Origin of the sequence: Pseudomonas sp. D47 (assembly GCF_045447305.1) — a bacterium.
In the GTDB taxonomy this organism is placed as follows: domain Bacteria; phylum Pseudomonadota; class Gammaproteobacteria; order Pseudomonadales; family Pseudomonadaceae; genus Aquipseudomonas.
Genome location: NZ_JBJGXU010000010.1, coordinates 55219 through 146238, shown reverse-complemented (window position 1 = coordinate 146238; position 91020 = coordinate 55219). Strand labels below are relative to the sequence as shown.

Annotated in this window: 69 protein-coding genes and 3 pseudogenes (1 of these 72 only partly in view); 32 read left to right on the top strand and 40 right to left on the bottom strand. The window is 60.3% G+C overall.

From position 1 onward, the window contains the following. Positions 1 to 184 precede the first annotated feature (184 nt). The 8 genes from ACI77I_RS10120 to minC form a co-directional block, all read right to left on the bottom strand. On the bottom strand, positions 185 to 1531 hold the full coding sequence (locus tag ACI77I_RS10120) for an amidohydrolase (RefSeq protein WP_094951469.1): 1347 nt from the start codon (positions 1529 to 1531) through the stop codon (positions 185 to 187). Positions 1532 to 1547: 16 nt separating this feature from the next. After that, positions 1548 to 3713, bottom strand: a complete 2166-nt coding sequence (locus tag ACI77I_RS10115) for a mechanosensitive ion channel family protein (RefSeq protein ID WP_094951468.1) — start codon at positions 3711 to 3713, stop codon at positions 1548 to 1550. Positions 3714 to 3785: 72 nt separating this feature from the next. Next, positions 3786 to 3953: a hypothetical protein gene (locus tag ACI77I_RS10110; protein WP_406997425.1), complete on the bottom strand. Its 168-nt coding sequence runs from the start codon at positions 3951 to 3953 to the stop codon at positions 3786 to 3788. Between the two features lie 192 nt (positions 3954 to 4145). After that, positions 4146 to 5435, bottom strand: coding sequence for a M18 family aminopeptidase (locus tag ACI77I_RS10105; RefSeq protein ID WP_094951467.1), 1290 nt, complete (start codon positions 5433 to 5435; stop codon positions 4146 to 4148). A 196-nt stretch (positions 5436 to 5631) separates the two neighbouring features. Continuing rightward, a complete protein-coding gene (locus ACI77I_RS10100; protein ID WP_003192838.1) occupies positions 5632 to 6267 on the bottom strand; it encodes an RluA family pseudouridine synthase in 636 nt (211 codons plus the stop codon). Between the two features lie 96 nt (positions 6268 to 6363). Further along, positions 6364 to 6618 (bottom strand): cell division topological specificity factor MinE, encoded by a 255-nt coding sequence (minE, locus tag ACI77I_RS10095; protein WP_003175252.1) that lies wholly within the window; start codon positions 6616 to 6618, stop codon positions 6364 to 6366. Between the two features lie 3 nt (positions 6619 to 6621). Next, positions 6622 to 7434 (bottom strand): septum site-determining protein MinD, encoded by an 813-nt coding sequence (gene minD, locus ACI77I_RS10090; RefSeq protein ID WP_057011745.1) that lies wholly within the window; start codon positions 7432 to 7434, stop codon positions 6622 to 6624. Positions 7435 to 7634: 200 nt separating this feature from the next. Further along, positions 7635 to 8372, bottom strand: a complete 738-nt coding sequence (gene minC, locus ACI77I_RS10085; protein WP_094951465.1) for a septum site-determining protein MinC — start codon at positions 8370 to 8372, stop codon at positions 7635 to 7637. 118 nt (positions 8373 to 8490) lie between these two features. Between minC and ACI77I_RS10080 the strand changes: the two genes are divergently transcribed. Together ACI77I_RS10080 and ACI77I_RS10075 are read left to right on the top strand one after the other, a co-directional pair. Further along, positions 8491 to 9426, top strand: coding sequence for a lipid A biosynthesis lauroyl acyltransferase (locus ACI77I_RS10080; RefSeq protein ID WP_094951464.1), 936 nt, complete (start codon positions 8491 to 8493; stop codon positions 9424 to 9426). Between the two features lie 30 nt (positions 9427 to 9456). Then, the gene (locus tag ACI77I_RS10075) at positions 9457 to 10605 is read left to right on the top strand and encodes a patatin-like phospholipase family protein (RefSeq protein ID WP_406997421.1); all 1149 of its coding nucleotides are present in this window, start codon (positions 9457 to 9459) and stop codon (positions 10603 to 10605) included. A 110-nt stretch (positions 10606 to 10715) separates the two neighbouring features. Here ACI77I_RS10075 and ACI77I_RS10070 read toward each other — a convergent pair whose 3' ends face one another. From ACI77I_RS10070 to puuE, 7 genes are all read right to left on the bottom strand, one after another. After that, on the bottom strand, positions 10716 to 11501 hold the full coding sequence (locus ACI77I_RS10070; RefSeq protein ID WP_094951462.1) for an outer membrane protein OmpK: 786 nt from the start codon (positions 11499 to 11501) through the stop codon (positions 10716 to 10718). 440 nt (positions 11502 to 11941) lie between these two features. Next, positions 11942 to 13285: a nucleobase:cation symporter-2 family protein gene (locus tag ACI77I_RS10065; RefSeq protein WP_242151539.1), complete on the bottom strand. Its 1344-nt coding sequence runs from the start codon at positions 13283 to 13285 to the stop codon at positions 11942 to 11944. Positions 13286 to 13479: 194 nt separating this feature from the next. Further along, entirely contained in the window at positions 13480 to 14772 is a 1293-nt protein-coding gene (locus ACI77I_RS10060) for a urate hydroxylase PuuD (protein WP_242151536.1), read from the bottom strand. A gap of 51 nt (positions 14773 to 14823) precedes the next feature. Then, positions 14824 to 15327, bottom strand: a complete 504-nt coding sequence (locus ACI77I_RS10055; RefSeq protein WP_094951459.1) for an ureidoglycolate lyase — start codon at positions 15325 to 15327, stop codon at positions 14824 to 14826. A gap of 124 nt (positions 15328 to 15451) precedes the next feature. Continuing rightward, positions 15452 to 16447 carry an allantoicase gene (gene alc, locus ACI77I_RS10050; RefSeq protein WP_406997420.1) on the bottom strand — a complete coding sequence of 332 codons (996 nt, stop codon included), beginning with the start codon at positions 16445 to 16447 and terminating at the stop codon, positions 15452 to 15454. 78 nt (positions 16448 to 16525) lie between these two features. Further along, complete coding sequence (uraD, locus tag ACI77I_RS10045; RefSeq protein ID WP_242151531.1) at positions 16526 to 17041, bottom strand: 2-oxo-4-hydroxy-4-carboxy-5-ureidoimidazoline decarboxylase; 516 nt, start codon at positions 17039 to 17041, stop codon at positions 16526 to 16528. Continuing rightward, entirely contained in the window at positions 17038 to 17964 is a 927-nt protein-coding gene (gene puuE / locus ACI77I_RS10040; RefSeq protein ID WP_094951456.1) for an allantoinase PuuE, read from the bottom strand. The genes uraD and puuE overlap by 4 nt, the downstream gene beginning before the upstream one ends. A gap of 389 nt (positions 17965 to 18353) precedes the next feature. Here puuE and uraH point away from each other — a divergent pair, with 389 nt between their 5' ends. Together uraH and ACI77I_RS10030 are read left to right on the top strand one after the other, a co-directional pair. After that, complete coding sequence (gene uraH / locus ACI77I_RS10035; RefSeq protein ID WP_094951455.1) at positions 18354 to 18707, top strand: hydroxyisourate hydrolase; 354 nt, start codon at positions 18354 to 18356, stop codon at positions 18705 to 18707. Positions 18708 to 18872: 165 nt separating this feature from the next. Further along, complete coding sequence (locus ACI77I_RS10030) at positions 18873 to 24104, top strand: dermonecrotic toxin domain-containing protein (protein WP_406997419.1); 5232 nt, start codon at positions 18873 to 18875, stop codon at positions 24102 to 24104. Here the strand turns inward: ACI77I_RS10030 and ACI77I_RS10025 are convergent. The 3 genes from ACI77I_RS10025 to ACI77I_RS10015 all read right to left on the bottom strand — a co-directional run bounded on the left by ACI77I_RS10025 (position 24085) and on the right by ACI77I_RS10015 (position 26804). Continuing rightward, entirely contained in the window at positions 24085 to 24720 is a 636-nt protein-coding gene (locus ACI77I_RS10025) for a LysE family translocator (protein WP_094951453.1), read from the bottom strand. The genes ACI77I_RS10030 and ACI77I_RS10025 overlap by 20 nt on opposite strands. A 67-nt stretch (positions 24721 to 24787) precedes the next feature. After that, on the bottom strand, positions 24788 to 26149 hold the full coding sequence (locus ACI77I_RS10020; protein WP_094951452.1) for an NCS2 family permease: 1362 nt from the start codon (positions 26147 to 26149) through the stop codon (positions 24788 to 24790). A gap of 220 nt (positions 26150 to 26369) precedes the next feature. Then, on the bottom strand, positions 26370 to 26804 hold the full coding sequence (locus tag ACI77I_RS10015; protein ID WP_094951451.1) for a MarR family winged helix-turn-helix transcriptional regulator: 435 nt from the start codon (positions 26802 to 26804) through the stop codon (positions 26370 to 26372). 81 nt (positions 26805 to 26885) lie between these two features. On the opposite strand from ACI77I_RS10015, the pseudogene ACI77I_RS10010 reads away from it, so the two are divergent. Together ACI77I_RS10010 and ACI77I_RS10005 are read left to right on the top strand one after the other, a co-directional pair. Further along, positions 26886 to 28052, top strand: a pseudogene (locus tag ACI77I_RS10010) (PLP-dependent aminotransferase family protein). A 10-nt stretch (positions 28053 to 28062) separates the two neighbouring features. Beyond that, positions 28063 to 28665, top strand: a complete 603-nt coding sequence (locus ACI77I_RS10005; RefSeq protein ID WP_094951449.1) for a glutathione S-transferase family protein — start codon at positions 28063 to 28065, stop codon at positions 28663 to 28665. Between the two features lie 118 nt (positions 28666 to 28783). Here the strand turns inward: ACI77I_RS10005 and ACI77I_RS10000 are convergent, their stop codons facing one another. From ACI77I_RS10000 to ACI77I_RS09980, 5 genes are all read right to left on the bottom strand, one after another. Next, complete coding sequence (locus ACI77I_RS10000) at positions 28784 to 29155, bottom strand: glutathione S-transferase N-terminal domain-containing protein (RefSeq protein WP_094951448.1); 372 nt, start codon at positions 29153 to 29155, stop codon at positions 28784 to 28786. A 102-nt stretch (positions 29156 to 29257) separates the two neighbouring features. Then, positions 29258 to 29803 carry a GTP cyclohydrolase I FolE gene (gene folE, locus ACI77I_RS09995; RefSeq protein ID WP_024076633.1) on the bottom strand — a complete coding sequence of 182 codons (546 nt, stop codon included), beginning with the start codon at positions 29801 to 29803 and terminating at the stop codon, positions 29258 to 29260. Positions 29804 to 29881: 78 nt separating this feature from the next. Beyond that, positions 29882 to 30439, bottom strand: a complete 558-nt coding sequence (locus ACI77I_RS09990; RefSeq protein ID WP_083357563.1) for a Smr/MutS family protein — start codon at positions 30437 to 30439, stop codon at positions 29882 to 29884. 75 nt (positions 30440 to 30514) lie between these two features. Next, positions 30515 to 30835, bottom strand: a complete 321-nt coding sequence (locus ACI77I_RS09985) for a hypothetical protein (RefSeq protein ID WP_094951447.1) — start codon at positions 30833 to 30835, stop codon at positions 30515 to 30517. 142 nt (positions 30836 to 30977) lie between these two features. Further along, on the bottom strand, positions 30978 to 31568 hold the full coding sequence (locus ACI77I_RS09980) for a cysteine hydrolase family protein (protein WP_094951446.1): 591 nt from the start codon (positions 31566 to 31568) through the stop codon (positions 30978 to 30980). Positions 31569 to 31807: 239 nt separating this feature from the next. Here ACI77I_RS09980 and prmB point away from each other — a divergent pair, with 239 nt between their 5' ends. Beyond that, the gene (gene prmB, locus ACI77I_RS09975) at positions 31808 to 32716 is read left to right on the top strand and encodes a 50S ribosomal protein L3 N(5)-glutamine methyltransferase (RefSeq protein WP_406997418.1); all 909 of its coding nucleotides are present in this window, start codon (positions 31808 to 31810) and stop codon (positions 32714 to 32716) included. A 119-nt stretch (positions 32717 to 32835) separates the two neighbouring features. On the opposite strand, the gene ACI77I_RS09970 is transcribed toward prmB, so the two are convergent. Together ACI77I_RS09970 and ACI77I_RS09965 are read right to left on the bottom strand one after the other, a co-directional pair. Beyond that, a complete protein-coding gene (locus tag ACI77I_RS09970) occupies positions 32836 to 33642 on the bottom strand; it encodes a hypothetical protein (protein WP_406997417.1) in 807 nt (268 codons plus the stop codon). A gap of 99 nt (positions 33643 to 33741) precedes the next feature. Beyond that, positions 33742 to 34704, bottom strand: a complete 963-nt coding sequence (locus ACI77I_RS09965; RefSeq protein ID WP_406997416.1) for an alpha/beta hydrolase — start codon at positions 34702 to 34704, stop codon at positions 33742 to 33744. Positions 34705 to 34847: 143 nt separating this feature from the next. Here ACI77I_RS09965 and aroC point away from each other — a divergent pair, with 143 nt between their 5' ends. The 4 genes from aroC (at position 34848) to ACI77I_RS09945 (ending at position 38167) form a co-directional block, all read left to right on the top strand. Then, positions 34848 to 35939 carry a chorismate synthase gene (gene aroC / locus ACI77I_RS09960; protein ID WP_094951442.1) on the top strand — a complete coding sequence of 364 codons (1092 nt, stop codon included), beginning with the start codon at positions 34848 to 34850 and terminating at the stop codon, positions 35937 to 35939. A 55-nt stretch (positions 35940 to 35994) separates the two neighbouring features. Continuing rightward, positions 35995 to 37158, top strand: coding sequence for an MFS transporter (locus ACI77I_RS09955; RefSeq protein WP_406997415.1), 1164 nt, complete (start codon positions 35995 to 35997; stop codon positions 37156 to 37158). Next, the gene (locus ACI77I_RS09950) at positions 37155 to 37685 is read left to right on the top strand and encodes a 1,2-dihydroxy-3-keto-5-methylthiopentene dioxygenase (protein ID WP_406997414.1); all 531 of its coding nucleotides are present in this window, start codon (positions 37155 to 37157) and stop codon (positions 37683 to 37685) included. Before ACI77I_RS09955 ends, ACI77I_RS09950 begins: the two co-directional genes overlap by 4 nt. A gap of 212 nt (positions 37686 to 37897) precedes the next feature. Continuing rightward, positions 37898 to 38167, top strand: coding sequence for a response regulator transcription factor (locus ACI77I_RS09945; protein WP_094951440.1), 270 nt, complete (start codon positions 37898 to 37900; stop codon positions 38165 to 38167). Positions 38168 to 38230: 63 nt separating this feature from the next. On the opposite strand, the gene ACI77I_RS09940 is transcribed toward ACI77I_RS09945, so the two are convergent. Next, a complete protein-coding gene (locus ACI77I_RS09940) occupies positions 38231 to 38509 on the bottom strand; it encodes a DUF3509 domain-containing protein (protein ID WP_406997413.1) in 279 nt (92 codons plus the stop codon). A 396-nt stretch (positions 38510 to 38905) separates the two neighbouring features. Between ACI77I_RS09940 and ACI77I_RS09935 the strand changes: the two genes are divergently transcribed. From ACI77I_RS09935 to ACI77I_RS09915, 5 genes are all read left to right on the top strand, one after another. Beyond that, complete coding sequence (locus ACI77I_RS09935; RefSeq protein ID WP_406997412.1) at positions 38906 to 40732, top strand: long-chain-acyl-CoA synthetase; 1827 nt, start codon at positions 38906 to 38908, stop codon at positions 40730 to 40732. Positions 40733 to 40902: 170 nt separating this feature from the next. Beyond that, the gene (locus ACI77I_RS09930; RefSeq protein WP_094951437.1) at positions 40903 to 41418 is read left to right on the top strand and encodes an ankyrin repeat domain-containing protein; all 516 of its coding nucleotides are present in this window, start codon (positions 40903 to 40905) and stop codon (positions 41416 to 41418) included. Positions 41419 to 41459: 41 nt separating this feature from the next. Beyond that, positions 41460 to 41990 (top strand): hypothetical protein, encoded by a 531-nt coding sequence (locus ACI77I_RS09925; RefSeq protein ID WP_094951436.1) that lies wholly within the window; start codon positions 41460 to 41462, stop codon positions 41988 to 41990. Positions 41991 to 42057: 67 nt separating this feature from the next. Continuing rightward, on the top strand, positions 42058 to 42249 hold the full coding sequence (locus ACI77I_RS09920; protein ID WP_003192770.1) for a PLDc N-terminal domain-containing protein: 192 nt from the start codon (positions 42058 to 42060) through the stop codon (positions 42247 to 42249). A 417-nt stretch (positions 42250 to 42666) separates the two neighbouring features. Continuing rightward, positions 42667 to 44754 (top strand): LTA synthase family protein, encoded by a 2088-nt coding sequence (locus ACI77I_RS09915; protein WP_406997411.1) that lies wholly within the window; start codon positions 42667 to 42669, stop codon positions 44752 to 44754. Between the two features lie 53 nt (positions 44755 to 44807). Here ACI77I_RS09915 and ACI77I_RS09910 read toward each other — a convergent pair whose 3' ends face one another. Beyond that, positions 44808 to 44960 carry a DUF3309 family protein gene (locus ACI77I_RS09910; protein WP_015885095.1) on the bottom strand — a complete coding sequence of 51 codons (153 nt, stop codon included), beginning with the start codon at positions 44958 to 44960 and terminating at the stop codon, positions 44808 to 44810. Between the two features lie 328 nt (positions 44961 to 45288). On the opposite strand from ACI77I_RS09910, the gene ACI77I_RS09905 reads away from it, so the two are divergent. Together ACI77I_RS09905 and csrA are read left to right on the top strand one after the other, a co-directional pair. Further along, positions 45289 to 46104, top strand: a complete 816-nt coding sequence (locus ACI77I_RS09905; RefSeq protein ID WP_406997410.1) for an SDR family oxidoreductase — start codon at positions 45289 to 45291, stop codon at positions 46102 to 46104. A 1188-nt stretch (positions 46105 to 47292) separates the two neighbouring features. Next, a complete protein-coding gene (gene csrA / locus ACI77I_RS09900; RefSeq protein ID WP_094953534.1) occupies positions 47293 to 47484 on the top strand; it encodes a carbon storage regulator CsrA in 192 nt (63 codons plus the stop codon). Between the two features lie 7 nt (positions 47485 to 47491). Here the strand turns inward: csrA and ACI77I_RS09895 are convergent, their stop codons facing one another. The 5 genes from ACI77I_RS09895 to mnmC all read right to left on the bottom strand — a co-directional run bounded on the left by ACI77I_RS09895 (position 47492) and on the right by mnmC (position 54809). Continuing rightward, positions 47492 to 47719 carry a YheU family protein gene (locus ACI77I_RS09895; RefSeq protein ID WP_053257215.1) on the bottom strand — a complete coding sequence of 76 codons (228 nt, stop codon included), beginning with the start codon at positions 47717 to 47719 and terminating at the stop codon, positions 47492 to 47494. A 74-nt stretch (positions 47720 to 47793) separates the two neighbouring features. Further along, the gene (locus ACI77I_RS09890) at positions 47794 to 48978 is read right to left on the bottom strand and encodes an osmoprotectant NAGGN system M42 family peptidase (protein WP_094953533.1); all 1185 of its coding nucleotides are present in this window, start codon (positions 48976 to 48978) and stop codon (positions 47794 to 47796) included. A 174-nt stretch (positions 48979 to 49152) separates the two neighbouring features. Further along, entirely contained in the window at positions 49153 to 50898 is a 1746-nt protein-coding gene (gene ngg / locus ACI77I_RS09885; protein ID WP_242151504.1) for an N-acetylglutaminylglutamine synthetase, read from the bottom strand. A gap of 3 nt (positions 50899 to 50901) precedes the next feature. After that, complete coding sequence (locus ACI77I_RS09880) at positions 50902 to 52674, bottom strand: N-acetylglutaminylglutamine amidotransferase (RefSeq protein WP_094953531.1); 1773 nt, start codon at positions 52672 to 52674, stop codon at positions 50902 to 50904. 143 nt (positions 52675 to 52817) lie between these two features. After that, entirely contained in the window at positions 52818 to 54809 is a 1992-nt protein-coding gene (gene mnmC / locus ACI77I_RS09875) for a bifunctional tRNA (5-methylaminomethyl-2-thiouridine)(34)-methyltransferase MnmD/FAD-dependent 5-carboxymethylaminomethyl-2-thiouridine(34) oxidoreductase MnmC (protein WP_406997409.1), read from the bottom strand. 141 nt (positions 54810 to 54950) lie between these two features. On the opposite strand from mnmC, the gene pap reads away from it, so the two are divergent. The 3 genes from pap (at position 54951) to ACI77I_RS09860 (ending at position 58989) form a co-directional block, all read left to right on the top strand. After that, on the top strand, positions 54951 to 56465 hold the full coding sequence (pap, locus tag ACI77I_RS09870) for a polyphosphate:AMP phosphotransferase (RefSeq protein ID WP_094953529.1): 1515 nt from the start codon (positions 54951 to 54953) through the stop codon (positions 56463 to 56465). A 173-nt stretch (positions 56466 to 56638) separates the two neighbouring features. Beyond that, positions 56639 to 57823 carry a thiolase family protein gene (locus ACI77I_RS09865; RefSeq protein ID WP_263273669.1) on the top strand — a complete coding sequence of 395 codons (1185 nt, stop codon included), beginning with the start codon at positions 56639 to 56641 and terminating at the stop codon, positions 57821 to 57823. A 209-nt stretch (positions 57824 to 58032) separates the two neighbouring features. After that, complete coding sequence (locus ACI77I_RS09860) at positions 58033 to 58989, top strand: DMT family transporter (protein WP_094953527.1); 957 nt, start codon at positions 58033 to 58035, stop codon at positions 58987 to 58989. 409 nt (positions 58990 to 59398) lie between these two features. On the opposite strand, the gene ACI77I_RS09855 is transcribed toward ACI77I_RS09860, so the two are convergent. Beyond that, positions 59399 to 60787, bottom strand: a complete 1389-nt coding sequence (locus ACI77I_RS09855) for a class II fumarate hydratase (RefSeq protein WP_094949883.1) — start codon at positions 60785 to 60787, stop codon at positions 59399 to 59401. Between the two features lie 192 nt (positions 60788 to 60979). On the opposite strand from ACI77I_RS09855, the gene ACI77I_RS09850 reads away from it, so the two are divergent. From ACI77I_RS09850 to ACI77I_RS09835, 4 genes are all read left to right on the top strand, one after another. Then, entirely contained in the window at positions 60980 to 61498 is a 519-nt protein-coding gene (locus ACI77I_RS09850) for a DUF2059 domain-containing protein (RefSeq protein ID WP_094949882.1), read from the top strand. Between the two features lie 6 nt (positions 61499 to 61504). Next, positions 61505 to 61798, top strand: a complete 294-nt coding sequence (locus tag ACI77I_RS09845; RefSeq protein WP_094949881.1) for a BolA family transcriptional regulator — start codon at positions 61505 to 61507, stop codon at positions 61796 to 61798. Between the two features lie 138 nt (positions 61799 to 61936). Then, positions 61937 to 64927: an RHS repeat-associated core domain-containing protein gene (locus ACI77I_RS09840; RefSeq protein ID WP_406997408.1), complete on the top strand. Its 2991-nt coding sequence runs from the start codon at positions 61937 to 61939 to the stop codon at positions 64925 to 64927. A gap of 129 nt (positions 64928 to 65056) precedes the next feature. Then, a complete protein-coding gene (locus ACI77I_RS09835) occupies positions 65057 to 67789 on the top strand; it encodes an RHS repeat-associated core domain-containing protein (RefSeq protein ID WP_406997407.1) in 2733 nt (910 codons plus the stop codon). A gap of 57 nt (positions 67790 to 67846) precedes the next feature. On the opposite strand, the gene ACI77I_RS09830 is transcribed toward ACI77I_RS09835, so the two are convergent. From ACI77I_RS09830 to ACI77I_RS09815, 4 genes are read right to left on the bottom strand one after another with little or no spacing between them, the layout of a single operon-like run. Beyond that, a complete protein-coding gene (locus tag ACI77I_RS09830) occupies positions 67847 to 72424 on the bottom strand; it encodes a SpvB/TcaC N-terminal domain-containing protein (protein ID WP_406997406.1) in 4578 nt (1525 codons plus the stop codon). Continuing rightward, positions 72421 to 77157, bottom strand: a complete 4737-nt coding sequence (locus ACI77I_RS09825) for a neuraminidase-like domain-containing protein (RefSeq protein WP_406997424.1) — start codon at positions 77155 to 77157, stop codon at positions 72421 to 72423. Before ACI77I_RS09825 ends, ACI77I_RS09830 begins: the two co-directional genes overlap by 4 nt. Before the next feature lie 12 nt (positions 77158 to 77169). Further along, positions 77170 to 77292 (bottom strand): hypothetical protein, encoded by a 123-nt coding sequence (locus ACI77I_RS09820; protein WP_406997405.1) that lies wholly within the window; start codon positions 77290 to 77292, stop codon positions 77170 to 77172. Between the two features lie 36 nt (positions 77293 to 77328). Continuing rightward, positions 77329 to 79764, bottom strand: coding sequence for a Tc toxin subunit A (locus tag ACI77I_RS09815; RefSeq protein ID WP_406997404.1), 2436 nt, complete (start codon positions 79762 to 79764; stop codon positions 77329 to 77331). A gap of 236 nt (positions 79765 to 80000) precedes the next feature. Between ACI77I_RS09815 and ACI77I_RS09810 the strand changes: the two genes are divergently transcribed. From ACI77I_RS09810 to ACI77I_RS09790, 5 genes are all read left to right on the top strand, one after another. Further along, positions 80001 to 80942: a rhodanese-related sulfurtransferase gene (locus ACI77I_RS09810; RefSeq protein ID WP_094949875.1), complete on the top strand. Its 942-nt coding sequence runs from the start codon at positions 80001 to 80003 to the stop codon at positions 80940 to 80942. A 36-nt stretch (positions 80943 to 80978) separates the two neighbouring features. After that, positions 80979 to 81581 (top strand): DsbA family protein, encoded by a 603-nt coding sequence (locus ACI77I_RS09805; RefSeq protein ID WP_176462909.1) that lies wholly within the window; start codon positions 80979 to 80981, stop codon positions 81579 to 81581. Continuing rightward, positions 81574 to 83409, top strand: coding sequence for an ABC transporter ATP-binding protein (locus ACI77I_RS09800; RefSeq protein WP_094949873.1), 1836 nt, complete (start codon positions 81574 to 81576; stop codon positions 83407 to 83409). The genes ACI77I_RS09805 and ACI77I_RS09800 overlap by 8 nt, the downstream gene beginning before the upstream one ends. A 71-nt stretch (positions 83410 to 83480) precedes the next feature. Beyond that, positions 83481 to 85955: an EAL domain-containing protein gene (locus ACI77I_RS09795; RefSeq protein WP_242151483.1), complete on the top strand. Its 2475-nt coding sequence runs from the start codon at positions 83481 to 83483 to the stop codon at positions 85953 to 85955. 78 nt (positions 85956 to 86033) lie between these two features. Next, complete coding sequence (locus ACI77I_RS09790; protein WP_371917655.1) at positions 86034 to 86813, top strand: TenA family transcriptional regulator; 780 nt, start codon at positions 86034 to 86036, stop codon at positions 86811 to 86813. A gap of 22 nt (positions 86814 to 86835) precedes the next feature. Here the strand turns inward: ACI77I_RS09790 and ACI77I_RS09785 are convergent, their stop codons facing one another. From ACI77I_RS09785 to ACI77I_RS09775, 3 genes and pseudogenes are all read right to left on the bottom strand, one after another. Continuing rightward, positions 86836 to 87762: a GGDEF domain-containing protein gene (locus ACI77I_RS09785; RefSeq protein WP_083357601.1), complete on the bottom strand. Its 927-nt coding sequence runs from the start codon at positions 87760 to 87762 to the stop codon at positions 86836 to 86838. 329 nt (positions 87763 to 88091) lie between these two features. After that, positions 88092 to 88292: pseudogene (locus tag ACI77I_RS09780) on the bottom strand (hypothetical protein); the annotation flags it as partial. A 330-nt stretch (positions 88293 to 88622) separates the two neighbouring features. Beyond that, a pseudogene (locus tag ACI77I_RS09775) lies at positions 88623 to 88828 on the bottom strand (IS3 family transposase); the annotation flags it as partial. Positions 88829 to 89338: 510 nt separating this feature from the next. On the opposite strand from ACI77I_RS09775, the gene ACI77I_RS09770 reads away from it, so the two are divergent. Both ACI77I_RS09770 and ACI77I_RS09765 read left to right on the top strand, forming a co-directional pair. After that, positions 89339 to 90829, top strand: coding sequence for an aldehyde dehydrogenase (locus ACI77I_RS09770; protein ID WP_083357602.1), 1491 nt, complete (start codon positions 89339 to 89341; stop codon positions 90827 to 90829). A 141-nt stretch (positions 90830 to 90970) separates the two neighbouring features. Then, positions 90971 to 91020: the 5' end (the start) of an AMP-binding protein gene (locus ACI77I_RS09765; protein ID WP_083357603.1), read on the top strand. Its footprint extends 1645 nt past the window's final position; the window shows 50 of its 1695 coding nt (coding positions 1-50); the start codon lies at positions 90971 to 90973; its stop codon lies beyond the right edge, outside the window.

The following is a 91020-nucleotide window of genomic DNA, read 5'->3' as shown; positions in this document are numbered from 1 at the left end:
TTTGGTTACTTTTGGGGCTCTTTTCCAAAAGTGACCCGCCGTAAGGGCGGAACCAATAGAGGCCATGGCCCAAATAACGGATATGCACCCAGCGCCCCCGCGACAACCAAAGAACCCAACCCATAAAAAGATGTGTAGATACCTACACCGCCATCGCGGGCAAGCCCACTCCCACATAAAAGCGTTATTGCGGTGGGTGGGTATAGAGATAATCCGTCGCCAACGACGCCAACGTCCTGACCCCCACCACCAACGCCGACTCATCCACAAAGAAGCCCGGATTGTGATTCGGTGCCGCCTTGCTCATCTCCTGATCCCTCGGCGTCACCCCCAGGAACACAAACAGCCCCGGCGCTTCCTTGGCGTAAAACGAGAAGTCTTCGGCACCGCCGACCAGCGGCCCCTGCACCACATCATCCTTGGCCGCCCAACGCAGGCTTGGCAGCATTTTCTCTGTCAGCGCCGGGTTGTTGATGGTTGGGTCGTACTTTTCGATGATGGTGACTTCGGCCTTGGCACCGCCACTTTCAGCGATTTTCTCCACGGTCTGGCGCACGTCCGCGTGCAGTTTCTGGCGGATGCCGTAGTCGTAGGAGCGGATGGTGCCGGTCATATCCACCGATTCGGGGATGATGTTGTAGCGGGTGCCGCCGTTGATGGTGCCGATGCTCACCACCGACGGGAATGACGAAATGTCGGTGCGGCGGCTGACCACGGTCTGCAGGCCGACAATGGTTTGTGCGCCCACGGTGATCGGATCGATGCCGTCCCAAGGGCGGCCGGCGTGGGTCTGTTTGCCGAGGATCTTGATGCGCAGGTCATCGGAGCTGGCCAGGGTCGGGCCCGGACGGTAGGCGATCTGCCCGGCGGGGACACCGGCCCACACGTGCAGGCCGAACACCGCGTCCGGCTTGGGCGCTTTCATCACGCCTTCCTGCACCATCATCTTCGCGCCCCAGGTGTTCTTACCGTCGGGGACAAAGTCGCTCGGGCCTTCTTCGGCCGGTTGGAAGTAAAACACCACGGTGCCGGGCAAGCGGTCGCGCATGCCGGTGAGGATTTTCGCCGTGCTCAGTAGGATGGCGGTGTGGGCGTCGTGGCCGCAGGCGTGCATCACGTCGACTTCTTTGCCCAAGTAGGTGCCTTTGGCTTTGGAGGCGAAGGGCAGGTCGGCGACTTCCTTGACCGGCAATGCATCCATATCCGCACGCAAGGCGACGGTCGGGCCGGGCAGGGCGCCCTTCAAGATGGCGACGACGCCGGTGCGGGCCACGCCGGTTTTGACTTCAAGGCCCAGGTCGCGCAGTTGCTTGGCGACCAATTCGGCGGTGCGGGTTTCGGTGTTGCCCAGTTCAGGGTGGGCGTGGATATCGCGGCGGGTTTCCAGCAGGGCCGGTTCAAGGATTTTGGCCTGGGCGGCGATTTCCTCCCGGGCACTGTCCTGGCCGCTGCTGGCGGCTATGACCACCCCGCTGGCGGCGCCGCACAGCAAGCCCAAAACCCATTGGTGTGTCAGACCGTTTAAACGCATAAGCACCTCTCCCTAATTATTGTTGTGGATCTTTCTCCAGCACGGAGCCTGCGGTCACTACCTGCACGCTCAGGCGCGGCGTCGCCAGGTCCAGCCCGGCCTCATCCAGATGGCGCTTGAGCGACAGGTTGAATGCCCGCGAGACTTCCCACTGCTTGATCGGCGCGGTCTTGAACCGCGCCCGAAGAATCGCGCTGCCGGACTCAAAGCTTTCCACGCCCTGAATCTCCAGCGGTGACCAGATGTTGCGGCGTTGCAGTGGGTCGTTGCGCATTTTCTGGCCGACGTCGCGCATCAACTTGATGGCGTCGTCGATTTCCATGTTGTAGGGGATCGCCACCCGGAAGATCGCGTAGCCGAACTCCCGCGAGTAGTTCTTGATACTTTTGATTTCGCTGAACGGAATGGTGTGCACGATGCCGTCGATGTCGCGCAGGCGCACGGTGCGGATGGTCAGGCCTTCGACGGTACCGAGGTGGCCGCCGACGTCCACGTAATCATCAATCGCCAGGGAGTCTTCGATGATGATGAACAGGCCGGTGATCAAGTCGGCCACCAGCGACTGCGCACCAAAACCGATGGCGATACCGATCACACCGGCACCGGCCAGCAGTGGCGTGACGTTCATGCCCATGTTCGCCAGGGCCACGATGGCGGCGATGATAAAGATGGTCACGAACAGCACGTTGCGGATCAACGGCATCATCGTCTGCGCACGCGCATTCGCCATGCCTTTGCGCGAGCGGGTCAGGGCATGGTGGATCGCGGTGTCGCTGAGGATCCAGATTAGCCAGGCAAACAGCAGCGTGCCGCCCAGGCCGAACAGCTTGACGCTGACTTCATGGCCGTCACCTTCGGTGAAGCGAATCATCGACAGCCCCCAAACCCGCAGGCCCAGCTCGATAAACACCAGCCACACCACCAGATGGATCAAGGTGTAAACGAAGCTTTTCAGGCGGTCGGAGTACAGCGCATGACGTTTGTGCCCGCGCTGTGGCTTGAGTGCATGGCGGCGCACCAGGCCGTTGATGACCATGCACAACACCAGCAACACCGTGCACAACAATGATTGGCGCAGCGCCGTGCTGGTGTCGCCGGCCGACAGGAAGGTGGCGAACAGCGAGATGCCCACCAGCAACAGCGCCGGCAAGTACCAGAAGGTGCCGATGATCGAAAGGGTATCGGTGAGGGCGCGGCGGGTAAGGCGGCGCGACAGCGGCTGGTTGCGGATCAGGTGCGCGATCGGACGGCGGAAACGCAGGATAAACACGCCGGTGGACAGCGCGGCCATCACATTGGCGACCGTCGCGGCGGTATGGGCAAGGTGTTGGCCGAGTGCCGCGATCAGTCTTGGGTCGCTCAAGGCTTCACCAAACGCGGCAAAACTGCCGATCCACCACAGTGGGCGGAAGGCTTGGCGGCGCAGGATGTACAGCGCGCGGTGGCGATGCGGGCCATCGAGCACGGAGAAGGCAATCACGCAGATGGCCGAGAAACAGGTGCCGACCACCAGCGCATAGGCCAGCACCATCGCCAGGGATTTACCCAGGGACGAAGGCAGGGCGTAGCTCAAGTAAACCGTGATCACCAGGGCGATCAGCCAAGGGCCCAGTTTGCGCAGGGCGAAACGCAGCATGTCCCAGGTGCGCGGGTGTTGCGGCAGTTCCTCGGGCAGGCCGAACCGTTCGCGCACGCGGTGGCTGAGCCAGATCAGCGCGGCGGCCAGCAGGCTCCACAAGGCCAGGATCACGGCAAAGCCGAAAATGATCGGCAACCATTCGCGGGCAGGCAGCATCAGGGCGCTGAGTTCGTCCTTGGCCAGGTCGACCTCATTGGACCAGCGTTGCACCGGGCTGTCGGCGCCGGAGAACTGCTGCTCAAGGTCGGACAGCGTACTGCCGATCAAACCAAGCACGCCTTGTTCGGCGGCCGGTTGGGCTTTTTGCGTGGCTTCGCGCAGCTTTTTCAGGTCGCTCAGCAGCTGAGTACGCTGCTTGTCGTTTTCCAAGGTTTTGATCACCTCGTCCAGCGACTGCCCCAGCGGCACGTCGGCCTGGGGTTGGGTCTTGGTGGTGCTGCCGAGCAGGCCGGGCAAGCCCGCGGCGTGGGCAGGCGTGAGCGGCAGCAGCATCAGCAGGGCGAACAGGCAGTAGCAGGGCAGAGCAAACAGACGGGAGAGCACGAGGCGGTCAACCTTGAAAACGACGAATTGACCGAGTGTACGAGGCCGCTATGCCCAATGCGAGTGCATTTGTCATTCCGCCAGTTTGGCGAGGATTTTGTACACCACGGTGCCCAGGATCAACAGCATGCCGACCCACATGCCAAACACGCCCACAGGTTTGTCACGAAAGTTGAAACCGGTCGCGAGCAGGATCATGCCGATGATGATGGGAATGAGCATGGCGTGGAAAGAGGACATGGAGATCATGGTGCGACGGCCTTGTCGGAGTGGGAATACTGACAAGTCTAGGTCGAATTGCGAGAAGTGGAGTTGATGTGAGTCAGATAGCGTTGGGTGTCAGTGAAATTGTCATCGCGGGCAGGCCGGCTCCCACAGGAAAATGCATTCCAAAGTGGGAGCGGGCTTGCCCGCGATGGCCGCGCCTCGGTCTCAGGGCAGATCGCGACTCGCATAGAACGCGCCCAACACCTTCACCAAATGCGCCAGGTCATGGCTGCCGCACAGCTCACGGATGGAGTGCATGGCGAACGTCGGCAGGCCGATGTCCACGGTGCGCACGCCCAGGTGGCTGGCGGTGATCGGGCCGATGGTCGAGCCGCAGCCCATGTCGCTGCGCACCACGAAGCTCTGTACCGGCACTTCCTGGGCCATGCACAGGTGGCGGAAGAAGCCGGCGGTTTCGCTGTTGGTGGCGTAACGCTGGTTGCTGTTGACCTTGATCACCGGGCCAGCGTTGAGTTTCGGGCCGTGGTTGGCGTCGTGTTTCTCGGCGTAGTTGGGGTGCACGCCGTGGGCATTATCCGCCGACACCAACAGTGATTTCTGAATGGTACGTACGAATTCGTCACCTTCGGGCAACAGGCGGCGCAGGGTCTGTTCCAGCATCGGGCCATCGGCGCCGCACGCCGAGCAAGAGCCGACTTCTTCGTGGTCGTTGCACACCAGCACGCAGGTTTCGTCGGTTTCGCTGGTGAGCAAGGCTTGCAGGCCGGCGTAGCACGACAGCAGGTTATCGAGGCGCGCACCGGCGATGAAGTCGCCATTGAGGCCGATCACCGCAGCGCTTTGGGTGTCGTAGAAGCTCAGCTCGTAGTCGAGCACCACATCCGCGTTCAGCCCGTGCTCCCTTGCCAGCTGCTCGGTGAGCACAGCGCGGAAGTCCACGCGTTCGTCACCGGCAAATTGCGCGAGGATCGGCGGCAGTTCGGTCTGCGCATTGATCGCCCAACCCTGGTTGGCTTCACGGTTCAGGTGAATGGCCAGGTTGGGGATGATGGCGATGGGCAGCTTGAAGTCGATCAGTTGGCTTTCGACCTTGCCGTCGCGGCGGAAGGTCACGCGGCCGGCCAGCGACAGGTCGCGGTCGAACCACGGCGCCAGCAGTGCGCCGCCGTAGACTTCCACACCTAACTGCCAGAAACCCTGGCGCTGCAGCTCCGGCTGGGGCTTGACGCGCAGGCACGGGCTGTCGGTGTGGGCGCCGACCAGGCGAATGCCGCCTTGCAGCGGTGAGTGGCGGCCGAGCTTGAAGGCGATGATCGAGGAGTCGTTACGGGTGACGTAATAGCGCCCGTTGGCCTCGGTGGTCCAGGTTTCGCGCTCGTCGAGACGCTGGTAACCCGCCGCTTCCAGGCGCTGGGCGAGGGCGGCAGTGGCATGAAAAGGAGTAGGGGAGGCCTTGAGGAAGTCGATCAGGCCTTGATTCAACGCTTCGCGCATAAATAGCTCCAGACAGCAATGCGCGGAGTTTACCGTATTGGCTCCACATTTGAAGTGAAGCTGCGTTGTTGAGAACTACACAAGGCTAATGTGGGCGCTGGCTTGCCTGCGATAGCGGCCCATCTGTGCCAAATGTATTGGCTGATACACCGCTATCGCAGGCAAGCCGGCTCCCACATTTGACCGTGTTCGCAGCTTAAAAGGGCGCGGGGCACTCGAAGCGAAGCCGTTCGCCACTCTGCGGATGCGTGAAGCTCAACATGCTCGCATGCAGGCACAAACGCGGCCAGGCGGCCAAGGCTTGTTCGTGGGCGTACAGGCCATCACCGAGTAACGGGTGGCCGATCGACAACATGTGCACGCGCAACTGGTGCGAACGCCCGGTGATCGGCGTCAGCTCGACGCGGCACCAGTCGCCGCAACGTTCCAGCACTTTCCAGAAAGTCAGCGCGTGTTTGCCGAATTCGTGGTCGACCACGTGGCGTGGCTTGGTCGGCGGGTCGTAGCGCAGGGGCAGGTCGATGCTGCCGCTGTCCAGTGCCGGCTGGCCCCAGGCCAGGGCGGTGTAGGCCTTTTCGGTTTCGCGGTCATGAAACTGGCGCGACAGTTCGCGGTGGGTATCGGCGTCCCGCGCGAGCAGGATGATGCCCGAGGTTTCCCAGTCCAGGCGATGGACAATGCGGGCTTCGGGGTAGCCGTTTTCCTGCAGACGGGTGATCAGGCAATCCTTGTTGTCATCGGCGCGGCCGGGCACCGAGAGCAACAGGGTCGGCTTGTTCACCACCAGGACAGCGTCGTCCTGATGCAGGATATGGATATTGGACAGCGGCATTAAACAGCCTCGTAACAAACGCCAACGGCGGCTCGCTCACCCGGTCCCATAAAAGGGATCAAGGTGCCCGAGCCGCCGTGGCGACCGCCTGTTCGATCAACGATCAGGCAGGGTGATATTGAGTTCCAGGATCGAGCAGCTGCCGTCATTTTCCAGGGCGACATGCACGTCATCGTTGCCGATATTGACGTACTTGCGGATCACCTCGACCAGTTCCTTCTGCAAGGCTGGCAGGTAGTCCGGCGTGCTGCGTTGGCCGCGTTCGTGCGCCACGATGATCTGTAGACGCTCTTTCGCTACCGACGCGGTACTTGGCTTTTTGTTGGCGCGAAAGAAGTCGAGAAATTTCATTGTTTAGTTGCCTCCAAAGATACGCTCGAAGAATCCCTTCTTCTTAACATCGAGGAAGCGATGTTCCACGGTCTTGCCCAGCAAGCGATCGACGGCATCGCTGTACGCCTGGCCGGCGTCGCTCTGGTCGTCAAGAATCACCGGTACGCCTTGGTTGGAAGCCTTCAGCACGGCCTGGGATTCCGGGATCACGCCCAGCAGGGTCACTGCGAGGATTTCTTTCACGTCTTCAACGCCAAGCATTTCGCCGTTGCTGACGCGCTCCGGGTTGTAACGGGTCAGCAGCAGGTGTTCCTTGATCGGGTCCTGGCCGTCTTCGGCGCGCTTGGATTTGCTGGCCAGCAGGCCGAGCATACGGTCCGAGTCACGTACCGAAGACACTTCCGGGTTGGTCACAACGATCGCTTCATCGGCGAAGTACATTGCCAAGTGAGCACCGGTTTCGATGCCGGCCGGGGAGTCGCACACCACGTACTCGAAGGTTTCTTTCAGCTCGGCGAGTACTTTGCCTACGCCTTCTTTGGTCAGCGCATCTTTGTCGCGCGTCTGGCTGGCGGCCAATACGTACAGGTTCTCAAGGCGCTTGTCCTTGATCAGGGCCTGTTGCAGGTTGGCTTCACCGTTGACCACGTTGACGAAGTCATACACCACGCGGCGTTCGCAGCCCATGATGAGGTCGAGGTTACGCAAACCGACGTCGAAGTCGACGATGACTGTCTTGTGGCCGCGCAGAGCGAGGCCGGTACCGATAGCGGCGCTGGTGGTGGTCTTACCCACACCACCCTTGCCGGATGTAACCACGAGAATCTTGGCCAAGGTGTTTCACCCCTAAGGAAAAAGGACTTTTCGGTCCCTGAAAAACATCTCTTGGAACTCGCCGCAGGCGGACAGCCTTTGTAGGAAAAAGATGTGGTTTCCACGGGGGAACGCCAACTTCCAAATAGTCCTACGCAAGTCTTGCCGGTTTCGCTTTGCTATCAGAGTCTAGAGATGCTTGGAAAATGCGGCAGTATCCGTTAAAGACGGATGATGTTCAACACATCGCCCGACAGGCTGACTTGTACCCCGGCCCCCCACAGCGGATCACGGCGCAAATCTTCTGAAACCTTGTACTGGCCTGCGATGGACACTAGTTCAGCGGTCAACTGCTGGCAAAAAATACGGGCCTTGGTATCACCCTTGATGCCGGCGAGGGCACGTCCGCGCATCGGGCCGTATACATGGATGTTGCCATCGGCGAGAAGTTCCGCGCCCGGGCTTACCGGAGCGATCACCACCAGGTCGCCGCCCTGGGCGTAAATTTGCTGCCCGCCGCGTACGGGGGAGGTGATGATTTTTGTAGGCTTGATCATCGGTTCCGGCGGCTTTTCCGGTTTTTTCTTCACTTCACCTTCGGTCGGATCGAGCGGACGCTCGCGGGCACCTGAAGGTGGCAGTACTGGCAGTTCAATGGCGATTGCGGCGGCGATGTCTTCGATACGGCTGGCGCGAATCGCCAGGGTGCGCAAACCATGGGAGCGGCAGACGCGCATCAGGCCGGGCAAATCAATCACACCCTGGCCAGCCGGGAGTTTGTCCAGGGCCAGCACCAGCGGGGCATTGTTGAAAAAATTCGGCGCCAAGGCGACCTTGGCGGCCAGTTGGCGGTCCAGGGCATCGAGGTCATTGCGGGCCAGTTCCAGCACGGTGATGGCGAGCATGCTGCCTTTCAGCTGGAACACGGGATCTTGGTCTAGCGGTTCGGTTTGGCTCATGGTCGGCGAAAGCGGCTTGTCACGAAAAGTGTCGAGACTTATAACGAGAACATCCACGGGCCGCAAGCCGAGTCGAACCGTTGTAGAATGCGCGGCCCTGTCTTTACCGGAATCTGTAATGGATCGCCCGCGTTTTCGAGCTGTATTTCTTCACCCGCGTTTCTGGCTGCTATGGCTGGGCCTCGGCCTGCTGTGGCTGATTACTCAGTTGCCGTACCGCGCGCTGTTGACCATTGGTCGCGTGCTTGGCGCGGGCATGTACCGCGTGGCTGGCGAACGCCGCCGCATCGCCGCGCGCAACCTGGAACTGTGCTTCCCGGAAAAATCCGCCAAGGAGCGTAAGAAGCTGCTCAAGGAAAACTTTGCCTCCACCGGCATCGCCTTCTTTGAAATGGCCATGAGCTGGTGGTGGTCGCGTCAACGCCTGGCGCGCCTGGCCCATGTCGAAGGGCTTGAGCACCTCAAGCAGGCGCAGTTGGATGGCAAGGGCGTGATCCTTATGGCCCTGCACTTCACCACCCTGGAAATCGGCGCGGCCCTGCTCGGGCAGAAACACACCATCGATGGCATGTACCGCGAACACGGCAACCCGTTGTTCGACTTCGTCCAGCGCCGTGGCCGCGAGCGGCATAACCTCGACTCCCTGGCCATCGAGCGCGAAGACGTGCGCGGCATGCTCAAGCTGCTGCGCGCCGGCCGCGCCATCTGGTACGCGCCGGACCAGGACTACGGCGCCAAGCAGAGCATTTTTGTACCGCTGTTCGGCATCCAGGCCGCCACCGTGACCGCCACCAGCAAGTTTGCGCGCCTGGGCAAGGCGTTGGTGGTGCCGTTCACCCAGGAGCGCCTGGCCGATGGCAGCGGTTACCGGCTGGTGATCCACCCGCCGTTGACCGACTTCCCCGGCGAAACCGATGAGATCGACTGCCTGCGCATCAACCAGTGGGTCGAAGCCTCGGTACGCGAATGCCCCGAGCAATACTTGTGGACCCACCGGCGCTTCAAGAGCCGGCCACCGGGCGAGGCTAAGCTGTACGAGAAACGCCGCCGATAAGCCTTACTTTTCTGCACATGGAGTGACGCAATGCGCCCAGCTGAACCGGTCACAGGCTTGATTCTTTCCGGCGGCGGGGCGCGAGCGGCGTATCAGGTGGGGGTGTTAGCAGCGATTGCCGAGCTGCTGCCGCCAGGGGCACCGAATCCATTTCCGGTGATTGTCGGCACCTCGGCGGGGGCGATCAATGCGGTGAGCCTGGCCAGCGGGGCCACCGACTTCACGGCCGCCATCCAACGTCTCACGGCGTTCTGGCAGGGCTTTCGCAGCCACTTGGTGCTGCGCAGCGACTGGCCCGGTGTGATCCGCCAGGCCAGTCGTTTCACCTTCCACTGCCTGCTGGGTATCGGCGCCCAGGTGCCGGTGGCGTTGCTCGACAGCACGCCGTTGCGCGCGCTGCTCAACGACAAGCTGAACCTGGACGGCATCGATGTCGCCATCCGCAACAAACACCTGCATGCGGTCGCCGTCACCGCCTTTGGCTACGAGTCCGGGCACGCGGTGACGTTCTATCAGGGTGGCGGCACCATCGATGCCTGGCTGCGCCATCGACGTATCGGCATGCCCACCCAACTGACGGTTGAACACTTGCTGGCCAGCTCGGCAATTCCCTTGCTGTTTGCCCCGGTCAAACTCGACCAGGAGTACTTCGGCGATGGCGCAGTGCGCCAATCCGCGCCGATCAGCCCGGCCCTGCACCTGGGCGCAAGCCGCGTGCTGGTGGTGGGCGTGAGCGGTAACCCTCGGGGCAATGAGCCGGCAGTGCAACGCACGTTTACCGGCCAGCAACCGACCCTGGCGCAGATCGGTGGGCACATGCTCAACAGTACGTTCATTGACAGCCTGGAAAGCGACATCGAATTGCTCGAGCGTCTCAACCAGTTCAGTCATGTGTTGCCGGCGGATGCGGCGATACAGGGCTTGGCGCCGGTGGAAGTGCTGGTGATTGCGCCGAGTCAGCCGATCGATGAAATCGCCGCGCGTCATCGCCAGGAACTACCGGCGGCGTTGCGCCTATTCTTGCGCGGGCCGGGAGCGACCAAAACCAGCGGGGCAGGGGTGCTGAGTTACTTGCTGTTCGAGGCGGGGTATTGCAGCGAGTTGATTGAGTTGGGCAGGAAAGATGCGTTGGCCAAGCGCGAGGAGTTGTCGAGGTTCCTGGGCTTGTCGTCGATCTAAAAGTGTGGGAGCTGGCTTGCCTGCGATAGCGGTGTGTCAGCCAATATAGTTGGCACAGATATAACGCTGTCGCAGGCAAGCCCACTCCCACAGGGGTATTGCCGTGTCTGTTAGAAGTGGTACTTCACCAGGAAGCTCGCCGTGTCCTGGTTAGTCTTGAACGCACCGGAATCTTCAATCCCGTACTTGTTCTTCCAGTAGTCGTATTCAAAACCCACATACAACTGCTTCTCGCCCCAGTGCAGCGCCTTGCCCAGGTCATATTTGACCTGCGGGTTGAAGTGCAGGTTGGCGTGGTAAGTGCCACGGGCGTTCTTATCGTTATCCACCACCCAGTCCATGAAGCCGTCGATCAGCACGTTGGAGTTGCCCACGGGAATGGTGTACGACCAGACCGGGGTGATCTGCCAGACGCCGTCACCCGGGCGATTGCCTTCGGTCTGGCGCTGGTAGAAGTTCAACTGGAAGTAGTCGAAACCCGGGATGTTCAAGTCAAAGCCCGGGCCCAGCAGGTACGACTCGTTATCGCCTTCGCCGAACTCGTAAGTGAAGGCCAGCAACACATCTTTGATCGGGCCGAATGACAGGTCTTTGTCGAAAATCTTGCCGAACGACAAACGCGGGCTGATCTCACCGTAGTAAGTACTCGGGCCGACGTTGCCGTCTTCCTTGCCGTTGTAAAAGATGCGGTCGACAAACAGGAAGTTGTCGCCGTACTTCCAGGCATCGGCATGTTCGAAGGTGACGGTTTGCTGGATCTGCGGGTTGACGGTGAAGTTCTTGCCCCACAGGTACGTCAGGCTGTTGGTCTGCCACTGCAACAAATCGCCGGCCATGGCTTGGCCGCCGGCCAGCAGGGATCCCGCCAACATCAGGCCTTTCAACATAGGTTTCATTCGGTTGCTCCCGAGTCAAAGTTTTATGGTTGTTTTTCTACGCAGGCGCTCTGGTGTGGCGCCTTTTGGTTCGCTGCAAAAATCGTCTGTTTGGTCAGCTTTAATGCTTTTAGCAAGAGCTGCGCCAAGGTGTTTAAAAAGCCAATAAAACGCCTTCGGCTGCACTTGATGCAGTCGAATACGCAGGTTCTTTTGTGCACGTTGGCCGCAGACACGGGGCCAGGATAAGTTGGCCCTGCAGTCAGCTTTTACATTCGCTGTTTTTTTTTGAGTCGATTTGAGCGGGCGCGGAGAATACTGGCTCCCAGGCCTTGGCTCAAGTGCGCTGTTACAGAGCGCGTGGGGCAAGAATGGGGCGCGGCTTGTGGCCAGCCCCAGGTGAAGGGTGTGCATGGTGTTGTTCTCTGTTCGTTATTATTTTTGTTTGGAGCAGGAACGCATCAGTGTGTAGGGGCGACGACGGGGCGTTCAGCACCGCCGAGGATGTTGAACAGTACATTCAGCGACAACGCGCTGAGCGTGGCCATGGCAATCCCACTGTGGGTAATCGGGCTCATCCATAAGGGCAACTGCGCGAAGAACTCCGGACGCACCACCGGGATCAGCCCCATGCCAATGCTCACCGCCACCAGCAACTGGTTACGGCGGTCGGCGATGTCGGCTTCCTGCAGGATCTTGATCCCGGTCGCCGCGACCATGCCGAACATGGCAATCGCTGCGCCGCCGAGTACCGCCGGCGGAATCGAGGCGACCAAATACGCCGCCTTGGGCAACAGGCTGAGCACAATCAAAAACGCTCCGGCCATGATCGTCACCGAGCGGCAACGCACGCCGGTCATCTGCACCAAGCCGATATTTTGTGCGAACGAGGAGTGGGTAAAGGTGTTGAAGACACCGGCAAAGAACGACGCGCCGGCATCACACAGCAAGCCACGGCGCAGCATCTTCGGCGTGACCTCCTGGCCGGTGATTTTGCCCAGGGCGAGGAACATGCCGGTGGACTCGACGAAGATGATCACGACCACCAGGCACATCGACAGGATCGGCGCCAATTCGAACTTAGGCATGCCGAAGTGCAGCGGTGTGACCACCTGCACCCATGGCGCCTGGGCCAGGCCGCTGAGGTCGACCATGCCGAGCATGCCGCACAAACCGTAGCCGAGCGCCATGCCGATCAGTACCGAGATGTTCACCCAGAAGCCGCGCATGAAGCGGTTGATCAGCAGGATAGTGCCCAGTACCAGCGCGGCAATCGCCAGGTAAACCGGCGAGCCGAACGAGGCGGCGGCGCTGCCACCACCGGCCCAGTTCACGGCCACCGGGAACAGCGACAGGCCGATGGCAGTGATCACGGTACCGGTCACCAGCGGCGGGAAAAAACGCACGACCTTGGACATGAACGGTGCGATCAACAGGCCGAAGAACCCGGCGGCGATGGTCGCGCCGAAAATCCCCTGCAAGCCGATGCCGGGCATCCCGGCCATGGCCACCATGCTGCCGACGGCGGCAAAACTGGCGCCCATCATCACCGGCATGCGAATGCCCACCGGGCCGATGCCGAACGACTGCACCATAGTCGCGACGCCAGCCACCAGCAGGTCGGCGTTGATCAGAAAGGCGATTTCTTCACGGCTCAGGCCTGCGGCCTGGCCAATAATCAGGGGCACGGCGACGGCGCCGCCGTACATCAGCAGGACGTGTTGCAGGCCGACCAGAATCAATTGCAAGAGGGGCAGCCGCACCATGGCGGGCGCGGCAGGAGTCTGCGTTTCTAACGGGGACATGCAACACCTCGGATCTTTTTATTTTTGTGTTGTTTGGCATTCAATTGCCATTTGGAACGCGATCTTTCAAACACTGCATAACCCCTGTGGGAGCGGGCTTGCTCGCGAATGCGGTAGTTCAGTCACTGATTGATTGAATGACACACCGCTTTCGCGAGCAAGCCCGCTCCCACATGGGGTTCTGTGTGAATCAGTTAATTTGTGCGGGCTCCTTGGTTGATCCAAGTACCTATCAAATCCCGTTCCTGCTGGGTCATCTGGGTGATGTTGCCCAGCGGCATGATCTGGCTGGCCACAGCCTGCGCCTGGATCCGTGGGGCCATTTGCTGGATCTGCTGCGGCGTATCAAACATCACGCCCGCCGGTGCCGTACTGAACAGCGGGCTGGTGGGCTTGGCCGAATGGCACACGGCGCAGCGTTCCTGGATGACCCCGTGCACCTTGTCGAAATCAATCGATGCCTGGGCAGGCGCAGGTGCCGCAGCAGGTGCTGCCGGGGCGGCTGGTTTCAGGCCGCCACCCAATGCGGTTTCCGGCAATGGTTGGTACTCGATGGCGGCAGGCGCCTTGGCCACATCTGGGGCAGTCGACACCGGTTTCGGGCCGGTCACGTACGCCAGGCAAATCATCGCCAACGCGCCAACCGGCAAGGTCCACGCATACTTCTGGCTGTTGTGCCGGGTGTTGAAGTAGTGCCGCACCAACACCGCCGCCACCGCGATCCCAGCCAGGATCAGCCAGTTGTATTGGCTGCCGTAGGTGCTCGGGAAGTGGTTGCTGATCATGATGAACAGCACCGGCAAGGTGAAGTAGTTGTTGTGGCGTGAACGCAGCAAGCCTTTGGCGGGCAGCGCCGGGTCCGGCGTGCGGTTCTCGGCGATGGCGGCCACCAGTGCGCGCTGGGCGGGCATGATGATGCGGAACACGTTACCGACCATGATGGTGCCGATCACTGCACCCACGTGCAGGTAAGCGCCACGGCCGCTGAACACTTTGCTGAAGCCGTACGCAGCGCCAATCAACAGCACGAACAGGATCAAACCGAGCAGGGCAGGGCGCTTGCCCAGGGCCGAATCGCACAGGAAGGAGTAGATGAACCAGCCGGCGAACAGCGAGCCGATGCCCAGCAAGACGCCTTCGGTGCCGCTGAGCGTGCTGCCGGGGGCGAGCAGGTACAGCGTCGGGTTGAGGTAGAACACCACGCACAGCAGCGCGACGCCCGACATCCAGGTGAAATAGGCCTCCCATTTGAACCAATGCAGGTTGTCCGGCATGGTCGGTGGGGCCAGTTTGTATTTTTCCAGGTGGTAGATACCGCCACCGTGGATCGCCCACAAGTCACCGGCCAGGCCGTCCTTGGGGTTGACGCGGTTGAGGTTGTTTTCCAGCCAGACGAAATAGAAGGAAGCGCCGATCCACGCGACGCCAGTGATCATGTGAACCCAGCGCACGCTAAGGTTCAGCCATTCCAACAGATGTGCTTCCACAGTCTTTACCTCTCGCCTGTCACCCTTGTTGTCGGGTGATCCGGCCTTCTCTTATTGGTGGGGGGCGAGGATCAACCGCTCATCCTCTTTGAAAAAATGCTCATCGCAGTTATTGCCGGTGCCACTGCGATCAACCACCAGGAAGTCATCCCGCTTTTCGATCGTCAGCACCGGGTGGTGCCAGACGCCGCGATGGTAATTAATGCCCTGCCTGCCGTTGGTGACGAAGGCGCGGACCAAGCCTGATACAGGTGCATCGCCAAGTGGCGCGACCACGATCAGAAAGGGGTTGCCGAGCAGCGGTATGAAAGCCTGGCTGCCCAGCGGGTGTCTCTCCAGCATGCACACGGTCAACGGCATGTCCTGCGCGTCGGCGCGGAAGATGCTGATGATCGCGTTGTCTTCAGGCTGTGCGGTTTCTACCGTTGCCAGCTTGTGAAAGCGCATGGTCGACCCGTTGTTGATCATGAAGTGATCGCTGCCATCGGTTTCGATAACGTCTCCGAAAGGCGCGAAGGCTTCTTTGGTCAGGGGTTCGATCATCAGTGTGCGCATGGCTGTCTTCTTAAGTTTTCGAATTTGATGTTGTCTGGTCTACCGCTATCGCGGGCAAGCCCGGCTCCCACATTTGACCGCGTACCCCTGTGGGAGCCGGGCTTGCCCGCGATTGGGCTCACCCTTATTTCGCTACCTTACCGAGAACCCGCAGGCGGCTCACACCACCGTCCGGGAATACGTTCAGGCGGATGTGGGTAATCGGCCCCAGTGCCTTGATCTGCTCGGCAAACGCGTGTTCGGCGTGCATTTCCAGTTTCTGTGCCGGCAGCAGTTCGCGCCAGAACAGCGATTGGGTTTCGATCTGGCTGTCGGTGCCGCCTTTAACGAACGCGCCCTGGATCGAGCAGGTGTCCGGGTAGTTACCCTTGAAGTGCAGGGTGTCGACGATGACTTTCTCGATCTCGCCTGGGTGCCCCAGTGCGACGATCACCCAGTCATTGCCTGGCGTGCGACGACGTGCGGTTTCCCAGCCGTCGCCCATGTTGATGCCACGGCCCGGGTTAAGGATGTTGCTCATGCGGCCAAAGTGTTCATCGGAGCAGGCCAGCGCGCGACCGCCGTTCAGGGCTGCTGCCAGGTCGACTTGTTCGTTGTCACCCACAGCCGACCAGTCACGGAACGGCACACCGTACACACGCAGACGGGCCACGCCGCCATCCGGGTAGATGTTGAAGCGCAGGTGGCTGAACGCCTGGGCATTGTTGATCTCGTGGTAGTGGTGGCTGTTGCCTTGCAGCTCAACGGCCGACAGCACTTCAACCCACTGGGTGTTGTCGTCAGGTTCGCCCGAGGCCAGGAAGCAGGCTTCCAGGGACGCCGACGGCGGGTAGTTGCCGGTGAAGAATGAAGTGTCGATGTCCACGCCTTTGATCGAACCGGGCACGCCCAGACGAATCACTGCGCTGTCGTAGCCTTCGAAGCGCTTGCGGCGCGACTCCCAGCCGTCCATCCACTTGCCGTTGTCATCGAAAACGCCCTCCTTCCACACAGCCGGGGTCGGCTGGAACAGGCGGTTGGCGTCAGCGAACCAGTCATCGGTCACCGAAATGATCTTGGTGCCCAGGCGGGCGTCGGCCAGGTTGACGAACTTCTCGAAAGGTACGGGTTGCGCTTTCATTCTTCTTGTCTGCCTTAGATTAAGTGGCTTGGGATGCTCGCCAGGCCCTGGGCGTCATGAGCGCTCGGGCCAGGTCTGCTAAAGGGTCAGTAATCGGAACAACGCGATTTTATTGATCTCGGCCAGCGCGCATTTGAACTCGGCGTCTGCCGAGTTGTGGATGCGCGTTTCGAACGCGGCGAGAATCTGATGCCGGTTGCTGCCTTTTACCGCCATGATGAAGGGAAACTTGAACTTGGCCTTGTAGGCGTCGTTCAGCTCAGTGAAGCGTGAGAACTCTTCACTCGTGCACTGGTGAATACCGGCGCCAGCTTGTTCATTGGTGCTGGCTTCGGTCAATTGGCCCTGGACGGCAGCTTTGCCAGCCAGGTCCGGGTGAGCGTTGATCAGCGCCAGCTGGCTGGCGTGATCGGCACTCAACAGGATATCGCTCATGCGCTGGTGCAGGGTTTCGATCTCATCGATCGAGCTGTCCTGGCCCAGGTCGAAGGCCTTTTCGGCCACCCATGGCGAATGTTCGTAGATGTCGGCAAAGGCGTTGACGAATGCGTCGCGGCTCAGGCTCGACGGTTTCAAGGTTTGGAACGCAGTCATTTCGCCGCTCCCGTGTACGGGTGGGTTTCGTGCCAGTGGCGGGCAATGTCGACGCGGCGGGTGAACCACACCTGTTCATGACCTTTGGCGTACTCGATAAAACGCTTCAGCGCGGCGAGGCGCGCCGGGCGGCCGATCAGGCGGCAATGCAGGCCGATCGAGAGCATCTTCGGTGCCTCGGCGCCTTCGGCATACAGCACGTCGAAGGCGTCCTTGAGGTATTCGAAAAAGTCATCGCCCTTGTTGAACCCCTGCACCTGGGTGAAGCGCATGTCGTTGGTGTCCAGGGTGTAGGGGATCACGAGGTGCGGCTTGCCGGTGGGGTTGTTGGGTTCCCAGTAGGGCAGGTCGTCGTCGTAGGTGTCGCAGTCGTAGAGAAAGCCGCCTTCCTCCATCACCAGCCGCCGCGTGTTGGGGCCGGTACGGCCGGTGTACCAGCCCAATGGGCGCTCGCCGGTCAGTTCGGTGAGGATGCGGATGGCTTCGAGCATGTGCTCGCGCTCCTGGGCCTCGTCCATGTACTGGTAGTCGATCCAGCGATAGCCGTGGCTGCAGATCTCATGGCCGGCGGCGACCATCGCGCGGATCACGTTCGGGTGGCGCTGGGCGGCCATGGCCACGGCGAAGATAGTCAGCGGAATGTCGAATTCTTTAAACAGCCTGAGGATGCGCCACACGCCGGCACGGCTGCCGTATTCGTACAGCGACTCCATGCTCATGTTGCGCTCGCCTTGCAGTGGCTGGGCCGAGACCATTTCCGATAGAAAGGCTTCGGACTCTTTGTCACCGTGCAAAATATTGCGCTCGCCGCCTTCTTCGTAGTTGAGTACGAAAGACAACGCGATGCGTGCCTTGCCCGGCCAGTGGGGGTGAGGAGGGTTACTGCCGTAACCGATCAGGTCGCGTGGGTAGTCAGCGCTCACTGCAGTCTTCCTTCTTGTTCGTGGTAGCAAGTGTGTGTGGCGGCCGGGCAGTGAAAAGACTGGGTGGCGTCACAGCGATGAGTGATTGTATACAACTTATCGGCAAGTTTGTAAGCCTGAATTTCTGCATTTTTTCGGCAGAGTACTGTGCATTTGGCTTAGCAAGAAACTTGCCCAACTGGTCAGCTAATGGACAAAAGGTCGTTTGAAAGCAAGGATTACCCGGTCATTGCTCTGCCGATTAACACAGTTGGGAGGATCGCTGAGTTTGTGATTTTTATTGTGTACAATTTTTTTAAAAAGTGTCTTAATTAGCCATCGCCGACTTTTTGATGCCCTGAAAAAGTGCGGTCTTCTTATTTACTGACTTCGGGAGGCGCGCAGACGCCATGGGACGCTTGACCACACACGTTTTGGACGCCGCACACGGCTGCCCCGGCAGCGCAATCACGGTTGAGCTGTACCGCGTCGAAGGCGCGCAGCTGGAGCTGGTTGCCAGCGCCATCACCAACAGCGACGGCCGTTGCGATGCGCCGCTGCTACAAGGCGATGACTACCGCAGCGGCGTGTACCAACTGCAATTCAGCGCCGGCGACTACTACCGTGCGCGGGGGGTGCAGTTGCCTGCACCTGCGTTCCTCGACGTGGTGGTGCTGCGCTTCGGCATCAGTGCCGAACAGGATCACTACCATGTGCCGCTGCTGATTTCGCCTTACAGCTACTCCACCTATCGCGGTAGCTGAGCGTCACCTCGCTTCATACCCCCAAAGCTCTTCGTTGGTTTTTCGCCCGCCCACACTGCGGGCTTTTTTTTGGCGCGCGGTTGGGCCGCGCAGGGTTCTACTATGTAACGCACCCTTGTGAGGCGAGGTACTTAGGCTGGGCTTTTGCGCACGGAACAGTCCGCCATGAGTACAGACAGCAGCTCTTTTGCCCCACTGGCCAGTGACACACGCTGGGCCGACACGCTGGATTTCGCTGACCCGCAAACCTCCCAGGTGCGGCGTGAGGAAGCGATCCGGGTGTTATTGACCCGCCGGCTCAACGCGGTCACGCACCCCAGCCATGAAATCAATCAACTGCACGCGTCGCAGGCCCGGGGCCGTGAATGCGCCAAGGACCTCAAAGGCTTGATCGGGCGTGCGCCCCGCGTGCAAGGGATCATTCGGGGCGCCTTGCGCGAGGCCTTTGCTCTAGACCCGGACACGGTGCTGTTCACTGAGCGGGCGTCGGGCTCGCCGCAGAAGGTCGACAGTTTGACCGAGCGCGCCTTGGCGTTGCTCGTCCAGCCGTATGTGCCGATCAATATCAACCAGTTCACCACCTTGAGTATCAAGGACGACCCGACTGGGCGCCTGCCGTTTACTGCGCTGCAAGCACTCGAACGGGTCAAGGGGCTGGCGCTGCTCGATCGGCTCGACAGTGCGGTGCGTGCGTATTGGCAGCAACTGGCGCACGGTTCCTGGCTGAGTCGGCGGGAGCGGTGGGTGCAATTGCGCCAGGCGTTGTTCGCCGAGAATGCGTGGCTGGCGCATCGTCTGTATCAACTCACGGACAGTGGCTTTGCCATGGTCCGGCAACTGATGGAAATACCTGGCACCGCCGCGCGCAAGCAGGCCGGGGGGCAATGGGCGACTCTGCTTGTGAGCAGGGTCGTGTGGCCTGGGACTAATCAGGCTCAGGTGCCGATTCCGGGGGCGTTGCATATTTACCGTGAGGGCGACGTGGAGGATACGTCCCATGTGATTTACCTGCCCGGCCTGGTGCGTGAGTTTTATGAGTTCAGTTCCTGGAACCAACTGCAGTGCGACCTGCCCACCTTGGTCAACGGCCCCTTGAGCAGCGTCTTGTGGCAATGCCTGCCGCTGCGCCGCTGGCATGAGCTGTGTAATACGGCAAGCGCCACGCCCATGGCGTTCAGCCTGCAACTGATTGGTACACACCAGGACGATGTGTTGCAGGCCAGCGCGACCGAGCTGCTGGACGCGCAGTGGGATAACGAACTGGCCTGCGCGTTATCGATTAATTTTGCCGCGGTGGGCATTCAGGCGGCGGACACCGCCTCCGCTCCGACTACAAAACGCTATCTCGCGTTCATCGAAAAAGGCCGCCGGCGCATCGTCGGTTTCGCAAGGCTGGGACGTACCCTGGACACCTTGCTTGCGTGGGATCACCGGCGACGCAGCAGGGAAATTGTAGGAGGCAGCCTGACCCAGGGGCTTGCGATCAACACGTGGGCGCAGCAGCTCGGGCGTTACGAAAAAGGCCTTTTAGCCTTGCTGGATGCGACGGACGTGGCGAACGACAGCGTGGCCTACCAGGACTTTTTGAAGCTTGAACGCCAATGGCAGGAGCAGGTGGAGGCGGCAAGCAAGTGGGCGCAAGGCCCGCAAGAGCGCGTGTTTCAAAAAACCTTCTGGCTTGAGCAACTCGAAGGTTCGCGCAATCGTGCCTCGCTGGTGGGTGCCGCGCAACACCAGGCCTTACAGCACGAGGCTTATATGCAGCAACGCTTGAACCTGATCTCACCCGCGCACCTAGAGCGATTGAAGGCTGCGTTGAGTAAGTCCTGGGTGCCTGCAAAGAACGCCACCGACACCTGTGTGCTTCAGGTCACGGTAGGCGGCGAGGCTGCCACGGCGTTGCCGTTGCTGGGGGCTTTTGTGGTGACCGCCCACGAGGCTCAGGCTCATCCGGCACACCAGCACCCGGTGTTGTTTTGCGTGATCGGCCGGTTGGGTGGGATCGTCGCGTTCGAGAGCCTGGACGCCTTCGCCGAGGGCCTGCGGGCCAGCCTGAACAGTCGGGATGGGTCGATACTGTGGCGCTGCATTGAGCGTCACCAACGTGAGAGCCTGCGCACGATAATCAGCCGGTTGCCCGCGGGTACGCCCTTGGGGGTCAGCTATGCGGCGATCGAACGTCACATTCTCAAGGACCTGTTCCTTAAACTGACGCAACATTACGCCGCGATGGACAAGCGTATTGATCAGGGCGTCAGACTGTTCAGCGAGGTCAGTGATCCGGTGTTGAGTCGCGCACTGCTCGCCCAGGAGCTGTTCGAGAGCCTGCAAGTGCCCGCCAATGACGCGCGAACACTGGCCCTGGCCAACATCAACCTGTTGCAAGAGGCGGCTCGTCAGGCGAAAAAACTGCCTTCGTGGCTTGGCATCGCCTCGACGAGTCAACGCAGGCAATACAAGCGCTTATCCCGCCGTTATCTGCTCAACGCCTGGGCGGTGGATAGCAAGCTCTGGCAGGACCTGCCTGAGCTCGATGCCTTCGCCCGCAAAGCCCTGATTGCACAATTGACCAAGGATGGTTTTTACCCGCAACTGGATATCGATAAACCCTTGTTCGACATGCCTGATGAGGTCAGTTCCCAGTACTGTGGCTATACGAGCGGGTGTGTGGTGGGGGACCGCAACATTAAAATGGTCGTCAGCCCGCAGCGTACGACCTTCAGCTTGCTGCAATTAGCGCTGCACAACCTCGACCCCAAGGCGCCCTGGACCCGCTGGCGCTTGAACCGCGCTCGCTGGCTGGACCCGGTCTGGAAAGAGCGGTTGAGCGTGCCCTATCTGATCAAAATGATCTCGTCGCTGAATGTGGGCGGCGAGTACGAGAATCAGATCTGGCGGGCTTTTTATCCGCCGGCGTCCATCCCGGCCCGGTCCTCTGGCCTGTCTGAAGCACTGGTGTATCGGGCCCTGAAACAACGCGCGCAGGTGCATCTGTACTCGGGGATTCGACAAGGCATGAGCGACAAGGCCCAGCGTCTGTTTACCTTCGCTATGGCTGCGCGGGCGGTAGGCGACCTGAAGGCCGATGGGTTTGACGCGCAACTGGCGGTTGTGCGACTGGTGGGCGTTACCCTGGAGCATGATCGCCACATCACCGGCGTGCTCTTGATACATGACAAAATCTCGGGTGTGTGCGTGCTGTATTGGCCCATGGCAGTGGCAAGCCGAATAATGGTCGGGTACAACACGTTCGCCGACGCCGTGGAAGCGTTGAATCGGCTGGGCGCATTACCTGAGAACCTGAAAATGTTGGCGCGCCAGGTGGCGCCTGGCTGGGAGTCCACGGCACTTGCCAGTTACCCAGGCGTTGGCCTCCAGGTAGATCCCAGGCAGCCTTACTCGACTAGGCCCTATCTGACAGGCCTGCAACGCTTTGTTGCTGTAATCGTTGAATTTTTCACGGTTGAGCATAAAGAACCGGCGGTTGCCCTGGATGCCATTGAGGCGCAAATCAAGGAGCAGATTGCGCTGCAGCCAGAGCTGTGGTTGGAGGCTGTGGTCACCTCCCACGGCCATGCACTAGCGCTGTTGGCCCATGCCCGGGTGCTCGAGCTGCAACGCCGCACTCGAGCCCGCTCCCGTTCCTCTGCGACGTTGGATGAGTACCGTGAGCAACGCTTCAGCGATCAGCATGAAGCGAGCATCCGGGGGTTACTGTCATTTGTGCCGGTATTGGGTGTTGGTATCAGCGTGTATGAAGTGCTGCTCGCGGCGCGGCGCTATCACTTCAGCGGCTCTGCCCATGACGCAGTGGATGTGGCGTTTTTGACGATGCTGACGTTTGTTGACGTGCTGATGACCTTTGCTCCTGGCCCCAAGAATGCGCGTGCTGCGCAGGTCGCCATACCCCGCGTGCATCGCTATCAAAGCGTTGCCGTTGCGCTCGCCGGCCTGAAGGCGGCACCGGCCAAACCGACCCAGTTGCTTGCGTGCTTCAAGGCAAGCGGCGCATTGGAGGGGGCGATTGAGTTGAAAGGGCCGGGAGGCAAGGGCCGGTATGTGAAAAATGGCCAGCAGTATATTGTCGACGGTGACGACGCCTACCCGGTGTATCAACACAAGAACGAAGGCGGCCTGCGCCTGAAAAACCCCAAGGCCGAAGGGTCGGATGAGCTGATTCTACGGATTGAGCAGGCCCGGGAATGGGAGTTGGGGGCCGACTCGCCGGTGCCGGGGCCCAGCTCAGGTGTGTTACAGCCTTGGGCTCCGATCAGAGGCACAAGTGATTGGTCACCGCCATCGCGCGCGGGCATGGAAACGGCCTTGCGCGCATCACCGGCGGCCAGCGACGCCTCCTGGCAAGGCTGGGGCTTTCAGTGGGAGCAAGCGCTGACCGAGGTGGCGCCACCGCGCGGAATTTTCCAAGTGCCGGCAGTGGCGGGGTATCCGGCCTATGAAGTGTTGAAAATAGGGGCGAACTATTACCGGCTGTTGCCTCAGGGCACCAACGCGCTGTCCCCGAACCTTGTCTTTATCATGAGAAATCATGACCTCGGCTTCAGGGCCTATATGGATATGGACCGTTGGCTGGGCGTTGGCGCAGCCGAGCAGCCCATGCCGACGACCCTCGGTGCCAATGGGCGGTGGACGCCCCATTTGGCACTGTTTGATGAGCCCCTGGAGGCCACGGTGGGCAGGGCTTTTCCTGGTATGACCGCAGGCAGCAGGCGGTTTTTCGGCGAGCGGCTCATCGAATTGGCGGGCTCCGACCCGACGATGACGGCGACGCATTTACTCAATATCAGGGCCACGCTCGATCATTGGCTGGCGCCGGGGACCCAGGGGCGCATGGTCGATTTGCTGAAGTTGTTACAGCCCGTGGGCGAACCGGGTGGCCGTAGTTTCAATATAGGATCTGAAGGATTGGCGCCGGGGGCGATGCGTCTGGATTTCACCCCGCCCAGCCGCCTCAACGCCGCGTTGCTTAGGCGCAGAGGCAACACTATCATTCGCTCGCAATCGGCAGAGGCAGCCGTCAGGCAGATTCTCGAGCGCCATGGTTTTACCGTCAACGGCATCGCAAGACGGCGTGGAGCGACAGCAGCATTGGATTTCTACTGCACTCACCCACACACCGACACCGTCTATTTTGTGCTGACCCAATGGGTTGATAGTAACAACGTCAACCTACGCTCCAGGGTGGCGCCAGAGCTTTCCGATCCATGGTTTCGAAACCGTATCAGCTCAAGCGTGCCATTCTCAGCGGAGTTTGCCGCCATCGAAATCGCCATGGACGAAAACCGCCTGGTCAGGCTGGTGGCGGGTATTCAATGGCCGGTACGTTTTGCCGAGCCGGCCACTGTGTATTTTGTCAAAGTCATGCCGGCAAGCTTTTGAGTAGCGCCGCCGTCGCCGCGCCGCCAAACAGCAGGGCACTGACCCGGTTGAACCAGCTCTGGCCCGTGCCGCTGCGCAAATACCGCGCAGCACCGTGGGCGCCGAGGCCGTACGCCAGCTTGCACAGCAGGTCGAGCACGGTCCAAGTGGCGATCATGATCAGCAATTGCGGCAGGAAGGCTTGCTCAGCGCTGAGAAACTGCGGCAGGAAGGCGGCGAAAAACAGGATGTCTTTGGGGTTGCTGGCGCCCAGCACAAAGGCCCGGCCAAACAGTGTGCGAAAGCGCGGGGTGGCTGCCATGTGCGGCACGTCGGCGCGATGGGCCGGTTGCCGCGATTGCTGAAAGCTTTGCCACGCCAGATAAAACAGGTACAGCGCGCCGACGATTTTCAACGCACTGAACAGCTGTTCCGACGCCAGCAGCAGGGCGCCGAGGCCCAAGGCCGAGGCGCTCAGCAGGCAAATCGAGGCAAACACCCCGCCGAGAAACGCCGGGTACGAACGGCGCAGGCCGTAGTTGAGGCTGTTGCTGATCATCAGCAGCGACAGCGGGCCGGGGATCAGGATCACGATCAATGCAGCACCGCTGAACAGCAGCCAGGTTTCCAGGGTCATTTACAGTCCTCCATTCGTGCAAAAGCCCCACCCGGAGGTGAGGCGGTTTTCGGCCGTTTCCTGCGAACTACAGGAAGATGAATTTTGCGATGAAAATCACGCACAGCACCCACAAGCTGATGGAAATCTCACGGTACTTGCCGGTGCCGGCCTTCAGCGCCACGTACGTGATAAAACCCAGGGCGATACCGTCGGCGACCGAGAACGTCAGCGGCATCATGATCGCCGTGACAATCGCCGGAATGCTGTCGGTGGCCTCATCCCAGTTGATATGGGCCATGCTCGCCATCATCAGCATCGCCACGTAAATCAACGCACCGGCGGTGGCATACGCCGGAATCATGCCGGCCAACGGTGCAAAAAACATCGCCGCTACAAACAGCACGCCCACGGTCACGGCGGTCAGCCCGGTGCGCCCGCCAGCAGCAACACCGGCTGCACTTTCCACATAGCTGGTCACTGGCGGCACGCCGACCATGGCACCGAATACACTCGATGCACTGTCAGCCTTCAACGCACGGGACAGGTTATGAATCTTGCCCTCGGCATCGACCAGCCCGGCGCGTTGCGCAACGCCCATCAGTGTACCGGCGGTATCAAACATGTGTACAAACAAAAAGGCAAAAACCACGCTGATCATGCTGACATTGAATACACCTTTTATGTCCATCGCCATCCAGGTCGGTGCCAGGCTGGGTGGGGTGGAGAGAATGCCGTTGTAGTGCACCAGGTCCAGGCCCCAGCCGGCCAGGGTTACGGCGATGATGCTGATGAGGATCGCGCCGAATACGCGGTGGTAGCTGAGGATCGCGATCAGCAAAAAGCACACCGCCGCCAGCAATGGCGCAGGCTCGTGCAGCGAACCGAGTTTGATCAAGGTGGCCGGGCTGTCGACGATGATGCCGGCGGTTTTCAGGCCGATCACCCCGAGGAACAAACCCACACCGGCGCCCATGGCATGGCGCAGGCTCACCGGAATACTGTTGAGCAGCCATTCACGCACGCGCGACAGGGTCAGGCCCATGAACAGCACGCCGGAGATAAACACCGCACCCAACGCCGTTTCCCAGTGGTAGCCCATGGTGCCGACCACGGTGTAGGTAAAAAACGCGTTCAGGCCCATGCCCGGCGCCAGGCCGACCGGCCAGTTGGCGTACAAGCCCATCAACAGGCAGCCCAGCGCAGCGGCGATACAGGTGGCGACAAACGCCGCGCCGTGATCAATGCCGGCGTCGGCCATGATGTTGGGGTTGACGAAAATGATGTAGGCCATGGTGATGAAGGTGGTGAGGCCGGCAATCAGCTCGGTCTTCACTGTGGTGCCATGTGCGCTCAGTTTGAACAGGCGTTCCAGCCAGCCATGCTTTGCGGGGGTGAGGCTGGGCGGGGAGAGGTCCAGCGTCGGGGCTTCGGATTTTCGGCTTTCCACAGCAAGTACTCCTCAAGAGTTTTATTGTTATTTCCAGCGCCGGTCACAAAAGTGGGCAACAGCGCTTTGAGGTACTGGCGGGCTTTGTTGACCAATAGGTCAGGAACTCGCACGAAGCGAATTATGCTTTTGTATACAAATAAAGCAAATAATGTTTTCGATTGTTTGTGCGAAAGTGGATGAAAGGCTAGCAAGGGGGCTTTGTGGTGAGCGGGGAAGATCAAGGCTGCCCGGCCAGCGCCTGGTTCACCGCCAACCATCCCGCCACCGCTGCTTCACCGGCTTCGTTGAAGGCACGTTGCAGCAGTTTCACCTGCTCGCGGCGCAGCGACTGCTCGAAACGCTGGCCTTCTTCGCTCAGCTCCAGCAGGCGTTTGCGCTTGTCGGTCTCGGCCGCGACGCTGTTGACCAAGTGCATTTCCTGCAATTGGCGCAGCGGGATGTTCAGCGCCTGCTTGCTCACGCCGAGCAATTCCAGCAGTTGCTTCACGCTCAAGGCCGGGTAACGCGCGATAAAAAATACGATGCGCTGGTGCACGCGGCTCAGGCCACGGCGCTCAAGCATTTCGTCGGCCTTGGCGGTGAAGGCCTGGTAGCCGAAGAAGAAGGCTTCCATCGCCTGTTGCTGGCTGTTCTGGTTTTTAAGGTCAAGCATATTGACGTATCTACTCAAGCCGTCGTAATTTCGGTCAAGTAGTTTGACGTATTTCCCACGTGCTTTGCCACCGGTGACCTTATGGCCTTCTCTGAACGTGTTACGCGCCTCAAAAGCTCCTTGATCCGTGAAATCCTCGCCGCGGCCCAGCGCCCGCAGGTGATGTCGTTCGCCGGTGGCCTGCCGGCCGAAGCCATGCTGCCCACATTGAACTGGGACGGCATGCCGCTCAACATTGGCCAATACGGCATGAGCGAAGGCGAACCACAGTTGCGCGAACTGCTCGCCGACCAAGCACGCGCGTTGGGCGTAGCATGCCAGGCCAGCCAGGTGCTGGTGGTCAGCGGTTCTCAGCAAACCCTGGACCTGGCGGCCAAGCTGTACATCGACAAGGGCACCCCAGTCCTGCTGGAAGGCCCGACTTACCTGGCGGCCTTGCAGATCTTCCAACTGTTCGGCGCCGAGTGCCTGACCGTGCCACTGGAAGCCGATGGCCCGGACCTGGCCACCCTGCGTGCCAGCCTCGAACGCCATCGCCCGGCGTTCATCTACCTGATCCCGACCTTCCAGAACCCCTCGGCCGTGCGCTACAGCGAGGCCAAGCGCGCAGCCGTCGCGGCCTTGCTCGACGAGTTCGGCGTGACCCTGATCGAAGACGAACCCTACCGCGAGCTGACCTTCGATGGCGCCAGTGCGCAGCCCATCGCCGGCCGCCTGAAGAAGGCCAGCTGGATCTACACCGGCACCGTCTCCAAGACCTTGCTGCCCGGCCTGCGCGTCGGCTACCTGATCGCCAGCCCGGATTTATTCCCGCATTTGCTCAAACTCAAGCAATCGGCCGACCTGCACACCAACCGCGTTGGCTAGTGGCAGGCGATGCAGTGGATCGGCAGCGAAAAATACCAACAGCACCTGGCTGAACTGCGCAGCTTTTACCGCGAGCGGCGTGATGCATTCCAGGCCGCGCTGCAGCGCCATTTCGGTGATTTGGCCGACTGGCAAACACCTCAAGGCGGATTATTCTTCTGGCTGACCTTGAAACAGCCGCTCGATACCCGCACCTTGTTGGCGCAAGCATTAGATCAGGACGTTGCGTTCATGCCCGGTGAACCGTTCTTTTCCGAGCCCGACCAGCACCATGGCTCGTTGCGCCTCAATTTCAGCCATATCGACCCGGCCCGTTTGGACGAAGGTCTCAAGCGCCTGGCCGCGGTGGTTCGGCAAGCACAGCACGCGCAAGCGGCATAAGGGGAGCCCCATGTACAAGGTTTATGGCGATTACAAGTCGGGCAACTGCTACAAGGTCAAATTGATGCTCAGCCTGCTGGGCATCCCGTATCAATGGATCGATGTCGACATCCTCAAGGGCGACACCCAGACCGCCGAATTCCTGGCCAAGAACCCCAACGGCAAGATCCCGGTACTGGAACTCGAAGACGGCACCTGCCTGTGGGAATCCAATGCGATCCTCAACTTCCTCGCCGATGGCAGCGAGTTCCTGCCGTCCGAACCACGCCTGCGTACCCAGGTGCTGCAGTGGCAGTTTTTCGAGCAGTACAGCCACGAGCCTTACATCGCAGTGGCGCGGTTTATTCAGTTTTACCTGAACATGCCGCAAGACCGTTTGGAGGAATACAAAACCACCCATAAAGGCGGCTACAAGGCCTTGAAGGTCATGGAGCGTCAGCTGCAAGCCACGCCCTACCTGGTGGGCGAGCAATATTCAATTGCCGACATCGCGCTGTATGCCTACACCCATGTGGCCCACGAAGGTGGTTTTGACCTGACGCCTTACCCGGCGGTGCAGGCGTGGCTTAAGCGCGTGGCTAGCCATCCTAAGCATGTACTGATGCTGGATTAAACACAGGTTCATATGTAGGCGCTGGCTTGCCTGCGATGCAGGCAACTCGGTTGCTCAGGTACTGCGCGCTGATGCTATCGCAGGCAAGCCAGCGCCCACACCGGTTAACCAGTGTTTGTCAGACCGCAGCAAACCGCTTGTCCAGGTAATCAATGATCACCTTGGAGTCATACATCCAGGTCGTCTGGCCATTCTCTTCGATGCGCAGGCACGGCACTTTGATCTTGCCTCCTTGCTCCAGTAGGGTCTGGCGGTCTTGCGCGTTGTTCTTCGCATCCTTCAATGCCACCGGCACATTCAGACGGTGCAGCGTACGACGGGTCTTCACGCAAAACGGGCAGGCATGAAACTGATACAGCGTCAGGTCCTTGGCCGCAGCGTTCACCTGCGCCTGTTGTTCGGCGGGGCGCTGCTTTTTGCGTGGGCGGGTAATGAAGTCGCCCGCGATGATGACGTGGCCGAGGCCCACTCGAAGTGCTTTGACGAACATGGCTGAAAACCTCTTGCCCATGAAGAAGGGGCCGCAGCTTACCTGATTTCTGCAGGCGAAAAAAAACCGGCGATGAACGCCGGCCTTTTCCTACGCAGCCTGTTACTTGATCAGGCTGAGGAATTCGCTGCGGGTGGCCGCGTTTTCGCGGAACTCACCCAGCATCACCGAAGTGATCATCGACGAATTCTGTTTTTCCACACCGCGCATCATCATGCACATGTGCTTGGCTTCGATCACCACCGCAACGCCCAGTGCACCGGTCACCTGCTGGACCGCGTCGGCGATCTGGCGGCTGAGGTTTTCCTGGATCTGCAGGCGACGCGCATACATGTCGACGATCCGCGCGACCTTGGACAGGCCCAGCACTTTGCCGCTCGGGATATACGCGACGTGAGCCTTGCCGATAAACGGCAGCAGGTGGTGTTCGCACAGCGAGTACAGCTCGATGTCCTTCACCAGCACCATTTCGCTGTTGTCGGAGCTGAACAAGGCACCGTTGGTGACTTCTTCGAGTGTCTGTTCATAGCCGCGGCAAAGGTACTGCATCGCCTTGGCGGCACGCTTTGGCGTGTCGAGCAGGCCCTCGCGGGAGACGTCCTCGCCGAGCTGGCCGAGGATCTCTGTGTAATTCTGTTCCAGGGACATGAAACTACCTGTGGGATTTTCGCAAAGCGCAAGGTTACGGTGGCGGACACATCGCTGCAAGCCTGACGATGGCACTTGTTACTCGTCGCGCCCCTCCATCATGGTGCGCTTGAGCATCACATACACCGCGCCCGCGCCGCCGTGGCGGGCCTGGCATGAGGTAAAGCCGAGCACTTGGGCATGCTGGCGCAGCCAGGTGTTGACGTGGCTCTTGATCATCGGCCGCTTGCCATCCAACCGCACGGCCTTGCCATGGGTGACGCGTACGCAGCGGATTTCGAATTTGGTCGCTTCGGCCAGGAAGGCCCAGAGGGTTTCGCGGGCTTTTTCCACGTTCATGCCGTGCAGGTCAAGGCTGCCTTCGAATGGGATCTGGCCGACCTTGAGCTTGCGCATCTGGCTTTCCTGCACGCCGTCGCGGGCCCACATCAGCTCGTCTTCGGGGCCTACATCGATCACGAACTGGTCTGACAGGCCATCCACGGTGGTGGCATCGGTGCGCACGGTCGCGGCCTGGCGCAGCTTGGCAATCTGCGCCCGGTCGGTCTTGGGTTTGCCGGTGTCGGCGCGGTCGTGCTTGATCGGCTTGACGCCGCGCAGCTCGTTTTTGAACAGGGAAAAATCGTCGTCTTGCATGTCAGCCTCCGCGAAGGGCGGGCAGTTTACCTAAATCGCGGCGGCCAGGGCGCAGGAAACGCTATCCAAGCGCCATCAGTCGTGCTTTTTCATCAGGTGCGACGCAATGTTCAGCGACAACGGCTGGCGCATCCGTCGACGGCTGCGACGCCATAACCACACGCCAAACCAGAGCACCAACAGCCCGATCCCTAACAGGATAGCCGAGCCGCCCGGGCTGGCATTCAGTTCGCCGAGCGCCGGCGAATGACCAAACAAACCGGCGCCACCGGCACCTGCCAGCAGCACACCAACAATGGCCAGCAGCGCGGCAAAGCCGGCTACCAGGCGCAGACGCCAATTGCTCGGGCCCTTGGGGCGCAAGCGACGAGCATCAAAACCATCGGATATCTTCATTCCGACCTTTCCTCCAGGGTATCGGCCCTTCGACCGGAAGATACACAGGTTGTTCCTGTGCCTGAGGCAATTGCAGAAAATGAAAAGCTTTTGCAGATGAGCGGGGCAATAAACATTGCCGCGCCGCTCATCAGAAGGACGATCAGATCAGATCTTTGGTCAACGCGAGGGTCGCGAAGTTATCGGCCATGATGGCCATTTCGGTCTGCTGTACGTGTTCAGCACTCAGGATGCCGCCTTTGTAAGGCAGGTCGCGCGTGGCGCAGGCGTCTTCCACCAGGGTGCAGCGAAAGCCCAGGTTCTTGGCAGCGCGCACGGTGGTGCTGACGCTGGAGTGGCTCATGAAGCCGCTGACGATCAGGTCCAGGGAGCCAAGGTCTTGCAGGTGTTTTTCAAGGCCGGTGCCGTGGAACGCGCTGGGCAGCAGCTTGCCGATGATGGTTTCATCGCCCAGGGGTTCCAGGCCGGGAATGAATTCGCCACGCTCGCCCTGCGGGTCAAACAGACCGCCGACGGTGCCCAGGTGGCGCACATGCACGATCGGCCGCCCAGCGTTGCGCGCTGCCGCGACCAGTTGCTTGATGTTGTCGACCGCCGCGTCCATGCCTGAGAGGGCGAGTGGGCCGCTGAGGTATTCCTTCTGGGCGTCGATGATCACGAGGGTCGCATGGTTCAGGTTGGCTGCTGCGTAACCGCGACCGCTGAGTTGAAACATCGTCTTTGGAACGGACATTCTGGGGCTCCTGTGAGGGGGGCTTTTGTGACATTGTCCACTGGCTGAGCGGTTCTGTGAATCGCTACCATCGTAAGGTACGCCGTTGTTGACGTGCAGCCATGTCAAGTGGGCGGCTTGTTTAGCGCAATGATGGCAAATAGGATGAAATCCGACGGATGGTGAAGGGCTTTCGTACATCGTCGGTACAGGCGAAGGCTGTTAGAATCGCCAGTCGTTTTTTCCAGGAGCTTGCCCCCGTGATCACCTCCCGCCTGCGCACACTGCGCGACCACATCCGTTGGGCTGTCAGCCGTTTCCATGGGGAAGACCTGTTTTTCGGCCATGGTACCGACAATGCCTGGGACGAAGCCCGGCAATTGGTACTCGGTGCCTTGCACCTGCCTTGGGAAATTGCCGACAGCTACCTGGACTGCAATCTGGAAGAAGAGGAAATCTCCCACGTGCAGCGCTTGCTGCACCGCCGCATCCACGAGCGCGTGCCTACGGCTTACCTGCTGAAAGAAGCCTGGTTCTGCGGCATGTCGTTTATCGTCGATGAGCGCGTGTTGATCCCGCGTTCGCCGATTGGCGAGCTGATCGAAAACCGCTTCGAACCTTGGCTGGCCCAGCCGCCGGCACGCATCCTCGACCTGTGCACCGGTTCCGGTTGCATCGGCATTGCGTGCGCCTATGAGTTCCAGGACGCCGAAGTGGTGCTGGGCGACTTGTCCTTTGAAGCGTTGGAGGTGGCCAACGAGAACATCGAGCGCCACGGCGTCGACGAGCGCGTCTACACCGTGCAGGGCGACGGCTTCGATGGCCTGCCGGGCCAGCGCTTTGACTTGATCGTGTCCAACCCGCCGTATGTGGATGCTGAAGACTTCGCCGACATGCCGGACGAATACCAGCACGAACCGGAGCTGGGCCTGGCCTGCGGCGATGATGGGCTGAACCTGGTGCGGCGCATGCTGGCCGAGGCGGCGGACCACCTGACCGAGAAGGGCTTGCTGATTGTCGAGGTTGGCAACAGCCAAGTGCACGTCGAGGCGTTGTACCCCGAAGTCGACTTTGCCTGGCTGGAGTTCCAGCGCGGTGGGCATGGCGTGTTCATGTTGACGGCTGAGCAGTGCCGGGAACATCAGGCGGTGTTTGCTGCCAGGGTTTAACCAGAACTCAAAGTAAGCATGCGGTCAGTGTGGGAGCTGGCTTGCCTGCGATGGCGGTGTATCAGTTGCCCGCCATCGCAGGCAAGCCAGTTCCCACATTTTTGATCGCATTGCACCCGCTATCGGTGTGTCGCAATCCAGATCAACAGCCCCGCCTGAAACACCGTAAACGCCACCAGACAGGTGATGGTAAAGCGCAACCCGCTGTCCTCACGCTTGAACTTGGTGACCTTTTCCTCTTCCTTGCGCAGCTTCACTTCCTGCTCGGCCAGGTTCTGCTCAGCCTGTTGCAGCATCTGTGCGGCTTCGAGGATTTCCACGAACTGCACCTTCTCGGTGTTCCAACTGTCCAGCACTGCGCTGACTTTGCCGGGTTGTACATTGCCTTTCAAATGCTGCACATCGGCATACGCCACATCAAAACCCTGGATGCGCAGGAAGTGATCGCGGCGCAGGCGCGTGGCTTCGTTAAGGGCGTCTTTGTTAGCTAGGTCCACGCCGTCGACGCGGTAGTGTGACCACGTCTTTTTCGCCCACGCTGCGCCTTGGGCGACGAGGAAGCGACCGATGCCACGGTTGGCCGGTTCGATTTCCAGGCTGTTGCCCGGGCCGAAGTGCACGCGGTGTTTATCGTGATCGACCCAGATATCCAAGTGGTTCTGCTCGCGCCGTACCCGTTGGCCCGGCAACTGGATGATCATGCGCAACAGGCTCTGGTGTTTATCGTGGCGCTCGGCATAGCCGAACTGCACAAACCGCAACGGCCGCACGCCGGTGGCGCGGTCCGTGGTCAGGGGCGCCAGGCGCAGCATCTTGAAATGTTCGGCTTGCACGTCCGCCCACGGCAGCGCCGCCGCCTCGACGGCCTCGGGTTTTTCGGCCGGGGTGTCGGCGATGGGTTCTGGTGTAGCTTCTGTGGTTGTCATGCGGTGCGATCCTGTCCAAGCCCTGCGAGTCGACAGTCTTTTTACTGTCGACCCTGGGCTTATCGGCCGCTTTCTTAAGGACTAGAGGTAAATAGTCGCTTAACGGGCTTGAAGTCCGTCGATAAAGCGCACGATGCGCTCGCCCAGTTCGGCGGCGAGGGGCAGTTTCGGGTCATTGTAGGAGGCCAATTGCTGCTGCACATTGTTGGGCACGATGCGCATCACGTGGTTCATGCCTTCGATCACCGTCAAGTGTGCATCGGGCTTGGCGTTTTTCAGTTGCCGGGCATCCGCGACGCCGACCTGGATATCGTTAGTGCCCTGGATGATCAACGCCGGCATGCGCAGTTTGGCGAAAGCGGCTGACGGATCGGCGCGAAACAGGCTGATCAGGTACGGCTGCACGCTGGGTCGGAAAATACCCTCCAGCGGGGCAGGCACATCAGCATCCACCTGGCCGGCCTTGAGGTGGTCGAGGATCTCGTTGCTGCGCAGCAACAGGGCAGGGGGCAGGTGATTGGCCAATTGCTGGCGGATCACTTGGTCCACCGGCCGGGCGCTGCCGGACAGGGAAATAACCCCGGCCGGCTCCAGCTGCGGCGCGGCGAGGGCGGCGACCAGCGCGCCTTCACTATGGCCCAGCACAATCAGCGGGCCCATGCGGTTGTCGGCCTTGAGCAGCTTGCCCCAGGCCACGGCGTCGGCCACGTAGGCGTCCAGCGTGAGGTTGCGTTCGTCGGGCGTGGCCGCCAGGCTGGCGGCCACGCCGCGCTTGTCGTAGCGCACACTGGCAATGTTGTGCCGGGCAAGTACCCAGGCCAGGCGCTTGAGGCTGTCGTTGCGCGCGCCGTCGGCACTGTTGCCGTTGCGGTCGGTGGGGCCGGAGCCGGCGATGATCAACACCACCGGCACCGGTTTGTCGGATTTGGGCAGTAAAAGTGAGCCAAACAGCTCGCCGCTGCCGGTGTCCAGGCTGATGGGCCGTTGCAGCACGACAGGGGAGGCGGCGAAGCCAAGGCTGGAAAACAGGGTGAGGGTCAAAAGCAGATCTCGCAGCATCATCGCGCCATCATGAGGAAGGTGCCGGTTGGACCAACGTCTACCGGTAAGGTTTCGAGGATGAACTAGTCGGTTAGCCTGCGTATACTGGCTGCCTTAAGTTATTACGGTTGACTTGATTCAACTGATTTCACGGAGCGCCCTGCATGTCCGGCAATACCTTCGGCAAGCTGTTCACTGTCACCACCGCGGGCGAAAGCCATGGCCCGGCGTTGGTCGCCATTGTCGACGGCTGCCCGCCAGGGCTCGAGTTGTCCCTGGACGACCTGCAGCGTGACCTCGACCGCCGCAAGCCCGGCACCAGCCGCCACACGACCCAGCGCCAGGAGCCCGACGAAGTCGAGATCCTCTCCGGCGTGTTCGAAGGTCGCACCACCGGTTGCGCCATCGGCCTGTTGATTCGCAACACCGACCAGAAGTCCAAGGACTACTCGGCGATCAAGGACCTGTTCCGCCCGGCTCACGCCGACTACACCTACCACCACAAATACGGCGAACGCGACTACCGTGGCGGTGGCCGCAGCTCGGCCCGCGAAACCGCCATGCGTGTGGCCGCCGGTGCAATCGCCAAGAAATACCTGGCCACTCAGGGCATCGTGGTCCGTGGCTACATGAGCCAACTGGGCCCGATTGAGATCCCGTTCAAGACCTGGGACAGCGTGGATGACAACGCTTTCTTCAGCCCTGACCCGGACAAAGTGCCGGAACTTGAAGCCTATATGGACCAGTTGCGCCGCGATCAGGACTCTGTCGGCGCGAAGATCACCGTCGTGGCCGAAGGCGTGAAGCCAGGCCTGGGCGAGCCGATCTTCGACCGCCTCGACGCCGAGCTGGCCCACGCGCTGATGAGCATCAACGCGGTGAAGGGCGTGGAAATCGGCGCCGGTTTCGCCTGTGTGTCGCAGCGCGGCACCGAGCACCGTGATGAGCTGACGCCGGAAGGTTTCCTCAGCAACAACGCGGGCGGCATCCTCGGGGGTATTTCCTCCGGCCAACCGATCGTTGCGCACTTGGCCCTCAAGGCCACGTCGAGCATCACCACCCCGGGCCGTTCGATCGATGTGCACGGCAACGCAATGGACGTGATCACCAAGGGCCGCCACGACCCATGCGTCGGCATCCGTGCCACGCCGATTGCCGAGGCGATGATGGCCATCGTGTTGATGGATCATCTGCTGCGCAACCGTGGGCAAAATGCTGATGTGCGCGTGAGTACCCCGGTACTGGGCCAGCTGTGACGGCCTGTGGCGAGCGAGCTTGCTCCCGCTGGGCTGCGAAGCAGCCCCTTACCGCATGACCCAAGCCCTCCCGTACTGGCGCCTCTCCAGCTTCTACCTCTTCTACTTCGCCCTGCTCGGGGCGACGGCGCCGTTCCTGGCGCTGTATTTCGATCATTTGGGGTTCTCCAGCGCGCGCATTGGCGAGCTGGTGGCCATCCCCATGCTGATGCGCTGCGTGGCGCCAAACCTGTGGGGCTGGCTCGGCGACTATACCGGTCGGCGGCTGGCCATCGTGCGCTTTGGCGCGGTGTGCACCCTGGCCAGCTTCTCACTGATCTTCGTGAGCAAGACCTACGCCTGGCTGGCCCTGGTGATGGCGCTGCACGCATTCTTCTGGCACGCCGTGTTGCCGCAGTTTGAAGTGATCACCCTGGCTCACCTGCAAAAGCAAACCTCACGCTACAGCCAGATCCGCCTGTGGGGCTCCATCGGGTTCATCCTCACTGTGGTGATCATGGGGCGCCTGTTCGATTGGCTGAGCCTGGACATTTATCCGGTGGTGGTCGTGGTGATCATGGCCGGTATCATCGGCGCCAGCCTGTGGGTGCCCAACGCGCAGCCTGTTAGCCACGGCAATCGCCTGGCCGGTGCCGGTTTTCTCAAGCAATTGCGCAGCCCCGGCGTTCTGGCGTTTTATGCCTGCGTGGCGCTGATGCAAATGAGCCACGGCCCGTATTACACCTTCATCACCCTGCACCTGGAACACCTGGGCTACAGCCGTGGCGTGATCGGCATGCTCTGGGCCATCGGGGTGGTGGCGGAGGTGCTGATGTTCCTGGCCATGAGCCGCATCCTCACACGCTTTTCGGTGCGTCGGGTGCTGCTGGCCAGTTTCCTGCTGGCGGCCGTACGCTGGTTGCTGTTGGGCTCATTCGCCGAATTTTTCTGGGTGCTGCTGCTGGCGCAAGTGATGCACGCGGCCACCTTCGGCAGCTTCCACGCGGCGGCGATTGCCTTTGTTCAACGCAGCTTCGATGATCGCCAGCAAGGCCAGGGCCAGGCGCTGTATGCCGCGTTGGCCGGCACCGGTGGCGCGGTGGGCGCGCTGTATGCCGGCTATAGCTGGAACCTGCTGGGCCCGACCCTGACCTTCAGCATCGCCAGCGTCGCGGCGCTGGCCGCCGCCATTATCATTGGCCTTCGATTGCAAGAGCCGAATAAAGGAGACGAGCAATGAGTTATGTCGCTGTTTACCACGTTGCTACACCCGATACCCCGAACAAGGTCCTGACCCACTTCGACGATATCGCCAAGACCCTGGCCGAACACGGCGTACGCTTTGAGCGCTGGCAACCTAGCCCTATCGAGAAGGGCGCCAGCAATGCTGAAATGATCGCTGCATACCAACCGCAGATCGATAGCCTTGGCTACGCGGCTGTGGAGGTGCTCAGCGTGAGCGGCGAGCATCCGCAGAAAGCAGAGCTGCGTGCGCAGTTCCTCGATGAGCGCCGCTACAGCGAAGACGAAGTGCGTTTCTTCATCGCGGGCCAAGGCCTGTTCAGCGTGCACGTGGGCGACTACGTATACGCGGTGCGCTGTGAGAAAAATGACCTGCTGGTGATTCCGGCCGGTATGCCGCATTGGTTCGACATGGGTGAGAATCCACACGTTGTAACCCTGCGTTTGTTCAACACCGCCCAAGGCCGGGTACCTGAGTTTACCGGCGCTGATATTACCGGTGGTTTTCCAGGCCTGGACGACTAAGCACAAATATTTAACTGTTCAACTCAGGCGGGTTGGAAGTTGTTGTAGGAATAAGCCTAATTTCCTGTAGGGCGTAGCTGTTTATGCTGCGCCTTGTGCTTTCATCCCATTCGTTATGTAACTCTCTCTTTCGTTTTTGATGTTTGCGCCACCTGTCAATAGGAGCAATCCGAATGATGGCAGGGCATCCGCTAATACAAGGAGAGAGATCAATGAGTGGCCCAGAGGAGTCGTGTCGTACGCTGGTTACCGTGCCCGTGGTGGTTAGAAGGCGGCTGAGCTTAGGCGGCAAGCCTCTCACGCCGACTGAGCTGGAAATCCTGCGCTGGGCCTCGGAGGGCAAGACCGTCTGGGAAATCAGCCAGATTCGCGCCACCTCCGAAGCCACGGTCAAATTCCATCTGCGTAACATCTACGGCAAGTTGGAAGTCACCAATCGCGTACAGGCGATGAATGAGGCTACCCGCCAGGGGCTGTGCTGACACGCCATAAAAAAAGGGCCGCGACGCTTAATGGCGTCGCGGCCCTTTTTGCACAGCAGTTGCTTAGGCCGAATGGTAAGTCGGCAACGCAAAGCGGTTCTGGCTTTGCAGCATCGAAATTTGCGGCAGGTCGCTGGCTTGTTCGGCCAGGTCGCGGCGGATGGCGCTGATCACCCACGTCAGTTGGTCGGCGGTGTGCAGCTGTTGATACGAAATCGAGCGCTTGATCTGTTTGCCTTCGCTGTTGCGCAGGGTCAACAGGATGCCGCCGTCTGGGCGTGGCTGAGTGGTGACGTCGTATTGGGAGAATACAGAAGCGAATTTATCTTGGATCAGGCTCATGTCTATCAGCTCCGTTGGCTCAAGTTGGCAAGCGTGGAGTGATAGGTGCAGTGATTGTGCCAGTATTCGTATTTGTAAAAAACCGTTATAAAACAATTACTTAAAAAATATCCTTATTTTCAGTTTCGTGCAAATTGCATGAATGGCCATCGTGCATCCTGCATTTTGCGCTATCGAGGTTGACCGTTTCAGGTCGCCCTTACTGATAATGACTGCCCAGAGGCCGCACAATTCCATTTTTGTGGCGGCGCTGCGTTGGGATACAAAACTTTTCAAATCCTGCGTGTACAGCCAAAGAACGGCAGGCGTATTTTCCTGCAAGGCGCTCGGCCTCCTGGCGACAGGATTGCCGGTGTTCCTGGCTCATACGAAGAATAAGAAAAAGGACGTTCCGCCATGACCCATCCGCAAGACGACATGATCACCTGGGGCAAGATGCTGCGTAAGGTGCCCGCGATTGTTCGAGCCCTGCCACGCGTGGTACGCGGCATGCGCGCCGCGAATGTCACCGACCCCCAGCAACCCTGCGGCCTGGGTTGGCACTTCGAACAGGCCACCCTGCGCAACCCTGACGGCGCGGCGTTGTTGTACGCCGACAGGGTGCTCAGTTACCGCGAAGCCAACCAGTGTGCCAACCGTATTGCCCATCACCTGCACGCGCAGGGCATCGGCAAGGGTGATGTGGTCGCGCTGTTTATCGAAAACCGTCCCGAATTGCTGCTCAACGTATTGGCCGTGGCCAAGCTGGGCGGCATCTGCGCCATGCTCAATACCTCGCAAACCCAGGCGGCGCTGGTGCACAGCCTGAACCTGGTCAGCCCGGTGGCGATTGTGGTGGGTGCGGAGTTGGTGGCTGCCTACGCTGCGGTGCGCGATCAAGTGGCGATCACTGCGCACAGAACCTGGTTTGTCGCCGACCAGCAGTCAAGCACAGTGCCCGATGGCTATATCGACCTGATGGCCGCCGTTGCCGAATGCCCGGTGGACAACCCCGCCAGCACCGGGCAAATCTTCTTCAACGACCCGTGCTTCTATATCTACACCTCCGGCACCACGGGCTTGCCCAAGGCCGGCATCATGAAACACGGGCGCTGGACCAAAACCGCCGTCAGCTTCGGCAGCATCGCCCTGGACATGGGCCCCGAAGACATCCTGTATTGCACCTTGCCGCTGTACCACGCCACTGGCCTGTGCGTGTGCTGGGGTTCGGCGATTGTCGGGGCGTCGGGGTTCGCCATCCGGCGTAAATTCAGCGCCAGCCAGTTCTGGGACGATGCGCGCAGATTCAACGCAACCACCCTGGGTTATGTCGGTGAGTTGTGCCGCTACCTGCTCGACCAGCCCGCCAGCGCGGAGGATCTCGATAACCGCGTGACCAAGATGGTCGGTAACGGCCTGCGCCCCGGCGTCTGGGCCCAGTTCAAGCAACGCTACGGCGTTGAGCACATCTGCGAACTGTATGCCGCCAGCGACGGCAATATCGGTTTCACCAATGTGTTGAATTTCGACAACACCATCGGCTTCTGCCTGCAGCACTGGGCACTGGTGGACTACTCCCACGAAGCGGGTGAGCCGGTCCGTGGCAGCGACGGTTTCATGCGCAAGGTGCAAACGGGCGGGCAGGGGTTGCTGCTGGCCAGGATCGATGAAAAATCGCCGTTTGACGGCTACACCGACCCGGAAAAGAACCGCAAGGTGGTCCTCAGCGACGTGTTCGAGAAGGGCGACCGCTACTTCAATACCGGCGACTTGTTGCGCAGTATCGGCTTCGGCCATGCGCAATTTGTCGACCGCCTTGGCGACACCTACCGTTGGAAGGGCGAAAACGTCTCCACCACCGAAGTGGAGAATGTGCTGTTGCAACACCCGCAGATCGCCGAAGTGGTGGCCTACGGTGTCGAGATCGAAAACACCAATGGCCGCGCCGGCATGGTCGCCATCACCCCAAGTGAGTCCCTGGCCTCCCTTGATATGCGTGAATTGCTGCAGTTCGCTCACGGCCAACTTCCGCCTTACGCGGTGCCGTTGTTCCTGCGGATCAAGGTGAAGATGGAAACCACCGGCACCTTCAAGTACCAGAAAGTGCGGCTCAAGGAGGAGGCCTTCGACCCGGACAAAGCGGGTAACGACCCGGTGTATGCCTGGCTGCCGGGGTCGGACTGCTATGTACCGGTGACCGGCCAATTGTTGGCGCAGATTCAGGGCGGGCACTTTCGTTATTAAGAGCAGCGTTATTAAGAGCAGCGTTATTAAGAACAGCGTTATTAAAAGCAGCGCTATTGATTGTGCCTATGGCGGCTTTTGGTAAAAAAGCCATGACAGTGGGGAACTCCATCGCGACACTGGGCGCCTATTCTTTATTCCAGAAGCAGCACCCAGTTAAGGAGCCCCACATGTCAGACCAGCCTAAACAAATGACCGAAGACGAAGCCGCTGAATTTGCCGAGCAAGTCTTCGACGTGGCGCGCAAAGGCGATGCCGCCATGCTCGCCGCACTGCTGGCCAAAGGCTTGCCCCCCAACCTGCGCAACCACAATGGCGACACCTTGCTGATGCTCGCGGCCTATCACGGCCACGCTGACGCGGTAAAAGTACTGCTGGAATTCAAGGCTGACCCGCAAATCGCCAACGACAAGAACCAACTGCCAATGGCTGGTGCGGCGTTCAAAGGCAACCTGCCGGTGGTTAAGGCGCTGATCGACGGCGGCGCGCCGGTAGACGCGGCCTCCTCGGACGGCCGTACGGCGTTGATGATGGCGGCGATGTTCAACCGTGTCGACATGGTCGACTACCTGCTCGGCCAAGGCGCCAACCCCAAGGCCACTGATGCCCAGGGCGCGACTGCACTGGCGGCGGCTCAGACCATGGGCGCGGTGGATACGACGGCGCAGTTGCAGAAACTGGTGTAGGCTACGCGCCCTCAAAAACCAGCTCGCCACAGGATCACCCCATGAAAACCGCCCTCGTCGAACTCATCAGCAAAATCAGCGCCGGCGTCATGGGCGAGGACGAAGTAGCGCGCATCGCCGAGGAAGCGGCCCAGGCCTACGCCGACCCTGCAGCCTTTCTGGCAGCCAACCCGGATATCAACTACGACGACAGCTTCCCGATTGCGCTGGGAGAGTGGGTCGTAGTCGGTAGCCTACCGGAGACCGTGCTGTTCCAGGCCGACACCTATGCCGACCTGTTCGCGCAGATCGTCGCGTCGTTTGGCCCGGGCGTAGCGTTCAATCTCAAGCCCAAGCAGTTGGCCAAGACCGAAGACCTCACTGCGCTGAACCGCATCCAGATCCAGATGAGTGCCTTAAGCCCCGAAGATGGCGGTTATGTGCTGCTCAACTTCAGCCAACTGCTGGACGACGAAATCCAGGCGGTGCTGGTCTACGGCAACGACCTGCCGCGTGTGCTGCAACTGTGCGCTGAAGTCGGCATCAAGGCCGAGCCGTCCCTGGAAGCGCTGCGCGTCGCCTTACACGTCTGAAATAAAACGGAACCCCTGCCAGGGCTGACTATCCTACAAGTGCATGCCCTCACTTAGGAGCGACACCATGGGTTCCACTTTTAATAGCCTGATTGGCCTGATCATCCTGGCGTTGGATATCTGGGCGATCATCAACGTGTTCAAAAGCGGCGCAAGCACCGGGGCCAAGGTGTTGTGGATTCTGCTGATCCTGCTGTTGCCGGTGCTGGGCCTGATCATCTGGGCAATCGCCGGGCCACGGGGCAACGTGCGGATCTGACGCCACCAGCGCTCACTCTTATCCTGAGTGGGCACAGTAAATGTGGGAGTGGGCTTGCCCGCGATAGCGGTTTATCAGCCACAGTTCTGCTGGCTGACATACAGCTATCGCGGGCAAGCCCGCTCCCACATTGGTTTTTAGCGTATTTAAAGTTTTGTGTGTCGAAAGTATTCGGTGTACGAAATTTTCACATCTTTTCCAAGACAATTCTCCGGCTTTATGACGCTGCCACGGCTCTATCTCAAGTGCCGTTAAAGGCGCAAGGGCGGCGCACGTTCAGTAATTAATAGCGTTGCTGCCATTGATCGGGCACCATTTGCGCCACCGCGTTAACCGCCTACCCCAGCCAGCCTGGGCGAGGGACGGACGCCACTGCATTTTTTCGTAACTTAAACTTCCAATGGGTCCTGAAACGACATGGCAAACCCGGACGCCCTGAGTCAGCAGCGAGCTTCTAATCGCCTGCTGCAACCGACCGTCAAATCCCATCTGGCGTACACACTGCTCTGCGCACTGGTCATGATGGTGATGTTCTCCCTGCTGCGCCTGGCGCTGCTGGCCTATAACCGCGAGATGATCCTCGACACGCCTGCCTCGACCTTCCTGGAAGCGTTCGTCAACGGCACGCGCTTCGACATACGCTTTGTGATGTACGCGCTGGTCCCGCTGCTGCTGGCGTTGTTCAGCGTAAGGGCCATGGCGGCGCGCGGGTTCTTCCGTTTGTGGCTGACCGTGGTGTCCAGCATTGCCCTGTTCCTGGGCTTGATGGAAATGGACTTCTACCGCGAGTTCCACCAGCGCCTCAACGGCCTGGTCTTCCAGTACGTGAAGGAAGACCCGAAAACCGTGATGAGCATGCTCTGGTACGGTTTCCCGGTGGTGCGCTACCTGCTGGCCTGGGCCGTGGGCACACTGATCCTGAGCATCGCCTTCAAAGGCGCCGACCGTGCGACGCGCCCACGTGGCCCGTTCAGCGGCGGCAGCATCGGCACCCGCCAAGTGGCGCCGTGGTACAGCCGCATCGCGGTGTTCGTGGTCTGCCTGTTGATCGCCGTGGTCGCCATCCGTGGCACCCTGCGCCAGGGCCCGCCGCTGCGTTGGGGTGATGTCTACACCACCGAATCGAACTTCGCCAACCAACTGGGCTTGAACGGCACCTTGTCGCTGATCGCCGCGGCCAAGTCGCGTTTCTCTGAGGAGCGTTCCAACATCTGGAAGGCCACCCTCGATCAGCCGCTGGCTACCCAAACCGTGCGTGACATGCTGGTGCTGCCGCAAGAGAAGCTGGTGGATACCGACACCGCAGCGGTGCGCCGTGACTACACGCCACCGGCCGAGAAGACCCTGCCGATCAAGAACGTTGTAGTGATCCTGATGGAAAGCTTCGCCGGTCACTCGGTCGGTGCGCTGGGCCGCCCAGGCAACATCACGCCGTACTTCGATAAGTTGTCCAAAGAAGGCTTGCTGTTCGACCGCTTCTTCTCCAACGGCACCCACACCCACCAGGGTATGTTCGCCACCATGGCCTGCTTCCCGAACCTGCCGGGCTTCGAATACCTGATGCAGACCCCGGAAGGCAGCCACAATCTGTCGGGCCTGCCGCAGTTGCTCAGCGCGCGCAAGTTTGACGACGTGTATGTCTACAACGGCGATTTCGCCTGGGACAACCAGTCGGGCTTCTTCAGCAACCAGGGCATGACCAACTTCATCGGGCGTAATGACTTCGTCAACCCGGTGTTCTCCGACCCGACGTGGGGTGTGTCCGACCAGGACATGTTCACCCGTGGCCTGGAAGAGTTGAAAGCCCGCGAAGGCGGCAAGCCGTTCTACGCGCTGCTGCAAACCCTGTCCAACCACACGCCGTACGCATTGCCGACGCCATTGCCGGTAGAGAAAGTCACCGACCGTGGCAGCCTCAACGAGCATTTGACGGCCATGCGTTACTCCGACTGGGCCCTGGGCCAGTTCTTTGAAAAGGCTCGTAAAGAGCCGTACTTCAAAGAAACCCTGTTCGTGATCGTGGGTGACCACGGCTTCGGCAACGAACAGCAGATCACCGAAATGGACTTGGGCCGCTTCAACGTGCCGATGCTGATGATTGCACCGGGCATGCAGGAGAAGTTCGGCGAGCGTGACCACACCGTGGGCACCCAGATCGACATCGTGCCGACCATCATGGGCCGCCTCGGTGGCGACACCCTGCACCAGTGCTGGGGCCGTGACCTGCTGAACCTGCCGGAAGGCGACAAGGGCTTTGGTGTGATCAAGCCGTCGGGCAGCGACCAGACGGTGGCCTTGGTCACCGCAGACCGTATCCTGGTACTGCCAAAGGAAATGCCACCCAAACTGTGGGAATACGAACTGGGCGCTAACCCGACCGGTAAAGTGATCCCTGAATCGCCGGACGAAGCGGCGCTGAAGCAGAAACTCGAATCGTTCCTGCAGACAGCGACCAAGAGCTTGTTGGATAACACCGCCGGTGTTATCGACGGTAAGCCGGACTAATTTAACGGCAATAAAAAAGAGGCCTCAATGAGGCCTCTTTTTTTGTCCGGTGTTTATATCCGACCGAGCAACAACAGCACCAGCAGGACGACCAGGACAACGCCCAGAATACCCGACGGGCCATAGCCCCAGTTACGCGAGTGCGGGAATACTGGCAGGCCGCCTACCAGCAGTAGGATCAGGATAATGATCAGAATGAGGCTCATAGTTTTTTTCCTTATAGGCCTTCTGCAAAGACCGGTTATTAAACGCTAGGCCGTCACCTTAATACAGACGCCTTATTAACTCCGACTGTACCGGTCGGCAGAAAATTCCCTGGTTTTTTAAAGCATTTTGCAAACTTGCTTATTTCTTTTAATGCGTTCGCAAATACGCCGTATTAGTTGAAAAAGATTGAACTTACGCTATACGTAGCTCTCCCACCCGGCCCCAGGTTTGCCCGAGGCATTCATCAATTGGATGGTGCGTGGGTGTGGGAAAAACCTTCGCTACACTGCCGATCACTTCTTCCGTGAACCACAAGGCTACTTTCCTATGCAAAATCGCATGATGATCACCGGCGCCGGGTCCGGCCTGGGTCGCGAAATCGCGCTGCGCTGGGCCCGTGAGGGCTGGCAGTTGGCCTTGTCGGATGTCAGTGAGCCTGGCTTGCAGGAAACCCTCAGGCTGGTGCGCGAGGCGGGTGGCGATGGGTTTATCCAGCGTTGTGATGTGCGCGATTACAGCCAGCTCACCGCGTTTGCCCAGGCCTGCGAGGTCAAGCTGGGTGGGGTTGATGTGATCGTCAACAATGCCGGCGTCGCCTCGGGTGGTTTTTTCGCCGAGTTGTCTCTGGAGGATTGGGACTGGCAGATCGCGATTAACCTGATGGGCGTGGTCAAGGGCTGCAAGGCGTTTCTGCCGCTGTTGGAGAAGAGCAAGGGCCGGATCATCAACATCGCCTCAATGGCAGCACTGATGCAGGGGCCGGCGATGAGTAACTACAACGTGGCCAAGGCGGGTGTGGTGGCGTTGTCGGAGAGTTTGCTGGTGGAACTCAAGCAGCAGGAAGTGGGTGTGCATGTGGTGTGCCCGTCGTTTTTCCAGACCAACTTGCTGGATTCGTTTCGCGGGCCTACCCCGGCGATGAAGGCGCAGGTGGGTAAGTTGCTCGAGAGTTCGCCGATTTCGGCGGCGGACATTGCTGACTATATTTACCAGCGGGTGGCGGAGGGGGAGTTTATGATTCTGCCGCATGAGCAGGGGCGTATGGCTTGGGCGTTGAAGCAGAAGAACCCGCAGTTGCTGTATGACGAGATGGCTTCGATGGCGGATAAGATGCGGGCTAAGGCGCAGGCGGTTAGGGGGTGAGGTTTTGGTGGGGGGCATATCCGTTGCTGCGGTAACGGCCACTTAGGGTTCCGCCCTTACGGCGGGTCACTTTTGGAAAAGAGCCCCAAAAGTAACCAAAAGGGCTCTTGCCCCACCACTCGGTGCCTCGCCTAGGCTCGGCATGCCCTCACTCCGGCTTGAATCCGTGGGCCGCCGCCATGGGCCATCCTTGGCCCATCGCGGCTAACCCGGCGTCCTGCCGGGTTACCCACGGATTCAAGCCTGCGTTCGGCCATCGTGGTTTAACGGGGCGCCTCAGATCAAGATCAAAAGCAGATCAAAAGCAAGAGCACGGCGGCCTAGTAGCCGACCTGAGTGGTTGAAGCAAAAGCAGAGCAGAAGCAGAGCACCATCCTATCTAGCTGATGTAATGAAATCCCAATGTGGGAGCGGGCTTGCTCGCGAAGGCGTGGGTCAGTCAGCTCATGTGTAACTGCCCCACCGCATTCGCGAGCAAGCCCGCTCCCACAATTTTGACCGAGTTCGGCTGCCAGCACTGCAGTGCTCTGCTTTTCTGTGGGAGCTGGCTTGTCGGATCGCCGCACCGCTGCGATGCAGGCATCTCGGTGTATCAGGTACACCGAGTTGATGCCATCGCAGGCAAGCCAGCTCCCACATTTGATTGAGTTCAGCCTCCACGATTAGGTCGGCTGTCAGGCCGCCTCGGTTTTGCTTTTGATCTAACCACTCAGGTCGGCTACTAGGCCGCCGTGCTCTTGCTTTTGATCTTGATCTGCTTTTGATCTTGATCTTAGGCGCCCCGTTAACCACGCTGGCCGAACGCAGGCTTTGGAGCGTGGGTAAACCGGCAGGACGCCGGTTTAGCCGCGATGGGCCAAGGATGGCCCATGGCGGCGGCCCACGGTCCAAAGCCGGAGTGAGGGCACACCGAGCCTAGGCGAGGTGCCGAGTGGTGGGGCAAGAGCCCTTTTGGTTACTTTTGGGGCTCTTTTCCAAAAGTGACCCGCCGTAAGGGCGGAACCAATAGCCGCCGTTACCGCAGCAACGGATATGTACTCAACAACCCCAACCCCCCCCTAATCAACCCATGTCTGTCAGGCAAATTACCTATAAATGTAGGTCTCGTCTGATTTAACGGCAAGCCATTGTCGCCCCCCACCCAAGCGCGCATGGTCAAGGTCCTGTCACTCCAAAAGGACAACCGCCATGCTGGTCTTAAGCCGCGCCATAGGCGAAATCATCTCTATCGGCGATGACATCACCTTGCACATCCTCGAACTAAACGGCACCCAAGTAAAATTCGGTATCCAGGCTCCGATAGGGGTCAACATACACCGCGCCGAGGTGTATCAGAAAATCCTCGAACGCCAAGCCACACAAGCCCAAACCAACCCGTAAAACACCCTCAATCGAACAGATGCTTGGGCACATCGTGCTTGAGCATCAACTGGCATTGCTCACTGTCAGGGTCGAACACAATCAGCGCCTGGCCCTTGGTCAGCGCCTGTCGCACACGCAATACGCGGGTTTCCAGGGGCGTCTCATCGCCATTGTCCGTGCCGTCGCGGGTCACGAAGTCTTCGATGAGGCGCGTCAGGGTGTCGACTTCAAGTGCGTCGTAGGGAATCAGCATAAAAGCCTCAGAGGTAGAATCCCGGCGATGCTACTGCGCCGGGATCCGTCTTGCCAGTATCCGGTGTGCCCGTGTCAGGACTTCTGGCCCACCAAGCTGTCCACCGACGGCACGCGAGTGTCGCTCTCCATCTGCGTTTCATGCTCGATCTGATGACTGAAGCGGTCCAGCGAACCCTGGGCCGGTTGCGCGTCGCTGGCGAATACCGGCGGGCTGAGGATGTACGCGCCCAACAGGCGACTCAACGCCGCCAGGCTGTCGATGTGCGTGCGCTCGTAACCGTGGGTCGCGTCGCAACCAAACGCCAGCAGCGCGGTGCGAATGTCGTGGCCGGCAGTCACCGCCGAATGCGCGTCGCTGAAGTAATAGCGGAACAGGTCGCGCCGCACTGGCAGGTCATTGTCCGAGGCCAGGCGCAGCAAGTGCCGGGACAGGTGATAGTCATACGGCCCGCCGGAATCCTGCATCGCCACGCTCACGGCGTGCTCGCTGGAGTGCTGGCCGGGTGCGACCGGGGCGATGTCGATGCCAACAAACTCACTCACGTCCCACGGCAGGGCAGCAGCGGCGCCACTGCCGGTTTCTTCGGTGATGGTAAACAGCGGGTGGCAGTCGATCAGCAAGGGTTCGCCGCTGTCGATGATCGCCTTGAGCGCGGCGAGCAGGGCGGCGACACCGGCTTTGTCGTCCAGGTGACGCGCGCTGATATGCCCGCTCTCGGTGAACTCGGGCAGTGGGTCAAAGGCCACGTAGTCACCGATGCTGATGCCTAAGGAATCGCAGTCGGCGCGGGTGGCGCAGTAAGCGTCGAGGCGCAATTCCACGTGGTCCCAACTCACTGGCATTTCATCCACGGCGGTGTTGAAGGCGTGCCCGGAGGCCATCAACGGCAACACGCTGCCACGGATCACGCCGTTGTCGGTAAACAGGCTGACGCGGCTGCCTTCGGCAAAACGGCTGGACCAGCAACCGACCGGAGCGAGGGTCAGGCGGCCGTTGTCTTTGATTGCACGTACGGCGGCGCCGATGGTGTCCAAGTGCGCGGACACTGCGCGGTCGGGGCTGTTTTTCTGGCCCTTGAGGGTGGCGCGAATGGTGCCGCGCCGGGTCATCTCAAAGGGGATGCCCAGTTCTTCCAGGCGTTCGGCGACGTAGCGCACGATGGTGTCGGTAAACCCGGTAGGGCTGGGAATGGCGAGCATTTCCAGCAGCACTTTTTGCAGGTAGTTCAGGTCCGGTTCGGGGATGGTTCGAGTCATGGAAACTCCTGATGAGGTGAGGGCATCGATGGTTTCGATGAGGGGAACAGGTCAGCTGGAAATCCATCGCCTGTACTGGCCTTATCGCGGGTAAGCCCGGCTCCCACATTGGAGTGCATTCAACTGTGGGAGCCGGGCTTGCCCGCGATAGCGCCGGTGCAGGCGACACATTTCTCAAGCGGTCGGCTGGCTATGCGGAAACAACAAATCCACAAACTTCTCCGCAGTCGGTTGCGGCTCGTGATTGGCCAGGCCGGCCCGTTCGTTGGCTTCGATAAACACATACTCGGGTTGGTCGGCGGCGGGCACCATCAGGTCCAGGCCGACCATGGGAATGTCCAGCGCGCGGGCGGCGCGTACGGCGGCGTCGACCAGGGTCGGGTGCAGAATCGCCGTGACGTCTTCCAGGCAGCCGCCGGTGTGCAGGTTGGCGGTGCGGCGTACCGCCAGGGTTTCGCCACGTGGCAGGATGCTGCTGTAGTCGTAACCGGCGGCATGCAGGGTGCGTTGGGTTTCGGCGTCCAGCGGGATTTTGCTTTCGCCGTCGGTGGCGGCTTGGCGCCGACGGCTTTGGGCTTCGATCAAGGCGCCGATGGAATGCTGGCCGTCGCCGGTCACTTCGGCCGGGCGACGGATGGCGGCGGCGACCACTTCAAAACCGATCACCAGGATGCGCAGGTCGAGGCCTTCGTGAAAGCTTTCGAGCAGCACACGGCTGTCGAACTGACGCGCCGCTTCGACAGCTTTCTGCACGTCCTCGATGGTCTGCAGATCCACCGCCACGCCTTGGCCTTGCTCGCCATCGAGCGGCTTGACCACGATGCGCTGGTGTTCGTCGAGGAACTCCAGGTTGTCGTCGGCATTGCCCGCCAATTGCTGCGAGGGCAGGTTCAAACCGGCCGCTTTGAGCACTTTGTGGGTCAGGCTTTTGTCCTGGCACAGGGTCATGCTGATGGCGCTGGTCAGGTCGCTCAGGGATTCACGGCAGCGCACGCGGCGCCCGCCATGGCTGAGGGTAAACAGGCCGGCATCGGCATCATCGACGTGCACATCAATGCCGCGCCGGTGAGCCTCTTCGACAATGATCCGCGCGTATGGGTTGAACCCGGCCTGCGGGCCGGGGCCGAGAAACAGCGGCTGGTTGATGCCGTTCTTGCGCTTGATCGCAAAGGTGGTCAGCGCGCGAAAACCCAGCTTGGCGTAGAGGCTCTTGGCCTGGCGGTTATCGTGCAACACCGACAGGTCGAGGTAGCTCAGGCCACGGCTCATAAAGTGCTCCACCAAGTGGCGCACCAGCACCTCGCCCACGCCAGGGCGTGTGCACTGTGGGTCGACGGCCAGGCACCACAGGCTGCAACCGTTTTCCGGGTCGTGAAAGGCTTTTTGATGATTGAGGCCCATCACGCCGCCGATCACCGCGCCGCTGTCTTCGTCCTCGGCCAGCCAATACACCGGGCCACCTTGATGGCGCGGGGTCAGGCGCTCGGCGTCGACCGGCAGCATGCCGCGGCCTTGATACAGCTGGTTGACTGCCGCCCAATCGGCTTCAGTTTGCACCCGGCGAATACGAAAGCCGCGAAACACGCGGGTGGCGGGCCGATAGTCGCTGAACCACAGGCGCAACGTGTCGGACGGGTCCAGGAACAGCTGCTGCGGATCAATCCCGAGGATCTGCTGGGGCGCGGCCACGTACAGCGCGATGTCGCGTTCGCCAGGCTGCTCATGCAGCAGTTCCTGAGCCAGGCTCGCCGGGTCCGCAAAGGTGTGGCCGATCAACAACCGGCCCCAGCCGCAATGCACGGCAATCGGTTCGGCGCCCAGCGGGCTGCCATCTTCCGCCAGGCGGGCTTGCAGGCGCTCGTAGGTCGGCGCCTGGCCCTTGAGCAAGCGTTGGCTGTAAGCCGCTGCGAGAGGTTTCATCAATCAGATTCCTTGTTCGCTGAGCCACAGGTTCAGCGCCGCCAGTTGCCACAGCTTGGAGCCACGCAGCGGGGTCAGTTGGCCCTGCGGGTCGGTCAACAGGCGGTCAAGCATGGCCGGGTTGAACAGGCCGCGATCCTGGCTCGGGTCCAGCAGCAGTTCTCGCACCCAGTTCAAGGTGTCGCCCTGCAAATGCTTGAGGCCCGGCACGGGGAAGTAGCCTTTCTTGCGGTCGATGACTTCGCTCGGGATGACGCGGCGCGCGGCCTCTTTGAGCACCTGCTTGCCACCGTCGGGCAACTTGAACTTGCCGGGTACGCGGGCCGAGAGTTCGACGAGGCGGTAATCCAGAAACGGCGTGCGCGCTTCCAGGCCCCAGGCCATGGTCATGTTGTCGACGCGTTTGACCGGGTCGTCCACCAGCATCACCGTGCTGTCCAGGCGCAGGGCCTTGTCCACGGCGGCGTCGGCGCCCGGCATGGCGAAATGTTCGCGCACAAAGTCACCGGCGGCGTCATTGGCGGTCAGCCATTTCGGCGCGACGGTGGCGGCGTAATCGTCGTAGCTGCGGTCGAAAAACGCGTCGCGGTAGGCGGCATACGGGTCGCTGGCGCCGTCCACTTGAGGGTACCAGTGGTAACCGGCGAACAGCTCATCGGCGCCCTGGCCGCTTTGTACCACCTTGCAATGCTTGGCCACTTCTCGCGACAGCAGGTAGAAGGCGATGCAGTCGTGGCTGACCATCGGCTCGCTCATGGCGCGGAATGCCGCCGGCAGTTGCTCGATGATTTCGCTTTCGGCGATGCGCAGTTGGTGGTGACGGGTGCCGTAGTGCTTGGCGATCAGGTCCGAGTACTGGAACTCGTCGCCGCGCTCGCCACCGGCGTCTTCAAAACCGATGGAGAAGGTCGATAAATCCTGCACGCCGACTTCACGCAGCAGGCCGACGAGCATGCTCGAATCGACACCGCCGGACAGCAGCACGCCGACGTCCACGGCGGCACGTTGGCGGATCGCCACGGCTTCGCGGGTGCTGTCGAGCACGCGGTCGGTCCAGTCTTGCAGCGTGAGGTTTTTTTCATCCTCATGGGGGCCGTAGGGCAGGGTCCACCAGGTTTTCTGCTCGGTGTCGCCATGGGCGTCGATGCGCATCCAGCTCGCCGGCGGCAGCTTTTCAATGCCCGCCAGCAAGGTGCGCGGCGCCGGTACTACGGCGTGGAAGTTCAGGTAGTGGTTAAGCGCGACCGGGTCGAGGATCGGGTTGATATCGCCGCCCTTGAGCAGTGCCGGCAAGGCCGAGGCGAAGCGCAGGCGCTGGCCGGTACGCGACAGGTACAAAGGCTTCACGCCCAGGCGGTCACGGGCGATAAACAGGCGCTGCGCGTCGCGCTCCCAGATGGCAAACGCGAACATGCCGTTGAGCTTGGGCAGCAGTGCTTCGCCCCAGGCGTGGTAGCCCTTGAGCAGCACTTCGGTGTCGCCGCCGGAATAGAAGGCATAGCCCAGGGCTTCCAGTTCTTGCCGCAATTCCGGGAAGTTATAGATGGCGCCGTTGAACGCCAGCGACAGCCCAAGCTGGGCGTCGACCATCGGCTGGGCCGAGCCGTCCGAGAGGTCCATGATTTTCAGGCGCCGGTGGCCCAGGGCAATCGGCCCTTGGGCGTGGAAGCCCCAGGCGTCGGGGCCGCGAGGGGCCAGGTGATGGGTGATGCGCTCAATCGCTGCCAGGTCGGCAGGTTGGGCATCGAAACGTAATTCTCCAGCTAATCCGCACATAAATTCCTTACCGGTTTTTCCGTTGGGGAGGGTCAATACTCAATACGCCCGAAGGGCGCGTACCCAGAAACTGACCCAGTGCTATGCGTGGAGTTTTAGACCGATAAGTTATAAGGCAAATTGCCGCGACGCCTGCAATCCCGCTATTTCTGTGTCGCTGCCTTGCCTCTGACCAGTGCGCGCAGGGCAAACCGATTCGGGTGGCAGGCCTCTGCCACGCTGGCCGGAACGGGCAGCGGCTCGTCGCTGAGCCAGGCTGCCAGCAACTCGCCGCACAGTGGCGCGGTAATCAGCCCGCGTGAGCCGTGGCCGCTGTTGATGTACAACCCTGGCAGCCACGGGCAAGGCGTGTCCGGCACTTGGCGGGCGTCTTTGCTGAGTACGGCATAGGCGTGTCGGAAGGCGTCCTGGTCGGCCAACGGCCCGACGATCGGCAGGTAGTCAGGGCTGGTGCAGCGGAAAGCAGCGCGGCCTTCCAACTGTTCGGGAGCCAGTGCGTCGGCGCCCAGGCGCTGCAGCAGGTCTTCAGAAATCTCCCGCAGCATTTCGAGGTTGCCGGCATGTTCGGCGACGGTGGGCGTGAGGTCTTCATTGTTGAAATCAAAACTGGCGCCCAAGGTGTGCTCGCCAAGCCGGGCGGGCGCGACGTAGCCTTCGGCGCAGACCACCGTGGCCAAGGCCGTACTCGCCGCCGTTTGCGCCAGCCGGGTGATTTGCCCGCGGATACGCTTGAGCGGCAAGTCGGCGCTCAGTGGGAACCGCTTGATGTCGGCGGCTCCAGCGAGCACCACCACACTGGCGCTTACCAGCACGCAGTCACCGTCGCGGGCCTGCCACTGGTCGTTGACCCGGTGCAGCTCCAGGGCATCGTGATGGGGGAGCACCTCAATCAGCGGATGCGCCGCTTGCCAGTGGCACAGCGCGGGCGGATGCACCCAACCGCCTTGCGGGAAAAACAGGCCGCCCTGGGCCAGGTCGATGCCGGCCTGTTGTTGCGCGTGTTCACGGTCCAGCAGGTGCAGCAACTCGGGCGCAAACGCCTCAGCCAGTTGTGCCTGACGCTGGGCTTCCTTGGCGTCGAACGCCAGTTGCAGCACACCGCAGCCATCCCAATCGACACCTCGGTGCAGGTGCTCCAACAGACGTCGCGTGTGGCCGAAGCCGCTGAGGATCAGTTGCGACAACGCCGTGCCATGGGCCGACAGCTTGAGGTACAGCACGCCCTGCGGGTTGCCGGACGCTTCCTGGGCCAGGGCGGCGTGGCGCTCCACCAAGCTGACGCGCCAACCGCGCGCGGCCAGGCTGGCGGCAGTGGCGCAACCGGCCAAGCCGCCGCCGATGACCATGGCGTGGCGCTCGCCTTCGACAGTTGCCGGGCGGGAGAACCAGGGTTTGGCTTTGGCCAGTGGTGTCGCGTCCTCGGGCCAGCCGAGAAACTCACCGCGCAGGATCTCCCATTTATGCCCGATGCCCGGCGTGCGCTTCATCTTGAACCCGGCGGCATTGATCAGGCGCCGTACCCAGCCGGTGCTGGTAAAGGTGCTGATGGTTGAAGCCGGTGCGGCCAAGCGGGCCAGTTCGGCAAACAGTTCGGCGGTCCACATGTCGGGGTTTTTCGCCGGTGCGAAGCCGTCGAGAAACCACGCGTCAACCTGTGCATCCAGCTGCGGCAGTTGCTCCAGGGCGTCACCGATCAACAGCGTGAGGGTCACACGGCCATTGTCCAGCACCAGGCGTTGGAAGCCTGGGTGGATGGCAATGTACTGGGCCAACAATTGCTCGGCGAAGGGCGCAAGTTCCGGCCAGAGGGCGAGGGCGCGTTGCAGGTCGGCGTGGCTCAGTGGGTACTTTTCCACGCTGACAAAATGCAGGCGTGCACCGGCCACCGCGTGTTGCTCAAACAGCTGCCAGGCGCAGAGAAAATTCAAGCCGGTGCCGAAACCGGTCTCGCCAATCACCAATCGTCCGCCCGCCGGCAAGGCGGCAAAACGCTCCTGCAAACGGTTCTGTTCGAGGAACACATAGCGGGTTTCTTCAAGGCCGGATTTGTCGGAAAAATACACATCGTCGAAGACCCGCGAGTGCGGGCGACCTTGGTCATCCCAGTCGAGCTGGGCGTGGGTGATGGGGTTCATGGGCGGCTCGGTAAAGACAAGGCGGCCATTCTAGCTGATCAATAGACGTTGAATTGACCCAAGGCAACTACGTGTGGAATTTCCTCCCGCGCATTGTTGCCCAATCCGCTAGTCTTGAGCCATCTTGAAACGGAGCTGCCCATGTTCGAATCCGCCGAAATCGGTCACGCCATCGACAAAGACACCTACGACGCCGAAGTGCCGGCCCTGCGCGAGGCCTTGTTGGAGGTGCAGTACGAGCTGCAACAGCAGAAGCGCTTCCCGGTGATCATCCTGATCAACGGCATTGAAGGCGCCGGCAAGGGCGAGACCGTCAAGCTGCTCAATGAATGGATGGACCCACGCCTGATCGAGGTGCGCACCTTCGACCAGCAGACCGACGAAGAACTGGCGCGCCCGCCGGCCTGGCGCTACTGGCGGCAACTGCCCGCCAAAGGCCGCATGGGCATCTTTTTTGGCAACTGGTACAGCCAGATGCTGCAAGGCCGGGTGCACGGCCAGCTCAAGAACGCCCGCCTGGACCAGGCCATCGCCGGTGCCGAGCGCCTGGAAAAGATGCTCTGTGACGAAGGCGCGCTGATCTTCAAGTTCTGGTTCCACTTGTCCAAGAAGCAGATGAAAGCGCGGCTCAAGGCCTTGGCCGATGACCCGCTGCACAGCTGGCGCATCAGCCCGCTGGACTGGCAGCAATCGGAGACCTACGACAAGTTTGTGCATTTCGGCGAGCGCATTCTGCGCCGCACCAGCCGTGACTACGCGCCGTGGCACGTGATCGAAGGCGTTGACGCTAATTACCGCAGCCTCACCGTGGGCAAAATCCTGCTTGAGAGCCTGCAAAATGCCTTGAAACTGCCCAAGGGCAAGGCCAGCGGCATGAACCCGGCGCCGTTGTTGGCGTCGGTGGACCGCAAGAGCCTGCTCGACAGCCTCGACATGACCTTGCACCTGGACAAGGACGATTACGAAGAACAGCTGATCACCGAACAGGCGCGCTTCTCCGGCCTGATGCGCGACAAACGCATGCGCAAGCACGCGCTGGTCACCGTATTCGAAGGCAACGACGCGGCGGGCAAAGGCGGGGCGATCCGGCGGGTGGCGGCGGCGCTGGACCCGCGCCAGTATCACATCGTGCCGATTGCCGCGCCGAGTGAAGACGAGCGTGCCCAGCCTTACCTGTGGCGGTTCTGGCAGAAGATCCCGGCACGCGGCATGTTCACTGTGTTCGACCGTTCGTGGTACGGCCGCGTGTTGGTGGAGCGCATCGAAGGCTTCTGCACCCCGGCGGACTGGATGCGGGCCTACGGCGAGATCAATGACTTTGAAGAGCAGCTGCGCGACGCGGGGGTGATCGTGGTCAAGTTCTGGCTGGCCATCGACAAACAGACCCAGCTGGAGCGCTTCCAGGCCCGTGAGGAGATCCCGTTCAAGCGCTTCAAGATCACCGAGGACGATTGGCGTAACCGCGACAAGTGGGACGACTACCGCGCCGCCGTGGGCGATATGGTCGACCGCACCAGCACGGAAGTCTCGCCGTGGACCCTGGTGGAAGCCAACGACAAGCGCTGGGCGCGGGTCAAGGTGCTGCGCACCATCAACCGCGCGCTGGAAGAGGCGTTCGATAAGACTGACAAGCACGATAAGAAGACAAAGAAATAGCGTTGTCTGTGGTGAGCGGGTTTGTTGTGGCGAGCGGCCCGACAAGCCTGCTCGCCACAAGGCAGTGTTCTGCACCATGCTTTTGTATCTACCGGGTGAATGATCATCGCAGTCAGGAGGGCCCGGTTCTATCCTCGATCCATCTCCCAACAACGACAAGATCGAGGTAGCCCATGCGTGAAGTAGTGATCGTCGACAGCGTGCGAACCGGCCTGGCCAAATCCTTTCGCGGCAAGTTCAACCAGACCCGTCCCGATGATATGGCGGCCCATTGCGTCAACGCCCTGCTGACCCGCCATGGCATCGACCCGGCGACGGTCGAGGATTGCATCGTCGGTGCCGGCTCCAATGAAGGCGCCCAGGGCTACAACATCGGGCGCAATGTGGCGGTGCTCTCGCAATTGGGCACCGGTACCGCTGGGATGACTCTCAACCGCTTCTGCTCCTCAGGCTTGCAGGCGATTGCCATTGCCGCCAACCAGATTGCCTCGGGTTGCAGCGACATTATCGTCGCCGGTGGCGTTGAGTCGATCAGCCTGACCATGAAAAGCGTCAACACGGACAACCTGATCAACCCGCTGCTTAAAGAGCAGGTGCCGGGCATCTACTTCCCCATGGGCCAGACGGCTGAGATTGTCGCACGCCGTTATCACGTCAGCCGTGAGGAGCAAGACCTGTACGCCCTGCAAAGCCAGCAGCGCACCGCCCAGGCCCAGGCTGATGGTTTGTTCAGTGATGAGATCGTGCCGATGGCGGTGAAGTACAAGGTCGAGGACAAGCACACCGGCGAAGTGCAGGTGCTGGAGGGCGTGGTTGATCGCGACGACTGCAACCGACCTGACACCACGCTCGCCAGCCTGCAAGGGTTGAAGCCGGTCTTCGCCGAGGATGGCTCGGTGACAGCCGGCAACTCCTCGCAGCTCTCCGACGGCGCCTCGATGACGCTGGTGATGAGCCTGGAAAAAGCCCTGCAATTGGGCCTCAAGCCCAAGGCGTTTTTCCGAGGCTTTACCGTGGCCGGTTGTGAGCCGGACGAGATGGGCATCGGCCCGGTGTTCTCGGTGCCCAAGTTGCTCAAGGCCAAGGGCTTGCAGGTGGCGGATATCGACCTGTGGGAACTCAATGAAGCGTTTGCCTCGCAGTGCCTGTATGCGCGTGACCGGCTGGAAATTGATAACGCCAAGTACAACGTCAACGGCGGCTCGATCTCGATTGGGCACCCCTTCGGCATGACCGGTTCGCGGCAAGTCGGGCATTTGGTTCGCGAGCTGCAACGACGCAATCTGCGTTACGGCATTGTCACCATGTGCGTGGGCGGCGGCATGGGCGCCACCGGCCTGTTTGAAGCCGTACGCTAAATCTCACTGGAAAAACATGGGCCCATGTGGGAACTGGCTTGCCTGCGATGGCGGTGTATCAGTCGAGATTTTTTTGTCTGACCCACCGCCATCGCAGGCAAGCCAGCTCCCGCCTTTGATTTGGGGTGTTGTGGAAAATATCGCTCGCCAAGGTCCCCCTTGGTCCACCTAGAATGCCCGTTCCACTTCCTCAGGCATTCGGGGCACTCATGCACATCTCTTCCGGCCGCTGGGTCTATGGCTTCGGCTTGACCCTGCTGACCGCGTTTCTGTGGGGCATTCTGCCGATCAAACTCAAACAAGTGCTACAGGTGATGGACCCGGTGACCGTCACCTGGTTTCGCCTGATCGTCGCCGGCAGCTGCTTATTTATCTACCTGGCCCTCACCAAACGCCTGCCCAGCCGCAAGGTCCTGGGCCCCAAGGGCGGCTGGCTGGTAGCCATGGCGGTGTGCGGGCTGGTGGGCAACTACGTGCTGTATCTGGTCGGGCTGAAAATGCTCAGCCCTGGCACGGCGCAGTTGGTGGTGCAGATGGGGCCGATCTTTCTGATGGTCGCCAGCGTGTTTGTGTTCAAGGAGCGTTTCAGCCTGGGGCAAGGCATGGGCCTGGTGGTGCTGATCATTGGCTTCGGGCTGTTTTTCAACCAGCGCCTGGTAGAAATGCTGACCTCCTTGGGCACCTACACCGCCGGGGTGTTGACGATTCTGCTCGCTACGACCATTTGGGTGTTTTATGCCTTGGGTCAGAAGCAGTTGCTGACGGTGTGGAATTCGCTGCAGGTGATGATGGTGATTTATCTGTCGTGCGCCGTGCTGCTCACGCCGTGGGCGCATCCGCTGGAGGCGTTGCAGTTGAGCCCGCTGCAGGGCTGGCTGTTGCTGGCGTGCTGCATGAATACGCTGGTGGCTTACGGTGCGTTTGCCGAAGCCCTGGCGCATTGGGAGGCTTCGCGGGTCAGTGCGACGTTGGCGTTGACGCCGTTGGTGACGTTTGTGGCGGTGGCGTTGGCGGCGTGGTTATGGCCGGATTTTGTGCAGGCCGAAGAGATTAATGCTCTGGGTTACGCCGGGGCGTTGGTGGTGGTGTTGGGGTCGGCGACTGTGGCGCTGGCGCCGTCGTTGCTGGCTGGGCTCAGGGCGCGGCGGGTGCGGCTGGCGTCTTAATGGCCGGCGAGGCGGCGGCGAAGCTTTATTTTTTGTAAACCGGTTCAAATGTGGGAGCTGGCTTGCCTGCGATGGCGGTATGTGGGTTGGCTGGGGTATCTATTCGGAGTACATATCCGTTGCTGCGGTAACGGCTGAGTATGGTTCCGCTCTTACAGCGGGTCACTTTTTGAAGGACCAAAAAGTAACCAAAAAGTCCTCGCCCCACCACTCGGTGCCTCGCCTAGGCTCGGCATGCCCGCACGCAGGCTTGAATCCGTGGGCCGCCGCGATGGGCCATCCTTGGCCCAGCGCGGCTAACCCGGCGTCCTGCCGGGTTACCCACGGATTCAAGCCTGCGTTCGGCCATCGTGGTTAACGGGGCGCCTTAGATCAAGATCAAGATCAAAAGCAGATCAAAAGCCTGAGCTTAATGACCGGCTTCCAGCATGTTTTCCGGGCGTACCCACTGGTCGAACTCTTCATCGGTGAGGTAGCCCAGGTCCAGCGCAGCCTCACGTAGCGTCAGGCCTTCGGCGTAAGCCTTTTTGGCGATCTGCGCCGACTTGTCGTAGCCGATGTGCGGGTTGAGCGCTGTCACCAGCATCAGGCCGCGCTCCAGGTGCTCGGCCATTTGCTCGGCGTCGGGCTCAAGGCCGGCGATGCAGTGTTCCTGGAAGTTGTTGCAACCGTCGGCCAGCAGGCGGATCGACTCCAGCAGGTTGTGGATGATCACCGGCTTGTACACGTTCAACTGCAAGTGGCCTTGGCTGGCGGCAATGCCGATGGTCACGTCATTGCCCAGCACCTGGCAGGCCAGCATCGACAGCGCTTCGCACTGCGTGGGGTTGACCTTGCCCGGCATGATCGAGCTGCCCGGCTCGTTGGCCGGCAGTTTCACTTCTGCCAACCCGGCGCGTGGGCCGGAGCCGAGCAGGCGCAGGTCGTTGGCGAGTTTCATCAGGGCCACGGCCAGGGTTTTTAGGGCGCCGTGCAGGGTTACCAGCGGCTCATGGCCGGAGAGGGCGGCAAATTTGTTCGGTGCGGTGACGAATGGCAGCCCTGACAGCGCGGCCAGTTCGGCGGCAATCGCCTCGCCAAAGCCGTGGGGCGAATTGAGCCCGGTACCGACGGCGGTGCCGCCTTGGGCCAGTTCGCAGACTGGGGGCAGGGCGCTGCGGATCGCGCGTTCGGCGTAATCGAGCTGTGCGATAAACGCTGAGACTTCCTGGCCAAAGGTGATCGGCGTGGCGTCCATCATGTGGGTGCGGCCGGTCTTGACCAGCTTCATGTGCCGCGCCGACAGTTCTGCCAGCCCACCCGACAGGTGGGTGATCGCCGGCAGCAGCTGTTTGTTCACCGCCTGCACCGTCGCGATGCTCATGGCGGTGGGGAAGCAGTCGTTGGAACTCTGGGAGCGGTTCACATGATCGTTAGGGTGCACCGGGCTCTTGCCGCCGCGGGTCTTGCCCGACAGCTCGTTGGCACGGCCGGCGATCACTTCGTTGGCGTTCATGTTGCTCTGGGTGCCGCTGCCGGTCTGCCACACCACCAGCGGGAACTGGTCGTCATGTTGACCGTCGAGCACTTCATCGGCGGCCTGTTCGATCAGGCGGGCGATGTCGGCGGGCAAATCGCCATTGCGGTCGTTGACCCGCGCCGCAGCTTTCTTGATCAGGGCCAGGGCGTGCAGTACCGCCAATGGCATGCGTTGCTCGCCGATGGCGAAGTTCACCAGTGAACGTTGGGTCTGCGCGCCCCAGTAAGCGTCATCCGGGACATGGACTTCTCCCAGGCTGTCGGTTTCGATACGGCTCATCGGGCACACTCCTTCAGGTTCGTTTGCGCAGTTTAGGCCGTGATGGGCTTTGGGGGTTCCCTAAAAGACTTTTCATCGGATGCAAGTCCCGCAAAACCAGGCCCAACAGGGCCTGGGGTTGAGCCGGGAGGTTTTTTAGGCGCAGAATGGGCGCCCTTGGGGTCTTACCTCGCCTGCTAGAAAGGAAACTCGATGACTCGTCTTCGTGCCATCTGTACCGCGGTTGCTCTGGTTTGCGCCAGCGGCCAAGTCTTTGCCGATACCGCCAGCCATAACGCCAGTGCCGAAGCCTTCCTTACCCTGGCCCACGCTGACAAGCTGGGTACCCCGGTGTACATGCAAGTGCAGCAAATGTTCGCCCAGCGTTTCGAACAGACCAAGGCGCCTGCCGCCAAGCAGTCCGTACTGGACACCTACCAGGCCAAGGCTAACGCTGCCCTGGACCAGGCTATCGGCTGGCCGAAGCTGAAACCGGACATGGTCAAGCTCTACACCACTAACTTCAGCGAATCCGAGCTCAAGGACCTGGTTGCGTTCTACCAGTCGCCACTGGGCAAGAAAGTCCTGGAAAAAATGCCGCAACTGACCCAGCAATCGGCCCAGATGACCCAGGCCAAGCTGGAAAGCGCCGTGCCGGTGGTGAACAAGCTGTTGGAAGACATGACCAACGAGCTGACGCCTAAAGCTGCTGCACCGGCCAAGAAGAAGTAAGCAGGAATGACCATGCAACAGCGTATCGAAACGGCGCTCGCCGCCCTGAGCCCGCAACACATGAGCGTGCTGGATGAAAGCCACATGCACAGCCGTGGGTTGCAGACCCACTTCAAGGCCGTGCTGGTCAGCCAGCAGTTCGAGGGGCTTAACCGCGTCAAGCGCCACCAGACGGTCTACGCCACGTTGGGTGACCTGATGAGCGAATTTCATGCGTTGGCGCTGCATACCTACACGCCTGAAGAATGGGCGAGAATCGACGCAGCCCCGGCCTCGCCGACCTGCGCCGGCGGGCATTGAATATCGTCTCGACCCGCGCGAGCGGGTCGAGGCGATGCCAGCCCCGGATACATAAAATATCTTCCAGTACCACCTTGCTCCCCCCCCAACATCCTTAGGCTTTCAAGACTACTTATTCAGAAATAGGGTCTTGAGGTCATGTCTAATTCCATCCATCGAAATACGCCATCCCTGGCCGCTTTCGACCCGCGTGGATTGATCGTCCGTAACATCGAGTATCACCGCTCAAGGGCACAGGTTGAGCCGCAAGTGCGTATTCATCGTCAGGTGTTTGGCAGTTCTGGCTTGATGATTGAGCAGTGGGATCCGCGGCTGTTGCAATTGTCGCGTTCACAGGCTGGCACTCAGGCCAATCAACGCACGGTCTACAGTCTTGGCGGGCATGCGTTGCGCATCGACAGCGTGGATGCCGGCTGGCGGCTTACGTTGCCGGGTGAGGCCGGGCAGTTACTGGAAGAGTGGGATGGGCGGGGCGCCCATCAGGCGCATCACTACGACCAATACGTGCGGCCCGTCGCCGTCTTCGAGCAGGCGGCCAATGACGAGCAACCCCTGTGTGTCGAGCGTCTTGCCTACGCTTCACGCTCGGACGAAGAGGCCGCACGCAATCGCTGTGGCCAGGTGATTCGTCATGATGACGGCGGCGGTTCGTTGTTCCACGAGTTTTATGGGCTGCACGGCGGGGTTGTCCAGCAGACTCGACGCTTCCGGCAGGCGAGCGCTGTGCTGGGTTGGCCGCTGCTCGATGTACAGCGCGACGTGCGCCTGGAACCTGAGCGTTTCCAGACATCAACGGGTTTCAACGCGCTGGGTGAGCGCCTGCATCATGTGGATGCCAAGGGCAATCGCCTTGAGTATGCCTATGGCATTGACGGCCAGCCGGCGAGCATCTTTGTGTTGCCCACGGGCGGCGTGCGCACGCAGTTAATGGGCCAGCGTCGCTACAATGCGGCGGGTCAAGTGATCAGTGAGCGCGCCGGGAATGGCGTTGTGCGTACCTTGCTCTACCGTGAAGCCGATGGTCGCTTGCGGCAGATGAGTGCCCGTGTGCAAGGGCCGACGAGCACAGCGCTGCAAGATCTGACCTACGATTATGATTGCGTCGGCAACATTGTGCGAATCGACGATCTGGCCCAGCCGACACAATGGTCGAGCAACACCCGGATCAGTTCGGCCAGCGTCTATGAGTACGACACGTTATCGCAATTGACCAAGGCCACCGGGCGCGAAACCGCCGGCAACAAGGGTGGCCCCGCGTTACCGGCGAGGGTGGCGTTCGGGTCGACTGACGACAGCGTCTGGCGTCGTTACACCCAGCAGTTCAGCTATGACGTGGCCGGCAATTTGCTTGAGTTGCAGCATGTGCCCAGCAGCGGCACGGGTTTCACGCGCCAGATGAGCGTGGCCGCCCGCAGCAATCATTTCGTGCCGCAGGCCGATGGCAGTGCTGTGCCGGGGTTGGGGCAGGACTTTGACCGCAACGGCAATTTGCAAGCGCTGGAGGGCGACCATGGGATGGGCTGGGATGTGCGCAATCAACTGGTGCGCATCACGCAGGTGCTGCGCGAGGGAGGAAACGACGATGAGGAACGCTACGCGTACGATGCGACCGGTCGACGCCTCCTCAAGCACCGGGTAACCCAAGCCAAGGGCGTGGTGCATACGGCGCAGGTGCGCTACTTGCCAGGATTGGAGATTCGCCATGACAGTGCAACGGGTGAGCAACTGAATGTACTCAACCTCGACGTCGGTACCCTCACCGTTCGGGTACTGTCCTGGGATCGTCACCCTTCGGGGGGCCGCCAGGATGTGCAGATCCGTTATGGCTTGTCGGACCACTTGGGCAGCAGCACTATGGAGCTGGGCGAGCAGGCACAACTGCTCAGCCAAGAAAGCTACTATCCCTACGGCGGTACCGCGTGGTGGGCGGCGAAAAGCGCCAGCGAAGCGAGCTATAAATTCATCCGTTATTCGGGCAAGGAGCGCGATGCCAGTGGGCTGTCCTACTACGGCTTCAGGTATTACGCGCCGTGGTTGTGTCGCTGGATCAGCCCGGACCCGACCGGCGATGCCGATGGCTTGAATGTGTACGCCATGGTTGGCGGTAACCCCATTACCAAGGTTGATAAGCAGGGGTTGGCGGCGACACCGGCTTTGGAGCAGCCGCGCCAGATGCAACTGCGCAGGCTGTCCATCAGCCGCAGGCTCGCGCTGATGGAGCGCGTTTTTCGACCCAGGATACAGGCCGGTTCATCGGCCGCGATTCGTGATGGTTTATCCACCTATATCTCCAATACCCTTTGGACGGGCGTCGATCTGGCGGTCTTCAACACCCTCCAGCCCACGGCGCAACGCAACCAAATCTTGCGCATTACCCTCGCGGTGCTGGATGCAGTGTCTACGGCACACATGAGCACCGGTATCGCCGGTAACTGGACGCAACATGCGCCACAGATCGGTGCTCTTTTTGCAGGTGCCGCGGGTATGGGGTATGCCGTTTATGGCGACTCGATAGGTGATCAAGCGGAGCACAGCTGGGACCCGGTGGCGGTCCAGCGGTTGGGCGGGCATGTGCGCTCGCTCTCCAGGGAACTCGTGCAGCAGGTCATGCGTGGGCACGGTACCGGCGTCTCCTGGGGCAGCACGCCCCTGCGGGGCAGGGTGACGCGCACCGCCGGGGCGACGGCGGCCTATGCCCTTGCAACCGTGGCTAACGCGGTATACGGCGGGGAAGTACCTGTGCTGATGCAACCTAATGTCTCACCTGCAATAGAAGCTTACGACGGAGCGATGGGAACGATGATTCGTGGCGGTCACCCGACGGCCGTCCACGATCCCCATGGCCAAACCCTGCAGCTGCCGGACCCTGTCGCGACGATGCACGGTGGGCTGAGCAGAATGTTCAATCAGGTGTGGACGCACTGGGCCGCGTCCGGTGTCGAGGCATTGGCCGTTGCGCTGACGGGCTTACCCGTGGCCGCCCAGGGCCGGATGACGCGCAATATTGTGATGGCGGCCCGCGGCATGATTTCCGCGCTGACCGAATGGCGTGGCTTTTTCGTACAGTTTGCCAGGGGCGGGTATTCGACCTTGGCGACGGCCTGGCGCCGAGCCCCGCGGCCTAACTAAGTAGGAGGGTGAATGGGCTGGCGCAGCGGCTCATTCATATATCGACACACTACATTGCCCTCAGTACCGCGTGTGCGTGTGAGCTATCTCTAGGCTTGGCTGATCTTTTGCTATTCGGGTTATTGCGCCATGTCTTATCTGCTACACCAACATACGCCCACGCTATCGGCCATTGACCCTCGTGGCTTGGCGGTCCGCAGTGTGGCCTACCATCGTGACACCTCCCAGGATCAGCCCCGCGCACGTATCGGCCGTCGGGTGTTTGGCAGCCAAGGTTGGCTGCTGGAACAGTGGGACCCTCGGCTGCACGCGCTGAGTGAGTCGGCACCGGCCACCGTCAGCCCCAATCAGCGCCAGTATTACAGCCTCTCGGGGCAATTGCTGCGTACCGACAGTGTGGACGCCGGCTGGCAGATGTCACTGTTGGGCGTGGGCGGTCAAGTGCTGGAGTGCTGGGACGCCCGAGGCTCTCACCAGTGTTATGAGTACGATCCCCAGGTGCGCCCTTTGGCCATCTTCGAACAAGCGGCGGATCAGCCGGCGCGGCGCTGTGTCGAGCGCCTGACTTATGCGGCAGCCGAGCCCGCCGAGGTGGCCGGCAACCGTTGTGGTCGACTGATTCGTCATGCGGACCCGGCCGGTGTTTTGTTGATGGGTGAGTACGGGGTCGGTGGGAGCGTCATCAAGCAGACTCGACGGTTTCGCATGGATACTTCGACAGTTGACTGGCCATCGAGCGATGAGAATCAAGCCGAACAGCTAGAGCCCAACGCCCATACCACGACCTGGCGCTACGATGCCCTGGGGGCGCTGTTGGAGCAGATCGACGCCAAGGGCAATCGCCGGCACAGGCGCTATGGGCAACAAGGCTGGCTGCTGGAGGTTGCTCTGACCCTCCGCGGGGGCACGCGCCAAGTGTTGATGAACCAGCGTGTGTACAACGCCAGCGGTCTGGTGGAGTCCGAACGGATGGGCAATGACGTCACCAAGATGGCGAAATACGCCGCTGAGGATAATCGTTTGTTGCAGCTGACGGTGTATCGCAAGGGCGAGGCCGCCAAGCCTCTGCAGGACCTTGTATACGAGTACGACCCGGTAGGTAACATCCTCAGCCTCAGCGACCAGGCCCAGCCGACTAAATGGCACAGCAATGCTCGCATTGATGCGGTCAGTCGTTACCAGTACGACAGTTTGTACCAGTTAACCCAGGCCAGCGGTCGGGAAAATGCCGGCAGCAGCGGTGGTCAGGCAAGTGCGCAGCGGATGACGTTCGGTGCAACCGACCCCGGACTCTGGCGCAATTACACCCAGCATTATACCTACGATGAGAATGGCAACTTGACACGCCTTCGCCATGTGCCGAGCAGTGGAGCAGGTTATACCCGGGACATGAATGTAGCTGTGGGCAGCAATCGCGCCTTGTCGGCCACTGACGGTGCGCCGCAACAATGGGCAACGATGTTTGATGCCAACGGTAATCAGCAAATGCTGGGCGGCGGCCAGCAGCTAGGCTGGAACGTGCGTAACCAACTCACTCACGCGACCCAGGTGCAGCGAGAGCAGGGTGACCCTGATGTGGAAAGTTATCTCTACGACAGTCAGGGCCAGCGGGCAGCCAAAATCAGAAGTCAGCAGGTTGCCGAGAAACCCCATGCACATATCACGTGTTACTTGCCGGGTTTGCACCTGCATATACAACCTGGCAAGCGCTTGAGCGTGCTGGACATTGATACGGGCGGCGGCCGGGTCACGGTGTTGCAGTGGGAGGCCGGTGGCCCCAGTGATATGAGTGAAGAACAGTTGCAATTCAGTATCCTTGATCACCTCAATAGCCATTTACTGGAGCTGGACGAGCAAGCGCAGTTGTTGAGCCAGGAGCATTATTATCCTTATGGCGCAACGGCGTGGTGGGCTACCAACGGTACGCAGCGGGCCACCTATAAGATTCGCCGCTACGCGGGTAAGGAGCGCGACGCGACAGGGTTGTATTACTACGGATCGCGGTATTACGCGCCGTGGTTGCAACGCTGGATCAGCCCGGACCCATTGGGTGATGTGGACGGTCTGAATCTGTACGCGCTGACGTTGGGCAACCCCCTGCGATTCACGGACGTCGACGGCACGCAAACGTCGTTTGGCGAACAATTTCAACCCAGTCGAGGCGATATCATTTTCGGTAAGGGGAGTACCGTGGCTAGCTACCGCAGCTTCTGGTCAAAGCTGACGGCACGCGGGGACGCAATGGTCACCTATTTCGGGGTTAAAGAGCTGGGGGCGGCGATGGCGAGGTTGAAAAAAGAAAGTGTCTCCACGTTCATTGAGTACGGGGAGGGCAGACTCAGCGTCGACGAGTTCGAGCAACGGCTCGAGGTGCACGGCGCACCGGTTGCACAGCAGTTCTATGACGCCATTAAGTCGAAGTATGCGGGCTGTACGTCGACCGCCGCCAACCGAGAGTTCGCGAAGAAATTCGTGAGTGACTATTCTTCTGGCACCTATTCGTTTGAGCAAACCCTTTTAGACCATGGCATGAGCTTGAGTACGTTCGAGGGCAAGCTGGTCAGCCGCGCCAGTAAGTCGGCTTTGAAGACTCTGACGGACCCTCAGAGCATTCGCCAAGTGCATTTTGCGCTTGATCATCTGGATATGGCCAACGTGATCAATAAGACCGAGACTTCTTTCGCAGGTTCGGAGCTGCGCTGGCTTTATCGGCATCGATCGCGCGTGCCAGGCCATGTGACCTTCTATCACCAGAAACAACAGGTTGAGGCCCCTTGGCGGTCCGACCCCTCCCTTTGGCGTCGCTACAAACCGGTCAGCTCAATATCCAGCGCCAGGGTTTCAGGGCGGGCCACACACTGACTGAACGGATCAGCGTGGCCGCCTTGCAACGGTGAGGTGGCCACGCTGGCCCAGGCTTTACTGTTCAGTCAATGGGGTTACCTGGAGTGCTCCCTCCGTGTCGTTTTCATCCTCGTTGACGGTGTACCAGGCCCAATAGGTGGCGCGCCGCATGAATCCTCCTGCGGTCAGTGTCTGTGTCGGGCGTCCGAGAGGGTCGTAGAATTGTCGGTCGCTGTGGCCCAGTTCGCGCATGGATTGATCGTTGACGTAGGCGTGCTTGTCGGCGAAGTAGGGGCGGTAGACGCGAACGACCAGGCCCTTGTTGTTGTATTCGACACGCTCGCTGACGCGCCAGCGGGGGGCGGCTTGCACTTGGCGCAGCTGTTTTTTGAAGGTGCCGGGTGCCGTATCAGGTATTTCGTCGACCAGCAGATTGCCCTGGTCGTCGACCGCATTGGCCAGGCCTGGCTCAGTCTTTTGCTTGGTCTGCAAGGTACGACCAAAGCCATCCCAACAGGTCAAGGTCATGCGGATCTGTTGGGCGGCATCGTCCGGGTAGCGGTCGGCTTGCAACATGAGCCCATGTACCGGTGTCTGGCTGGCTTTGTCGATCAACGCCTTGAGGTGTTTTTCGCTGCCGCTGAGCACCTGGCGACCGCTCAGGCGTACCCGCGTGCTCATACGTATATGCCCGCTGGGGAGCAGATAGGCTTTAGTGATCCACTCTGGCTTGACCAAGGCCAAGTCGATTGCACCCATCCAACTGAACGGTGCGTAGCAGTGTGTGCTGGCCATTTTCTGCAACACGCTTTGCGCATGCTCTATGGCAAACTCGGGTGTTACATGCTTGAGCGGGCGGTAGCTTTCCAATGCGTCGAAACCCACTCTGCGACTTTGTTCGTGACCGTGAAAGGTGTTGGTGAGCAGCTGCCCGAAACCGTCGTAAAGCGCTTCTTGAATATTGCCATTGGGGTCGACAATTTTTGTCGGCAGCAGCAATTGATAGTCGTATTCGGCTTTGGTCACGCAACCGTCGGGCATTTTTACTTGCACGGTTTGCAACACGTAGGGGTCATAGTAAAGCCTTGTTTCGCCATGGGCCTCGGTGGCCCGCAGCGCCCTTATCCGGTAAAACTGGGTGGCCTTGCCATAGCGGGGAAAGTGCCGGCGAATCGACCACAGGCGATTTTCCTCGGGCGGCACCTCGCCGTCGAATAGAAAAAACAACGCCATGGTGTGATAGCCGCTGTCGCTGAGCTTTTGCACCAGGTTAACGGCAGGTTGGTTGGGCATCGCCGGTATGTCCTTGTAAACATCCAGGGCGTTGTCATTCAGCTCTGCGGTTTCCAGGTAATCGGTCAAGGCCTGGGCAGTGGCGACGCCGGGCGCCAGGGTTTTACCGAGACTACCGGCTTGCCGATAGCGCTGCACCGACAAGCTGCTCAGTTCACGCTTGGCACCTGCGGCCAATGGCCCGTCGCTGTTGTCGATGAACCATTCATAGGCGATACGCCCAAGGTCTAACCCCAAGGCCGTGGGGGCTTTGCCCAGCACCAGGGTATTTTGTCGTTGGCGGTACGGCAAGGCCAGACGCCAGTGTTGTGCGTCGTCCAGATGAATGTGTTGTGCCAGCGTTTCGCTCAGGTAATAGGACTGTTGCGCGCTGTCATGGGTATCGCGCCACCAGCGCTTGTGATGCTCATCGACCAGCACGGTGGGCGGTGAGCTGTTGGCGCTTGTACGGCGGGCATAGTGCAGGGTGACGCCATGCACCAGGTAACCATAGGCATCCCAGCGCAGGTTGATCTGGTGCTGGCACACGGGATCATCTTCCACCCCTTCATATTGATAGCTGATCGACTCCAGGGCTAATGGAAGTAGCCGGGCATAGGGTGTATGGGCACTGTTCGGCGCCAGCTCACGGATCAGATAACGCTGTTGCGTGACTGTATAGGGCACTGCGCCTTGCGCCGGGTCCGCCGCTGTCACCTCCACCCGTAGCACGCTGCCGCTGAGTGCGCGTGCCACTTCGCGTGCCAGCGACGGCGCAGGATCGCTGATCAAGTCGTCGTGATGATCCAGCGGCTGTGCCCCGGACGTCGCCCTGTATCGGCTGACCAGCGTGCGACCCATGGCCTTGGCCTGTGGGTCGTGAGTACTGTGGCCGAGGGTGGGCATGTCGATGGATTGCCCGGTATGAAACCAGGTTTTGGTGCGCACGGGTGCGCTGAAACCCTGGGTGTGTTGTGTGTCTTTGCTGCTTTCGGTGTCGGTTTGCAGCACAAGCCCGAAGCCACGAAATTCGCGATCCGTGCGGTCGTAATAAGCCTGGCGATAGCGCCAGTGTTGGGTCAGTTGGTTGCCGGTAATTTCGTCTCGCTGCGTGTGTTGACTGACCAGCAGCAGCGCAAAGGGTAAATGGCAGATAGCAGGCTGGCCGTTGCCTTGGCGCTCACGTTTTTCATCCAGCCATTGCTGGGCACTGCTGCGATACTTGATCGAGGACTGAGCGCCCATGTTGTTGTTGGTTCGCAGGAGCAACCAGGGTTTTTGGGTGAAAAAGTCGTAGCGCCAATGTACGCCGGTCTGGTGGGCGGCGGTCAGGATCAGGCTCGGACAGCCCAGGCCGCTCACGTCGACGACGTTGACCTGACATTGGTCGTCATACCGCACGCCCTCTGGCCACGGCACGTTGATCGCCTTTGCCTCGAAGCCGTTACCGCCTTTATTGAGGAAAATACTCAGGTGAGCGGCGCTCAAATACAAAAAGTCCGTAGCACCCCCTCCATTCAGGTCGACGAGCAGTACATTGGCCGCCTTGAACGTTTCATATAGGAACGGCAACGTGGCGAACACAAACCCCCGGGCAAAACGTCCTCGACCCAGGTTTGGCCAACATTTCACTTCGTTATGGCGGATACGCACCAGATGCTGCTGGCCCGTGGCGAGCACATCACTGAACGCCACCAGTTCGTTGGGCGAAGCGGAAACGATCGGCAAAGCGTCGTCGAGCGTATGAGGCACCTCGATGGCGGGCGCGAAGCCGGTGTTTCGGCGAGAGGCATACAGGCGCACGCTACGGGGGCCGATCATGGCAACGTCATGATGCCCGGCCCCCATCAAATCGGCGAGTATTCCCTGGGGATGGAAGAATTCTGACGGGAACGCATCGAACGGCGTGAAGGTTGACCAATTGCGCTGTTCGTCCAGGCTGAAAAAGCCGCTCATCCCCGGTTGGGCAACCAGCCAGTCCAGACGGCCATCACCGTTCACATCGGCCAGCGCCTGGTGGATGGGCCGGGTGCTGTCGGCGACCGGTACCCGCGCCAACGCCTGGGCAGCGCCGTAAATCATCTCGTCGCCGGTTTGCGTGTATTGCGCCCTGACCGGTTCACGGTAGTACCAACTCTTTTCAGCGCGATACAACACACCGGGTATGCCTTCGCCATACAAATCGACCAGTTGATAACGATCGCTGTCATGCAGCCCGGGCAGCGAACTAAACGGCCGATAGCGGCTCGGGTCCACCTTGAGCTGGCTTGATTGGTAAAAACACTCCAGCGGCGGGCGGCTCACGCTATTGCCCGAGCGGTCGAAGGCCTGCTCATGGGCCCCAGTCAACAGGCTGACATGGCTGTGGGCGCGGTATTCCAGCAGCAGACGTTTGACCAGCACCGGGTCGGCGCCCATTTGCGCTTCTTTGGGAAAGTGGTGATACATCAGAATCTGGCTGCAACAGCGCAGGGTGCGTAACTCGAAGCCGAACGAAAAATCCGAGCAGGGGTCGGGCCGTTCCGGCCATTTGCGAGTGGTCGTAAACGTCGGCCGCTGATCCAGTTCAAGGGCCCGTTCGCCATAGTCAAAGAGCAACTGAAAGTGCCAGCCCATGTCCGGCTCATCGTCGGTCTGCCACAGGTAAAGCTGTTCCTGCTCCCTGGCGGTGAAGTTGCCGTAGCAGACCCGCTCCAGGTAGTGCTGGGCGCGACAGTCCCTCGGGTAGCGTGAGTGATCGGTTTCTTTTCTGTAGTGATAATAAATGTGCTCGCCGTGGGCATTCAGGCTTTCCTGCAACAACCATTGCGCCACATGGTGCGGGTGGTCCGGATCGGCAATCCGGGCCAACGGGGTTTTCCCGTAAAAGTGCTGACTGCCATCGGCACTTTGTATCAACCAGAAGCCTGCCGTATCGGTTGCACTATGCCAGTGCTCGATAAGGTCGAAGTGGCTTTCGAGCCTGGGAAAGTGCCGGGTGACCGTGTATGCAATGGTCAGTGGCAAACCCTTGAACGAGGTCGGGCGGCGGCTGACGATTGCACCCTCGGCATCGCGTTCGGGTAGCCATATGTGCGCGTCGGGGCCCACCAGTACGTCGTGTTCGGTGTAGGCCGGCACGCCATGGGAGGTACGCCGGCTGACCGCTGGCAGGGGCACCCCCCAACCCAACCCGAAGGGGCCGTTACCGGCGCTGCTGTGGTAGGCCAGCGACATGGCCGGCGCATAGCTGCGTGCGGGAGAAATCGGCAAGGGAATTTCAAAGGTGGCCATACCGCTGGTGCCGACATCGCCCCAGCCTTTGCCGACGCCTTGAATGGCGCCGCCGCCTTTGGGCAGGGCCGGGGTATTGACCTGCAGGTTGAGCGTATCGTCGTTCATGCCTGGCCCCCGCTGGCCACTGGCACCCTGGCGGTGTAGCTCAGGTGAATGACAATATCGTTGATCGATTCGAGTACGGCTTTTTGCTGGGCAGGGTTGGGGAATTCCAGGGTCCAGTTGGAAATGGCTCCGGTGTATTCAAACGGCAGGTATCGCGGATCGTTGTCGAAGCTGAGGGTAAACAGGCCGTCATCATCCAACCCGCGTGACAAGGCGATTTGCTGGTGTGCCCTGAGGTCGGTTTTGGTGGTGCCATCAGGCATCTGAGTTTTATTACTGGTTTGGGTCAATGTCGCCTTGATGTCTTCATAAGGCCCCAGCGTGGCGGGAAGTGAGACGCTGACGTGCTTGATCCGCCGCAGGGTGTGTCCAGGATAGTCCTCGTCCAGCAACGCGTGGGTCAGGGCAAAACCAACCGTGCCGCTGCTTACCAGCCCCGCCTTATGCTCGGCCCAGGTTTTGGCGGTTTGCGAGGCCTGTCCTGCGGTTATGACTGAGCACTCGATCAAGCGATGGCGCAGCGACACGGTTTTGCTGATTTCCAGCTCGCGTGGCGTGTGCTGCAGGTACGCAGTGTTCATTTTCACCAGGTTCAGTTTCAAGTTTTCAGCACTCAACAGTCCTCGGGAGGTGTGGTGCCAAGCTTCACCTTGAAAGAACTGCCGGCTCTCAGCGGTCTCATACTGCCAGCAGGCTTCAGCGGCCAGGCACAGGGAGTGGACGCTGTCATACAGTGCGTAATAGAACGTGCTCAGTTGCGCGGTGAGCCATTGATAAAGCTGTGCCCCTGTAAAGCGCATGCCGAGCAGTTGGTAGGCTGACTTGGCCTGGGCCAATGCGGTGTGGGCACTGCGCAGTTGCAGGCGAGTGGCTTTTTCCTGCTCGGCATGCACCAGCAGCAGGGCGTCGATCTGGGCCAGTTCCAGGCGGGCCTGTTGTTCGGCGTGGGCCCACTCCTGGGCACGACGATTGAATTGCTCGGTGCGCTCCAGCTCGTTACCGTTGGCGCGGGCGGTGTTGGCCTCGCCCTGGGCGAAGGCCTGGTAGGCTTGAAACACGCCCTCAAAACGCATACCCCCGAACGACGTACCGAAGATATTGGGCGCGAGCATGGCGGCACCGGCGCCCATACCGGCAATCGCGACTTTTCTCTCCCAGGCGGCGCTCTCCAGATAATGTTGGCCGGCCGAAATTTCGCCGGTGCTGATGCCTTCGCTGAGCTGATGCGCCAGGAAGTCCAGTCGCCCTTGGGCGATTGCGCGACTGCGACGTAGTGCGTCTTTGTTTTTTTCGTCGATGACCAGGGCCTGGGTCTGCTGGGTCAGCACCAGTTCGGCCAATTGCCACGCGTTTTGTTGTTGCACCTCAAGGTAGTGCGCCTGTTCCTTGCGCTCGATCAGCTTGAGTAGCGTGGTGCCGAACTGCGCCAGGCTGTCGACCGCGCTCAAGGCATGCCCCTGCATGACCTGGAACCGGTAGTGACCCACTTCAGGACGGACCGGCGACAGGGCACTGGCGCCACCCGCGCCGCTCTGTGCGTTTCGCGTCAGCAGGGCGGTGGGGGGCAAGGGGGCCGCAAAGAGGGGTTGGCGCAACGGCTTGCCGGCAATGTCTAGATGATGGCGCAGCCCATGCAGGCGACTTTCCAGTGTGTCCCAGCGGGCTACCCGTTGCGTGTTTAACGGGCGGTACAGGTAGGGGCTGTCCGTGAGCCAAGCGCTTTGTCCCGTGGTTTTGCACTGCTCGGACAGTAGCGTGGTGTATTCGAGTTGCTGTTCCAGCTTGCGTATGGCCTGGGAGGATGTGTTCGCCAGGGTCTCCAGTGTGCGCGAGGTCCAAGTATCGGCGCGCGTGACCGTCGGACGTGGGCCGAGCAGGTTCTGCGCCTGGATGTACCAGAGTTTGGCTTCGGCCAGGCTGTCGGGGCTCAACTGGCGATAGGCCGCGTCGCCCCGGTTGATCAGAATATCCACATTGAGGTGGTACAACGCCTTGCGCAGGTATGTCGGAAAACTGAGAGCCAGGTAATGCGGGCTCTCGGGGTGTTGGCAGGCGTAGCTCAGCTCGGCGGGGTTGCTGGGCAGCGAACTCAGCGCCCCGGCATTGGGTTGGCGAGGGTCGAACAGGTACTGCAACCAGGTTTCGGCGTTAGCGTATTGCTGTTGCTGGTTGAAGTAATGGGCGATGGTCCAGGGCAAATAGATAAACAGTTCACGCAAACTTTTGCCGTGCGCACCCTGGAAGTCCAGGGGCACGCGTGAGGCGTCAGCAGCCAATGCCGGTTCCGTCCAATCCCCAGGGGATCGTAAAAACAAAGGGTCGAAGCTGAGCATGGCAGCCTGGGTCAATTGACTCGCCACGCTGGTATTGAGTCGGATTGCCGGGATCTTCGGGGCGAAGCTTGTGGAAAAATCAATGGATTCGGCTGTCTCTCCGGTGTCTTGCTGTTGGCGCGTGATACGAGGGGAATGCGCAGGCTTGTCGACGGCAGGGGATGTGCCGAGGGCGCATTTGACAGCCTTGAGCGCATAGCCGAGAACGCTCACCTTGTTCTCTTGACTCTCAAGTGTGATGACGCCATGGATCACCGTGATGGCTGATGCGGTTTGCTCATTGGGTAACGTTATCCGTGCACTCGCCAGATGCCCGTCGGCTAATTCTGGGGACGCGCCCGCCAGACTTTCGTGTTCGGTGTCCGTGAAGTTAAGGACTCGGGCAGTGTTGTTATTGATGGCTTGCGGGGTGGGTACGTCTTCCAGTTTGGACTGCATGATGACGTGCTTGTAGAAACGCACCTTGGGCATGGAAGTGTGGGTGGACTCAAGCCTCAGGTCATTCATGAAGTGCAGTTTTTTGTTGGCGGTTTCATCCGCTGGCAAGTTGTAGCCGCTGTAGCGGTCGAGTATCGCCAGGAAGGGGTCCTGATGATGGGTATACAAGTGGAGGAATGCATTTTTGTTGAGAAACTTCCCGGCTAGGGAGTATTCAGTGACGGGCTTAGTTTGACCTTGTAGTCCCGTTCTCAAGTCCGGCATCGTCCTCATCTGCGGCACAAGGTTCAACAATATGGAGCCTTTGTCATAGATGGCGTTGGAAAAGCTTTTTCCGGTCCTGGGGTTTTTAAAGAACATCGAGTGGTGTGTGGCGTCTCCGACGGGGTGTATCGCGCAGTCGATCCTGATGATCGAGCCGCTGATGAGTTCAACGTCGGATAAGGTCGGGTCATGCAACGCAGACTTGGTGACCAGGGTAATGCTGAACGCGGTTTTCTGGGAGGCAAGGGTGATGCTGTAAGTCTGCAGAAAGGGCCGAGTGGTTTTCGAGGTGAAGACGAACTCGTGGGTGACGGGATCAAAGATTGTGGTAGCGGTATCGGCAGCCTTTATATCCTCGCTTCTGGATTCAAAGTCCCACGCCGTCTGGTGGTCGTTGTCGAGTTGTTGAGCCGCCAAGGTGACGGTTCCTATGTCCTGCTCCTGCGCTACGCGGGTCTTAAACTGTAAGTTGTCCTTGTTTATATCGAAAAACAGGCGGAAGTATTGGTGGGCGAACGGGGGGAGTAACACGCTGGAAAATACGTTGTCCGGGTCGACGCTGCCCAGCAACGCGCTCTGCAGTGGCGTGTTTTGTGTCGCCTCATAGGCTTCCAGCAACCTGATGGTTTCCTGAGCAACGTCGGAGCCCGGCACGATCGTGTATCGGCCATGGCTGCCCGCTGAAGCGACGATTTTTATACCCAATGACTGATCGACACTGATGGCCTGGAAGAATTCGCCCATGTGGTCGGTGCCATGATTTAGCGTATTGGCCCTTATCCCCAGGAACAGTGTGTGAGGGGAGCGGCTATCAACTACGGCAACGGTCTGCGTGATGCTGATAAGTTGCGCCGACGTGAGCGCGTTGATACCCCGCGTAACGCAGTGTTCTTCCAGGCCCGTGTGCGGAAGGCTCCAAGTGCCATCCAGTTTTTTATAGGAAAAACACAGGCGGAACTTCACGAACCGGCTGTTCAGCCACTCAGTCTGGCGTTGTTTTTCGTCGTCGTTGTCCTCGTCGTCACCATTGCCGTTTCCCTGTGCCTTGAAGGATTGGTAGGGCGCAGGCTTGATGCTCTCGGCCCAAACAATGAACAACCGATGATTGAACATCACGGGGCGAACACTGTGGGCGGGCGTATCGGCGGGAAACGTCAGGTTGATGGGTTTCCAGTCTGTCCAGGCCAGGGGCGCAGGTGCCTCAGCCTTGACGGAGGAGCGTTTGGACAGGTCCAGCGAACGCCAGTAATAGAGCTCATCGGTGGTGGATTTGCCGACGAAGTAATAGGTGCTGGTATCCCACTGTTTGACGTTGCCATCGATGTAGCCATTGAGCGTCTGAATGCTGGCGACTTCTTCGAACCGTGACAGGTAGCCTTGCACGGCATTCTGCACGGTGGCGGGTTGAATCCGATGCTGGCTGAGCTCGTTTTCCAGTTGCTCAAAGTTCTCGCTCTTGTCCTCGCGCAGCGTGGGGTCGAGGAAGTTTTGCGGGTGATAGCGCAGTTGCTGGCTGGCGCTCCACAGGGGGTAAGTGTGCAGGGAGTTCTGCCAGGCCAGGGTCTCGTGAGGCGACATGCCCAGGGTTTCATAACCCGGTTCGAGGCCCAAGTGAATCCGGTTGATGTAGTGCTGCAGGCTGGTGATCGCACTGGCGACCGGGCTGGTTGGTACTGCTTGGCTGACTTGTGCGTCCAGCAGCCAGTAGTCTTACAGGTCGTTGGGTGTGCGCAACGAGTCTTTAAGGGAGGGGCTGATGCAGTGAGCCAGATAGTAGCTCAGCATGGCATCACGCCAGGCTTCATTGAGGCGCTGGTCGAGGGTCTCAGACATGGTCATTCCTTGAGTCTGGTGGTTGAGAGTAAGCCGTTATTGATGTGCGGCGATGATGGCTTCGCCCACGAGCTTCCATTTACTGAAGTCGCTGGCGTTATTCAGTTCGCGGGTGTTGAGCAGTGTTTGGCTGGAGAGCCGGGTGATGGTGCAGGCTTGTCGACAGCGCATGATCCAATCCAGTTGGTCCATGGACTTGACCCTGCGTTCGGGCAAGGTCTCAGTGAGTACCCGCAGTTCTTTTTCGTCCCACCGCAACCATTGACTTAGCCGAGTATCGAGGGCTAAAGGCTCGTTGCTGTTGGCGCTCTGGAAATACGCCAAGAGGGTGTCCTGTGCCAGGCCATACGTATCGCAGCAGTCTCTGAAACGCTGCAATAGATAGAGTGTGCCCAGGCTCAGCTCGAGCAGCCCTGTGGTTGACTGAGCGCTGTCCAGCCAATGGGAGTTGAGCAGCAATTGACGCAGTGAGGCGCTGTTAACCGGCAACGGCAACAGCGTGCTGATATCCGGCGCCAGCAGGATCAGGTGGTTGGGCTCAGTCTCCGTTTTTTTGAAATGTAGCGTGTAGTGGAGCTTGAGCTCGTTGCTGTAGAGGGCCGGCGCTGGGTTTTCCAAGAACTGTTGGATGCACGCCTCAAGTCCCTTTGGCAGTAAGTCGACCCAGCGCTTCAGCGCCGGGTTATCAGTGGCGGGTTCCAGCAGCAATCGCTGGCGCAACTGCGTCACGCTGGTGTTACTGTCCCTGAGCCAGGTGACGGCCCAGTCCAATTGCATGAGTGCATCGAGAAAGTCCATCTCGGTGCTCAATGTGGGGGTGGTCAGCGTGCTCCAGGTGGACGGGCCGAGCAGGTCGGCCAGTTGTTTGCAGTGCAAGACCGAAAGGCCGAAAACCTGGGCGATGCGTGTCAGCCGATAGATCACGGAGTACGTGGCAATATTCCTGACGACAGGTTTGGGTAACGCGTCTGTCAGCAGTTGCAGCGAATCCGGCGTATCACTCAACGCCAACGCGGCGCAAAGCTGCTGGCGGGTATGGGTATCGAAGGCTTGGTCGTCCAGCGGTAGCAGTCGCCCGGACAACAGCGTGCGATTGAACACCTGATCGAATAAGGGTTGCTCGTTGGCGCTGGCCTGCACGGGGAGGCGATCCAGCCACGCCGAAAACTCCAGCGGCTTGAGCCTGTAGCGCCTACGGAGGTAGCGGTAGACCCCCAGTGCGCGCAGGGTGGTGTCGCTTATCTGAAGCGCGGCGTTGGCTGTGCCCTCAAACACCATGGCGCTAACGATCAGCGTATCCAGTTCGGCGAACGGTAGATCGACCCACTTTTGCAGGCGGATCATCCGATGCAGGCGGTCGAACCGATCGGGGCTGGTATTGAGTAGATTCGCAGTTTCCCCGTCGCCGGATTGGCCGACCTCGAGCTTGGGCTGACGGTCTGTGCCATTGACATAGCGGGCACCATAGGTCAGCAACGTTTGTTTAGGCGCCGAGCGGGAGGCATGGGGGGCGAAACTGTTTTGCGCCAGAAGGGCTTGTAACTGGGTAGTGTCGAGCGCCGTACATTTCAGAAAGTCGTCAAGGTTTTCCGGTGCGCGGGGTCTGCCAAAGTAGGTTTCAAACAATGTGCTTTGCGTGACGGGTGGCTGCGTCAACAGTTTTTGTTGTTGGGGATTCAGTTCGCTTAGCAGGCATTGCGCGTCACCATTGCGCGTTTTGACCGTGCCATACAGTGCGCTGCCGGCAGCGTCAAACGGCAGCCGCTTGCTGAGTCGATAATTCAATTCACCCAAGGCGTGCTGGGTTCCCGACAGCCCCAGGCGGCATTGAAGGTGATGATGGTGGTAAGGCAGCGTCAAGGGGTAGTGTTGCCCGCTGAGCAGCGAGTGCAACTTCTCCTGCGGGTGATGGTGTTTGATCTGTTTGCGCAACATCTCATCGATCAGCGTCAGCAGCGGGCGCTGGGCAAAGGTCGTGTCGTGGTCAATCGGTAAATTTTTCAGGTCTGGGCGGCGTTGGTTCAAGAGGATTTTGGCTTTCGTTCCCCTGCCGTTTTTTTCAAGCTGAGTTGCAAAAAGAAACAGCGCACGCAGGTAGGCGACAGGCGAATCGATAGCGGCGATGGCATCGGGGTGGCAGGCATTCCCCCAGTCCTCGTTGAGCAGGCTGGGCACGTTCGATTCCACGTCGCGTTTGCTACGCATGGGGGCTGGAGCGTTCACGTGTTGTTGGTCGTACAGCCATTGCAACTGCGTGGTGTAGGACAGCGCATTTTCGTAAGCTTGGGCGCCATCGTCATCATTGCAGCGGGCCAGTTGATGGATGAACTCGGTCTTGGGCAGCTCGACGATGTCAAAGACGCTGGTGAAGCCGAGTTGATGCATGGCAGTGGTGAAGTCGACCTTCCCAGCGCCTGGAGGGACGGGCCGTTCCACCAGTCTGGCCAATAACGAGCGGTTTGAAGTTTCCATGTCATCGATCTTCCTGTGAGCCCAAAGGTGGATCCAATGGGCGACGCAAGACGCTATCACTTAGGCTGTGCGGGCCGAGGTCAGCCAAAGCCGTGAGTGAGTCAAGGAAATATCGGTGACTGAGTGTCGATGCAGTGGCGTCGCGGTTTTGTTAGAATGCGCGCCGCGCGGCTTGGCCTGCATTTTTCTAAATCCGGTTCACCCCTTACGAGGGTAGCCACCTGGAGATAACACCGATGACTCAACCGATCGTCGTGGCGGCACTGTATAAGTTCGTCACCCTCGAAGATTACGTCGCCCTGCGCGAGCCACTGCTGCAGGCAATGGTCGACAACGGCATCAAAGGCACCTTGCTGATCGCCGAAGAAGGCATCAACGGCACCGTTTCCGGCAGCCGCGAAGGCATTGATGGCCTGATGGCCTGGCTGAAGAATGACCCACGCATGGACGATATCGACCACAAAGAGTCGTACTGCGATGACCAACCGTTCTACCGCACCAAGGTCAAGCTCAAGAAAGAGATCGTGACCCTGGGCGTCGAAGGCGTCGACCCGAACAAAAAAGTCGGCACCTACGTCAACCCGCAAGACTGGAATGCGCTAATCAGCGACCCCGAAGTGCTGTTGATCGATACCCGCAACGATTACGAAGTGTCGATCGGCACCTTTGAGGGCGCAATCGACCCGAAAACCACCAGTTTTCGCGAATTTCCCGACTATATCAAAGCCAACTTCGACCCCGCCAAGCACAAGAAAGTCGCCATGTTCTGTACCGGCGGCATTCGTTGCGAAAAGGCGTCGAGCTACATGCTCAGCGAAGGCTTTGACGAGGTTTACCACCTCAAGGGCGGCATCCTGAAGTACCTCGAAGAGGTGCCGCAGGCAGAAACCAAGTGGCAGGGCGACTGCTTTGTGTTCGACAACCGCGTGACCGTGCGCCACGACTTGAGCGAAGGCGACTACGATCAATGTCATGCCTGCCGCACACCGGTCAGCGTAGAAGACCGTGCGTCCGAGCACTATGTGGCTGGCATCAGTTGCCCGCATTGCTGGGATAAGCTGCCGGAGAAGACCCGTCGCAGCGCCATAGACCGGCAAAAGCAGATTGAGCTGGCCAAGGCCCGCAACATGCCGCACCCGATTGGCTTCAACTATAAGCAAACCCCTTCCGAGGCCTGACCCATGCCCGCGCGCCTGCTCTATGTGATGGACCCGATGTGTTCCTGGTGCTGGGGCTTTGCCCCGGTGGCCGAGGCGTTGGTGGAGCAGGCCCAGGCCGCAGGCGTGGAGCTGCACCTGGTGGTGGGCGGCTTGCGCACCGGCAGCGGCGCGGCGTTGGAGCCGACCACCCGGCGCTACATCCTCGAACACTGGCAGGCGGTCACCGAGGCCACCGGCCAGCCGTTCAAGCATGAAGGCGCCTTGCCCGACGGCTTTGTCTATGACACCGAGCCTGCGTGCCGCGCCATCGTTACGGCGCGCAGCCTGGCACCGGATTGTGCCTGGAAACTGCTGGGGCTGATCCAGCGCGCGTTTTATGTCGAGGGCCGCGATGTGACCCTCGCCAGCGTGCTGGTAGAGCTGGCCGAGGCGGCGGGCATCCCGCGCATCGAGTTCGCCGGTGCGTTCGACCGCGCCGAGCAGCACGCCGCAACAGCCGCCGATTTCACGTGGGTGCAGGATTTGGGCATTGCCGGCTTCCCGACGCTGTTGGCCGAGCGTAATGGCCAGCTTGCGTTACTGACCAACGGCTACCAGCCGCTGTCCGAGCTGTCGCCCTTGCTCGCCCGTTGGTTGGAGCGCGCCACCTGTGCATGACGAGCCTGGGCATGACCAGCCCGACCTTTCTGAGCAGCCCAAGCGCACCGATCGACTGACCTGGGCGGAAATTCGCCGCCTGGCCCTGCGTCACAAAAAAGCCCTGTGGATCGCCAATGGCGTGGCCGTGCTGGCGACCCTGTGCAGCGTGCCCATCCCATTGCTGTTGCCCCTGCTGGTGGACGAAGTGCTGCTGGGCCATGGCGATGCCGCGCTCAAGGTGATGAACAACGCATTGCCTCTGGGGTGGCAGAAGGCTGCCGGTTATATCGGCTTGATGCTGCTGGTGACGCTGTTCCTGCGCTGTGGCGCATTGGTGTTCAACGTGGTGCAGGCGCGGCTGTTTGCGCGGCTGGCCAAGGACATCGTGTACCGCATCCGCGTACGCCTGATCGAACGGCTCAAGCGCATTTCCCTCGGCGAATACGAAAGCCTGGGCAGCGGCACGGTCACCACGCACTTGGTCACCGACCTGGACACGCTGGACAAGTTTGTCGGCGAAACCCTCAGCCGCTTCTTGGTGGCCATGCTCACGTTGGTCGGCACCTCGGCGATTCTGGTGTGGATGCACTGGCAGTTGGCGCTGCTGATCTTGCTGTTCAACCCGCTGGTGATCTACGCCACAGTGCAGTTGGGCAAGCGCGTCAAACACCTGAAGAAGCTCGAGAACGACAGCACCTCGCGTTTCACCCAGGCGTTGACCGAAACCCTTGATGCCATCCAAGAAGTGCGTGCTGGCAACCGCCAGGGCTTTTTCCTCGGGCGCCTCGGCCAGCGTGCCCAGGAAGTGCGCGACTACGCCATTCACTCACAATGGAAAACCGACGCCTCCAGCCGCGCCAGTGGCTTGTTGTTCCAGTTCGGCATCGACATCTTTCGCGCGGCGGCGATGCTCACGGTGCTGTTTTCCGACTTGTCCATCGGCCAGATGCTCGCGGTGTTCAGCTACCTGTGGTTCATGATCGGCCCGGTGGAGCAACTGCTGAACCTGCAATACGCCTACTACGCCGCGGGCGGGGCGTTGACGCGGATCAACGAGCTGCTGGCGCGTGCCGACGAGCCGCAATACGCCGGTGGCGCAGACCCGTTCACCGGGCGTGAGACGGTCGGCATCGAAGTGCGCGGCCTCGATTTCGGCTACGGCGAAGAGCTGGTGCTCAACCAACTGAACCTGGTTATCGCGCCGGGCGAGAAGGTGGCGATTGTCGGCGCCAGCGGCGGCGGTAAAAGTACCTTGGTGCAACTGCTGCTGGGGCTTTATACGCCGCAGGCCGGCAGTATTCGTTTCGGCGGCGCCACCCAGCAGGAAATCGGCCTTGCGACCATCCGCGAGAACGTCGCCGTGGTGTTGCAACACCCGGCATTGTTCAACGATACCGTGCGCGCCAACCTGACCATGGGCCGTTCGCGTTCGGACCAGGCGTGCTGGCAGGCGCTGGAAATCGCCCAGCTGGATGCTACCGTCAAGGCGCTACCTTTGGGCCTGGACAGTGTGGTGGGGCGCTCCGGCGTGCGTTTCTCCGGCGGTCAGCGCCAACGCCTGGCCATCGCGCGAATGGTGCTGGCCGAGCCTAAAGTGGTGATTCTGGATGAGGCCACCTCCGCCTTGGACGCCGCCACCGAGTACAACTTGCACCAAGCGTTGGCGCGGTTTCTCAGTGGGCGTACTACACTGATCATCGCTCACCGGCTTTCAGCGGTGAAACAGGCTGACCGGGTGTTAGTGTTTGATGGTGGGCATATCGCCGAAGATGGCGACCATCAGCAATTGATCGCGGAGGGTGGGTTGTACGCCAAACTTTACGGGCACCTGCAACAAGTGCGTTGAGTTAGCCTAAGCTGTGCTATCGGGAGCGGATTTTCGCGTGCGTATTAAGCTGTGCATGTGCAAGGGACTTCATGAAGCAGAAGCGGACTCTCGGAGCGACGTTAATCAGACCTCGGCTGCTGGGCATCGTCTGGCCCTTTATTGCCGTTGTACTGTTCCAGGCATTGTTAGGCAGCGTCAGTCTGTACGTGCTTTCAGCGGTGCGGGGTTATGTGGCGGGTGAGAGCTTATGGTCCAAGGGCCAGAAAGACGCTATCTACTACCTGACCCTCTACGCCGATAATCGCGACCCTGCCACTTACCTCAAATACCAGCAAGCCATCGCCGTGCCCCAGGGCGGGCATGAGTTACGTGTCGCCCTGGATCGCGTCAGCCCCGACCTTCCCGCCGCGCGCCTGGGCATCCTCAAGGGCGGCAACCACCCTGATGACGTGTCCAGCCTGATCTGGCTGTACCTCAATTTTCGCCATTTCAGCTACTTGGAAAAAGCCATTGAACTGTGGACTGTGGGCGACGGTTATCTGGTGCAGTTGGATGACTTGGCTCAGGCGATGCACCAAGCGATCCGCACCAATCAAGTCAACAGCAACGATGTACGGGACTGGAAGACGCGCATCACGGCCATTAACGATGGCGTCACACCGGCGGCGAAGGCGTTCAGCGATGCCTTGGGCGAGGGCTCGCGGGTCATCCTGCGGCTGTTGTTGATCACCAATCTGGCCACGGCCTTGGGCCTGATCGCCCTGGCGCTGCTGCGCACGCACAAGCTGCTGACCCAGCGCCATGAGTTTGCCAGCGCGCTGCAAGCGGAGAAGGAGCGGGCGCAGATTACCCTGGAGTCGATTGGTGACGGCGTGATCACCACCGATGTCGACGGCGCTATCGCCTACATGAACCCGGCGGCCGAGGCGCTGACCCACTGGAAGACCGCCCAGGCTCAAGGCTTGCCCTTGGCCGCGTTGTTCAGCCTGCTCGATGAAAATGCCGAGCCTGACGGCTTTACCCTGATCGAGCACATCATCAAGGGCGAACTCAGTGGCGGCAGCGAGCATTCCAAGCTGATCCAGCGCGTGGACGGCAGTACGGTCTCGGTGACGCTGGTGGGCGCGCCGATCCGCAGTGCCGGTAAGGTCAGTGGCGCGGTGCTGGTGCTGCACGATATGACCCAGGAGCGCCAGTACATCGCCAACCTGTCGTGGCAAGCGACCCATGATGCCTTGACTGGCTTGGCCAACCGGCGCGAATTCGAGTTCCGCCTGGAGCAGGTGCTGCAACGGGTAGCACGGCAGAAAAATGCTCGGCATGCGTTGATGTTCCTCGACCTGGACCAGTTCAAGCTGGTCAACGATACCTGCGGCCATGCTGCCGGTGACGAGTTGTTGCGGCATATCTGCGCGCTGCTGCAATCGGACCTGCGCGAGGGTGACACCCTGGCACGTCTGGGCGGCGACGAGTTTGGCATCCTCTTGGAGAACTGCCCGGCGCCGGTTGCGGAGAAGATCGCTGAGAGCCTGCGCCATACCGTGCAAAACCTGCATTTCGTGTGGAAAGGCCGACCGTTCATGACCACCGTCAGTATTGGCCTGGTGCATATCTCGCAAACCCCGACCACGTTGGAAACCTCGCTGCGCGCCGCCGACATGGCCTGTTACATGGCCAAGGAAAAGGGCCGCAACCGCGTGCAGGTCTACCATGCCGATGACTCGGAGTTGTCCCTGCGGTTTGGCGAAATGGCTTGGGTGCAGCGCCTGCACATGGCCCTGGAGGAAAATCGGTTTTGCTTGTATGCGCAGGAAATTTCGCCTTTGGGCCACACCGAGGGCGGCAATGGGCATGTGGAAATTCTGCTGCGCCTGCACGACGAGGCCGGTCGGATCATTCTGCCGGACAGCTTTATCCCCGCCGCCGAGCGTTATGGCCTGATGACATCGCTGGACCGCTGGGTGGTAGAGAACGTGTTCAAGATTATTGCCGACTGCATGCTTGAGCGGCCAGGCCGGCCAATGGCGATGTGTGCGATTAATCTGTCAGGTATTACTATTGGCGATGACGACTTTCTCGGATTTTTGCGTGAGAAATTCGCGGTTTATAACATTCCGCCAGAAATGATATGTTTTGAAATAACAGAGACCAGTGCTATCGCAAATTTGGGTAGTGCAATTCGTTTTATTAATGAACTCAAAGCGTTAGGTTGCTATTTCTCACTGGATGACTTTTGTGCCGGAATGTCCTCATTCGCCTATCTCAAACATTTACCTGTAGACTTCCTGAAGATCGATGGAAGTTTCGTAAAGGATATGCTGGACGACCCGATTAACCGCGCGATGGTCGAAGTGATCAACCACATCGGCCACGTCATGGGTAAGCGCACCATTGCCGAGTTTGTTGAAACACCGCAAATCGAACAGGCTTTACTTGAGATCGGTGTGGATTACGCTCAGGGCTACCTGATTGAACGCCCGCAATTGTTTACCTTTGATAGCTTGCAGTGTCGACCTGTGCGGCCGCAGCCTCTGTTATTCAAGGCGCCCGGCACATTCCGTTGAAACATTTGCTGGTCTGTACTATCACACTAAAAAAGGAGCCTTACAGTGATCGACACCTTCAACAGAACCGGCCCGCTTATGGAAGCCTCAAGTTACCCTGCCTGGGCGCAACAATTGATCCAGGCCTGTAGCGAGAGCAAGCGCCGAGTTGTCGAGCACGAACTGTATCAGCGCATGCGCGATAACACGCTCAGCGCCAAGACCATGCGCCACTACCTTATCGGTGGCTGGCCAGTGGTGGAGCAGTTTGCCTTGTACATGGCACAAAACCTCACCAAGACCAAGTTTGCCCGCCATCCTGGGGAGGATATGGCGCGCCGGTGGCTGATGCGTAATATTCGCGTGGAACTGAACCATGCCGACTATTGGGTACATTGGGCCCGCGCCCATGGCGTGAGCCTGGAAGAGTTGCAAGCGCAGAACGTACCGCCGGAATTGCACGCACTGAGCCATTGGTGCTGGCACACCAGCTCGGCCGATTCGTTGATCGTTGCGATTGCCGCGACCAACTACGCGATCGAGGGGGCGACCGGGGAGTGGTCTGCCGTGGTGTGTTCGACCGGTGTGTACGCGGCAGCCTTCCCTGAGGAAGAGCGCAAGCGCGCCATGAAATGGTTGAAGATGCACGCGCAGTACGACGATGCCCACCCGTGGGAAGCGCTCGAAATAATCTGCACCCTGGCAGGGATGAACCCGAGCAAAACCTTGCAGGAAGAACTGCGTCAGGCCGTGTGCAAAAGCTATGACTACATGTACCTGTTTTTGGAAAGCTGCATGCGTTTGGAGAAGGAGAAAGACAAGGAAAAGGCGCCCCTAGCGATTCGCGAGCGTCAGGCACGCGTCGCCAGCGAGGCGTGATGTAAAGGTGATGGCGGGGTGCTTACCCCGCCATTGCCAAGCGGTTGCGGCCTTCGCGCTTGGCCACGTACAAGGCGTTGTCGGCGCGGCGTAACAGGCTTTCGGCCGACTCGGCGGCCAGCAAGGTCGAGCAGCCCAGGCTCACCGTCAATTCGATCTTGGTGTCATCTGCCCAGTAATCCTGAGCGTGTGCAGCCCGGCGCAAGCGCTCGCCGACCATGCCTGCCGCATCCCGGCCGGTGTTCGACAGCAGGATTAGAAACTCTTCCCCGCCAAACCGAAACACCATGTCCACGTTGCGCAGTTGGCTTTTGATCGAGCCGGCCACGGCGCGCAGTACTTTGTCGCCGGCCGCATGACCGTGGGTGTCGTTGATGTTCTTGAAGTGATCGATGTCCAGCATCAGCAAGGACAGCGGGCTCAGGTGCCGCCGGGCCATGTCGATTTCCCGTTGCAGGGTCTGGTCCATGGCAATGCGATTGCCGGTTTCGGTCAATGGATCGCGCAGCGCGCTGCGGGTGGCGGTACGGTAGAGCAGGGCGTTGCGCATCGGGTACAGCAAGCTCGCCAGCAGCGCCTCCAACTGGCTCAGTTCGTCGTCCATTAAGCGCTGGTTGCGACGGAATATCAGCTCGCCCAAATGCTCGCCTTCATGGCTCAAGGTGTAGCTCACCGAGTGGTGGCCGCGATGGCCGAATTCCAGGCGCAGGTCGCTGGGTTCATGGCGGTAGTGCAACGCGTCCAGGGGCACCAGGCGTTGCACCTCGCGAAAGAACAGGCCAAGGATGCGCTCCGGCTCCAGGCTGGTCTGCAATTGCTGGCCCAGTTGCTGGCGCAGTTCGTTAAAAGTGACGGGGCGGCGGGGACGAAGGGCTGGTTGACCAAACCCCAGGCGTTGCAATTTTGCACTGTCGAAGTCAATTGCGTTGGTCTGGGTTGGTGATTTCATAAGCTAACGGCCTCTAAGCACTTAACTGTCTTACAGGCTCGATGAGAGTGGCGAATGCCAAGCGTCTTACTGCTCCTTCAGTTCTGTAAAACATCGGAAACAGTCTAAACCGCTTTGCCCGGGGTTATAACCCCTAGGCCCTGCCACACGTCTTGTCATCGCTTAACCTGCTTGAAAGGGCTTAGAGCGATATTCGTGCCACTTTGTTTAACTTAATAAAACTCCTTATAAATCAACGACCATTTTTAAAGTCAAAAAAGGTCGTTGCGTAATGACGTCAGTTATTTGGCTGGTTGAGTTGCGATGTTGCCCGACGCACCTGCCGGACCTTACTGTTTTTGTGGGTCGAACTGTTTATCGCGAATAAACAGCGCCGGTATCACGCCATAGGGAATCCCGTACAGGAAGCCGAACACCACCAGCATCCACAAGATATTGTCGGGCCTCTGGAACAGCACGATCACCGGCAGGAACACCGCCGTGCCGAGTGCGCCTAACGCGAACACGCTGCGGCGCCCTAAGCGGTCGGCAGGTTTGGTTTTCCAGAGCCGTTCACGAATGTCTTGCGGGGCACTGACGAGCGAGGCTCTCAATTGATTGAGCGCTTGAGTTTTCGCTCTGACTGCGATGCGCCGAGCAACCGACTCCCCGCATCGCTTCTGCCACACCCGATGGGGGCTTGGCGATTGCCGTAGCGTTTCCCGAACGAGGCCCCTATCAGGTCGCAGATGCTGGGCCCGGCGATGCCAGGTAGCGTCAGCGCCCAATCCTATTGGCCAATCCCCGCACGGGTCAGATTGGGCTGACGCTCTTGAGCGGAGTGAACGGAGTGTCCCAGCAATTTCACGGCGACTCATGCTCTGGCGCATGCAGAGGCCCAGAGCGACAGCCAGGCAGTGCCACTTTCCTTGTGCCCAAATATAGGTGATGTCACCGCCCCCGTCCTGATTGGGAGTTGGCACATCAAACTCAGGGTTAAAGGTTTGCGGGATATCGAGTCTTTCTACAGCCGCTCGTTTAACGCATGTGGGCCGGGTTGTTTACTGACTAAATCGAGCCCGCGCACCTACGCAAACGGCTTGATGAGCAGATCAGGGAGTATGCAGGCCTGCACCCGTAGCGCCGCCTCGTTATGCCCGCGCCGCCACTCCGCAGGGCCTCATTAACCAACAGGACGGAAATGATGCCTTTGTCGACGCAAGATTCGGTCGCGCGATCCCTTAACGGGGCTGTGCAGGTGTGCGCACGTTTTGAGAGGCGCACGCCATTGTCGGCTCATGCATTGCCATAGGCGTGCATGAAACGAATGGCTTCGCGAAAACGGCCCTCGGCTTTAGTAACGCGCCCGCCAGCGGGTTGATGGCGAGCCGGCCTAGCGCGAGTCGGTCGCCTGCACGGGGCAGCCGGTGTCTCACTTTGAGACAGCTGTATAAGCCCAATACACCACGCGTCGCGACCGTTACGCCTGACTGGGGCCTGAAAAGGCCGCAGCCCTGGGCTCGCGCCACTTGGGTAGGGCTGGCATGGGCCTTGCTCCTCGGACTTTTACTACATCCACAACAATGAGGCCTCGCCCATGGAACACGTACCGCTGCATTCCAAGACCATCGAATTCCTCTCCAAGCGACCTCAAATGCTGATTGGCGCTGGATGGATAGACGCCGCCAGCGGAGCGACCATGGTCGTGCGCAACCCCGCCACCGGTGAACGCTTGCTGGACGTACCGTCGGCCGATCACGTCGACGTAGACCGCGCGGTGCAGGCCGCGCGCCGTGCTTTCGATGACTCGGCGTGGAGCCGCACACGTCCACGTGAGCGGCAAAACCTGTTGTGGCGTCTGGCCGACCTGATTGAGCGCGACGCCCAGGTAATCGCTGAGTTGGAATGCCTGAACAACGGTAAAAGCGCGCAGATGGCGCGCTTGGTTGACGTGCAACTGTCCGTCGACTCCCTGCGCTATATGGCTGGCTGGGCCACCAAACTCTCCGGCACCACGGTAGATCCGTCTTTGCCACTGATGGCCGGCGGCGAATTCCACGCGTTCATCCGCCGCGAGGCGGTGGGCGTTGTCGGCGCCATCGTCGCCTGGAACTTCCCCTTCATGCTGGCCTGCTGGAAGCTCGGCCCGGCCCTGGCCACTGGTTGCAGCCTGGTGCTCAAGCCTGCCGACGAAACCCCGCTGAGCGCCCTGAAACTGGCCGAACTGGTACTTGAGGCGGGCTACCCCGCCGGTGTCTTCAACGTCGTCACCGGCACCGGCCTCCAGGCCGGCGCAGCACTTACCCGTCATCCAGGCGTGGACAAACTGACCTTCACTGGCTCCACAGAGGTAGGCAAGCAGGTCGGCAAGGTCGCCATGGACAATATGACGCGCGTCACCCTGGAACTGGGTGGTAAATCGCCCACCATCGTGCTGGCCGACGCCGACTTGCAGGAGGCCACCGCCGGCGCTGCCAACGCCATCTTCTTCAACCAGGGCCAGGTGTGCTGTGCCGGATCGCGTCTTTATGTGCAGCGCAAACACTTCGACCGCGTGGTTGGCGGCATCGTCGATATCGCCAATGGCATGAGGTTGGGCAGTGGCCTGGACCCTAGCGCGGACATCGGGCCGCTGATCTCCGCCAAGCAACAAGACCGGGTGTACAACTACATCGAAACGGGCCGCGAACTGGGCGCCACCATTGCGTGCGGCGGCGAAAAGCAGGGCCCTGGTTACTTCGTCCAACCTACCGTTATCGTCGACGTCGATCAGAAGCACCGCCTGGTGCAGGAAGAAATCTTCGGCCCGGTGCTGGTGGCCATGCCGTTCGATGACATCGATGAAGCCGTGCGCCTGGCTAACGACAACCCCTACGGCCTGGGCGCCAGCATCTGGTCCAACGACATGAGCGCGGTGCACCGCATGATCCCGCGTATCAAGTCGGGTTCGGTCTGGGTCAACTGCCATACCGCCCTTGACCCTGTCCTGCCCTTCGGCGGCTACAAGCTTTCCGGCGTCGGCCGCGAAATGGGGGCGGCAGCTATTGACCACTACACGGAACTAAAGACGGTGATGATCAAGTTGTAACCCTTTCAGGTTGGGGCAGCCCGAAAACGCCTCAGCCTATTTTTATTCTCTGCGGCTCGCCAGCCCGTCTTCATCACTCAGCTATCAGCGCAACTGGCACGCGCAACTCCGTCTTAGAACGATAAAAACAAAGGAAACGTCATGCATCAAGACAGTGACAAGCCGCAGCAAAGTTACACCCGCGGCGTTCA

Excerpts from the sequence above, each read along its gene's own strand:
- pap (WP_094953529.1), top strand. The coding sequence starts at position 54,951 with ATGTTCGAATCCGCCGAAATCGGTCACGCCATCGACAAAGACACCTAC.
- ACI77I_RS09985 (WP_094951447.1), bottom strand. The coding sequence starts at position 30,835 with ATGAAGATATCCGATGGTTTTGATGCTCGTCGCTTGCGCCCCAAGGGC.
- folE (WP_024076633.1), bottom strand. The coding sequence starts at position 29,803 with ATGTCCCTGGAACAGAATTACACAGAGATCCTCGGCCAGCTCGGCGAG.
- ACI77I_RS09895 (WP_053257215.1), bottom strand. The coding sequence starts at position 47,719 with ATGCTGATTCCCTACGACGCACTTGAAGTCGACACCCTGACGCGCCTC.
- ACI77I_RS10065 (WP_242151539.1), bottom strand. The coding sequence starts at position 13,285 with ATGTCCCCGTTAGAAACGCAGACTCCTGCCGCGCCCGCCATGGTGCGG.
- ACI77I_RS10110 (WP_406997425.1), bottom strand. The coding sequence starts at position 3,953 with ATGTCCTCTTTCCACGCCATGCTCATTCCCATCATCATCGGCATGATC.
- ACI77I_RS09830 (WP_406997406.1), bottom strand. The coding sequence starts at position 72,424 with ATGAACGACGATACGCTCAACCTGCAGGTCAATACCCCGGCCCTGCCC.
- ACI77I_RS10100 (WP_003192838.1), bottom strand. The coding sequence starts at position 6,267 with ATGCCGCTGTCCAATATCCATATCCTGCATCAGGACGACGCTGTCCTG.
- ACI77I_RS09845 (WP_094949881.1), top strand. The coding sequence starts at position 61,505 with ATGACCATGCAACAGCGTATCGAAACGGCGCTCGCCGCCCTGAGCCCG.
- ACI77I_RS09910 (WP_015885095.1), bottom strand. The coding sequence starts at position 44,960 with ATGAGCCTCATTCTGATCATTATCCTGATCCTACTGCTGGTAGGCGGC.
- ACI77I_RS09945 (WP_094951440.1), top strand. The coding sequence starts at position 37,898 with ATGAGTGGCCCAGAGGAGTCGTGTCGTACGCTGGTTACCGTGCCCGTG.
- ACI77I_RS09880 (WP_094953531.1), bottom strand. The coding sequence starts at position 52,674 with ATGTGCGGATTAGCTGGAGAATTACGTTTCGATGCCCAACCTGCCGAC.
- ACI77I_RS10075 (WP_406997421.1), top strand. The coding sequence starts at position 9,457 with ATGCGCCCAGCTGAACCGGTCACAGGCTTGATTCTTTCCGGCGGCGGG.
- csrA (WP_094953534.1), top strand. The coding sequence starts at position 47,293 with ATGCTGGTCTTAAGCCGCGCCATAGGCGAAATCATCTCTATCGGCGAT.
- ACI77I_RS09905 (WP_406997410.1), top strand. The coding sequence starts at position 45,289 with ATGCAAAATCGCATGATGATCACCGGCGCCGGGTCCGGCCTGGGTCGC.
- ACI77I_RS09840 (WP_406997408.1), top strand. The coding sequence starts at position 61,937 with ATGTCTAATTCCATCCATCGAAATACGCCATCCCTGGCCGCTTTCGAC.
- ACI77I_RS09955 (WP_406997415.1), top strand. The coding sequence starts at position 35,995 with ATGACCCAAGCCCTCCCGTACTGGCGCCTCTCCAGCTTCTACCTCTTC.
- ACI77I_RS09785 (WP_083357601.1), bottom strand. The coding sequence starts at position 87,762 with ATGAAATCACCAACCCAGACCAACGCAATTGACTTCGACAGTGCAAAA.
- ACI77I_RS09950 (WP_406997414.1), top strand. The coding sequence starts at position 37,155 with ATGAGTTATGTCGCTGTTTACCACGTTGCTACACCCGATACCCCGAAC.
- uraH (WP_094951455.1), top strand. The coding sequence starts at position 18,354 with ATGGGACGCTTGACCACACACGTTTTGGACGCCGCACACGGCTGCCCC.
- ACI77I_RS10105 (WP_094951467.1), bottom strand. The coding sequence starts at position 5,435 with ATGCGCGAAGCGTTGAATCAAGGCCTGATCGACTTCCTCAAGGCCTCC.
- ACI77I_RS09940 (WP_406997413.1), bottom strand. The coding sequence starts at position 38,509 with ATGAGCCTGATCCAAGATAAATTCGCTTCTGTATTCTCCCAATACGAC.
- ACI77I_RS09855 (WP_094949883.1), bottom strand. The coding sequence starts at position 60,787 with ATGAGCCGTATCGAAACCGACAGCCTGGGAGAAGTCCATGTCCCGGAT.
- ACI77I_RS09860 (WP_094953527.1), top strand. The coding sequence starts at position 58,033 with ATGCACATCTCTTCCGGCCGCTGGGTCTATGGCTTCGGCTTGACCCTG.
- ACI77I_RS09865 (WP_263273669.1), top strand. The coding sequence starts at position 56,639 with ATGCGTGAAGTAGTGATCGTCGACAGCGTGCGAACCGGCCTGGCCAAA.
- aroC (WP_094951442.1), top strand. The coding sequence starts at position 34,848 with ATGTCCGGCAATACCTTCGGCAAGCTGTTCACTGTCACCACCGCGGGC.
- ACI77I_RS09770 (WP_083357602.1), top strand. The coding sequence starts at position 89,339 with ATGGAACACGTACCGCTGCATTCCAAGACCATCGAATTCCTCTCCAAG.
- uraD (WP_242151531.1), bottom strand. The coding sequence starts at position 17,041 with ATGACTGCGTTCCAAACCTTGAAACCGTCGAGCCTGAGCCGCGACGCA.
- ACI77I_RS09990 (WP_083357563.1), bottom strand. The coding sequence starts at position 30,439 with ATGCAAGACGACGATTTTTCCCTGTTCAAAAACGAGCTGCGCGGCGTC.
- ACI77I_RS10070 (WP_094951462.1), bottom strand. The coding sequence starts at position 11,501 with ATGAAACCTATGTTGAAAGGCCTGATGTTGGCGGGATCCCTGCTGGCC.
- ACI77I_RS09970 (WP_406997417.1), bottom strand. The coding sequence starts at position 33,642 with ATGACAACCACAGAAGCTACACCAGAACCCATCGCCGACACCCCGGCC.
- ACI77I_RS09820 (WP_406997405.1), bottom strand. The coding sequence starts at position 77,292 with ATGTCTGAGACCCTCGACCAGCGCCTCAATGAAGCCTGGCGTGATGCC.
- ACI77I_RS09805 (WP_176462909.1), top strand. The coding sequence starts at position 80,979 with ATGTGTTCCTGGTGCTGGGGCTTTGCCCCGGTGGCCGAGGCGTTGGTG.
- ACI77I_RS10055 (WP_094951459.1), bottom strand. The coding sequence starts at position 15,327 with ATGCGCACACTGATGATCGAACCCCTGACCAAAGAAGCCTTCGCGCCT.
- ACI77I_RS10000 (WP_094951448.1), bottom strand. The coding sequence starts at position 29,155 with ATGTTCGTCAAAGCACTTCGAGTGGGCCTCGGCCACGTCATCATCGCG.
- ACI77I_RS09920 (WP_003192770.1), top strand. The coding sequence starts at position 42,058 with ATGGGTTCCACTTTTAATAGCCTGATTGGCCTGATCATCCTGGCGTTG.
- alc (WP_406997420.1), bottom strand. The coding sequence starts at position 16,447 with ATGAAAGCGCAACCCGTACCTTTCGAGAAGTTCGTCAACCTGGCCGAC.
- ACI77I_RS09965 (WP_406997416.1), bottom strand. The coding sequence starts at position 34,704 with ATGATGCTGCGAGATCTGCTTTTGACCCTCACCCTGTTTTCCAGCCTT.
- ACI77I_RS09925 (WP_094951436.1), top strand. The coding sequence starts at position 41,460 with ATGAAAACCGCCCTCGTCGAACTCATCAGCAAAATCAGCGCCGGCGTC.
- minE (WP_003175252.1), bottom strand. The coding sequence starts at position 6,618 with ATGAAATTTCTCGACTTCTTTCGCGCCAACAAAAAGCCAAGTACCGCG.
- ACI77I_RS10015 (WP_094951451.1), bottom strand. The coding sequence starts at position 26,804 with ATGCTTGACCTTAAAAACCAGAACAGCCAGCAACAGGCGATGGAAGCC.
- minC (WP_094951465.1), bottom strand. The coding sequence starts at position 8,372 with ATGAGCCAAACCGAACCGCTAGACCAAGATCCCGTGTTCCAGCTGAAA.
- ACI77I_RS09890 (WP_094953533.1), bottom strand. The coding sequence starts at position 48,978 with ATGACTCGAACCATCCCCGAACCGGACCTGAACTACCTGCAAAAAGTG.
- ACI77I_RS09850 (WP_094949882.1), top strand. The coding sequence starts at position 60,980 with ATGACTCGTCTTCGTGCCATCTGTACCGCGGTTGCTCTGGTTTGCGCC.
- ngg (WP_242151504.1), bottom strand. The coding sequence starts at position 50,898 with ATGAAACCTCTCGCAGCGGCTTACAGCCAACGCTTGCTCAAGGGCCAG.
- ACI77I_RS10120 (WP_094951469.1), bottom strand. The coding sequence starts at position 1,531 with ATGCGTTTAAACGGTCTGACACACCAATGGGTTTTGGGCTTGCTGTGC.
- ACI77I_RS10030 (WP_406997419.1), top strand. The coding sequence starts at position 18,873 with ATGAGTACAGACAGCAGCTCTTTTGCCCCACTGGCCAGTGACACACGC.
- ACI77I_RS09835 (WP_406997407.1), top strand. The coding sequence starts at position 65,057 with ATGTCTTATCTGCTACACCAACATACGCCCACGCTATCGGCCATTGAC.
- ACI77I_RS10005 (WP_094951449.1), top strand. The coding sequence starts at position 28,063 with ATGTACAAGGTTTATGGCGATTACAAGTCGGGCAACTGCTACAAGGTC.
- ACI77I_RS09815 (WP_406997404.1), bottom strand. The coding sequence starts at position 79,764 with ATGGAAACTTCAAACCGCTCGTTATTGGCCAGACTGGTGGAACGGCCC.
- ACI77I_RS09810 (WP_094949875.1), top strand. The coding sequence starts at position 80,001 with ATGACTCAACCGATCGTCGTGGCGGCACTGTATAAGTTCGTCACCCTC.
- ACI77I_RS09790 (WP_371917655.1), top strand. The coding sequence starts at position 86,034 with ATGGAAGCCTCAAGTTACCCTGCCTGGGCGCAACAATTGATCCAGGCC.
- ACI77I_RS09980 (WP_094951446.1), bottom strand. The coding sequence starts at position 31,568 with ATGTCCGTTCCAAAGACGATGTTTCAACTCAGCGGTCGCGGTTACGCA.
- ACI77I_RS10025 (WP_094951453.1), bottom strand. The coding sequence starts at position 24,720 with ATGACCCTGGAAACCTGGCTGCTGTTCAGCGGTGCTGCATTGATCGTG.
- ACI77I_RS09915 (WP_406997411.1), top strand. The coding sequence starts at position 42,667 with ATGGCAAACCCGGACGCCCTGAGTCAGCAGCGAGCTTCTAATCGCCTG.
- ACI77I_RS09795 (WP_242151483.1), top strand. The coding sequence starts at position 83,481 with ATGAAGCAGAAGCGGACTCTCGGAGCGACGTTAATCAGACCTCGGCTG.
- ACI77I_RS09930 (WP_094951437.1), top strand. The coding sequence starts at position 40,903 with ATGTCAGACCAGCCTAAACAAATGACCGAAGACGAAGCCGCTGAATTT.
- mnmC (WP_406997409.1), bottom strand. The coding sequence starts at position 54,809 with ATGAACCCCATCACCCACGCCCAGCTCGACTGGGATGACCAAGGTCGC.
- ACI77I_RS09935 (WP_406997412.1), top strand. The coding sequence starts at position 38,906 with ATGACCCATCCGCAAGACGACATGATCACCTGGGGCAAGATGCTGCGT.
- ACI77I_RS10080 (WP_094951464.1), top strand. The coding sequence starts at position 8,491 with ATGGATCGCCCGCGTTTTCGAGCTGTATTTCTTCACCCGCGTTTCTGG.